The sequence below is a fragment of the Bacillus sp. AFS012607 genome (assembly GCF_002558005.1).
Lineage (GTDB): Bacteria > Bacillota > Bacilli > Bacillales > Bacillaceae_G > Bacillus_A > Bacillus_A thuringiensis_S.
The window spans coordinates 1-115,343 of record NZ_NTVM01000005.1 but is presented as its reverse complement, the minus strand read 5'-3'; the positions used below and the strand labels follow the sequence as shown (position 1 = coordinate 115,343).

Here is a 115,343-nt window from a genome sequence, read left to right as displayed (position 1 = left end):
CTGATTTAAAAGGAAAACATCCTGAAGGAACAGATCCGACCGGAGAAAACTCCATGTCAGCTCGCGATATGGGTATTCTTGCAAAAACGATTATTACAAAGTATCCAGAAATGCTAGAGGATACAAAACAAAGATTTAGAAACTTCCCAGACAATCATCCAAAACCAATTCGTATGGAAAACTGGAACTGGATGTTACCAGGCGCTGCCTTCTCTTATGATGGAACGGACGGTTTAAAAACTGGTAGTTCTGATACCGCTGGATATGGGTTCACTATTACAGCGAAACGTGGTGATGTTCGTCTTATCTCGGTTATTATTAAAACAAAATCAATGGATGAACGCTTCACAGAATCTCGTGAATTAATCGAACATGGATTTAATAACTTTGAAAAACAAAAATTAAAAGTTAATAAAAACAATACAATCTCTGTAGTAAAAGGGAAAGAAGACCAAGTAACTGTTGCACCCGAAAAAGAAATAACAGTAATTGCGAAAAAAGGTAGCAAAGAGCCTTATAAAATTGGGACTGAATTAGATAAATCCCTTGCTGAAGATGGACATTTAGTTGCTCCTGTTAAGAAAGATACCAAAGTAGGCTCAATTACTTTAGAATCAACTGATAAATATGGTTTCTTAGACGGTAGTAAAAGTATGAAAGCTACTGCAAAAACGACAGAAGAAGTTGAAAAAGCAAATTGGTTTGTATTATCAATGCGCTCTATTGGAGATTTCTTCTCAAACTTATGGTCTAAAGTATTTTAATAATGATGAAAAGCTAGCTCACGCTAGCTTTTTTTATTTTCTTCTCTCCATGTAAAACTTCGTTTGGTTGTCATATCTGAGTCCTTTTCCTCATACGTATGAACTAGTAATTGTTACACACTTCATCTAGAGATAAAGTGAAACTTTAATCAGTGGGGGTTTTGTTCATTCCCACTGATTATTAGTTGAACTAATCGGGCTTTTACGGGCAGTTTGATCTCCCACCCACCTTCTTTGCTCCAGCCCAATTTTAAGGTGGGAGTCTTACTGCCCGTTAATGCGGGATAAACCTCTTTCCACAAGGTATTCCAAAAAGAGAGGTGACACATAATGGGCGTTATTGCTTATAACGAAGAAGATGTAAAGTTATTAGCTAGACTGATGCGTGCTGAAGCCGAAGGAGAAGGACAACAGGGGATGTTGATGGTCGGGAACGTTGGGGTAAATCGTGTCCGTGGAAATTGTTTAGATTTTAAAAAAATACGTAATTTACGTCAAATGGTGTATCAAAATCCTGGTGGTTTTGAGGCAACACAAAAAGGGTATTTTTATCAACGTGCAAGGGAACAAGATATTGCTTTAGCAAGGCGAACGATTCAGGGACAACGCTTTTGGCCTGCAAATTTTTCCTTATGGTTTTTTAGACCTGAAGGCCCTTGTCCGTCAACTTGGTATAATCAACAAAACTCTGGTCGCTTCAAAAAGCACTGCTTCTTCCAGCCATCTGGCGAAGATTGTCCTAGCGTATATTAAGGATTGATAATAAGGAGGGATTTTTGAATGGCACAGCAACAAAACCCGTATTACGGAACTGGATTTTATCAACCATCTGGAACTTATGTACAACCGCAGCAAATGACTCCACAACAACAGCAACAACAGCAAGCAATGCAACAACAAGCGGCGCAAGCTCAATATGCCGTTTCTCAAGGCATGTTACCATTAGAACAATCCTATATTGAAAATATCCTTCGTTTAAACAAGGGTAAGCAAGCTACGGTTGTAATGACTTATGAACGTGGTAGCTCACTCGGTACCCAATCGTATACAGGGATTATCGAAGCAGCTGGTCGCGATCATATTGTAATTAGTGAGCCACAATCAGGGAAACGTTTTTTACTATTAATGATTTACTTAGATTATGTGGAATTCCCCGAAGAAATTACGTACTTACCTAGTCAACAAGCAACTTATGCTCCAAGACCATAAAAAAAGCTGGCATATGCCAGCTTTTGTTTTTTTATAAACCTTTTACAACTGCAGTTCCGACTAAAATCCATGCTACAATAAACGCTACGCCACCAAGAGGCGTAATTGGGCCAAAGAACTTAATACCTGTCGTACTTAATGCATACAAACTGCCTGAAAACATAATAATCCCAGCTACCATAAGCCAACCAGCAGTAGTTAAAAGTGATGATTGAACCTTATCCATCAATAAAGCAACTACGAATAGTCCACCTGCATGAAACATTTGATATGTAACACCTGTTTTCCAAACTTCTAACATTTTCGCAGAAATTTTATTTTCTAAACCGTGTGCTCCAAAGGCTCCTAACGCAACAGATAGCCCCGCTGCAATACAACCTAGTAAAAAGAAAATTTTCATCTTAATTCCCCTTTTTTACTTTTATCATAAGCAATTTTTTCATATAAGCCAAACGATTTAATCCTTAAAAATCAAATAAAGAATTACCATTTGCACCTTCTTCTTTAATATACACAGGTTCTCCAGAAACTGGCATAACTGGTTGAACTGTCTTTATAGGCTGCGATCCAATTACTTGCGATTGAATTTGCGGCTCCCTATACGTAGAAGATTCAACCTGTTCATCTAATAGTAAATCGCATAAAGCACGCACAACTAATAAATGATCTTTTGATTTTTGTCCTTCACTACTTTTTGCCTTTGCAATTTCATTCGCCATTTTATTTAAAATCTTATCGCTCGATATTTGCATTCCTTATCACCTCGTACTTTGTAGTTCTTTCTCAAATTGCTTCAGCTTCTCTACTAAACCAAATACTATTATCATATCATGTTCTTGCAGTTTTTCCTGCCCCGTTGGATTATGTATAATATCCCCATTTCTCAAAATCGCTAATATCGTTACATCAAACTGATTCCTCACATCACTCTCTAGTAACGATTTACCAACTAATATTGAATCTTTTCCAACTAAAATTTCTTCAATGACAAATGACTGTTCTATCCCATACAGCACTGTATCAATATAATGAACTGTTAATGGATTCGCAATACCTTTTGCAATATGAATTCCTGCCATACTGGATGGATTAATAACTTTATTTGCACCCGCACGCCTTAATTTCTCTTCAGTTTCTGGCTTTTCAGATCTCGCCACAATTTTAATTGCATCGTTTAATCCTCTTGCTGTTAATGTAATAAATACATTTTCAGCATCATTTGCTACGATAGCAACTAAACCAGCCGCTTTTGAAATTCCAGCATGATGTAAAACTTGATCCTCCGTCGCATCTCCATGTATATACAAAAGCTTTCCCTTCTCTAATACACTTTCATCTTTATCGACAACAACAAATGGAATTTTCTTTTCTTGCAATTCATGTACAACTTGAAGCCCCACTCTACCGCAACCACATACTATAATATGATTTTTCAACTGCGCTATTTGTTTATCCATCTTCTTCCTCCGCACTGCATGAAATAAATTCCCTTCAATAATCATAGCTGCCACTACCCCAATTGCATACGTAACAATACCTACGCCAACAGGAATAATAAGGAGCGCAAATACTTTCCCCGCTTGCGTTACAGGAACAGCATCTCCGTATCCAACAGTCAATACAGTAATCATCGTCATCCAAAATGCTTGAAACAAACTAATCTCTTCAATTGTCATAAATCCTATCGTTCCTAGAATTACAACAAAAGTCATACATATAACTGCGATCCATAATTGCTTACGTGCATTCATACCGTATTTCAACTCTTTTCTCTATCTACAATCTTTGCCAGTGGAAATAAAATACGTATATACTAGATACGGAATCTATGAAAGAGGTTGATATAATGAAGACATTTCTTTCCGCCTTACAATGGGCACTATTTATTTTAGCTGGAAGCCTTATTGTACCAATTAGTGTCGCAACTAGTTATGGTCTTGATGGCGCTGAAGCTATCGCATTCGTACAAAGAACATTATTTGTTCTAGGCTTTGCTGGTCTCTTGCAAGCTATATTTGGGCATAAACTTCCTATTCAAGAAGGTCCTGCTGGACTTTGGTGGGGAATTTTCTCCCTTTACGCAAGTTTAGGCGTCGTATTATTTGGATCAAACAATGAGACACTTAAAGTTCTTCAATATGCTTTCCTATTAAGCGGTATTATTTGTATTATTCTTAGCGCTTTTGGACTTATTGATAAACTCGTTCGCTATTTTACACCGACAGTCATTGGAACATATTTATTTCTTCTTGTTGCGCAGCTTAGTGGCTCCTTCTTAAAGGGAATGTTTGGCCTTGATGGAAAACATACAGAAGTACAACCTAACGTATTTATTCTTTCACTCATTGTTATTTTACTATCCTTTTTCATCATGAAGCTACCTATTATTGGACAATATTCTGTTCTTTTCAGTATCGTATGCGGCTGGATATTATTCGCATGCTTCGGGTTATCAAATCCAGTAACGCCTGTGACAGATATAATCCGTTTTCCGTCTCTATTTGTTTTCGGAATGCCTCGTATTGAATGGAACATGGCAATTACGGTCGTTTTCGTTACACTATTACTTCTAACAAATATGTTAGCAAGTATTCGTGTTGTGCAAAGGATTGTCTCTAAGTATGAAAAGAATGCAGCACCAGATCGTTTTAAACAAGCTGGCATTATAACAGGAATCAACCAATTGCTAGGCGGCCTATTTTCAGCTATTGGGCCTGTCGCTATTTCTGGATCAGCAGGTTTTATTGCAACGACTAATATTTATAAACGTCTCCCGTTTATATTAGGGTCAAGCTTTATTATTGTCGTTAGTATATTTCCAAAGATCACTTCATTCTTTGCAGCAATCCCTGTTGCAGTTGGTTATGCCGCTATTTATCCTGTATTCGCAAGCATGATTGGCCTTGCCTTTCGAGAATACGAAACTGTCCAGGATAAAGAACGATTATTTAAAGTAGCCGGTCTTTCAATCTTCACAGGAGTCGGAGTTATGTTTGTTCCAGCAGGAGCATATTCCACACTTCCACCATTTCTAGCATCGTTTTTAAGTAACGGTCTCGTTCTTGGATCTGTAATGGCCATTTTGCTAGAAATACTATTTTCTCGTTCCACAGCAAAACAAATATCGTAAATTGGAAAACTTCCATTATTGCACTCTACCTTTAGAGTTGTTACGATAAAATCAAACTTGAATCATTGGGGTTTTATCCATCCCCAATGATTATTAACCGATATTATGAGCAACACACTCATAATGATTTATCTACTTCTTTTCAAAGAGGTTTGATGTCTTACTATTATTCCTCAACATCTTCATGAACATGTATTTTGATTTCAATTAAAGAAAGGAATTTTCTATATGACTTATAAAATGATTGTTTTAGATTTAGATGATACTTTATTACGTGATGACCATACTATTTCACCTCGTACGAAAGAAGCGTTAATGACTGCACAAGAGCAAGGGGTAAAGGTTGTACTTGCTTCTGGACGTCCAACGTTTGGTATGCGCAATGTAGCCAAAGAACTTCGCTTAGAAGAATACGGCAGTTTCATTCTATCTTTTAATGGCGCAAAAATTATTAACTGTAAAACAAACGAAGAAATCTTTAGTAGTACACTATCTCCTGAAATCGTTCACAACCTATTTGAAATTAGTAAAACTGAAGATGTATGGATTCATACTTATATGGGCGATGATATCGTAACGGAAGAAAATAATCCTTATACTGAAATTGAGGGCGATATTACTGGTATGCCAATTGTTGTAGTAGATGACTTTAAAGCCGCAGTTAAAGAGCCTGTAGTAAAAGTATTAATGAATAAAGAAGCTGAACGCCTTGTTGAAGTTGAAAAGAAACTACAAAAACAACTAGAAGGCCAATTAAGCGTGATGCGTTCGAAACCATTCTTCTTAGAATTTACTGAAGCCGGTGTTACAAAAGGAACGAGCTTAAACAAACTGATTCAAAAGCTTGGCATTAAGCGTGAAGAAGTTATCGCAATGGGCGATAGCTATAACGACCAAGCAATGATTGAATTTGCTGGTCTTGGCGTTGCAATGGGCAATGCACCTGATGATATTAAAGAAATTGCAAATTACGTAACAGATACAAATATGAACGATGGTGTTGCAAAAGTTGTAGAGAAATTTGTTTTAAAAACGGATGTACTTGTTTAATATTTTCATTCACAAAACCTATTTGAAGTCAAATACTTCAAATAGGTTTTTATTTAAATTCTCATGCTTTTGTGACTATATTTTGAACTTTGCACTATTCTCGTAGTGTAAACTTTCTTTTTGTATATAATGAAACAAAATAGACTATTTTATTTTGAAAAAGAATACAAATTTACTATATACAAGCATACGTTAAAGGAGGCTACTTTATGTTATCTACACCAATCGGACGATTAAGAGCAATTGGACTAGTTGAGGGTATTTCTTTCCTATTACTATTATTTGTAGCAATGCCATTGAAATATTTCGCAGGATTTGCAACAGCTGTTAAAATTACAGGCATGGCTCATGGTGTTCTATTTATTCTATTCATCTTTGCAGTAATTCAAGTAACAATCGTACACCGTAAATCAATTTTATGGGCACTTGGAGCATTCGTTTCATCAGTTATCCCATTTGGTACTTTTGTACTAGATGCAAAATTAAAGAACGAGCAATAATAATAAAAAGGTAGTTAACGACTGTTAACTACCTTTTCTATTTATAAATTTGGAATTTCCCAATCAATTTCTCTTTCGCCCATATTAGCTAAAATCGTATTTACTTTAGAGTATGGCTTACTACCAAAGAAACCACGTCTTGCTGATAATGGACTTGGATGTACAGACTCGATAATATGATGATTCGGATTCGTAATTAACTTCTTCTTCGCCTGCGCATGGCGCCCCCACAATATGAAAATAACTGGCTTTTCACGTTCATTCAACAGTTGAATCACACGATCTGTGAAGTGCTCCCATCCTTTTCCCTTATGAGAATTTGCTTCACTTTGACGAACTGTTAATACGGTATTTAGTAGTAATACTCCTTGCTCCGCCCATTTTACTAAATAACCGTTATTCGGAATTTCATAACCATATTCATCTCGAAGCTCTTTATACATGTTTAACAATGATGGTGGTGTTTTAACACCAGGTTGTACAGAAAAGCTTAAACCATGCGCTTGATTCGGTCCATGATACGGATCTTGTCCTAAAATAACAACCTTTGTATTTTCATAACTTGTATACTGAAGAGCGTTAAAAATATCTTCCACCTTCGGATAAACAACATGCGTGCTGTATTCTTCTGTCAAAAAACTGGATAGAGTAAGATAATACTCTTTCTCAAATTCTGGTGCCAGTAATGGTCCCCAATCATTTCTTAAAACATTTTCCATGCTTTCACTTCCTGTCCAATTAATTCAACATATCCTGTTTTGTAAATACTAAGAACGAAATAATAAGAGAAACAACTGCCCAAACAGTTAAATTCATCAAAGAAAATCCCATTGATAAGCCTTGTAATGCAGGTAATTTTCCTGATAAATAATCCGTTAATGATAAATTCACGCTAAAAATATATTTCGCGCCTTCCCAAGATGTTGCGAATGAGCTTAAGATACCGCCTGCAATTAATGCAGCTAGCATAACGCCCATACCAGCTGGTGTATTACGAATTAAAACAGAGACCATAAATGATATAGTTCCGACAACGATAGCAACAAACCAGGCTAGTCCATACGCCATTAAGATGTATTGCCACTGCGGAATAAGGTGCACAAAGTTCGTATTTAACGTTTCCTTATCAATGACGAATCCTGTTAAAACAGGTAAATTCCATCCCGAGTATCCAAATACAAGCCCTGATAATATGTAAGCAAACAAACCTACAAGGAGCAGTATGAGCGAAATGAAAAATAACATCGTCACGTATTTACTAAGGAGTATTTTCCAGCGCCGAATCGGCCGCGTAAGTAACATCTTCATCGTCCCATCACTTCGTTCTCCAGAAACGATATCAATGGCGACAATCATTACGAGAAGCGGAATAAACAATGTAATTCCTTGTTCAATAAATGCTCTGACAAAAGTCGGTGCACCTGGCGCCATCGGATTAATATCATGATCTAAATAATATTGTTGTTGTTCAACTCTTACCTTTAACCAATCACGCCATTCTTCTGGCAATCTAGAATTATTCAACCGGTTCTGAGAATCAACAATTTGCTGTTGCAATGAAACCTTCCAATCAGTTGTACCGAGTCTTTTTTGTGTCGTTTCTATTTCGCGATACTGCGCATACACAAAAAGCGGGATTAAGATTGCTAAAATAAGCATAACAACAAAAATACGTTTCTTACGGTAAATCTTTTCTGATTCATTTAAAACTAGATTCGCAAATTCACGCATGCTGCTCACCCCTTGTGAGTTCAATAAATAAATCTTCTAGCGTAAATACAAGCTCCTTAACACTATGTACATCTATTTCATTTTCTACCAAGTGTTTATTCCAACTACTTATAGATGCAATATCCATGCGGCATAATAATCGCTCGCCTTCTACACTCACTTCTCTTACTTCTTCGGCTGCTTCTAACATATCTTTCGCCTTAGAAATTGGTGTAACAATCCATTCTACACGATCACTTGCTGTTTTAATTAATTCTTCAACCTTGGCAACTGTTATCATCTTTCCTTTATGAATAATAGCAACGCGATCGCATATCATTTGCACTTCACTTAGCAAGTGACTTGAAATAAACACGCTCATATTTTCTTCTTTTACAAGCTTATGTATAAATTCCCTAAGTTCTCTAATCCCTGCTGGATCTAAACCATTCGTTGGCTCATCTAATATGAGCAATTTTGGATTCCCAAGGAGCGCCTGCGCAATTCCAAGGCGTTGTTTCATACCAAGTGAGTACGTTTTTACCTTGTCATGAATTCTTTCATCTAAATGAACCATTTCAGCAATTTCAATAATACGTTCATCTGATATATCACCTAACATACGAGCAAATTGCTTTAAATTTTCCCATCCTGTTAAATATGTATACAACTCTGGGTTTTCAACGATACTCCCAATTTGACGCATCGCCTCTCTGAAATTGTCCTTAATCGAATAACCACCGATAGAAATCGTACCTTCTGTCGCCGTAATCAATCCGACTAACATTCGAATGGTAGTCGTCTTTCCAGCACCATTTGGTCCTAAGAACCCGAACACTTCTCCTTGCTTTACATCAAAGGAAATGTCCTCTACAAGAGTCTTCTTTCCAATTACCTTCTTCAAGTCTCGTACGGAAAGTATCGTCGTCATTTTACCCCTCCTTGTTCTAGTTTTAATTTACTTACAACATTTTGAACTAAACGTTCTGCCATATACGTATAACCTACTTCGTTCGGATGAAAATGATCAGAGTATAATAAATCTTTTCCGCGGTTTTGGAATAAATCAAATGTCGGTGTAATATACACATTTTTATCGTTTAGCGCTAACTTCTCTAAAGATGCATTCCAGTCCACAACAATGTTTGAAGACCCTTTTAAATCTTCTACATCTTCAAAAGGATTGTATAAACCAAGCCAAAAAATTGGACTATCTGTATTTAATTTACGAATTTCTTCTATAATTTTCTTTGCTTCATTTTGAAACGTTTCTGTGTCAGGACGATACGTATCTAAATCTATCTTCCCAAGCGATTCCCAGCCTGGGAACAAATCATTCCCACCAATCGTTAACACGATTACATCTGCTTGCTTAATTGAATATTGAGCGCCATTACTTTCAATTTGTTTTAATAAATCGGGCATTTTTGCACCACTAACTGCTAAATTTGTTAATGCAATTTTTTGCTTATAATCTTTTTGTAAATCCTCTTTCATTCGCCCAACATAGCCAATTCCTTCTTTATCACCAACGCCACGCGTTAATGAATCACCTAAACTAACGATTTGTAACGTTCCCGTTTTCTTTTTCTCTTTTGCCACTACATCGGTCTTTTTAATTAAATTTGAAGCTTTCGGATTTAATACATCATTTACACCTGAAACAAAGCCATATGCAAATAAACAGAAAGATGCAATTGTAATGAGTAGAATTACTTTTACTACTTTTGATCTCATATCAAAACCCCTTTTAGCCCTCATAGATTGTCCATAATTATACCAAACGAAATTTTGAAAAGCGATTTTCACACCTTCTCAATTATGTCGTTTCTCTATCTACTAACTCTGGTAATAACTCTATATGCTTCACATCTAATTTCTCTTCATTAATCTTTTCATATAATAATTCAAACGCTTTCAATCCAACGTTTTTACTAGAATGCGAAATCGTCGTTATACCCAATATATCTGCCACCTCTTGATCATCACACCCAATAATCGTAATATCCTCTGGAATACGAATTCCTTGTTTTTTTGCTTCTGTAGCCATCCCCGCTGCAATATGGTTACAAGATACAAGGAACGCCGTCGGTTTTACTGACATATGAGCCCATTCTCTAATTACATTGCGTCCATCTTCCACTGTAAAACACCCCTCAAATTTCCAGGTCTCTAACGGTGTTACGATACTCTTTTGAAGCGAATCTTCATACGCCCTCTTTCGTCTTTGGCTATTAACGCTATTACTTCTTCCAATACAATATCCAATACTTGTATGACCGGCATCTATTAAGCTTTTCATCCCACGTGAAAATACTTTGTAGTAATCAATATGGACACTTGAAATGCATTTTGAATCTATTTCTTCACACATAACAATCGGGCCGAATTTCGTATATTCTTCAAGCTTCTCCTTACTATTTGCCCGAGAACAAATAATAACCCCATCAAGCTTTTTCATTTTTAACATATTTAAAATTTCTAGTTCTCTTTCTTCGCTATAATTTGTCTGGCAAAGCATCATATTATAATTATTCTTTGCCGTTTCTTTTGATATCCCCTCAATAATAGCGCTATAATATTGATCATTTACGTGTGGCAATAAAACGCCAATTACATTCGTTTTTCCTTTCACTAAATGAATTGCATTCACGTTTTGCGTGTAATTTAATTCTTCTATAATCGCTAAAATTTCTTTTCGTTTCTGTTCATTTACGTACGGATGATTATTTAGTACACGTGAAACAGTTGAAACAGATACTCCAGCAAGTTCAGCAATCTTTCTTATATTTGTCATCTCACTTTCCCCTTCTCACAAAAATTCTCTCTTGACCTGGTAAGCTTTCCACAATATATCCTTTCCTAGCAAATACATTTAGAAAGGATATACAACTATGCTTCGATTCAAATTAGAATATATATTTTTCATTGGCGGTTTACTCATTCTTGCCATCGGTATTAATATGATGACGACAATTACTTCCTTTGGACTTAGCCCTTATGATTCCTTCTTTATTGCACTATATCAAAATTTTGGGATAAGTATTGGTTTTTGGATTTTCATGATTAACTTTGCCTTTACACTTATCGTACTCTTTTGGAATAAAAAACAAATTACAATCGGTACAATTGTAACGATGGTTCTTATTTCTCTTTTTGTTGATTGGATTGGTTCCATTATAACTATTATGGACGCTATCCGCTCTCTTCCAAAATATATAACACTTATTTGCGGAAATCTATTCGTTGGAGCTGGAATTGGTCTTTACGTCTCTACAAACCTTTGCGCAGCGCCTCAAGAAGCTTTCGTTTTAACCGTTGCTGAGAAGAAAAAATGGACGTTTAGAAGAACAGAGATTTCATTAGCCTTTTTATTTTTAACTTTAAGCTTTTTATTAGATGGACCTATCTATTTTGGAACCATCATCTTATCCTTTACAACAGGCTGGATTATCCAAGCATTTATTCAAGTTGGTACACAGATTTTAAATAGAAAAGAACCTATTAAGCAAGCTGCTTAATAGGCTCTTTCTGTTTTATGGTAAGAGATACTACTTAGCATCCCCTTCAATTCGATAGTTCGCTTTCAAACAATCTATTTCTTCATACCCTTGCAACGTATGTAGAATATAATCATAATCAGCAAGAGACGCACGATGCGTTACAATTACAATTTCAGCCTTTCCTTTCTCTTCAAGCGGCATTTGAATAATTTTCTCAAAGCTAACTCCGCGCTCAGAGAACAATGAAGTAATTTTTGCAAATACACCAATTTCGTCTTTTACATGCAGTCTTAAAAACTTTTTCACGACTATTTCGTCTGGCTCTTTTAATACTTTTTGATACTGTGGGACTACAGCACTATTTCCTGTTACCCCTAATCTAATATTTTGCATTACAGCAACTAAATCCGAAACAACAGCTGTCGCTGTCGGTAAACTTCCTGCCCCTGGTCCATAAAACATCGTTTCCCCAACTGCTTCACCGTACACATACACAGCGTTATATTCATTTTGTACTGCCGCAAGAGGGTGTGTATTTGGAAGTAAAGTTGGTTCAACCGTAACCTCCAATTTTTCACCATCTCGTTTTGCAAGACCGATTAATTTAATTGTATAACCTAAGCTCTTACTGTATTCAATATCTTCCTCTGTAATAGAGGTAATTCCTTTTACGTTCACATCTCCAAGCTCTACATTTGTAGAGAAACCGAGAGTAGCTAAAATCGTCATTTTTCTTGCTGCATCTAAACCTTCTACATCTGATGTTGGATCTGCTTCTGCAAATCCAAGTTGTTGGGCTTCTTTTAACACGTCGTTATATGCTCTCCCTTCGTCTGACATTTTCGTCAAAATAAAATTTGTCGTTCCATTTACAATTCCCATGACTTTCGTAATAAGATCTGAAGAGAGTCCTTCTACAATACTGCGTAGAATTGGAATTCCCCCTGCCACACTCGCTTCATAGAAGAGATCAGTTTTATTATCTTTTGCTGTCGCTAATAATTCAGCTCCATGTAATGCCATTAAGTCTTTATTTGCAGTTACAACATGCTTTCCGCTTTTTAAAGCTTGTAAAATATATAATTTTGCATCATCAATGCCACCCATTACTTCGATGACAACATCAATATTTGGATTATCTAAAATTTCATTTGCATCTTGTGTTAATAGAGTAGAAGGTACCTCTACTTCTCTCTCTTTCTCAATGTTTTGCACTAATACTTTCGTTACCTTCACTGGACAACCTACTTGGTGTATGAGTCTTTCTTGATGATCCGTAATAATACGAACTACACCACTCCCAACTGTCCCAAGACCTAATAAACCAACTTGAATTTCTTTCATAGTACTGTCCACCCCTCAAAAATTGTGTTTAAATGAAATTATATGAATAAAAAATCTGAAAAACAATGTATTTCGAACATTCGGAAAAATAAAGGTTAATCTTTACAAGGAAAACGTTGCCACGTTTTACACAATCTTTCTTTACAATATATAAGGGGTTTCTTGATACACGTAATAATTCAACCAATTAGAAAACAATAAATTCCCATGACTCCTCCACCTAACAAGGGGCTTTTCATCTGGATTATTATGTTTAAAATAGTTTTTTGGCACATCAATATTTAATCCCTTGTCACGATCTCGTTCGTATTCTTGCTTTAACGTATCACAACTATATTCACTATGCCCAAGGGCAAACACTTGCCTTCCTTCTTGCCCAATGACCAGGTGAACACCCACTTCCTCAGAATTTGCTAATAATGTTAAGTCTGTCACCTCTCTAATATCACTCTCTCGTACTTCTGTATGACGAGAATGGGGAGCAAAAAACAATTCATCAAACCCTTGTAACAATTTCACATGTTGCTCGCAAACTTCATGTTCAAATACACCGAACATTTTTTCCTTAAGAGGATACTTTGGAACACCATAATGATAATACAAGCCAGCCTGTGCCCCCCAGCAAATATGGAGCGTAGATGTTACATTCGTTTTTGAATACTCCATAATACGTTTAAGCTCTTCCCAATAATCTACCTCTTCAAAAGAAAGAGTTTCAACTGGTGCTCCTGTTATAATGAGCCCGTCAAATTTTTCATTTTCAATATCACGAAATGTTTTATAAAAGCTCATTAAATGGTCCTGCGCTACATTGCGAGAGAAATGTGATTCCATATGAAGCAAATGAACATCTAATTGCAACGGTGTGTTGCCAATTAAACGAAGTAATTGCGCTTCTGTTTCTTGCTTTGTAGGCATTAAATTTAAGATAGCAATTTTCAATGCCCGAATATCTTGTGTTTCTGCTCGCTCCTTCGTCATTACAAATATATTTTCCTTCTGCAACACTTTGCGAGCTGGTAAATCTTTATCAATTATGATCGGCATGTTCTTTGCCTCCGACTAGCGCCGCTTCTAAATCTGCAATAATATCAGAAACATCTTCTATGCCAACAGATAAACGAATTAAATCTGATGTAACGCCAGCTAGACGCTGATCTTCAGCACTTAATTGTCTATGCGTTGTGCTAGCAGGATGTATAACGCAAGTTCGTGCATCCGCTACATGCGTTACAAGAGTTGCTAGTTTTACATTTGCGATAAATTCTTTCGCCGCTTCTAATCCGCCCTTAATGCCGAATGTTAAAACACCACTAGCACCTTTTTTCAAATACGTTTGTGCTAACGAGTAATTTTCATTGCTATCTAATCCAGGATAATTCACCCATTCAATACGTTCATGGTTAGCAAGCCACTTAGCAACTACGAGAGCATTTTCACTATGACGCTCCATTCTTAAATGCAGCGTTTCTAAGCCGATATTGCTAATATACGCATTGAATGGGCTCATACAGTTTCCGTAGTCCCTTAATAATTGAACACGCGCCTTCACAATATAAGCTGCTGCACCAAAATTTTGAACGTAACTTACGCCGTGATAACTTGGATCCGGTTCAACAAGTTCAGGATATTTCCCATTTGTCCAATCGAAGTTCCCTCCGTCAATGACAATGCCGCCTAAAGAGCTTGCATGACCATCAATATATTTCGTCGTAGAATGAACGATAATATTTGCTCCGTGCTCAAATGCTTGGCATAAATAAGGAGTTGCTAATGTATTATCCACGATAAAAGGCACTTCTAACTCTTTCGCTGCATCTGAAAATTCTTTAAAATTCAAAACGTTCATCGCTGGATTTCCTAATGATTCTGCATAAATGAGCTTCGTCTTATCGTTAGCAAGTGCCGCAATTTCATCTGCCGTTAAATTGGGATTAAAGAACGTAACATCAATGCCAAGCTTACGTAAACTCACCCCAAATAAATTAAACGTTCCCCCGTAAACAGTTGAAGAGCAAAGTAAATGGTCTCCACTACTACAAATATTTAAAACTGCGAGCATAATAGCCGCTTGCCCAGAAGCCGTTGCAACAGCTCCTACCCCGCCTTCTAAATCTGATAACTTCTGCTCAAATGCAGCTAGAGTAGGGTTTCCAATACGCGTATAAATATATCCTTCTGCCTCTAAGTTAAATAGGGCTGCTAAATCATCCGAAGTATCGTATTTATACGTTGTACTTTGATAAAGTGGTAAAACACGTGGTTCACCATTCTTTGGCGTATAGCCACCTTGCACACAAATCGTTCCTTTTCCCCATGATTCTCCCATCTCTCATTCTCCTTTCTTTTATACAAAATAAAAAACTGCCCCTTTCCTGAAAACAAGAAAGGAGCAGTTTGAAAACACGCTCTAAAGGCTCTTTCTTATCTCTCAGGATTACTACCTGCAGGATTTGGCACAATTCCGTTATACGGCTGTTGCCAAGGTTTCATCGGGCCTGTCCCTCCACCTTTTCTTGATAAGACTATGCAATTACCGTTGATTTTATAGCAATAATTTCCTAATGTCAAACAGTTTTTTCTGAATGTTCTAAAATAAACATTAACAATTTCATATAAAGCAACAAAAGAAATATATTCCATACTAACTCGAAAAAGACCTTTAGAAAAAATGATTCATGTAAAATAAACCCCAATCATCTATTTTCATTAAACAAACTGTTTTAATAGAGCGTATAATTCTTCAAAATTATGCACTTCATATGTCGGTATAATCCCACTATCATTTAATTTCCTTTCTGGATTAAACCAACAAGTATCAATTCCCGCTACATATCCACCTTTAATATCGGCACTTAATGAATCCCCAATAATCAGCCCTTCTTCAGGTGCAAAGTTAGGAATCCGTTCAAAAACATAATCAAAATACTCTTTCATCGGCTTTTGAAAACCTGTATCTTCCGAAACAAAAACACCTTTAAATAATGAATGTAACCCTGCATTACGCAAACGTTTATCTTGCGTCTTAGAAACACCATTTGTCACTATATACAACTCATACTCCCCTTGAATTTGATTTATAAATTCAAACGCACCTTGCATGAGTTGATTTCCTTCTTCTAAGTAGCTACGATAATTATTTTCGAATAATATACCGTCTACTTCTTCTCCATACTCTTTAAACAACATAGAGAATCGTTTATTTACAACTTCATTACGTGATAGTTCACCTTTTTCAAAAGCATTCCAAAGACCTTTATTTATTTTTTTATAACGAGCCTCTATCTCCTCTGTTAAAGGGATTCCCTTCTCTTCAAAAAGCACCTGTAAAGCTACTTTTTCAGCCTTTTGGAAATCTAATAATGTATCATCTACATCAAATAGCAATGTTTTATATTTTTTCATAAATTCATCACACTCTCTTTTCTACAAAAACAAATTTACATAAATCGTATCATTCCTTCTTGTAAAGATAATAGGAGATATCTCATACTATAAATAGGGGTGAAAATATGAAAATCAGCAAAAATGAAGAAGAAATTTATCAATACATGCGAATCCATCAATTCCATACCCTATTTTCATTTCATGTCTTGCCATATGTAGAGCTTCATTCTTTTCAAACGAAAGAGATGATATGTAGCGAAGGAAACGCCCTCCCTTATCTCTATTACTTAATTTCTGGGAAAGCAAAAATATATATGAATCATAAAAACGGGAAAGTTTCATTAATTAATTTTATTCAAGCACCATCTTTTATCGGGGAATTAGGATTAATAGGAGTAGAAAATATCACCAAGTCCGTTGAAGTACTAGAAGATTGTGTTTGTTTAGCACTTCCTCTTAAAGATTGTCAGCAACTTTTATTACAAGATGCAACGTTTTTACAGCACTTATGCAAATTTATTGGAGAAAAGACAATTACTCGCACTGAAAATTACGCAAAAAACTATAGTTATCCTTTCGAAAATCGATTAGCTGCTTTTATTTTATTAACAGAACAAAATAATTGTTATATAGAAAAGCATACTGAGGCTGCAGAATACTTAAATGTCAGCTATCGTCATCTTTTATATGTATTAAACCAATTTTGCCAACAAAATTATTTAAAAAAAGAAGGCCGAACATATTATATACAAGATCGAAATACATTAGAAAAGCTTGCTGACGAGCTGAAAATATAAAGAAACAGCATTAACATAAACGTTAATGCTGTTTCTTTGAGTGACGATTATAATTTAAATTAAAATTTACTTGCTACTTTAGCTGCTTCTTCAAGACCTGCAGCAATGATTTCTTCTGCTTTATCTGGGAATTGGTTATGTCCTTCAATAACTACTGTTTCCATGTTTGTTGCACCGAAGAAGCCCATCATGCTTGCTACATATTTAACAGCCATTTCTACCTCAGCTGCTGGACCTTCTGAATATACGCCGCCGCGCGCGTTTAATAATGCAATCTTCTTATCTCCAATTAAACCAACTGGACCTTCTGGTGTATATTTGAACGTTTTACCAGCACGGTTTAAATAATCAATATATGTGTGTAACACTGCTGGAATCGTTAAGTTCCATAATGGGAAGCCGAAAACAATTTTATCAGCTTCTAGAAATTGATTTAAATACTTATCAGCAACTGCTACTGCTTTTGCCTCTTCTTCTGTTAAATCAAATCCTTTACCTGCCTTAAATGTACCATTGATCATGTCTACACCTACATATGGTAATTCTTCTTTATATAAATCAAGTTCTACTACTGTATCATTTGGGTGTGCTTCTTTATAGTTCGCTAAAAATGCCTCATATAATTTTACACTAACTGCTTGTTCCGCTGGACGGTTGTTTGCTTTAACAAATAAAACTGTTGCCATTATTTCTTCCTCCTAGTACTCACTCTTATGTTGTTATATGCTTTCAAAAAAGGTATCCCTTGTAATTGTTGTTTTGTTGCTTACAAACATATTTTATCTTTATATCAATACATTTTCGTCCTCACATAGACGTATTTTTCCATAAAAAAAGTCCACCTTCTAAAGGCGAACTAGGTCTTACGACTTTTGTCTTATACAATTCCATTTTTCACTGCATATAACGCCGCTTGCGTGCGATCAGATAAATTCAACTTACTCAAAATACTACTTACATGAGCTTTTACCGTTTTTTCTGTAATAACTAAAACAGAAGCGATCTCTTTATTACTCATCCCTTTCGCTAATAGCTGCAGCACTTCATTTTCTCTCGCCGTTAGCACATCCACTTGAATAGAAGGTTCTTCTTCCTTTTCTTCCACAGGTAGTGTTTGAGAGAGAAGAGTATTTGCTATATCCGGATGTAATTGAATATTACCTTTATATGCGCTTCGAATAGCTTCAACAAGCTGATCCGGTTCTACATCTTTTAAAATATACCCACTTGCCCCCGCCCTTAACGCTGGTAAAACATGCGCCTGATCAGAAAAGCTAGTTAATACAATTACTTTCACATTCGGATATTCTTTTTTGATGCACGCCGTCGCCTCGACACCATCCATTTCGGGCATATATAAATCCATTAATACAACATCTGGATTCGTCTCCCCTACTTTCACTAACGCTTCTTTCCCATTATTTGCTTCTCCAACTAACGTTAAATCTTCCTGTGTACTTAAGAAAAATGCTAATCCTTTTAAAACGACTGTATGATCATCGACTAACAATACTTTTATTTTCACAAACTTCCCTCATTTTCACATCATAATGGTACATTTACTTTTACGCTCGTTCGCTTCTTACTACTTACAATTTTAATTGTTCCACCAACTAATTCTACTCTTTCATGCATCGTAGTCATGCCGAGTGATTTCTTCTCTTTTATATCCTTTTCTACAAAGCCGTTTCCTTGATCGACTATTTCTAATGATACATTCTTCTCTGTCACTTTGAAATAAATCGTTGATTCTCTGACATTCGCATGTTTACTTACGTTATTCAAAGCTTCTTGTCCAATTCTCCATAACGCTTCCTCTACTACACGCGGTAAATCACGAACACCTGTAACTTGTTCCCGAATTTTCAGTCCCAAGTTTTCACCGTACTGCTTTAAAGCTGGTAATAAACCTTTTTCTAATCCTGCCGGACGAAGCTGCCAAATTAATGTTCTCATTTCCTTTAAAGCTCCTTGCGCTAGTTCCCGCATCTCATGCAAAGATTGGTCAACCTTTTCATTTTGACCTTTTAAAACGGCCTCAGCCCCTTTTGTCATAAAGGTTAATGAAAATAATTTTTGCGAAACAGAATCATGTAAATCCCTTGCTAATCGGTTTCTTTCTTCCAGTCGTACGAGTTCACGGCGCTGTTCGTTTAATCTTAGATTCTCTATTATTAATGAAACGTGATTCGATAACGCTTGAATTATATCTATTGTATTAACATCAAATTCTCCATTATTTAAACTAACACATAAAACACCAAATATATGATTTTGAATATGTATTGGCGTAGCAATAACAACTCCATTTACACGTTTTAATAGAGCTAGCTCACCTTGTTCTAACGCCTTCTTTGCCGCTTCTTTTACATCCTCTTGTAACTCTTCCTGCCCATAAGAAGCTCGCAAAGATAACTCTATTTCTTCCCTAATAAAAAACGCCACTTGATTCCACTGAAATACTTCACCTACGTGATTTACCACCTTTTCAGATAATACTTTAAACTTATGAATCGTTTTTAAAGCTTGAATAAACCGCTCCAATTTCACATAGTAATGTGCTCTTCGCTTTTCATTTTCATATAATTTTGTTCGCTTTAAAGCCGTCCCGATTTGGAAAGCAACTGATTGGAGCAATACTAATTCTTCTTCCGAAAAATGTGTTTTACCTGGGCTAGCTACATTTAAAACACCAAATTTCTCTCCTCCAGCCTTTAAAGGAACCGTAGCATGATGAAGAATTCCTTCTGTATCTCCCCAATTATATTCAATTGCATTATTAATTCTTTTACATTCAATAATATTAACGGCTCTCTCTAATTTCCCATCTACGAAGCCGCGTAAACACCAACACTCACCTTCACACATCGGGCGTTTATTTTCATATGTAAGTGCCTCTGGTAACTGGTAATCGATCACCTTCGTATACTTCCCATTTTCATCCGCAAGAAAAATCCAGCCTGTCGTTAAACCTGTTACACTGAGCAATTTTTCTAGTACTGCTTGCAATACATGATATGTATCATTTGATGTATTTAATGTTTCTGCAATTTCCTTTAATATAACTAATTCATTTGTACGATTATCTCGAAACATAATCAGTCTCCTGCATACAAGATTTTAAATAGCTCTTAAAATAAATCATCTACTTTTCACTTTGTACTTATTCGTAACATTGATATAATGGTGAAAACATAGTTTTCATTATATCACTTGAGGGGGCTTTCATAATGACATTAAATAAAGCACTTACTATCGCTGGTTCTGACACAAGTGGCGGTGCTGGTATACAAGCAGATTTAAAAACATTCCAAGAACTTGGCGTATACGGAATGACATCTCTTACAACAATCGTAACGATGGATCCACATAACGGTTGGGCACATAACGTATTTCCAATCCCAGCTTCTACATTAAAACCACAATTAGAAACAACAATTGAAGGTGTTGGCGTAGACGCTTTAAAAACAGGTATGCTTGGATCAGTAGAAATTATTGAAATGGTTGCAGAAACAATCGAAAAGCACAATTTCAAAAATGTAGTAGTTGATCCTGTTATGGTATGTAAAGGTGCAGATGAAGCATTACATCCTGAAACGAACGATTGCTTACGTGACGTTCTTGTGCCAAAGGCATTAGTTGTAACACCAAACTTATTTGAAGCTTACCAATTAAGCGGTGTGAAAATTAATTCTCTTGAGGACATGAAAGAAGCAGCGAAGAAAATCCACGCTTTAGGTGCCAAATACGTACTAATTAAAGGTGGAAGCAAGCTTGGTACAGAAACTGCAATCGACGTCCTATATGATGGAGAAACATTCGATCTTCTAGAATCAGAAAAAATCGATACAACCAATACACACGGTGCAGGTTGTACATATTCTGCTGCAATTACAGCAGAACTTGCAAAAGGAAAACCTGTGAAAGAAGCAGTAAAAACTGCTAAAGAATTCATCACAGCTGCTATTCGTTACTCATTCAAAATTAACGAATACGTAGGTCCAACTCACCATGGTGCATATCGTAAATTCGTTGTATCAAAAGAACTTGTCTAATATATAAATAAAAACACTCACAAGGTTCATACATTGCCTCTGTGAGTGTTTTTTATAAGCTTTATGTCTTCTGGTCATCTTATCTTTAAGATGCAGAGCTGACCTTATTTCTACCATTTCGTTTCGAGTAGTATAACGCATCATCCGCCGCTTGAATAAATTGCTCTGATGACCCTTCATACTCTGAAACCCCTACCGAAACCGTAATTTTTATTTTTGTTCCATCTAACAATTGAAATGGGTGACTTTCAACAGCTATACGAATTTGCTCGCCCATACGAATTCCGTAAGCTAATCCCTTATTCGGTATCAAAAGCGCAAACTCCTCTCCACCCTTTCGAAAAGCCAAATCTGGAAATTGTGAAGTTTCTCGTAAAATACATCCTACTTGTTTTAACACTTCGTCCCCTGCAGGATGCCCGTACGTATCATTTACATACTTAAAGTGGTCAATATCTATAAGTAGTAAACAAAGCGAATCATTTTTCATGTTCTTATTACTAATATGACGATTCATCTCTAAATCAAACTGTCTTACGTTTCCTAGACCTGTCAATGCGTCTACCGTTGCGTATTGCTTCATCGTTTGGAATAACTCATTGGATTGTAAAACGTAATTTGCACTTATGAATGTTATGTAGCCTGTAATAATACTAGAAATTAAATATAATCCTACTATGTTAATATCTTTAATTAACCATATATATAGTGAGGGGATTAGAATAGATAAAATATATGTATGTAACCATGCCCACTTTTCTCCTAGAGAGATATTTAGACGCGAAATAAAGATACTACCTACTCCTATCGCAATAATTGTATAAAAAGCTACTTGAGAAGCTAATGAATAATCCATAAATAATAACCTAGTTACTAAAATCATACTAACAGCTATAGTACTCGCTATCGGGCCTCCAATTATAACAGCTAAAATAACAGCTAAGTAGCGCAAATCCAATAGGATGGTACCAACATGAACACCGAAATACATTAGTAATATACCTAATATTCCAGTAAGAATACCTACTACACATTTCTGCCAAAGAGAAAACTCTTCTTTTAACGGCCTATCTCTTAAAAGCTGACCTCCAACAAAAATAAAGGAAAGAATAATTGTTGTATTTACAAATAAGTCCCTTAACATAAAATAATCTCCCTACTTTTCCATCTATCCCCTTCCCTACTTTATTGTATACGAAATCCCTATAATTCCCAAAGTTTTTTGTTTATTTTTTGCTGTTCCACGTGAAACAGCAAAAAAATAAAAAGGGCGAAAACTCGCCCTTCTTCATTAACAACAGCGTGATATTTTTCCACCCTTTGCATTAAATCTTGCTTCTTGTGCCTCAGCAAAAAATTGCTTTTGACATACAACCTCTTCTTCAGGATGATGCTTTTTCATATGCTCCACATATACTTCATAACTTGGTACCCCAACGAGCAAACTAATAAAGCGTTTTCTTTCCCCCCATACTTTCCGTAGTCGTTTAAGCATAATAGTTCCTCGACTCACTTTCATCTCTAGAAATATATGCTGCCTCTTTTAGCAGCATCGGCTTATTTCTTAATACTTGAATCCAAATTCGAATTGCAGAAATTAATACAGCGATTACAACTATCATAAAAATCCCGCAAAGCGCTGCATCAATATAATCATTGAAAATAATTTGCTTCATTTGAGCAACATTTTTAGCTGGTGCTAACACTTTCCCCTCATCTAATGCTCCCTGGAACACCTTTGCATGAGATAGAAATCCTATTTTAGGGTTTTCATGAAATAGCTTTTGATAACCCGCCGTCATCGTTACAATAAGCAATCCAACAGTTGGAATAAGTGTCACCCAAACATATGCCTTTTTCCCCATTTTGAACAAAATTGTCGTTCCAAGTAATAATGCAATACCTGCTAACATTTGATTTGCAATACCGAAAAGTGGCCATAATGTATTAATTCCACCAAGCGGATCTACTACCCCTTGGTACAAAAAATAACCCCATCCTAATACACATAACGTTGTAGCTATTACATTTGCTAATGTAGAATCTGTTTTCGCAAACGGCTTATATACATGCCCTAAAATATCTTGAATCATAAATCGTCCTACACGCGTTCCTGCGTCAATCGTTGTTAAAATAAATAGGGCTTCAAAGAGAATAGCAAAATGATACCAGAATGCCATCATCGCCGTTCCACCTATTACTTGTGAGAAAATATATGCCATACCTATCGCTAACGTTGGTGCGCCACCTGTACGTGATAAAATTGTTTGCTCTCCAACATTTACAGCAAGTTCTTTTAGTTCATTTGGTGTAATAGCAAATCCCCATGAAGAAATAACTTGAGCTGCCTGCGATACATCCGTACCAATAAGTGCTGCCGGACTATTAATCGCAAAATAAGTTCCTGGTGTTAATACACAAGCTGCAATCATTGCCATCGCAGCTACAAACGACTCCATTAACATTGCTCCGTAACCAATTGGCTGTGCATGTCCCTCTTGTTCAATCATTTTTGGCGTCGTACCTGATGAAACAAGAGCATGGAATCCAGAGACTGCACCACAGGCAATCGTAATAAATAAGAACGGGAATAAATTACCGGAGAAAACAGGACCTGTTCCATCAATAAATTGCGAAACTGCTGGCATTTGTAAATCAGGTGCTACAATTAAAATACCAATCGCCAATCCAACAATTGTTCCAACTTTTAAAAATGTACTTAAATAATCACGTGGTGCTAATAACATCCAAACTGGTAATGCAGATGCAATAAATCCATATACAATAAGCATAATAGCAATTGTTTCGCCACTAAATGTGAACATACTTGCAAGTGTTGGATTTTCTGCTACATACTGTCCTCCAATAAGAGATAAAATAAGTAGGATAATACCAATTACTGACCCTTCTCCAACACGACCAGGCCTAATATAGCGCATGTAAACTCCCATTAAAATAGCGATGGGAATCGTTGCTGCTATCGTAAACATTCCCCAAGGACTTCCAATCAGTGCCTTTACTACGACTAACGCTAATACTGCTAATAAAATAATCATAATTCCTAAAATACCTATCATTGCAATTAGTCCTGTAACAGGCCCAATCTCATCCTTAATCATTTCTCCTAACGATTTACCATTACGTCTCATCGAAGCAAATAAAATGACAAAATCTTGGACAGCCCCCGCAACAACTACCCCAACAATAATCCAAATGGTCCCTGGTAAATATCCCATTTGTGCTGCTAAAATCGGTCCTACTAAAGGTCCCGCCCCAGCAATCGCTGCAAAGTGATGTCCAAACAATACCCACTTATTTGTTGGAACATAGTCTTTCCCATCGTTTAATGTATGGGCTGGTGTTTGACGATTATCATCTAAATTAAAAACCTTTCTCGCTATAAATCTACTATAAAAGCGATAAGCAACTGCATATACACATACAGCAGCTACTAAGAGCCATACAGCATTAATGGTTTCACCTTGTGATAAAGCTATTACCCCAAAAGCCCCTGCTCCTACTGCTGTAATAACGCCCCAAAGTAAAATCGATTTCAATGTCTTCACATACAATTCCCCCAATACTATTTCTTAGTGGAGATTGTACTAAATTTTCTGAATATTTAACTTGAATCCTCCCTATCATGAAGGATTTTCAGTTTATCATGTTAAAATACTCTCATTACCTACTATAATTCAATGTTATTTCGAAGGCGTTTTACATAATTACGACTGACTGGAATCGGTTGCTCATCATACCTATCTAAATACAAATTATACGTGCCATTATAATAAGGTTTCAGTTCTTTTACATATGACATATTAATTAAATAGCTTTTATGCACACGTAAAAAATCATATGCATTTAGCTTATTTTCTAATTCCTGAAGTGTATATGTTGAAATATACTGATTATTCGTTGTGTAAATTGAAACAGTTTTATTTTCTTTATTTTTACTTACATATACGATATCTTCTGGAAGAATATATCGTATACCCTCTTGACTTTCTATCGGTAGTTTCCGCAAATAACTCTTTGCTTTCTCACCTTGTTCTTTACCTATTTTATATAAAAGAAATTGTAAATCTTCTTCACGAAATGGTCGTAATAAATAATAAAATGCTTGGAAACGAAAAGCTGTAATAGATTCCTCTATGTTTTCACCTACAAAAATAAATTTTGTATAGCAATTTATTTCTCGTAATAAACTTGCATATTCAAAACCAGTACCATCTAGTAATTTGGAACTTAAAAAAACAAAGTCTGGTATATGTTTTTTCATCATAAATAAAGATTCTGTTCCTGTCTTTGCTTCAAAACATTCTACATTTCTCATATTTTCAGTGAAATTTTCAGCTAACTCTCTTCTCTCTTCTGCCTCTTCCATGATCAGTAAAATTTTCATTTCTTCAACCACCTAATTCTTTGTCCATATGTCCTGCTGTATACATTCGCTTTTATAAGAAATAATCCCTTTTTCTTACTATACCATTATTTATCTAAAAAAACAGAAAAAAGGAAACCACTTCGGTTTCCTCTCCCCCTTTATCCTACATTAACTGCCTAGAAAGAGCGGAGTAGTGTAGGGTAATAAACGGTCAGGGCTACGTTTAAAATTTCACTTTATACTAATTCTCGTTGCTTCGTTTCCTGTCCAAGTATTACTACAGCGAATACACCAATTAAAATTGATCCGCAGAAAATCGTAAATATTAGTGATAGTGAAGCTTCTGAGGCAACTAAATACCCCACTAATAGTGGCCCAAGAATACCACCAATACGCCCAAATGCTGCTGCCATTCCTGCACCAGTACCACGAATAACCGTCGGATACTGTTCAGGTGTATAGGCGTATAATGCTCCCCAAGCACCTAAGTTAAAGAAGGATAGTAACATACCTGCCACGATTAATACTGTTAATGAATCCGCAACCCCAAACAAATAGGCACTGCAAGCTGTCCCGATTAAATACGTAACCAACACAAATTTACGACCGAGACGTTCAATAAACCAAGCAGCGGTGAAATATCCTGGAAGTTGAGCTAATGTCATAATAAGTACGTATTGGAAACTTTTTATTAAACTAAATCCTTTTAGCACCATTACACTCGGTAACCAAAGGAACATTCCATAATAAGAAAAGACAACACAAAACCATAGAATCCATAGCATAATTGTTGCTTTACGATATTCCCCAGACCAAACTGATTTTATATTTTCAATAACAGATGGTCTTTTTTCAACTTTTTGGAACCTTGGGGAATCCGGTAAATTCCATCTTAAATATAAAGCATATAGTGCTGGAACTGCACTCAATACCATCGCAATTTCCCAACCATATTTAGGAATAACAAAATACGAGATAAGGGCTGCAATTAGCCATCCACCTGCCCAAAAACTTTCTAATAACACAACAATTTTCCCACGCTCATGCGCTTCAACACTCTCTGATACTAGTGTAGAGGCAACCGGAAGCTCTCCGCCAAGCCCCATACCAATTAAAAAGCGTAAAACGAGAAACATCGCGAGTGTCGTTGTTAATGCAGTTAAACCACTACCGATAGAAAATAATAATAATGTAATAATAAAGACTGATTTTCGGCCTATTCTATCTGATAGTATCCCAAAAATAAGCGCTCCTACTGCCATACCGATTGAGTTAATACTGCCTATCCAGCCCATTTCCTGGCTCGTTAATCCCCAATCCTTTTGCAAGGCTACCATTACAAATGAAAGCATTCCAACATCCATTGCATCAAATAGCCATCCAAGTCCAGCTATACCAAGTAGTTTGCGCTTCGAAATTTCTTTTACCTTGCCCACTAGAAGTCCTCCTCACACAGGTGTCTTTACACATCATTTTACATGTGTGAATTGTATAAGTAAAATACTTTTGTGTAAAAAATTCTCCTTCATCATTCCCAAAAAGTAAAACGTCTATCCCGATTGGTGAGGGCTAATAATCAGTAGGGATGACTCACTGATTAAAGTTTCACTTCATTAAAAATGAATAAATAAAAAAAAGTAGCGATATTTCGCTACTTTTTCGAACGCATTACTTCTTTTAAAAATTCCGCTAATACTAACTGACGACGCCAGCGTGTTGGATTACTGCATAATCTATAAAACCACTCTAAATGAATCGCTTGAATCCATTTTGGTGCACGTTTTACCTCTCCAGCCCATACGTCTAAACTTCCACCCACTCCAACAGCCATTTTCGTTTCTAAACGATGCTTATTGTTTTGGATAAAGTTCTCTTGTCTCGGGAAACCGAGTGCAACAAGTAATAAATCTGGTTTTGCTTCTTGAATGCGAGAAATAATATTCTCTTCGTCTTCTTGTTTGAAATAACCATCTTGTGTACCGGCGATGGATACAGCTGAATATGTCTTTGTTAAATGATCTGCTGCAGCTTGTACAACATGCGGCTTTGCACCTAATAAGAAAACAGATACTGGTTTACTATCTTCTGATAACTTCGCAAGTAAATTACACATTAAATCAAAACCTGCTACACGTTCTTTTAAAGGTGTACCAAGCATGCCGCTTGCCTTTACAACCCCAATACCATCAGGTGTAATTAAATCTGTATTCAATAATGTTTGATAGAACTTTTCATCCTTTTTTGCGCACATAACAATTTCAGGGTTTGCTGTTACTACCTGAAACGTATGAGTTCGCTCCGCTTCTAGTTGTTCTTTTAAATATTTGACCGTTTCATCCATTGTCATTGTAGAAAAAGGAACGCCTAGAATATCAACTGTTTGTACTGCCATAGTTAACTATCCTCTCTATCATTACAAGTTTTTCGCTATTAATTGCTTATATGTTTCCTTTGTATCTTCATATAGTTTTTGAAGTGAGAAATTCATAGTAGCATGCTCATAAATATGTTTACCCATTGCTGCTAATTCTCCAGTTTTCCACTTATCATACGCTTCTTCTAAAGCTAATGCTAATGCCTTTCCATCATCTGTTGGCACAATCCATCCGTAAGTTTCATCTACGATTAATGGCTCAATTTCTCCAGCCCTAGTCACAATTGATGGTACACGTTGGTTTGCCGCTTCTAATAAAACTAGTGGGAACCCTTCACTATGGGAAGTTAATAAATTTACATGTGACGACGCAAATAATTGTTTTACATCTTGACGATGTCCTAAAAACTCTACTTTATCGTTAATCCCTTTTTCAGTAGCTAATGACTTTAGATTTTCTTCTAATGGGCCATCGCCAACTAATAATACTTTAATTTTCTCTAATTTTGTTTGTTGTAACGCATCGAATAAAACTTCATGTCCTTTGACGGGATGTAATCGTGCTACTTGGATTGCCGTAAATACATCTTCATCAATATTGAACATTTCTTTTTTATTATAGCCTTCTGCTTTTTCCTGATCGTATTCAATTCCATTATAAATAACATGCATCTTGTCATTTGAAATGCCTAATGCTGCCAAGCTTTTTTTCAATCTATTTGTTACAACGAAAAATAAGTCTATATTTTTTAAGGCTTTCAAATTTAATTTCGTAAAAATCCAACCTTTTAAGCCCTGTTTAGTAAAGTCTTGAAATGGATCACTATGAATAGTCGTTACCCATTTTGCCTTTATTCTCTTTTTCATTAAAGAAACATAGAAATTAGCCCTAGGACCATGTGTATGAACTACATCAAATTTTTCTTTATTAATAAATTCACTTATATTCTTTAAAATGGATAAATCATAGCGCGATTTTTGTGAAAACACATGGACTTTTATCCCTAACTCCCTTGCTTCCTTCGCAACAATTCCATCTTCAAATACTGCTAATTCTACTTCACCAGTTGGAAACTGATCGAGAAGTGAAATAATATGTGTTTTCCCTCCCCCATCTTCTGCTCCTGCATTCATATGCAATATTCTCATATTTTTTCCTCCTTTAAATCCTCGCTACGTTTCCATCTATTTTTATTTTACTGTACTAAAAAATAAAAGCTAACAAAAGTTAGCTTTTATTTTTATCATTCAATTTCTAGGTCTACTATTAGATAAGCTAACACCACTACAAAGTAAATTCCAACTCCTGGTGCTGTTAAAATATGTCCTGCAATATAAGCAATACCTAACGCTAACAATAAGCTTGCTGAAATCATTCCATATTTTATATTAAATATGTCCTTAAATCTCGTAGCAAATGCTAGTAGAATTCTTAGCCCGTAATAAATAAATGGAATCATTAGTAATACAAAGCCAATAATCCCGAAATCGTAAAACCAATCATGGAAGTCCATTTCAATTAGTTTTGGATCTGGCTGCTTTTGTTCATTGTATTTAAAGTTACCTGCATAACCCATTCCTAATAACTTTTGTGACATTGGCGCTTCTTTAAAGAACTGCTTATGTCTTTCTTCATATACTTGACGTCCACTGAAAATAAGGTTTTCTTGATTTTCTTTCTTTTGCTCTTTCTCAAGTTCTTTCTTAACTTCCTCTTCTATCTTCGCCTTTTCTTCTGGCTTTTCAACTTTATGATGATTTTCTTCTTTTGCTTTAAGTTCTTGTTCTTTTTTCAACTTATCTTTAATTTCTTGTTCTTTTTGGCCTTGCTGAGCCACATTTTGCTCTGATAAATAATTATTATGAATGCCCATATTTTGTGCTAATGGTGTTTGTTTAAACGTCCCAACTACACCAGCTAATAGGACAATAGCAATTACTGCATTAAGTGCAAGAGATTTTTTGTTCGGATTTTTTCTATTAAATAATAATTGTAGTACAATGATCCCGATTGCTGCTGCCAACGTAGCACCAATTGAGCCCATTCCTACTTTTGTACCAACTTGAATTAATGAGTAAATCATTAAAAGTGATGGAATCCAATATAAAATATGTTTCCAGCTCTTTGTTTTTTGAATAGAATATAGTACCACAATAGGGAAAATAATAGCTAAGATTGAACCTAGTTCATTCCCTGCATAGAACCAACCTCGAGAACCAACCTTCATCCATTCATAACTACCAAAGTCAGTAGATGTTGAAATAGAAATAACCATAATTGCGTTAATGATTAATGTAGAATATACAATACTATTTCGAACCTTATCACTAATATTAACTTTCGTTTTCAATGATTTTAAAGCTAAAATGTATGATCCCAGCATAATATATATATATAATGCTTTCGCAACGAATTTAACTTCTTCACCAAGTACAATAGGATCCTTAACTAGTTTGTTATTAATAAATCCTATCCCTAAAACGCCGGCTAATAATATAAGATAAATTAAAAACTTTCTATTTTCCTTCTCTTTTGCCTGAATTAAAATGTAAATACCACCAACAGCCATAATAAGGAATCTTACTAAAATTCCAACGGTAGCATTTGACTTTAATAAAGTGATGCTAAGAGACGTTAATAAATCTAAAACAGGCTGTAAAATAATAAAAAAGAGCAAAAAATGCTCAAATCTAACCCTAGCTTGATTTGCTAACATTCCAAGACCTCCATACAAAATCTTAACATTATCTTTTAATCATAATTTATTATCGTTAAAACACACCTAGCAATTATAACATAACTCATATTTAAATTGAGAACTTATTTTTATGCTGAAACTAACCAAATCCAGCTTAAGTAGTGCTAGAAAACATTATCCTTTAGCTATTCTTCCCTATCTCTATAAAAACTATCTAACACTCTTCCACTTATTATCAGCATTATAGTAACATTTGTTAATTTATTTATAAGTATATAAAATTTAATAATTACATACAAACACCCACTCGGCTATCCTACAACTAAAGATTAACCTTGCTTCGTTTTCTCCTAAGCATTTTCAAACGCTTTCTTTATGTATTTTATCCGTTTTTATACATGTAACGAAAAGTAATTGTTATTTCCAATACTTTAGTGTATATTTTTTCTCTGGAACATCTTTAAGAGAAAGGGATTAAGGCCATGTTATTAATCGATATATTTACGTTTCTTGGCATTATCGCCGCTGCCATTTCTGGTACATTAGTTGGTTTAAAAAAAGATTTAGATTTATTTGGTGTCCTTTGTTTAGCTGTAGCTACTGCGCTCGGCGGCGGTATTATTCGTGATATCATGATTGGTAACCTGCCCCCTGTCGCATTTGTAAAACCCATTTACTTTTTCGTAAGTGTATTATCAGCATTATTTACTTGTATGTTTTTTGAGCGTATCAATAAACTTCAAGTCGTTATTATGCTTTCTGATGCTGTTGGATTAGGCGTTTTTACAGCTATTGGTGCAAATGCGGCAATGTCACATCATGTTGACGCCTCATTTCTAGTTGTTTCAATGGGAGTCATTACAGGTATTGGAGGCGGTATTTTGCGTGACATTTGTGCTCAAGATATCCCTTACGTATTCCGAAAAGAGATTTACGCAATCGCTTCTATCTTAGGAGCAATTAGCTTCCTAATCACACACGCTATGGGCGCGCACGTATTAGCTTTCTATGTTTGTTTATTAGTAACATTCGTTATTCGTGTCGTCACTGTAATATATAATGTGCATTTCCCTGTTTTCTTTAAAACACATGCTAAAATTAATAAAGGCCATTAAGAGAATTCTATCTAGAATTCTCTTAATTTATATACTATTCTACGAACTAATATAGAGTAATTATNNATAATTACTCTATATTAGTTTTAAAATTGAAAACGTTTTATACACAGGGGGAAGAATGATGCTTGGGGTTTTCAAAAAAAATATTAATAAAACAAACACCAGTATAATCGAATTAAGTAAGGACCAACAAATAACTTTTAATGTACCTACTAATTCTGAACTGAAAATTCAAATGGATATGCTACACATTTCAAAAGAAGATTTACAAGTTGTAAAAGTACTACAGCCTTTTATTTATGCAGAAATTGATTGGATTACTGAAAAATTCTATGCCAACATTACAAAACAACCTAATTTAATTACTATTATTGAACGTTACAGCTCTATTCCAAAACTAAAGCAAACTTTAAAAACACATATTAAAGAATTATTCAGCGGCAATATGCATGAAGATTTTATTGAACAGCGTGTTAGGATTGCCAAACGACATGTACAAATTGGCTTACATCGAAAATGGTATACTGCTGCTTATCAAGAATTATTCCGCTCTATTATGAAGATTTTGCAAACAAAAATAACAACAATCGATGATTTTTCCTATTCTATAAATGTCATAAATAAATTATTCACTCTTGAACAAGAACTTGTTCTTGCAGCTTATGAATCTGAATATGAAAGAATGCAAAAAGAGCATGAGAAAGAAAAAGAACTAACTGCTATGACAATTACGCATATCGCAACAGAACTAGCTGCTGTATCTGAAAAGACAAGCTCTTCTATTCAAAAACTAACCGCTAAGTCTGAAACTATTGTAGAGATTGCTAAAACAGGTACATCATTAGCTACAACATCTGAAGAAAAAGCGAATAAAGGGAAAGAACAATTAAACCAGCAAAACAAACGAATGGGATCTATTCAAATGAATATGGAAACGATTATTACAGATACTCATGAACTTCTCGATATTTCTAACAAAATTAACGAAATCATAGATATCGTTAAATCGATCGCGGAGCAAACAAATTTACTCGCACTAAATGCTGCTATCGAGTCTGCACGTGCTGGAGAATTTGGGAAGGGGTTTTCTGTTGTTGCTGGTGAAATCCGAAAATTATCAGAGCAAACGAAAGAATCGATATTTAACGTTACAAAGCTCGTCGAAAAAACAAATGAACAAATTACCCGTGTCTCGTCTTCCGTGAAACAAATTAGCTCTCTCGTATCGGAAGGAACGGATAGTATGTCGGCAACAGATCGATACTTCCAAGAAATTGTAAAAGATATGTCTAACTCAAAAGAACAGAATAAGAAAATTGAACATGAGCTACAAGCTATTTCACAAGTCATGAAAGGAATTCAAGATGATTCCTCACAAATGGCTCTAACAGCCGATAATTTGCAACTAGAACTAAATCGATAAGACAAAATTCAGGTCAGGCATACTTTTCATCTGCACTGACTACTAAATTTCATCTTCCATCAAAAAAAGAATCCAGAATGGATTCTTTTTACTTTCTGAAAAATATTTTTTGACAATACACATAACTCATATAAACACCAAAGCTCTGCAAAATAAACAATGCCGGCATAATTACATTGTAATATGCCATATCTACTTGGAAGAGCTTTAACAATACGTAGCCACTAATTAAAAATAAGAACAACATATATCCCTCATTTTGTTGTTTCTTAATTAGGAAGTGTAATAGAGCTATAGTCATAAACAATGTTACGGCTATATATATCAGTTTTTCACATTTGAAAAGAATAGAATTTATCCCCTCCTCTGAAAACTGATTTATCATCGGTTCTAAAAGTTTAAATCTTTCTCCCTCAATCTCTTTTAACTTTTGATCAATATGCTCTGTTACACTTTGATTTTTCGATATTTTTTCCTCATGTTGCGTTTTTCCAATTAAGACAGATTGAACATACGTCTCATTCGCAATCGTATATTGTGACAGTCCCATTGTCTTAATTCCATAATTCACACTAAAATGAGCACTATAAAATAGAATAAGTATCCCTACCATCTTTAGTAACACTTTTTGTTTCGTTGCTGATTGAGACACTTCAATTAATAATACATATACAGTGATAAAAATAGGAAGAAATAATCCTATCGGGAAAATCATATTACTAAATGCAAATAAAACCGCTGAAAACACCCACATATAAGGATGATCTAACCCTTTATATAAAAGTATGTAACAAGCAAAATAAAATAAAAATATTGCAAGTGACTCAGGAGTTAATACGGAACTCAGCAATATATTTGGAATATACAGAGCATAAAATATAGAAGCAATACGACCGCATTCTTCTCCAAAAACCATTGCCGCAATACGATAAATAAAAAATGCGGTTCCTGCGCAAAATAACACATTAAATAGTTGTAAAGCGAATAATGTATCACCGAATATACGAATGATTACTGACTCATATATAATAAAAGGCAAATGAATTACAGTCCCTATATTATTACCAATTGCAATCTGCTTTGCAGACTCATACATCACTTTCATATCACCAATTATTGGAGCATCTACAAATAACAGCATACTAAGCCTCACAACTATAGATATACTTATAAGAAAAATAAGAAATTGTTTATCTGTAAAACGATATTGTAGAATTGATGCCACTAACAAAATAAGTATGACGAAAATTGCCAATATGATTGTTACACTTGTTGTACTTCCTCCAAAGAATTGCTTACTTGTCTCAAATGCTACCCAACAACTATAAACGAAAAATGCGAGCATCGCACCGATCGTAATTTTATTGAAGAAAGATGAAAAATTTGTTTGTATATGATTCATATGTCCATTGCACCTCTATTTCCATTCATAACAAAATGATTCTATCATGAATGGGTACACGGCTGATAGGGAATTTCTATGACGAATACATAGTCATTACTTTTTACTTGCAATGTAAGCGAATCCTCTTTTACACTACATTTTAGATAAAATAAATTTTCTTTCAGTTACATGAATACAAATACAGAAGTTTAAATAATCCTCTTTTGGAATACACTTTACTTCATTAAATATCTAATATGAGTACTCCACTTACACATATTATTCTGATTGAAAACAGACTATAGGGGCTGAATATATGGAAAAGAAATTCATGCGAGAATCTAAAGCAATTAAGACAACACGTGTTTTTCCTAACGATTTAAATAATCACCAAACACTTTTTGGAGGGAAATTATTAGCAGAAATTGATAGTATTGCTTCAATTGCGGCTGCAAGACATAGTCGTAAACATTGCGTAACAGCATCTATTGATTCAGTTGATTTTTTAACTCCAATTCACCAAGCTGATTCTGTTTGTTATGAAGCATTTGTGTGTTATACAGGGAAATCTTCAATGGAAGTTTTCGTAAAAGTAATCGCAGAAAATTTATTAGCAGGCGAGCGTAGAATTGCTGCTACTTGCTTCATTACATTTGTGGCTATAAAAGATGGAAAACCTTCGTCCGTACCACAAGTACTACCTGAAACTCAGGAAGAACATTGGTTACACACAACCGGTTTAGAACGCGCGGAAAACCGAAAAAAGGGACGTTTAAAAAGTAAAGAGATGGCTGAAGTTTTAACTTTAAGTAAGCCTTGGAATATTTAACATAATCTTCTCATCATACATGCACAGGTCCTTCCTTGCATGTATTTTTTATTATAAAAAATACTATCGCTTGCTTCATCATAATGCGGAATGGATAGCGCTTCATTAAAAGATATATAAATAATAGTATTGGATATAAAGCAACTTGTAGGCGTAAGTACAATGCTAAAAAGTAGAAAATGTTTCGTTTTATGAGTATCAGCTAATTTTAAGCTCCAATATAATAATCCCAATGAAAAGAATAGAAACTTTCCTTCTGTTAAAGTTAAATTTTCCACAACAATCTCTGGAGGATACACCGCTAATAAGAAAGCACCTATTAATCCTGCAGCGGGATTCAATAAATAAGTACCAATCTTATAAGTTAGTAAAATAATAAGTACTCCTAATAGGATAATAATTAATTTAGCTACAAAAAGGCCTTTATTACCATTTCCAAAAAAGTAAAATACAGTAACTAAAAACACTGGAAAACCTGGCATAATATGAATAGGTGGTTTATCAAGCTCATGATATATTAACATTCCTGTTTCCAATAAAATAGTTTCCATTTTTTGATAACCTATATCATCGCTAGCTAGAGTCAAATCTGCACCATGTGTTTGTAAAGTTGCAAAACGAAGCGCAAATCGCCTTAACATTTCATATTTCCCCTTAAAATACATAATTTTCAAATTTTATTTATATATTTTCACAAGAAAATATATTCTATTATTGTACTTTGTATACAAAGTACAATAATAGAAAGTTGATTTACAAAGTTTATATGCGTTAAACTGATACAGATGTTCTTGTAATCTTCTTCCTTTCAAAAGGCTTGTATATATGGTGCAAGACATAAAAAATTTGAGGAGATAAAAATTCTATGATGGAACAAAAACAACTTGTTTCTGTTGTCATACCTCTGTATAACACAGAAAAATATATTGAAGACACAATGCAGTCAATACTGGATCAAACATATAAAAGCATTGAAATTGTAATTGTAGATGATGGAAGTAAAGATCAATCACCTTCTATCGTAAAAAATCTTGCAGAAAAATATCCGGGGCAAGTAAAATACGTTCACCAAAAAAACCAAGGCGTTTCAGTAGCTCGTAATACAGGGATTGAAAATGCTAGCGGAGAATATGTCGCTTTCCTTGATAGTGATGACTTATGGCATCCAACTAAAATTGAGAAACAAATCGAGAGTATGCATAAAAACAACATGGACGCGTGCTATTGTGGTTATATGAATTTCTACGAAGAAACAGGTGAAAAGGTTGAGCATACAACAAACTTTATTAAAGGTGATATGGCAAAAGCATTCTTAACACACCAAGTTGTTGCTCAAACAAGTACTTGGATTTTCAAACGCTCTATCGCAATGAATCATAATATCCGTTTTACACCAGGATGTAGCTGGGGAGAAGACTTGGAGTTTTTATTTAAACTAATGAGTGTGACAAATGTATGCTATGTCGATGAATACTTAACATATTATAGAATCTTATCGGAAGGAAATCTTTCTTCTAAATATAAAGATTACGAATTAAAAACCACTAAAGAACTGGAAGTATTCAATCGTATGAAAGACTGGGTACATAATAAATCTCAAGACTTCATTACGAAAGACCCTCAGTCACTTATTGAGATTCTTGAGACTTATTTATTCCCTTATACGGTTATCAATAATGCTTGTATATACATTAAAGAAAACTCTCAATTGGATAATGCTCAAGTTCAATTAATCAAAAAAGATATAAAGAAATATTGCCGTAAAATCTATTCAAAAAACGGAAAGCGTAGTAAAAAACTATATGCAATGCTTTGGTTTGTGCGAATTAAATTTCTGTTTTCTTAAACCGAAAATATAGTACTCACCTCTCTTTCCGTAAACAAATCAAATTTACAAATAGGACAAACTAAAAAAGTCCTAAAGAATAGAAAGGTTTTTTCTCATGAAAACAAATAAGATTCTTAAAAATGCCTCCTACCTATTTGTAGGAAATATTACTGTTCGATTTGTACTTGCTATCGCGACGATTCTCTTTGCAAGATACGTTTCTCCTGGTGAGTATGGAATGTTTACAACTGCATTAGCAGTTTCCGCTGTTATTTGTTATTTCACAGATGCAGGTTTGACACATACGTTTATGCGTGAAGGAACAAGAAAAGATGCAAATATTAGCGTACTAATCAGTAGTTATTTACGCATTCGTTTCGTATTAGCTGTCGTAATTTCTGTACTCTTCGCTATTTTTGCTCAGTTCTTCTATACGGATGTCTACTTACGTGCCATGGTATATTGGGTTGTACTACCGACAATGTTTGGAGCAACTTTACAAGGCGTTGGAATGGCTTATTTCCAAGTAACAGAACGTATGCAATTTACAGCGATTATTTCTGTACTACAAGGTGTAACAGCCGCAGCTGCGCTTCTACTAGGAATGTCGTTGAAATGGTCACTTATGACAGTCGCTGCCATGTACGGGATATCTAGTCTTGTAACAGGAGTCATCGCCTTCATAATGGTACTCCGCCATACGACAGTTCATAAGGGCTGGGACAAAGGAATTTTAGATCAACTGCTGATTTTCACAATCAATGGCATTATCATTATGCTTTTACCACAGTTAGGCCCTATTATATTAGAAAAAGTTTCGACGTATGAGCAAGTTGGATTCTTTGGAGCTGCATCGAAAATACCTGCAGTCCTTTATCAAATACCTGGTGTAATTGCAGCAGCCTTCTATCCAAAATTATTTGCGTTTGGAAATGAAAAGAATATTGATGAACATAGAAAACTATCTCAGTTTGAATTAAAACTGATGTCTTTCTTAGGAATGGGGATCTCCATTCCATTTATCGCTGATCCAAGCTTTTGGATTGTTACTTTGTTAGGTGAAGAATATGCTCCAGCTGGTGATGCTCTTGCCATTTTAGCCTTTATGGTCATTCTACAATCTATTAACTATCCACTTGCTGATAATTTAACGACAATTGGTCAACAATGGAAACGCGCAACAACAATGGGAATCGGACTAGCTGTTGCCGTTATAAGTTACATCGTCTTAGGTGGTCAGTTTGGAATGATGGGAGCCGCTATTGCCGCTATCCTTACCGAGATTACGTTATTAATCGGATTCACTCTATTTGTTCGTAAAGGCTTCTCTTTACTATTTAAAGGGATTATATTCAATACCTTAGCCTTTATAATCAGCTATATTCTATACCGTACAATATTAATTACCTTACCGCCACTAGTTGCTTTAACAATTACTGGTATATTATACGGTATTATCGGTCTTGCAATCGATCCACAAATACGCGGATTGATTTTAGGATTTATAAATAAAAAACTGGCTCGAAAATAAATAAAAATAAAAACTTCAAATCAAATTTGAAGTTTTTATTTTTATCTTCTTCACTTAAAAAATGAGCCCTTTTCCAATCTATATCTTAAATTGACTTGCCTTTCTGGAATGATTATACTTGGAAACGAACAGCACTAGATGTACAACAGCTATTATTAAGGTAATTCATAGTTAATTCTTCATGTAAATATTAACTATTCACGCCCTAAATTTAACACAAATTGCACAAATGAACACTTTATTAATACTATTAAAAATCGCCGATTCATACATAGTTTTTCTTCATCCTAAAACGATATCCAGAGATGAAGAATGTGGCAATTGCATTTAAGGAGGCTTATTTATTTAATGACTTCAGAAGTAAATAAAAGAACATTTTTCACTAAAAGCACACTTATTATTATTCCATTATTAATAATATGTGCATTTGCTTTTCATTACTTTTTCCTAAAATCAGACAGTGTATTTTCTAGTACGGGAGATGCATTATCACAATTCAGTTTCTTTACATTCCTTTTACAACACGCATTTAAAGATGGGAATTTATTTTGGTCTTGGGATTATGGATTAGGTGGAGATTTATTCGGAGAATTTAGTTATTACTATAGTACAGCACCATTTTTCTGGCTTACACTTCTACTTCCTAAACTAAATTTTGACCAAATCTTTGAGATGAAGCTATATATGAGTATTTTAAAAAGTACATTAGCGATGTTATTCATGTATGGTTCTTTACGTTATCACAATAAAACTATTTTTTCTTCTTTCATTTCTGCCATTATATATGGAGGATGTGTAACTTTCATTCGCCATTCTTTATTATGGGATTTCATGGCAGATGCTATAGTGTTTTTACCTTTAGTAATATGGGGATTAGATAAATATATTTTAGAGCGAAAAAAGGGATTATTCCTGTTTGCAACAGCACTTATGCTTGCATCAAATTTCTATTTCGCTTTCATTACTAGTATTTTTATCTATATTTATGCCTTTTTCCAATATTTCGCTACACAGCAGAACAAAACAATTAAAACATTTATAATTTATTATATTAGAATTGCTTTTCTATATACTTTATCACTAGGTTTATCTGCTGTTTGCTTTATACCATCTGTAAATGGTGTATTTAGTTCCGATCGACTCGCTACAAAATTTACTATACCGTTATTTTTTGAAGATACGTTTTATAAAAACTTAATGGAAAGTATCTTTTTCATTAATAATACAGAGGATTATCAGCTTGCATTCCCTGTTTTCATCCTCTTCCTTATTACTAGCGCGCTTCTAATACGCAATAAACTTGTCACAAATAAATTGCTCTTTACTGGGTTTATGTTAGTGCTATATATGCTTCCATATACGTATTCCGTATTTAATGGCTTTTCTGCTATGCAATACAGATGGTTTTACTTATTTGCATTTGTGGTTGCGCAAACTGTTGCCTACATTCTAGATTGGATGCTGCTCCACAAAAAGAATGTCAATTCTTTAATAGGTCCTTTGCTAGCAACAGCATTATTTATTTACGCATTCTATAGAAAAGTAAATATAAACGCACAGCCGCTACAAACGATTGATAAAATTTTAATTTGCACTACTGTATTATCTATTATTACAATATTACTATGGCGCTATTTATCAAAAGTAGCCTTACAATGTTTCATTGTATTAAATGTACTCGTCAATGTAATATTTATTAATTACTTCTATTCAGATTTTTCTCTTAGTAAACACTTTAATCAAGCAGGCGTGACAAAAGAATCATTACATGGGCCAGGTCTTGATAATAAGGATGAAATTGACGCAATTCGTTATATACAAAATCAAGATAAAGATTTTTATCGAATTATCAATCCAAACAATAATTATAAAAATACGCCGATGTTGCAAGGTTATCATGGTACAAGTACTTATCAAAGCTTAGTCAATTATCATGTTCATGACTTTATGAAGAATAAGTACAATGTTTTCCAAGGATATGATAGCCCATCTATGTTCTTCCAGTTAGATAAACGATTATTCCTTGAGAACATGCTAGGGGTAAAATATTATGTACTAAGTGAAGGTGCTAATAAAACCGAAATTCCTTATGGCTATAAGCATTTACAAAAAGTAGATCCTTACAACATTTATAAAAATGAATTTGCACTACCATTAGGCTATGTATACGAAGCTGGAATAAGTGATGAAGAATTTTCAAAACTTAATTTTGCCGAGAAAGATCAACTTTTATTAGATGCTGTAGTTGTAAATGATGTTGGAAGTCTTCCATTAAAACAATTTAATACAAAACAGCTAGATTCAAAACAAATTAAGATTAATCCAAATAAAATGAAGTGGGAAAATATAGAGAAAGAGAAAGATATACTCACTGTTCATGAAAATGGGCGTATAATAGTACCTATTGATAATAACGATATGTTAGGTGATCTTCTTGTTGAAATTAAAATTAGAAATATAAACAAGGAATCATTTGGAGTTACCGTGAATGACAAATCTATGATAAAAGGTAATGAGGATGGAGCTTATGCTTATCCGTTAGAAAGATTTGTTTACAACTTAGGAAAAGATGCGAAGCCAACCGAGCTAATCATTTCTATTCCTACTCCTGGTCAATATGAGTTGAAAGACTTACAAATCAACAGTACTAACTATCAGACTGTCCCTAAAAAAGTAAATACTTTAAAAGAAAATAGTCTACAAAACATTTACTATGAAGGTAACTCCTTAAAAGGTGAGATTAATTCCACTAAGGATGGATTACTATATTTATCGGTACCGTATAGTAAAGGATGGTCAATAAAAGTTGACGGTAAAGAAACGGAATTTACGAAGGCTAATTCCGCCTTTATTGGCGTTCCTATTTCTAAAGGGCAACATGTAGTTGAAATGAAATACGTCACACCTTATTTCAAAATGGGTCTCGTTATTTCTATCATTTCATTTATCATTTGCATCTCGCTTCTAGTTCTTGGAGATACGAAAAGATATTCAAAATTAAAAAATCGTTTTAAAAAAAGTTATTAAAATGAAGTGAAGTAAAAGTTGAAGATGATTGCTTCACTTTTACTTCATGCCCAGTTTAAAATTACACCTAAGGAGGTCCTAACATGACCCTTTCAATAGTAGTACCATGCTACAATGAGGAAAAGGTGCTTCGTGCCTTTTATTCAGAGACTTCTCTTGAAATTCATAAATTAACTACCGATTATGAATTTGTTTTTGTTAATGATGGTAGTAAAGATGATACCTTAAATATTTTACGTGATTTAGCTAGTGCAGATTCATCGGTACACTATATATCGTTTAGTCGAAACTTCGGAAAAGAAGCTGCAATGTTAGCAGGTTTAAAATATGCTACAGGCGATGCAATCGTTATTATGGATGCTGACTTACAACACCCTCCTACATTAATAAAAGAACTGTTAGAAGGATATAACGACGGCTACGACCAAGTCATTGCAAAAAGGACAAGAACTGGTGATTCACCCGTTCGCTCTTTCGTCTCTCGTCTTTACTATAAAGTAATGAATAAATTTGTAGATATTGAATTAGTAGATGGTATTGGTGACTTTAGACTTTTAAGCCGAAGAGCAGTGGATTCTTTAGTATCTTTAAGTGAATACAACCGATTTTCGAAGGGCTTATTCTCTTGGATTGGTTATAACGAATTAATCATTGAATATGAAAATGTATTACGTTCTGATGGAGAAAGTAAATGGACCTTCTCGAAATTATTAAATTACGGAATTGATGGTGTAATCTCATTCAATAATAAACCGTTACGTCTATCTATATATCTCGGATTACTAACAACCATTTTTGGACTTTTATATGTAATCACTACGTTCGTTCAAATCATCCTTGGTGGTGTGGAAGTTCCTGGTTACTTTACTCTCATTTCCGCTATACTATTTATTGGCGGTATTCAACTCATATTCCTAGGGGTTATTGGTGAATATATCGGTCGTATTTATTATGAAACAAAACGTAGACCACATTTTATTGTAGCTGAAAAGAAAGTTAGTGAAGTTAAACAAAAGGCATAACAAAAAAGTTACTTCTATAGGTAGAAGTAACTTTTTTATATCCTAACATTTACACACCTTTTTTTGCATAGATATAATCATTTCTTTTAGCCCATTATAATACGAAGTTTTTGGTATCTCCCCGATACACCTCTCATATTTCTCCCCGCTTAATACAACTGGTTTTTCCGTCAAATATAGCATTTCCACAAATTCTTTCATCTGCTTATCAAACAGACCAATGAACTGGATCATTCCTCTTTTCACAGCTATTATTCGTTTCGTATATCCCGTTAATTCCCGTATGTGTTGAATCATTTCCTCACCTGTAATGACACCATAACCTGGTATGTTCCAATTTTGTCCATAGGCCTCATCATGTGAAGCTAATTCAACCATCGCTTTTGCACCATCTGGTGTAAAAATATATTCACGGGCAATCTTTTTATCTCCAACAAAGCTAGACATTTTATTTGCAAGTATTCCCTTTAATGTATGATGGACAAGTGTATTTTCTGCATTTGGACCATAAAAGTCTGGGAAATGAGCAATAAACATTCGTACATTAGCTTGTTTTGCCATCTCTTCAAGTTGTAAACGAATCTTCCCTTTCTTTGTGTGTGGTCTTTTTTTAGCCTCTTCTTTTACAAGCCCTTCCCCTTGTCTTCCATACGCATAAATATTATCAACTATTCCTAGTTTGATACCGTAATGTTTCGATACCTCTAATATGTTTATTAATAATTTCTCTTGTTGTTTCTCCCAATCTGAATACGGAATATTTACAGCATGAAATATAATATCAACATCTTTAGCGGCATTCATTATATCCTCTTGTATAAATACATCGCCTGCTACAACTTCTACATGTTTGTTCCCAGAAAATAATGCACCTAATCTCTCCTTATTTCTTGCAAAAGCAACTACATGAATCCCTCGGTCACATAATTCGTTTACAATTGCATAACCCATTGAACCAGAAGCACCTAATACTAAAGCCTTCTTCATTATAAATCCCCTCCTAAATTAATTAACCACCGTTCAATTAATGTTAAAAAGAAAATCACTTACATAAGAAGCGATTTTGAAATAAACTCTACATGTACCTTAGCCAAACCTTGTAGTTCTTCAAACGTTTGGCCACTTCTGCAATAATGTGCTACAAATCCATGTAATGATAAAAAAACAGACCATATTATCATCGCATTTAATTCCCCATCACATAAAAAAGAAATAACCTTCGCAAATTTTTCATAACTAACATTAGGACTATTTGCCAAACACTCTTTTAATTCGGCATCTTTAATTAAAAACATAATTTCATAATGACTCTGATTTCTTAGACCAAATTCAATAAAACCGAATAAAACTGCTCTTAGTTGCTCTTCTCTCGATAACTTTTGATTACAAATTTCATCTAACTTTTTGTTTAATAATTGAAAATCCTGTTCCACCATTGCGTAAAATAGCTCTGCTTTGTTTTTAAAATGATAATAAATCGAACCATGGCTATATCCAAGTTCTGTTGCAATTTTGCGCATTGAAGTATGTTGATATCCTTGTGCTATAAATAGCTCCCTAGCTACATTCATAATCATTTCTCTTGTTAGTTCTTGTTTAACTGCTTTCCTTGGCGACATATTTCATACCTCACACATATAATTAACCACTGTTCAATTATATTATATATTTTCAGAAAATTAATGCAACCCTTTTTTTGAAAAAATATACATTTTGAAATGATGGCATTATATGAAAGAATTTAGTATCATGATTCAAGGTACTATTTCAAGTTGGACGGAGGATACTATGAGCTTATTAACAGTTGAAAAATTAGGACATACATTTGGCGATCGTACATTATTTAAAGATGTATCTATGCGATTATTAGCAGGTGAGCACGTTGGATTAGTTGGTGCAAACGGTGTTGGTAAATCAACATTTATGAATATCATTACTGGTCAGCTTATTCATGACGAAGGTCGTGTAGAATGGACACCAGGCACACATTACGGTTACTTAGATCAGCATACGGTTTTAACGCCTGGACGTACAATTCGTGACGTACTAGCGGATGCATTTTTACCGTTATTCGAAAAGGAAACAGCTTTAAATGAAGTTACAGAAAAAATGGGAACTGCTACACCAGAAGAACTAGAAGAACTTCTTGAGCAAATGGCAGAAATACAAGATGCACTTGAAGCAGGTGGTTTCTATTTACTAGATATGAAAATTGAAGAGGCTGCACGTGGTCTTGGAATTGATGCTATTGGTTTAGATCGTGATGTTTCAGCACTAAGTGGTGGACAACGTACAAAAGTATTGCTTGCAAAGCTATTACTTGAACAACCAGAAGTGTTATTGCTTGATGAACCTACTAACTATTTAGACGTTGAACATATTCATTGGTTAACAACTTATTTAAAAGAATACCCACATGCATTCTTATTGATTTCTCATGATACGGAATTTATGAACAAATGTGTTGATGTTATTTTCCATCTAGAATTCACAAAAATGACACGCTATACAGCGACATATGAAAAATTCCTAGAACTAGCAGAAATCAATAAAAATCAACATATAAACGCTTATGAAAAGCAGCGCGAGTTTATCAAAAAGCAAGAAGACTTCATTGCAAAGAACAAGGCTCGTTATTCAACGACAGGTCGTGCAAAGAGTCGTCAAAAACAACTTGATCGCATGGAACTTATTGATCGTCCGGAAACAGCAATCAAACCTGAATTCTCATTTAAAGAAAGTCGTGCAAGTAGTCGCTTCGTCTTTGAAGGTGAAAATGTAGAAATCGGATATACACATCCGCTACTACCAAAGTTATCAATGACAATTGAGCGTGGTGAAAAAATTGCTATTGTTGGATGTAATGGTGTTGGTAAATCAACGCTACTAAAAACAATCTTAGGTAAAATTAAACCTTTAAACGGTAAAACAAGTCTTGGTGACTTCTTAGAGCCTGCATACTTTGAGCAAGAAGTTAAAGCTGATAATATAACACCAATTGATGATGTATGGAATACATTCCCTGGCCTAGACCAGCATCAAATTCGTGCGATGTTAGCGAAATGCGGATTAAAAAATGAACATATTTCTCGTCCATTAAGTCAATTAAGTGGTGGAGAACAAGCAAAAGTTCGTTTATGTAAGCTAATGGGTGAAGAAAGTAACTGGCTACTATTTGATGAGCCGACAAACCATCTTGATGTTACAGCAAAAGAAGAACTTAAGAAGGCTATGAAAGCATATAAAGGAACAATTCTCCTTGTATGTCACGAACCGGAATTCTATGAAGATTGGATCACAAAGGTTTGGGATGTAGAAAAATGGTCTCAAAATAGTAAGTAATCTTTAATAAAAAACTCCTTGTGTAGACAAGGAGTTTTTTATTAAGAATTTTTTATATTGTAGTATCCTATAAGGCGTAAGCGAAATTCTTTTAATTCCGGATAAACCTCTAAATTTGCTAACATGCCTCTAATTACCGGAATTCTTGGATTAAGCAATCGCATTTCCGCCTCTAAAACATCTAATGTTACTAGCAGCTCATCGTCCTCTAATTGATCAGCTAGAGTACGCTTAAATCCAATAATTTCTTTTAAAAAATGCTCTTTAACCTGTTCCTTAATGAGCTCTGATTTACAAAGAAATTCTCCAAGCTTTTCTTCGTGTAAAATAGGTTCTTCCGAAGATTCTACCAAGCCATCTACTAAATTATCTACTCTTTTTAAAATAAAAGCAGAGACGTAAGATAAATCAATTTCTGTTGCTTGTAAAATAATTAATTCTAAATACCCACGGCATATGCCTTCCACCATAATTACTAAATCCAATAAATATGGCATAATCTTTTCACCATAAATGGACAATAAACTATTTCGATAAAATGCATGAGACTCTAACTTCATCCGCATCATAAATTCTTCCACTTCTTTATTAAACGGAATCGCATTTTCTCTCGCATGCATAATAATAAACTCTTTATGCTTTTGTATATCATTAAACTGACAATGTAATTGTTTTGCAAATTTTTCATGTGGTAACAAAGACTCTTGCTCAATATCCAGCATTTTCTTTTGAATTTTGTCATAATAATATCGAAGTGTCGCTAATAAAAGCTCATCTTTTGATTTAAAATATAAGTAAAAAGCTCCCTTAGATATACCACTAGCTGTCACGATTTCCTGCACTGATGTCGCATTTACACCCTTAGTAGCAAATAACTTCATAGCCGATTCTATAATTAAACGCTCTTTTTCTTTCATATCTTCTCTCCTAAATTTAATCTCGCATCTTATTATGGATTTATTATACCATCTCTTTTTATTGACGATTGACCAACTGGTCAGTTATATTATGTATTAGACTGACCAGTTGGTCAATATAATACAAAGGGAGCGCAAACATGAACAAAATCATCAATTTCTCGTTAAAAAATAAGTTCGCAGTTTGGCTACTAACCATTATTGTTACTATTGCGGGAATTTACTCTGGCCTCAATATGAAGCTGGAAACAATTCCTGATATTACAACACCGATTGTGACAGTAACTACGGTCTATCCTGGTGCTACACCAGAAGAAGTAGCCGATAAAGTTTCAAAGCCGATGGAAGAACAACTACAAAATTTAAGTGGTGTTAACGTTGTTAGCTCATCATCTTTTCAAAACGCATCTTCTATTCAAGTAGAATACGATTTTGATAAAAATATGGAAAAAGCAGAAACAGAAATTAAAGAAGCTCTCACAAATGTAAAGCTCCCTGACGGTGTTAAAGACCCTAAGGTTTCACGAGTAAACTTCAATGCTTTTCCTGTTATTTCGTTAAGCGTAGCAAGCAAGAATGAATCTTTAGCTACCTTAACTGAAAATGTAGAGAAAAATATTGTACCGGGCTTAAAAGGACTTGATGGTGTTGCATCTGTTCAAATTGCAGGTCAACAAGTAGATGAAGTACAGCTCGTCTTCAAGAAAGATAAAATGAAAGAACTAGGACTAAGTGAAGATACTGTAAAAAATGTAATTAAAGGATCGGATGTATCTTTACCACTTGGCCTATACACGTTTAAAGACACGGAAAAATCAGTTGTTGTAGATGGCAATATTACAACGATTAAAGCATTAAAAGAACTCAAAATCCCAGCTATACCTTCATCACCTAACGGTCAAGGTAGTCAAAATGCTGGCGCTGGTGCACAAACGCCGCAAATGAATCCAGCTGCTATGAACGGAATTCCAACAGTTACATTAGACGAAATTGCTGAAATTAAAGAAGTTGGGAAAGCAGAATCCATTTCTCGAACAAATGGAAAAGAAGCAATTGGAATTCAAATTGTGAAGGCCTCTGATGCAAATACAGTTGATGTTGTAAATGCAGTAAAAGATAAAGTAAAAGATCTTGAGAAAAAATATAAAGATTTAGAGATCATTTCAACATTCGACCAAGGTGCACCTATTGAAAAGTCAGTTGAAACAATGCTAAGCAAAGCAATTTTCGGTGCTATCTTTGCGATTGTTATTATTATGCTGTTCCTACGAAATATTCGAACAACGTTAATCTCTGTCGTTTCAATACCACTTTCGTTATTAATTGCTGTTTTAGTCATAAAGCAAATGGATATTACGCTTAACATTATGACGCTTGGAGCAATGACAGTTGCTATAGGCCGTGTTGTTGATGACTCAATTGTTGTTATTGAAAATATTTACCGACGTATGTCGTTATCAGAAGAGAAATTGCGCGGAAGAGATTTAATTCGTGAAGCTACGAAAGAAATGTTTATTCCGATTATGTCTTCTACCATTGTGACAATCGCTGTATTCTTACCGCTAGGACTTGTAAAAGGTATGATTGGTGAAATGTTCTTACCATTCGCCTTAACTATTGTCTTCGCTTTATTAGCATCGTTACTAGTGGCTGTTACAATCGTACCAATGCTTGCCCATTCCTTATTTAAGAAAGAAAGCACGAGGGAAAAAGAGGTACATCATGAAGAAAAACCAAGTAAATTAGCAAATGGGTATAAACGCATACTTGCATGGGCTTTAAATCACAAAATTATTACATCAAGTATCGCTGTCCTTCTATTAGTTGGTAGTCTCGCACTTGTGCCAGTTATCGGTGTAAGTTTCTTACCTTCTGAAGAAGAAAAAATGATTATCGCAACATACAAACCTGAACCAGGTCAAACATTGGAAGACGTTGAAAAAATTGCAACGAAAGCTGAAAAGCACTTCCAAGATAATAAAGACGTGAAAACAATTCAGTTCTCATTAGGTGGAGAGAATCCAATGAGCCCTGGTCAAACAAATCAAGCTATGTTCTTCGTTCAATATGATAACGACACGAAAAACTTCGAAAAAGAAAAAGAACAAGTCGTGAAAGATTTACAAAAAATGTCTGGAAAAGGTGAATGGAAAAACCAAGACTTCGGAGCAAGTGGCGGTAGTAACGAAATTAAACTATACGTTTACGGAGATAGCTCAGAAGACATTAAGCCTGTCGTAAAAGATATTCAAAATATCATGAAGAAAAATAAAGACTTAAAAGATATAGATTCTAGTATTGCAAAAACATATGCAGAGTACACTTTAGTCGCAGATCAAGAAAAGCTGAGTAAAATGGGCTTAACGGCTGCTCAAATTGGAATGGGACTTTCTAATCAACATGATCGCCCTGTTCTGACAACAATTAAAAAAGACGGTAAAGATATCAATGTATATGTAGAAGCTGAAAAACAAAATTATGAAACAATCGATGACTTAACAAATCGCAAAATTACAACACCACTTGGTAATGAAGTAGCTGTAAAAGATGTTATGACTGTAAAAGAAGGTGAAACATCGAATACAGTAACACACCGAGATGGCCGTGTTTATGCAGAGGTTAGTGCAAAATTAACATCTGATGACGTTTCAAAAGCATCTGCTGCAGTCCAAAAAGAAGTAGATAAAATGGATCTTCCTTCTGGTGTAGATGTTTCTATGGGCGGTGTTACTAAAGATATTCAAGAATCATTCAAGCAACTTGGCCTAGCGATGTTAGCTGCGATTGCCATTGTATACTTCGTTCTTGTCGTTACATTTGGCGGTGCCCTTGCACCATTCGCAATTTTATTCTCGCTACCATTCACAATTATTGGGGCCCTTGTTGCCTTATTAATCTCTGGTGAAACATTAAGTGTATCTGCAATGATTGGGGCGCTTATGTTAATCGGTATCGTTGTAACAAACGCAATCGTGCTTATCGACCGCGTTATTCATAAAGAAAATGAAGGTTTATCAACACGTGAAGCTTTATTAGAAGCTGGTGCAACACGCTTGCGTCCAATTTTAATGACTGCAATTGCAACAATCGGAGCTCTTATCCCGCTTGCATTAGGATTTGAAGGTAGCGGCTTAATTTCTAAAGGACTTGGTGTAACAGTAATTGGTGGATTAACAAGTTCAACGTTATTAACACTTCTTATTGTTCCAATTGTTTATGAAGTATTAAGCAAATTTAAAAAGAAAAAAACAAAATAGCAAAAAAATAACCTCGCTAACTGCGAGGTTATTTTTTATTTCCAAACAAGATTAAGAAATCGCCATAACCTTCTTTCTCTAATTCCTCTTTTGGAATAAATCTAAGAGCTGCGGAATTAATGCAGTAACGAAGCCCATTCGGTCCTGGACCGTCTGGAAATACATGCCCAAGATGCGAATCTCCCTCTTTACTTCTCACTTCTGTACGTGTCATATTATGACTCACATCCATCTTTTCTTTCACACTTGCTGACATAACTGGTTTTGTAAAACTAGGCCATCCACATCCACTATCAAATTTATCTAGAGAAGTAAACAACGGCTCACCTGAAACGATATCTACATAAAGACCTTCCTCTTTATGGTTCCAATACTCATTTCGAAATGGTGGTTCTGTACCATTTTCCTGTGTTACATAAAACTGCATCTCATTGAGTTTTTCTTTTAAATGAGCATTATCCTTTGGCCAATGTTCCTTAATAAAAGCATCTCGTCCTGAGCCTTTACGATATAACTCATAGCGGAATGTGTTTTTCTTATGATATCCTTGGTGATATTCTTCAGCTGGATAAAATGTAGCTGCTGGTAGTATTTTTGTCGCAATTGGTTTCGAAAAGCGCCCACTCTGCTCAAGCTCTTCTTTTGAAGCTTCTGCTTTTTTATGTTGTTCTTCATTATGATAAAAAATCACCGTTTCATAAGACTGTCCGCGGTCATGGAATTGTCCCCCAATATCGGTCGGATCAATTTGTCTCCAATATATATTTAACAATTCCTCATACGTCATTTTATTTGCATCAAATGTAATTTGTACCGCTTCATAATGTCCTGTTGTTTCCGAGCACACTTCTTTATACGTTGGGTCCTCTTTATGACCGCCTGTATAACCTGAAATAACCTGTATAATTCCCTCCATCTCTTCAAATGGAGAAACCATACACCAAAAACACCCTCCAGCAAATGTAGCCAATTCTACCTTTTCATTTACAGCCATTACTTCACCCCTATTCTATATTCTCCTTACAGTATGGCATAAGAAACATAATGTTATAAAAGAAAAAGCATCGAACATCGATGCTTTTTCTCTACTTCACTTTATTTTGTTCCAACATCCTTCTCCATTTCATCACTTGTCACATCTAAGACATCTAATAAGAAAATGAAAATTGGAATACCGATAATCAGTCCCCATACACCTAAGAAGTGCTCTGAGAAAATTAATACCATAAAAGTATAGAAAATCGGTAAATTTGTTTTTTGCGACATAAACTTCGGATTTAATACGTAACTTTCAAGCGCATGAATAACTGTTACGATAACTAAAATATAAACAACGTACATAATACCGCCAATATTGTAAGCAATCATACAAAGTGGGAATAACGAAATGATAACCCCCGCTACTGGAATTAAGCCAAGCAAGAAAATCATTAACGCTAAACCTAATAATTGTGGGAATCCTAATATCCATAATGCGATAACTGAAAGAACACAGTTAACAACAGCAATTAAAAATTGCGCTTCGATTACCTTTCCAAATGAACGTGCAAATTTCTTTCCGAAGTACTCAATTTCAGTATAGAAAATTGCAAGCCTGCTTTCTTTAAACTTTACAGTAAAACCAACAATACGAGATTTTTCTAGTAAGAAAAACAAACTCAAAATTAAAGAAAGTAAAACTTGAAGGCCAAATTTACCAACATTCGTAATCGATTTATACAAAATGTCTACGCCTTGTCCTACATATTTAGAAAGCTCCATATGATTGACAGCATTAACTGCATACTTAATTAGTTCACTATCTGGTGGGTTTCTTAAAAATACATTGAATTGGTAAATCAATTGTGAAATTTGTATCGTTAATACTGGTAAATATTTAAATAGCGTAATAGCAATTCCACCAATTAACATTACATATAGAAATGCTATAATAATTTTTCGATTAATAGGCATGAAATGATCTAATTTGCGGGAAATAAACTTTTGGAATCGATCCATTAAATACGTGAGAATAAACGTAATTAATATTAAATTCAACATACTTTGCAGCCCGTATAACACGAGAGCAAGTATTACTAATACGAGTAACCTCTGAAATCCTTTGCTTTGAAACAGGTTTTTTATTTGCATAATCGACGAATACTCTCTCCTGTCCTATAAACTAAAACGTTAATAAGTAGATTTCTCTCTTTTCTACTTTTAAATTATTCATTCATATTAAGATTTTTATAAACTCATTATATGCCTATCTTAACAGGTATATAGTAGATTACTTCTTATTTTACAATACAATGACCTAATTCAAAACGTATTCTACATAGTATTAATGAAGATTTAAGGAAACTTACATTTTTTTAAATAGGTCTTACCACTACTGTAACATAAAAAGCAAGCTATCAGTAGAAATCTGTCCTACAAATAGCTTGCTTTTCTTATTTTTTAAGTAAGTTTTACTATCCAATGAATGGCATAAACATTGGGATGACAACTACTGTTACAACCCCAACTACCGTTACAGCAATACTTGCCATCGCTGCCTCTACCTCACCCATTTCAATTCCTACTGCAACTCCTAATGCATGGCCCGCTGTTCCAAGTGCTAAACCTTTTGCAATCGGATGCTTAACTCTAAATGTTTTTAAGAATAATGCCCCTAATGCGTATACGATAACTGCGTTGAAAATAACTGCAAACGATGTAATTGCTGGAATACCACCAATACTTTCTGAGATTGGTAACGCAATTGCTGTTGTTGCTGCTTGTGGTAGCATTGAATTCATTACTGCTGTATCTAAACCGATTGCTTTTGCAACAATGAACACGACAATTACTGAGCAAATAGATCCCACCACGATAGCCGATAAAATTTGCCACCAATATTTTTTCAACTTATCCACTTGCTTGTATAGTGGGATAGCGAATGCAATTGTTGCTGGTTCTAAGAAGAAACTAATCATTTTTCCGCCAGTATTATATTCTTCAAAAGTAAAGTTACCTACCTTTAGAAAGACAATCCCTAATACCATCGCTACAAATAATGGTGTAAATAAGAAGAATCCTTTTGAATGCTTGAATAATAACGTTCCGATCCCGTATGCGATTAATGAAACGACGATTCCGAAATATGGAGTCATTGTGCTTGCCATATTCATTACCTCCTAACAATATATAAATGCAATGGTTACGCAACCTTTCCGTGCTTGCGTCCTTTATTTACTACTTTCAATTCTTTTGTATCTTCTGTTTCTTTTTCATCTTTTCCTAAAATAAATTGTGCAAATAATCCTGTTACAGCTAGTAAAATAACTGTTGCTACAACAATTACAGTTAAAATTTGTACAAAATATTGTCCCATTACACCAAGAGAATTAATAACTGAAATACCTGATGGGACGAAAAGGAATCCGATAATACCTGTTAAAGCTGTTCCAAGTGATTCAACTTGCTCCAATTTAATAACTTTTAAACATAATAGACTAAATAAAATAACTAACCCGATTACCGATGAAGGCATCGGAATTGGTAAATGTGTTGCAATAATATTAGAAATTAACATAATAGCTGAGAATATGAATGCTTGTGATAAGAAACTGTATACTTTTTTCGTGCTCATTTTGGCCACCTCTTTCGATTTGGTACCTTTATTGTATAAGATGTAAGTAACGAGGTAAGCGTTTACATAACAGAACGTCAAATATACAGAATCAGTTACAAATATAAAAGGATGAAATACAAAAGCTGCTTCTTAAATACGAAGCAGCTTCTTGAGTTCTTTGGCATATGTACGGCTAACAGGTACTTTCGATCCTTCTTTCATGATTAAATTATAAGTAGAATTGAACCATGGCTGAATTTCAGTAATATGATTAATATTTGCAATAAAGCTACGATGGACGCGCATGAAGTTTGCTTGTGGTAACTTCTTCTCTAAAATTACAAGTGTATCATGTGTTACATATGTTTCCCTCATTGTTTTTACTGTTACTTTCCCATCTACAAGCCCTACATATATAATATCTTCAATATTCACAAGTACGATTGATTCTTCAATTGGTAATGCTAATTTATGCATCTCTGCTGTTACATCTGTCCCCTTTATTTCGTGCTTCGTTTCTATTTGCGCTTGTTTTTGTTTTTTATACTTCTTTAATGTTTGCACAATACGCTCTTCATCAAATGGTTTTAAAATGTAGTCTAACGCATCTACTTCAAATGCTTGCAACGCATATTGATCATAGGCAGTAGCAAATACAATTGCAGGTGGATTTTTCATCTTCTTTAATATATTCGCGATTTCAAATCCGTTATCATCAGATAATTGAATATCTAAAAATACAATATCTGGTCTACATTGCATTAGTTCTTCTAATGCGTCTTCCACACAATCAGCCTCACCAACTATCTCAACTTCTTTCGTTCTCTCTAATAAATACTTTAGTTCATCACGTGCTAACATTTCATCGTCAACTACTAATACTTTTAACACCTGGCTCTTCCTCCCCTACTTTTTTTGGAATAATAAAGGTAATCTCCGTCCCTTTATTTAATTCACTTTCGATATGAAGCATCGTTTCTTTCCCAAATAACCCAATAAGACGTTCATTAATATTATATAAAGCTGTTCCAGTCCCTTTCTTTGACGAAACTACCATCTTTCCTAATTGTTCTAAACGTTCTTCCTCAATTCCCTGTCCATTATCTTTTACTTCAAAGTGAACCATACCCTCTTTTTCAAAAACATGCACTTCCACTTCACACACTGGTTGCTTCTTCGGAAAAGCATGTCGCAATGCATTTTCAACCAATAGTTGAAGAACAAATGGTGGTACTAAAGTTGTCTTTAGCTCATCCTCAATATACATCTTTACCTCATACTTATTTGGGAACCTTGCTTGTTCTAGTGATAAGTATGCCTGTACATGGTTTAATTCTTGTTCCAGTGGAATCAATAACTGACGTGCTCCTTGCAAATTACAACGGAAATACACGCTAAGCTGTAATAATAACTTCCTTGCTTTTTCTACATCTGTTCGGCATAAAGCTGATACTGTATTAATCGCATTAAATAAAAAGTGCGGGTTAATTTGCGCTTGTAATGCTTTTATCTCCGCATCTTGAAGTAATTTACTTTGCAACTCAGCTTCTCCTAACTCTAACTGCGTGGAGAATATTTTTGCTAACCCTTCTGCTAATTCTTCTTCAACGCGACTTAACTGGTTAGAATTTTTGAAATACAGTTTTAATGTCCCTATCGTATTTCCATGTGAAGTTAGTGGAATAACAATAGCGGCTTGTAAGGGACAGCCTTCATGTTGGCAATTAATAACCTCACGTGATTTCGCCTTCATTATTTGCCCTGTATGTAAAACTTCTTTTGATAAACCAGTTATTAAACTATGTGAAGGAATATGGTGATCTGATGCTAATCCAACGTGCGCTAATATTTTCTCTGTATCTGTTAAAGATACCGCATCTGTTCCTGTAAAGCGGTGAATAATTTGTGCCACATGCTTACACGATTCTTCTGTTAAGCCTTGACGAAAATACGGTAACGTTTTATCAGCAATACGCAATACTTTATGAGTCTGAAGTGCTTTTGCATTCTCCTCCTGACGCAAAATAGCTTGTATCATAGAAAGTAAAATAAAACTTCCAAAACTATTTACAAGAATCATCGGTATCGCTATTGTTTTCACAACGCTAATTCCATCCTCTATAATTAATAAAATCATAAGCATTTCTAAAGATACGATAAAAACACTTAAAACTGCTGAAAACTTAGGAGTAATTGTACGATTATATTTTTTGAAAATATATCCGATATAACCAGTTATAATCCCCGCTAAAATAGAAGAGATTGCGCAGCTTAGCGCTGTCGTACCACCAAGCATATAACGATGAATACCAGCAATAAACCCTACTCCAACCCCTACGATAGGGCCACCAAGTAAGCCACTAATACCAACACCCATAATACGCGTATTCGCAATTGTACTTGACGAAGAAACACCTTGTAACCAATTTTCATTCATAATCGTATTTCCTGCTATTTCAATCCCAGTGTAATTGCTTACAATTGTAAATACTGAAAAAATACAAATAAGCTTAAGCTTATCTACATAACCATCCTGTTTATGAAGGAGGCGCCTGAAAGTTTTGATATGAGAGAGTAAAAATCCTAAAATAACTATAAGTCCGACTCGTTCAATCATCATGAGTACTAAATTTAGCATCTTTGATTCATTCCTTTTTATTTAGTTAGTTTTATTATGGGAAAATAATGAAGCCGACGTCAAGAAGAACGAAATGTTTTTTGAAATATTTCACACATAATAACTTCCTCTTTATTTGACAATCCAATAGAAGAGTGCTAAAAATAAAGTAATATAATACAGTCCTTTAACCCAACCCTGTGAGGTTGAGAAGGAAGCCGGAATACAATATACGTATGTTCTTTTTTGGGGATACGTATGCTTTTTTGGCCTTCTCATCATATCAGGTGAGAAGGCCTTTTGTTATTCTTCCATAGCGACTGTAGAAAATAAGGAGGAGTAATAATGAACGTCACTACTGATGTACAACAAACAACAGAGGAGACGAAAGCGAAAAGGTATAAAACATTATTTGGTTCTGCGCTAGGATATGCAGCAGAAGGTTTAGATATGTTGCTATTATCTTTCGTACTTGTCTATATTTTAAAAGAGTTTCACTTAAGTCCTGTTGAAGGTGGAAACTTAACATTAGCTACCACAATAGGGATGTTAATTGGTTCTTATTTATTTGGATTTATTGCTGATTTATTTGGCCGTATTCGTACAATGGCCTTCACAATCTTACTGTTTTCACTAGCAACCGCACTCATTTATTTCGCAACAGACTACTGGCAATTATTAATTCTTCGCTTTTTAGTTGGAATGGGAGTTGGTGGTGAATTCGGAATCGGAATGGCCATTGTAACAGAAACATGGTCTAAAGAAATGCGCGCTAAAGCGACATCTGTTGTTGCACTTGGATGGCAATTTGGTGTACTGATTGCTTCACTCCTTCCAGCATTTATTGTCCCACACTTTGGATGGAGAGCCGTTTTCTTATTTGGATTAATTCCAGCTTTACTAGCTGTCTATGTCCGTAAAAGTTTAAGTGAACCGAAAATATGGGAGCAAAAACAACGCTACAAAAAGGAACTATTGCAAAAAGAAGCTACAGGTAAATTAACAACTACTGAAGCAGAACAACTAAAACATATAAAAAAATTCCCACTTCGAAAATTATTTGCCAATAAAAAAGTAACAATCACAACAATCGGTCTTATTATTATGTCGTTTATCCAGAACTTCGGATATTACGGCATCTTCACATGGATGCCAACTATTTTAGCAAATAAATATAACTATACATTAGCAAAAGCGAGTGGCTGGATGTTCATTTCTACCATCGGTATGCTAATTGGAATTGCAATCTTTGGTATTCTGGCTGATAAAATTGGTCGTCGTAAAACTTTTGCAATTTATTATATTGGTGGTACAGTATACTGTCTCATTTACTTCTTCTTATTCACAGATTCAACATTATTATTATGGGGAAGTGCATTGCTTGGATTCTTTGCAAATGGAATGATGGGAGGGTTTGGGGCAATTTTAGCTGAAAACTACCCTGCTGAAGCTCGCTCTACCGCAGAAAACTTTATTTTCGGTACAGGACGTGGGTTAGCTGGATTTGGGCCTGTTATTATCGGCTTACTCGCTACAGGCGGCAACCTGCTTGGAGCATTGTCCTTGATTTTTATCATCTACCCAATCGGGTTAATTACAATGCTAATATGTGTACCAGAAACAAAGGGAAAAGTATTAGATTAAACGTAAAAGAGGAAGCATNNATGCTTCCTCTTTTACGTTTTTATTTATTTTGATTTACTAGCCTTCTGAAATAAGAATGCAGTTTTATCTTCTTCTTTTACAATACCTTGTTTTAATGCTAATTCTCCCGCAACTTTAGGCGCTAACCATAGCATTGGGAATAATAAAATTGATACCGGAACTGCCGTCACTACGATAAACGATTGTAGCGCATTAATACTTCCTTCACCCATATATAAAAGAATTGCTGCAACTGCTCCCATAATAAGCGACCAAAAAATTCGCAAACTAATTCTAGGATCTCCGTCTCCAGTCACTGCCATTGAAATGGAATACGCCATTGAATCTCCTGTTGTCACTACAAATAAAATTGTTAATAAAAGAAATGCTGGTCCAATAATATTAGAAAGTGGCAATTGCCCTGTAATTGCAATCATAGCTGCCGGCATACCAGATTCACTTAATGCGTCCGAGATAGAACCAGGATTCATTAACTCATAAAACACACCTGATCCACCTAATATAGTAAACCAAAACGTTGTAATAATAGGTGCGATAATTCCAATTGCAACGATGATTTCTCGAATCGTTCTCCCTCTTGAAATTCGACTCACTAAAATTGCCATCATTGGTCCGTATCCAATAAACCATCCCCAGAAAAAGATTGTCCAAGATCCTAACCAACTTGTATCACCACGGTATGTGCTCATCGGTATAAACTCACTTACATAAAATCCAAACGAAGAAACAAACGAATCAATAATAAATCCACCTGGCCCAAATAGTAATATGAATGCCATTAACAAAATTGCTAATCTAACATTTAAATTACTTATAATTTGAATCCCTTTATCAATACCTGTTACTGCCGATATGGTAGACACGGCCACTACACAAACAATAATTGCCAATTGACTAGTAAACACATCAGAAATTCCAAATAATTCTTGTAACCCATAACTTGCTTGTAAACCTAAAAATCCAATGGGGCCAATTGTACCTGCAGCTACTGCAATAATTGCAGCTGCATCAATTATCGTTCCAAGCAGGCTCTTTCTTAATTTTTCCCCAAAAATAGGATATAAAAGCGTTCGAGGTTTTAGCGGCATACCTTTATGATAATGTCCATACATCATAACTACCGCACTAATTGTACCTAAAATCGTCCATGCTAAAAATCCCCAATGCATATAACTTTGTGCTAAAGCAGGCATGACTGCTTCTTTCGTTCCAGCAGATATACCATCATGTATTGGTGGCACCGTCATCAAATGGTACATTGGCTCTGCTGCTGCCCAAAAAACGCCACCTCCGGCAAGTAATGTAGACATAATAATAGCAAGCCATTTTGCCGTACTAATCTCAGGTTTTTCTAATCCCCCAAGTTTAACTCTCCCATATTTGGAGAACGCCATACACATCGCAACAATAAATGTACCTAATAATAAAACTTGCCAGAAGGCACCAAAATATTTAATTGAAAAAGCGAAACTGTTATTAATCGCACTCTCTACATAATCCTTGTTCAAAAAAACTGCAATTACAAATAATAAAAGTGAACCACCGCTAATAATAAATACAGGCCAATCAGTTTTTCGACTCTTCATCCTCATTTACACTTCCTCCTTCCTCAGCAATCTAAAAAAACAACTTTATTATGTTTTATTGTTTAAACCCAAAACAAAATAATTATATATGCATAACATTTTATCGACTTCCCACATACTTATGTTGTCCCTAAAAATATGCCAAATCCCTTATTAAAAAGAAAAAATCTCTTTCTCTTACATAAAAAAGCAAAACAAAAGACCTTATATTTCTATAAGGTCTTCGAAACAGAAATTTGATTATAACATAAGGAACTCCTTGGTTCAAAAATCCTCTTCCAAAAATAACCGAGAGTAAAGGCTTCCATTTGCTACATAACAGTAATTAAAAAAATTATATTTTGCAGAAAAAAACTGCACTAAATATTATTTATGAAAGAAATTTGGCTTCAAAATTTCATTCGGATACGGTTTGTGATAAATATGAGTGGTAGCTGGAGATAATGGTGGAATAAGCCACACCCAATTACCTGTTACAACACGACCACAAGCAGCTTCTTGCTTCTCAAATTGCTGAAATTGTTGTGCAGCAGTATGATGATCAACAATACTAACTCCTTGTTTTTTAAAAGAGTGTAGTACGGCAATATTCAACTCAATTAGCGCCTTATCCTTCCATAACGTACCGTTTCTCGATGTATCTAAATCCATCATCTCCGCAACAGCCGGAAGTAAATTATAACGATCATGATCCGCTAAGTTGCGCGCCCCAATTTCTGTTCCCATATACCATCCATTGAACGGAGCAGCTGTATAAGAAATACCGCCAATTTCTAAGCACATATCCGAGATCATTGGAACCCCATACCATTTTGCTCCAAGTGATGAAATAGGGTATTCTGGGTGTTCAATTGGCACTTCTTTTACTTCTTTCCTCGGAATTTCTTTATATGTAGGCGCCTTCCCGTTTATAGAAAACACAAGTGGCAATACATCGAAATTCGTACCTTCTCCTTGCCAGCCAAGCTCCTGACAAAAGTCCGTAAATGTAGCGGAATGAGAGTCACCGATCACTCCCATTTCTGTTTTATATCCTGCATATCGAATCAATTGGTGATTATAAATTCGTATATTATTTTCCTCACCTTGATATTGCTTAAAAATCGTAATGGTTGGTTTAACTTTCCCGTCGTTCGTTGCATATTTAATATGATGAATTAATGCATTATATACACCCTCTTCATCATTTACTTCGCGCGCATCTAATATGTGCATCTTACTCCAAAATAGTCTTCCAATACATCTATTACTGTTACGCCATGCCATTCGTGAACCATGAACAAGTTCTTCAAATGTATGCTCATATGTCCCTGTCTTCTCTACCTCAATTTGAATTTCTTTTATACGTTCTTCTATCAATTGTTCTTTATGAAGCTCTTTATAACAAATCGTAATAAAATTACTTGCTTCCTCTATTAATTGTTTCGTTTCACTCATAAACAATCTCCTTCTATTTCAACAAAACCCTGATACTTTACAGTATAAGCAAAAAGGATAGGAGTCACAAATGAAAGCGAGAGTGTTACTTTTATTGTAATATTTTTCAGAAAATTAACAAACTTACTATTGACTTCCATAGAAAATGAGTGTATTTTTGACTCAGGTAAAGTATTTTTACCTAGACCAACTTTTGAATAGAAAGGAGGGAATGTTATGTCTTCATTTCAATTGCCAAAGCTTTCATATGACTATGATGAACTAGAGCCACATATCGATAGCAATACACTTTCCATTCATCATGGAAAGCACCATGCGACATACGTAAACAATTTAAATGCTACTTTAGAAAATTATACTGAATTACATAATAAATCTTTAGAAGAATTGCTATGTAATTTAGATGCTTTACCGAAGGAAATTGTTACAGCTGTACGAAATAACGGTGGTGGTCACTATTGTCATAGTCTTTTTTGGGAAGTGATGAGCCCACGAGGTGGCGGTGAGCCTAATGGAGACGTTGCAAAAGTAATTGATTATTATTTCAATACCTTTGACAACTTAAAAGATCAACTTTCCAAAGCAGCTATTAGTCGTTTTGGAAGTGGCTATGGATGGCTTGTTCTTGACGGTGAGGAACTCTCTGTTATGAGTACACCAAATCAAGATACGCCTTTGCAAGAAGGAAAAATCCCCTTACTCGTAATTGATGTATGGGAACATGCTTATTATTTAAAGTATCAAAATCGGCGCCCCGAGTTTGTTACCAACTGGTGGCATACAGTAAACTGGGACCAAGTAAACGAGAAGTATTTACAAGCAATTCAATCGCAAAAACATTAGTCGTACGTATAAGGTAAATTTGGTAATGTAAAATCAGTATTGTCGAAATCCTCCAGAATCCCCCGGATTGCCACCGGGGGATTTATGATTACTTCATTGTATTTATATAATGTTTTAAAACATTTTTTATTTCTATTTTCAGCTCTCGGAACAAAAATCCAAATTCACGAGCCTTTCCATTATGTAACGTACAGTTAGTTACCTCATTATAAGGAGCTATATTTTCCCCAGCTTCCTGGATAAGTGCTTTTATTCCCGTCTTCTCTTCTATGAAATGAATAATTTCTTCCGTAGAAACTACCCCGTTACTACAGGCGTTAATTGGTCCTTTCACATTTTCCATTCCGCACCAAGCTAGAAACTCTCCTGCCTCTTTTTCATGTATAAATGACAAATTTCCATCTACATGATCCACAACGATAGGGTTTTGGTTCACAACACATTCAACGTAAAATTGTAACCTTTTCGTATAATCATTTTCTCCAATAACAACTGGAAAACGCACTGCAACGACTGGGAATGTTGCATATTGAAATAAAACCGCTTCGGCTAATCGCTTTCCTTCACTATAATTAAAATCATTCCTATCTCCATATGTAATTGCATATTCGTATGGATTAAAGTCCTCTTCTAACAAGCTTAATGCAGGTTCATAGACAGCCATTGAAGATGTCATAATATACTTCTTCGTTTTTCCTTTCAAAACTTCACATACCATTTTCGCTGCATTTGAACTATAGCATAAATTATCGTATACAATATCATAACTTTTTCCTTCTAGACGCTCTTCTAGTAGTTTTCCATCTTCTCTATCGACAATTATTCTTTTTACTGCGTTACCAAAAGAATCTTCAGTAACTCCCCTCGTGGCAATTGTTACATCGTGTCCAGCTTGCAAAAGGTACTCTACTAAATGTTTACCAAAAAATCTTGTTCCTCCTAGCACCAACACTTTCTTCAATTTCATCATCCCCATTTTTGCAATTTATAAAATACTACTTCTTTTATTATAAAAGGCTACTATAAAAAAAGCATGAAATCAGTTTAACGATTCCATGCTTTTATGCAGATAATATATTAACGGACTCTATATTTAAAAATACAATAACAAAAGTACAAAATAGAAATTACTGATACATAAACCCATAGTTCATATACAAATCCCTCTCCCCACACTCCCATAAAATAAAATAGTGAAGGTAAAGTCAATGTTACCCATGATTGTACGAAGGCGATTCGTCCGAGATATTGATTAATATTCTTTTTTTGTGTATTTAGCACAAAGAATAAGTACCAAAGTAATGCCCACATAAACCATGTTAACGCATTAACAACATCATGAAATTGAACAAATGAAACAACCATATAGAATAAGGCTATAATTGCTACCCAAATACAAAACCATCCTAGACCACTACTATCCATTCCCTTTATAAAAGTAACACCTACATATAAATAGGTTAATCCAAATAAGAAAGTAGCCGCATATGAATACACTGTCCAATTGCTTTGGTCAGAAATCATGATCAAATAAAACGGAATAATAATTTGTAGTGCACCCACAAATAAATTAAAAACACCCGCACTTTTCATCTCTGCTTTCCCTAATATAACAAGACTATTTAAAAATAAAGCTGCCCCTGAAAGTAATAATCCTACATAACCCATATATACTCGTGTGAAAATCTTTACCTTTCACACTTTTAACCTCCCCACACTATAAAGTGATACTTATATTATTTTTCTTCCCATTTAAAACTACATACATAATTTTTCATCTGTATAAGTCAGACCTCCTACCTTAAAAAGGAGCGAACTTAAAACGCTTTCAATAATAAATAATCCTATCAAAACATGAACTAGGATTCCTTGATTATAAACGGACTCTAGCGATGATACAAGTGTTGGAATACATTTCAATAATACGCTTTCAATTTCCATAAAAAATGAATAAAATAATACATTCCTCTATCTCATTCTACTACCTTCTAGCATAAGATATTGTAAAATCCTATCATTTTAAGAAAGGTTTGATATTTATGCCTCTTCATTATCCAAATCATTCTGTTTTTCACTCTACAGGTGTATTAACAAGAGAACCTGCAACTATTTCAGCGGTCATAAACATTGTAAATTTAGATGCATATTACGCTCACTATGTAAATATAGAAGTGTGGGATTGGTCTAATTATTCTAATCCTGTAAAGTTACCTGTATTAATTGGTGAAAATGCAGAAGTAGAATTCCCATATGTTTTACAAGGCAATCATCTCGCAGTCTTTTATGCTAATTTAGATGAAACTATTGATTTGTATGAAATACGTATTTCTTATCCCGCTCACTCCAATATTATTGCAAATTGTTTCGGACGAAGTCTCCCACCATATACAAGTCAAGAGGGAAACACAGTATATCACAAACAACTTGTTCGAATTCATTAATTCCTCCTATTATGTAATAGGTGGTGGTCCGTAATACATTCTTTCTTATGAGAAAATTGTATTACGGACCTAAAACGCGATAGTAACCCTTAACAGTTTTTGATTGTTTCAAATCCTCAATTTTGTATAAGGAATAGGCTTGAATCAAAACCTTTAATTTCTTTTAATAAATTTACATATGCTCGCTGAAATTGCTCTTGTGTTGCTGGCTGATCATAAAATAAAACTTTAATCAGTTGGGGTTTTACAGGCAGTTGATCCCTCATCTATATCCTTTCCGATAATTTTCCTTATTTATAACAATACCTTTGTAGCACTTTTCAATCTTTATTCACTTACCACTAGGCTATATTAAATACACTTTCGTTCTAAGACGAGAAATAGAGCGCATACTTAATAATCAATACCTTTACTAATATTGAAAGTATCGATTCCTACACGTGTTGCCAGTCAAATATTCCTATAAAACAGGGAACGTTCTTTTCTAGGTTAGGTAATAAACTTAATAAAAAATGAATATAAAAAATGACCTCTTGCTTTTAAGCAAAGGTCATTTTTTTATTCATCATTAAACTTCTAAATAGCCATTTTTATTATTTGATTGCCATTTCCAAGAATCTGCACACATCTCTTCTAATCCGCGTGTTGCCTCCCAGCCTAATTCACGCTTTGCTTTCGATGCATCAGCAAAACATACTGCCACATCACCTGGGCGACGCTCTGTGATTTTATAAGGAACTTTCTTGCCCGAAACTTTTTCAAATGCTTCAACCATCTCTAGTACACTATAGCCCATGCCTGTGCCCAGGTTATAAGCATCTACTCCTGTTGTACTCATTACTTTCTCAAGCGCCTTTACGTGACCATTTGCTAAGTCCACAACATGGATGTAATCACGGACTCCTGTTCCATCTTTCGTTGGATAGTCATTTCCGAATACACTTAATTCTTTTAACTTACCTACTGCTACTTGCGTTACATATGGCATTAAGTTATTTGGGATTCCATTTGGATCTTCTCCGATACGCCCACTTTCGTGTGCACCAAATGGATTGAAATAGCGAAGTAATGCGATACCCCATTCTGCATCTGCAAATGCTACATCACGCATAATTTGCTCAATCATTAATTTCGTTTGACCATATGGATTTGTTGCACTTAATGGAAACTCCTCCGTAATCGGTGACGTTTCCGGGATACCATATACAGTTGCAGATGAACTAAAGATCATCTTCTTTACATTATGTTTCTGCATTACTTCACATAGCACTAACGTGCTTGTAATGTTGTTATGATAATATGTTAATGGAATCGCTACTGACTCCCCTACAGCTTTAAATCCTGCAAAGTGAATAACTGCTTCAATTACATTTTCTTCAAAAATTGCGTCAAGCGCTTCGCGATTTAAAACATCTTCTTTATAAAACTTAAATTGTTTTCCTGTTATTTCTTTCACTCGATTTATGGATTCTACCGAGCTATTCGAAAGATTATCCACTACTATAACTTCGTAACCGCTATTTAGTAATTCTACACATGTATGACTACCAATATATCCTGCTCCACCTGTTACAAGTATTGCCATAATTATAGTCCTCCATATTTCATTCATTATAAACTTCTCAAAGTATATCACATATTTCTTATCCTATGTTTAACATGCGAACACAGAAACTTACATTTTATCCCATAATAATTTTATAACATATACGATTCTAATCAGGTAATAAAAAAACGCCACATANNTATGTGGCGTTTTTTTATTAAATTACGTAACAATATACACTTAGAAAATGCGCAAGACTACCTAATAATACAAAAACATGAAAAATTTCATGATGTCCCATATATTTAAACTCTAGCCATTTTGGCTTTGTGCCATAAATAAATCCACCAATTGTATAAAAAATGCCCCCAAGTACTAAGAAAACAATACCTCCTGTACTTAAATTCTCAGCTAACGGTGCAAAGAACAAAACAATTAACCAACCCATCGTAATATAAATTGCTGTCGATAACCATCTTGGACAATTAAACCAAAACATTTTAAACACAATACCACAAATCGCAGTTGCATAGACTAAACAAAATAATAGCAAACCACTTGCTGAATTTAATGTAATTAAGCAAAAGGGTGCATATGTACCTGCAATTAATATAAAAATCATAGAATGATCTAGCTTCCTAAAGAAGTAAATAACACGTTCATTGGCCACAACACTATGATACACAGCTGACGCCGCATAAAGGACCATCATTCCAATACCAAACAAAATAACAGCTGTAATTGCAGCAAATGATGGCATCTTAATAGAAACTTTCACAAGCATAGCTACTAAGGCAATAAATGATAAGATCGCTCCACCTAAGTGAGTAAATGCGTTAACTGGTTCCCTTACATAAGTATTCATAATAACACCCCTCATATAATTACATGTAGTTTTGATAACTACATGTAATTATATACACATTTCTTTTTAAGGTCAACATTTACAATTCATTTGTTTCGTAATACCATATTTAAAGATATATTAAACATTAAGTTCCACTAAGTTATAAAAGTGAGGGATTCTACGTGGAAAATATAAATGAATTACTTGAGACATTACATTTAGAAAAAAATATTAAACTTGAGGATATTCCAAATGTTGACTTATATGTAGACCAAGTTGTCCAACTATTTGAGAATACTTATGCAGATACAACGAGAACTGATGATGAAAAAGTATTAACAAAAACGATGATTAATAATTACGCAAAAGGGAAACTATTCATCCCTATCAAAAATAAAAAGTATTCAAAAGAGCATATGATTTTAATTAGCCTGATTTACCAATTAAAGGGAGCTCTCTCCATTAACGACATAAAAAGTTCATTAGAAAATATAAATGACTCCTTATTAAACGATGATTCATTTGAATTAAATGCGTTATATAAAAATTATCTTGCTCTTACTGCAAGCAATGTCGAAAACTTTAAACAAGACGTAAATAAACGTGTTACAGAAGTAAATAAGATTTCTTCCTTAGAAGGTACAAAGCTAGAAAAATTTCTACTATTAACATCCTTCGTGACTATGAGTAATATGTATAGACGTTTAGCAGAGCAACTAGTTGATGATTTGAAAAAATCATAAATAAAAAACTATCCACCTATTAAAGTGGATAGTTTTTTATTTACTTAATTGCCTCATGAACTTTTAATTGTTTCCCTTTAATCGTTGTAGTCTTCATGACTTTCAAGACAAGTGGTCCTTTTCCATTTAATATTTCAACGTAAGAAACGTTATCTTGTATCGTAATAATGCCTATATCTTCTGCTGTAACACCTTTAATTTTAGCAATTGTACCGACGAAATCTACCGCTCTAATTTTCTTTTTCTTCCCGCCATTAAAGTACAGCTTCATAATGCCTTTGTTTATGTCCGCATTTTTATCTTTCTTAATAATTGGTTTAGCATGTATCTTTTCTTCAAATGCAGCTTTCTCTTTCATAACTTCTTCTTTTGAAGGTCCAATTGCCTTTGGAATTTCAAAACCAATATAATCCTCAATCTCTTCTAAAAATCTATTTTCATATGGTGTTATAAATGTAATAGCTTTTCCACTATTTCCAGCTCGTCCCGTTCTTCCAGTACGATGTACATAGCTTTCTTTTTCAAGTGGAATATCATAATTAATAACATGTGTAATATTATCAATATCAATTCCTCTCGCAGCTACGTCTGTTGCTACTAAATAACGGAATTTTCCTTTTCTAAAGTCATCCATGACTTCAAAACGATCTTCTTGTACCATACCACCATGTATTTTGTCACAAGGATAATTAGCTCGTTTTAGCTGTCTATATACATGATCTACATTTTCTTGTGTACGGCAGAAAATAATACAACTATCAGGATTCTCAATCATTGTTACATCTTTAAGTAGTGAAAACTTCTCGTCTTCTATCGCCTCAAAAAGAGTATGTTCAATTTTATCCGTTGTAATCCCAGCTGCTTTAATTTCAATATGAGTTGGTGAATTCATATATGTACGAGACAATTTTTCAACATCTTCTGGAAGTGTTGCTGAAAATAACATTGTCATTCTTTTTGTAGGTAATTCATCAATAATTGCCTCTACTTGATCGATAAAGCCCATATTTAGCATCTCATCTGCTTCATCAATAACTAAATACTTCAAACACTCTAAAGAAAGGGTACCCTTCTCAATATGATCCAATACACGACCAGGAGTCCCAACTACAATGTGTGTCTTTTGCTTTAATTCTAATTTTTGACGTGCAAATGGAGATTTCCCATAAACTGCCGCAGCCTTAATCCTTTTGAATCGACCTATATTTGTAATATCTTCTTTTACCTGCACCGCAAGCTCTCTCGTTGGTGTTAAAACTAATGCTTGTGGTTTATTCTCTTCCCACTCCACCATTTCACAAAGTGGAATACCAAATGAAGCTGTTTTTCCACTTCCAGTCTGAGACTTCACAACAAGATCCTTCTTTTGTAATGCGACTGGAATAACCTCACCTTGTACTTCTGTTGGATGATCATATCCTAACCCAGTAAGTGCCCTTACAATTTCCTTACTTAATTTATAATCAGAAAAACTTTTTTTACTCATATATTAACCTCATTTTATTATGTATTATTTTCTTTTTTATCTTTTGTATACGTTACTATTACCCTACTTATTATACTTGAAACCTTACATAAAAAGGTGGTTCATACCAGATTCCTCTTTTTATATAGAAATAAACCTTATCATTTCATATATTGTTCAACTAATTGATAACATCTTTTTCTCGTATTGTTAGCATTGACTCTTTCATGGTACCCTCCATCCCACTCCAAAAAAATAAAAAGAATACATACAACCTTATATAATTATCTCAATTTTTCAATCTTTACCATAAACGAACAATATAAATAAAAATACATTTTAAATTCGTTTTTAACGTTATTTTTCAGATGTAACATCTAGTTTTTCAAAAAATGTTAAGAAATCCTTTGACTTCTTAATAAAAATAATGTAAATTATCCTATGGACGAACATTTTTGATTAATAAAAATAAAATATTCGTATTTTAGGGGTGTAAATGATGGAAAACGTATTCGACTATGAAGATATTCAATTAATTCCTGCAAAATGTATTGTAAATAGCCGCTCTGAATGTGATACAACTGTCACTTTAGGAAAACATAAATTTAAATTACCTGTCGTGCCTGCAAATATGCAAACGATTATTGATGAAAGAATCGCAACTTATTTAGCTGAAAACCATTACTTCTATATCATGCATCGTTTCCAACCAGAGAAACGAATCTCATTCATTAGAGATATGCAATCACGTGGATTAATCGCTTCTATCAGCGTTGGTGTAAAAGAGGACGAATATGAATTCGTACAACAATTAGCTGCTGAGCAAATTACACCTGAATATATCACGATTGATATCGCACACGGTCATTCTAATGCTGTGATCAACATGATTCAACATATAAAAAAGCATTTACCAGAGAGCTTCGTTATCGCTGGAAACGTTGGAACTCCAGAAGCGGTAAGAGAATTAGAAAATGCTGGTGCTGATGCAACAAAAGTTGGTATTGGACCTGGTAAAGTTTGTATTACTAAAATTAAAACAGGCTTCGGAACTGGTGGTTGGCAGCTAGCTGCACTTCGCTGGTGTGCAAAAGCTGCAAGTAAGCCAATTATCGCTGATGGTGGTATTCGTACACACGGCGACGTAGCTAAATCTATTCGATTTGGGGCAACTATGGTCATGATCGGTTCTCTATTCGCTGGTCACGAAGAGTCTCCAGGGGAAACAATCGAAAGAGATGGCAAACTTTATAAAGAATACTTCGGTTCTGCTTCTGAATTCCAAAAGGGTGAGAAGAAAAACGTTGAAGGTAAGAAAATGTTCGTTGAGCATAAAGGTTCTTTAGAAGATACGTTAATCGAAATGGAACAAGATCTTCAATCTTCTATCTCTTACGCTGGCGGAACAAAATTAGATGCTATTCGTACTGTAGATTATGTTGTCGTGAAAAACTCGATTTTCAACGGCGATAAAGTATATTAATTCTTAAATTTAAAAAGAAGGACAAGCATAAAAGTGCTTGTCCTTCTTTTTAATATATAAAAACATAAAATATTTTTATTTTACTGAATTTTCTAGTATCATGTTTTTAAATAGTCTTAATGAGGAGGAGATAGACTTGAAAAATGTAATGGAAAATCGCCTTAATCGCGCAGAGGTGCCTGCTGAACTAACATGGGATTTATCCGATTTGTATAATTCTGATGCCGAATGGCATACCGCATTAAACGTATTAGAAAATGATATACAGAAACTTGATACATTTAAAGGACGTTTACATACCAACTCCACAACTTTATTAAATTGCCTACTTTTAGAAGAAGAGCTTTTAATGAAGTTAACAAAACTGTATTCATATGCAAATTTAAAAGAATCTACTGATCGTACAAATCCAGTTATTCAAGCGAACTCTTCCAAAATTTCTGCTTTATGGACGAAAGTACATACTGCACTATCCTTTATCCATAATGAAATTCTCTCACTTGAAGAAGGAACAATTGAAAAATATTTAACTGACGAAACAAAACTTGAACCTTTCCGTAAGTCGTTACTAGAGATACTCAAAAAAAGGCAGCACACTCTCTCTCCTGAAACAGAAGAAGCACTTGCTGCACTTGGCGAAGTTCATAGTTCTCCATACAAAATTTACGGCATGACTAAATTGGCCGATATGGATTTCACTTCTATACAAGACGAACAAGGAAACGAACTCCCTGTTTCATTCTCATTATTTGAAAGCAAATATGAATTTTCTCCAAGCACATATATACGTCGAAAAGCATATTCATCATTTGTTTCCACACTAAAACAATATAAAAATACAATTGCCACAACATATGCTACTGAAGTTAAAAAACAAGTAACACTTTCTCGTTTACGTAAATATGAATCCGTTACCCATATGCTATTAGAACCACAAAGAGTTCCACTTGAAATGTATAACAACCAACTTGATATTATTTATAAAGAATTAGCACCTCATATGCGCCGTTTTGCAGATTTAAAAAAGAAAGTATTAGGACTCGATCAAATGCTTTTCTGCGACTTACATGCACCTTTAGATCCCGAATTTAATCCAGCTATTACTTATGAAGAAGCAGGCACGCTTATTCAAGATTCTTTAAAAGTATTAGGCGATGAATATAGTTCAATAATCCAAAAAGGATTCAAAGAAAGATGGGTAGATCTTGCAGATAACGTAGGCAAATCAACCGGGGCATTTTGCTCAAGTCCATACGGCTCTCATCCCTATATTTTAATTACATGGCAAAATACGATGCGTGGATGCTTCACATTAGCACATGAATTTGGACATGCTGGTCATTTCTATTTAGCAAATAAAAACCAACGTATCATGAACGTACGCCCATCTATGTACTTTGTTGAAGCACCATCAACTATGAATGAATTACTATTAGCTCAGCATTTACTAGCGACTACTGACGATAAGAGAATGCGCAGATGGGTCATTCTACAACTACTCGGCACATATTATCACAACTTTGTTACTCATTTACTTGAGGGTGAATATCAACGTAGGGTATATGCTCTAGCAGAAGAAGGACAGGCCCTTACAGCTACAACTTTAACTGAAATTAAAACAAATGTCCTTTCGACATTCTGGGGAGATTCTGTAGAAATCGATGAAGGTGCGGGCTTAACTTGGATGCGTCAGCCTCATTATTATATGGGTCTATATTCTTACACATATTCCGCAGGCCTCACTACAGCTACTGCAATAGCTCAAATGATTAAAGAGGAAGGACAACCTGCTATTGATCGCTGGTTAGATGTGCTTCGCGCTGGTGGTACAATGAAACCACTTGAACTAATGAAACATGCCGGAGTAGATATGTCAAAATCAGATGCAATCCGTAAAGCTGTTTCTTACGTTGGTTCATTAATTGATGAATTAGAGCATTCTTATCAAGAATAAAAAATAAGCCCTCGCTTTATGAGGGCTTATTTCATATTTACTTCCCAAACCTTTTACGATATCCACATTTCCTACAAAGCTCTTCAACCGCAACTCTTTTTGAAAATCCATCGACAATGTTTGTTGCTCTTTCACCTTCTATAATGTTAGAAAATGAATCATTATTAATATTTCCAAGGTTAATAATCCCTTCACCATCTAAACAACAAGGAATAACCGTCCCATTCGCTAAAATCCCTGCCTGATTACGAAGTCCATGACAGAATCCTTTCCCATCATCCTCTTCTTCATGTAATGCTGGCCACTGGAATTCATAGTCTTGATTAATAAAGACACGTTCTGCAATTTTTATACCTTTTCCTGGTGTAAGCTTCTCTTCAATCTGATAAGATAGATCAAATTCATTTTCAATTATGGATAATAACTCTCTATTTTTCTGGATTTCAGCATTTGTTTTATTATCCTGAGTTAAATTCCATAACCTTAACGATACAATTAAATCTGATTGACTTGTCGCTTCCCTAATGAAGGAAAGTATACTCCTTACATAGCCCTCTTTATCTTGCGAACCTGGGTGTCCATCAAAACTATGCAGTGAAAAATTCATTTGTCTTAACGCGGGCTTATTTAACAGCCTATGCCTTCTCTTATTAATTAACGTTCCGTTCGTTGTAATATTAACTTTAAACCCTTTTTCATGACTTAAGTCTAATAGCTGATCTATTTTCGGATGGAGCAACGGCTCACCCTTCACGTGCAAATAAATGTAGTCTGTGTGAGGTTTAATTTGGTCTAATCTTTTAGCAAAATCCTCTACAGAAATGAATTGCTTCTGCCTTTCCGTCGGCGGACAAAAGCTACACGCAAGATTACACACACTCGTAATCTCCAAGTAAAACTTCTTAAACTTCTTCACCTTTAATTCCTCACTTCTCTAACTACTTATACTTTTTCCTCTTCATATTACAGCATATTTTTATAGAAATAGAAACATACTTATTTTAGGAAATGTACATACCATCTAATAATGTTTAAAAGACCATCGGTAATTTTTGTCCAATGGTCTTTCCCACTATTAATTATCTTTAACCTCTTTTACATACTCCCATGTTTCACCTTGATCTTTTGATTGATAAAGTATACTACTATTACCATTGTAGTCTCCATCTGCTCCTTGCCCTACTAGCATGTTAAAAACTCCATCCTTCTCATAAGGCATATTAGGAAAATCAAACGGATTTATTGCCTGTCCACTTTCTAGTTTCACTTCATAATTTGTATAGCTCAACTTTTTAAAAGTTATACCCCCATCATCTGTACGGTATAACCTCCCTTCATTTCCAGAGGGTCTGGCTGCCCTTAAAAATCCGAGCTTTTCATTAAAAAAGATGATTCCTGATGCACTACCTACCGCTTCATTGAACGGGTCTTCATTTATAACTCCCCATGTTTCCCCTCCATCAATTGTCTTGCTTAGTGAATAAAAGGTGCTCCCTAATGCTTTATCTGTGACATCTAGTTTATAACCAACTTCTTTTGAAAAGTAAAATTGCTCATTATTATTAGTTAAATTCTTCTTTTTCTTTTTAGAACTACTTTCCTTACTCCAATTTGGGTCACCTAGTAAATTATATCTAGCAGGTACTACCTCTTTCTCTTTTCCAGGGATAAATATAGATACCGTATATCCAATTATTTCGGACTTTGCTTCTTCAAGCTTCTCTAATTTCCCATCTTTATTAATATTAATAATTCCTTCTCTGTTGTAACCCCAGTTCCTTTTCCCATAATAGACCAGCCCATACTTATCTTCATTCCACTTACTTACAGTTTGTTTAACTGGAATGGCTTGAACTGTTTTAATTAAAGGTTTTACTAATTTATCTTCATTATAATCAGCGTTAACATACCCATTTAATCCTACAAAAATATCTTTTGATTTATTTTTATTATAAGATATTAAGTAGCTTTCCTCTTTTCCAGCAGCATTTTTCCCATAAAGAAAAGTATCAAATGATGTAATTGTTCCATCTGATTTAAATTCCAAAGTAAAATCATCCGACATATATAACTTCTTTGGCAAAGTATATTTCTTATTTATATCTTCAAAAATGCCCTCTACACCATACTTATATATATTATCACGCTCAAGTTTAACTGATCTTTCGTTTTTTACGCTTTCTATAAACCATGCTAGTTTACCGCCATAATTCGTTGCACTTTTATAAATTTTTATCCCATAAAAAGACGTTATAAGGATAAGTATTAGAACAGAAATGTATTTCCATCCCTTTACATTTAATAATTTGGATGATTCGCGTTCCCTATTTTTCACAATTTTAATTGTAGTAAATATAATGATAAGTATTAGAAATGCTATAGATAATAACCAAATATAAATATTATTATTCATTCTCCCATACATACATAATAAAGCTAACTCATAACAAAAAATCCAGTATACGATTATTACTAATGGATTTTTTAGTAATGATGCCAATATTTTTTTCATATCTTCCTTAAATATGTTAATCCCCCCTAAGTACATCTAATACTTCTTTTTTCCTATATTGAGTATACTTGATTTCACCAGGCACTTGCATACCCCCATATTTACTGTACATCTTCATTACATATCGGTTAAATCTAAAATAATAAAATGCGTATAAAAAAGCACTCTATCTTGTAAAGATAAGTGCTTTTTTCTTGATTATATTTTTTATTCAATATACAGCCAATAATACTTCATGTTGGTACACAAGGCATGATTAATTTCGGATCAATATTTATGATACAGTTCACCGTAACTAATCTAAATAAGTTTACTTTTTATTATCTTTATAATTGAATTTAACAAAAAAGGTAGTGCCTTCCGATCCTGTTTGAATTTCTATTTTTGCATTATGGCGGGCAGCAATGGCATAACATACACCTAACCCCAATCCAGTTCCGTTATCTTTGGTCGTGTAAAATGGCGTACCCAGTTTCTCTAAGACTTCAGGCCTGATACCTTTTCCTTGATCGTGCACTGCAAGCACCACACAATTTTGACCTTCCTTGTAGGTGCTAATGGTTAGAACTTTCCCTGTATTCATCGCTTCTAAGCCATTACGATATAGATTCATTAATAATTGCCGTATCTCATTACGATTTAAAAGTAATTCCGGAATGTCATTTGTATCGACTTGAATATATTTATTTTGATTATACGTATCAATCTTTATTAAAGGGATAATATCGCGGATAATTGAATTTAAATCTAACATCTGCAAATCTAATTTCCTTGTATTACCCATTGAGAGAAATTCAGTAATAATAGAATTGGCACGGTTAAGTTCTTCAATCATTAAATGAAAGTACTTATTATGTTTCTCATAGGTATTCTCTTCTTTTAATAACTGCAAAAATCCTAGTACCGTTGTCATTGGATTTCTAATTTCATGGCTGATACCTGCTGCCATTTGCCCTATTAAATCAATGTTAGATAATCTTTTCAATTCCTGTTCATATTTCTTTTTTTCCGTTATGTTTTTAAAAATACAGCAAATACCATCATCATACGGGTATGCAATAACTTCGTGCCAATATTCATCTGCAGTAGAAAGAAATTCGAAATGAACTGTAGTTCGCTCTGACATCGCACGATGAAATTCCTTATACATAACTGTGTCGATGTCACTCGGGAAAACATCCCATATATTCTTTCCTAATACATCTTTTGCTGTTTTTCTTTGTGGAAAATATTGGTGCTTATTTACGTACGTAAATTCCCATTTATTATTTAAAGTAAAGAATCCATCCGTAATACATTCAATCACACTTGTAACTTTTTCATTAGCAGCAGCTAGCTCTCCCGTTCGCTCTTTCACTATGCTTTCTAGTTGATCCATATATAACAAATTTGAAAACGTAGGGGCTGTGGCATCAACGATAGATTTTGCTAGTTGAATTTGAGAATTATCGTAATTGTGAGCTTTTCCTTCTTTGCCAACGACGATTACCCCTAATACTTCTCCCACTGAAACCAATGGAATCATCAATAGATCCTTACTATCTATATTTTTTGTTTGAATAACCTCTTGGATCTTGGCTTCATAGCTTTTCTCTGTCCGATCCGCTTCTGTCCAATCACAGCCCTTACTTAATTTCATTGTTTTAATCGTTGTTTTATCTAGCGGATCTAGAAGATGGGCAGTCATATTTTTACTCTCTAAAATCTGTTCTAAGTAAAAAAAGCATTTATCAAAACTCTCCTGTATCGAAGAACACATTGATAAATCACGGGTAACATTTAGTAACAGCTGCTTCTCAGCAATAAGGTTTTCCTTTTGTGTTAAATTATTTGCGTTTTGAATTGCGACCGCGGCCATATTTACATAAGCTTCAACACTTTGAATTTCTGAATCTGTTAAGTTCATCGGAATCCCATAATCAAATAAAAAAACCAGACCAAATAACTCTTGCCTAAATGAGATAGGCAGAGCTAATAAGGACTTAATTTTAAACGCATCAACTGGTCTCGGATCTGGTCGATGATCCTTTGAGGTATCAGGAATATAGATGGTTTTTTTCGTTTCAATAACTTCTTTTGCCAGTAAGTCTATTTCAGGATCAATTACCTGAGTATCGAGCGTTACGCCATTTATGGTCTCTGGTTTTCCTGCAAACCCTCTAAATGTTCCATCTTCCTGTGGTAAATAAATTCCAACAGCATCGCACCTAACAATCTCCTCTGATATCGCCATTGTCACACGCTGCAATACTTCACGTAGTTCTAATTTCGTATTTATTATTTTTGTTATATTCGCGAGCCTAGAATATCTCGTCTGATCACTTACCATTCACATAGCCTCCAGTTATAGGCATAATAAAATAAATATGATAATATCAGTGTCTTACCTTTATTTTACATAGAATATCTTACTTATGATACGGTTCCCCACGATTAATCCGAAACGCTCTATACACTTGTTCAAGCAATACTAATCGCATTAATTGGTGTGGTAATGTCATCTTTGAAAAAGAAAGTGATTCGTTTGAACGCTTCATCACTTCTGAACTTAGTCCGAGTGATCCACCAATTACAAATGCGACTTTACTCTTTCCGTATGTAGCAAGGCGATCTAGACTTACCGCAAATTCTTCTGATGACTTTTGCTTTCCTTCTATAGCTAATGCAATCACATGCGTGTCATCAGAAATTTTATCCAGTATACGTATACCTTCTTTTTCCTTTACAATTAACATTTCTGCTTCACTTAAATTTTCTGGCGCCTTTTCATCGGGCAATTCAATTACTTCTACTTTTGCGTATGCTGATAATCGTTTTAAGTATTCTGCTATACCTTGTTTCAAATATTTTTCTTTTAATTTCCCAATTGAAATAATCGAGATATTCACACGTATCATCCACCTTACAAACATGTTATCCACAAAACTTATCCACATATCCACAAACACTACCCACATATTGTGTGAGAATCTGTGTTCGATACAACATATGTCGCCTCATTTTGACAAAATTCACATGTTTTTTTCTCTTTTTCTGAGTTATCCACATTGTTGATAACCGGCGCAACTTCACACTCATCCACAATAATATCTAACGCTAATTCAACATGTTCTAAACAACAAGGTAAATTCATTTTCTTCACCTCACTTTTCTACAATAGAAAACAGGAGGTAGGCCCTCCTGTTTTTAATACTTTTGAATGCCTAATTTCACTGTTGTTGTTACTCTTTTTGTACCACGATAAAACGTAAGAGTCATTTTATCATTAATTTCCTTATCATATAAGGCCGTGCGGAATCCAATAATATCGCGAATCGGTTTTCCATCTACTGCCACAATAACATCATGTTCTCTTAAACCAGCATCTGCGCCTGGCGAAGGACTTTTCACATCCAAAATACAAACTCCTTCTGTTACAGTATCTGGTAAATGTAATGTTTTTGACCAATAATAGTTTGGAATTTCATTTAATGACCTAAGTTCAATCCCAACATACGGCCTTCTTACTTTTCCATACTTCTCAAGTTCATTCATAATCGGAACAGCCCTAGTCACCGGAATAGCAAGTCCGATTCCTTCTACTTCTTTTGCAGCAATTTTCATTGAATTAATACCAATTAATTGTCCTGCTGCATTTACAAGCGCACCGCCACTATTCCCCGGATTAATCGCCGCATCCGTTTGTAACACTTCTACTTGCCAATCATAGTGTCCATCTTGATCTAAATCTACAGGGACAATACGTTCATTAGCTGAAATAATACCTTGTGTAACAGTTCCAGAGAATTGCAGTCCGAGTGGATTTCCAATCGCAATGACTGGCTCTCCTCTGCGAACAGTATTAGAATCGCCGATTTCAATTATTTTTTTCACATGCTTTGCATCTATTTCTAATACAGCTAAATCTGTGACTACATCGGTTCCTAATACTTTTCCAGGAACCTTCTTACCGTCACTTAAACTTACTTCAATACGATTCGCTCCAGCTACAACATGATTATTCGTTACAATATAAGCTTGACCATTTGTCTTTTTATAAATTACTCCTGATCCTGTACCAGCCTCTGAATCTGCCTCTGAAAAGTTATCTCGTTGAATGTTAATAACGCCCACAACAGCTTCAGATGCACGGTCAACAGCATCTACAAAGCTAATCTGTTTAATTCCTTGAGCTTCGGCCATATTACTTCCGCTTGCTTCAGCTTGCGGAAGCGTATCAGCAGAATTTGAAAATAAAGGAGCTCCAAACGCAAATAAAGAAGCTCCTACAATTGTTCCCGCTATACTAGAAAGAACTATACCTTTATGCTTCTTTTTCCCTGCACGTTTCATACGATAATTTTCTTCATCAATAAAGGACATATTTGTTCACCCATCTTCCTGAAAACAACTATATTCACCTTTATTGTTTACTAAAATGAAGAATTATACGTATTGAATTTTTGTAGGCATTTTTGGATCTGTATCGTGAATTTCAAAGGATTCACCCACTCCAAATCCTTTTTCCTCTAGTACTTGTGATACTGACATACGAGCTAGTTCTTTCATGTTATTATCTAAGCTTAAATGGGCTAAATAAATATGCTTTGTCTCATCTGTAATTACATCTGCCATTGCTAATGCAGCATCTTCATTACAAACATGCCCAACGTCGCTTAAAATACGTCGTTTAATGCTCCATGGGTAACGTCCCATACGAAGCATTTCCACATCATGATTACTTTCAAATACGAAAGCATTAGCTCCCTTAATAACGCCCTTCATACGGTCGCTTACGTATCCCGTATCTGTAATAAGTGCTAATTTCCTATTATTGTTATGGAAAGCATAAAACATCGGTTCTGCCGCATCATGAGAAACTCCAAATGATTCGACTTCAATATCACCAAATGTTTTCACATCCCCAACTGAGAAAATGAATTTTTGCTCAGTTGGGATATTTCCTATTAAATGTTCCATTGCATTCCATGTTTTCTCATTCGCATAAACGGGTAAATCATATTTACGCGCCAATACACCTAACCCTTTAATATGATCACTATGCTCATGTGTTACAAGAATACCTGATACATCATTTATATTCAGTTCTGCTTGTTTAAATAAAGCCTCTGTCGCTTTACCACTTAAACCTGCATCGACTAGTAATTTTTTTTCATCGGTTCCTACGTATAGCATATTTCCTGTACTTCCACTTGCAAGTACGCTAAAATGCAACCCCATTCTTTCTCACTCCAGTATGTTCATCAACCACTTGATTTTCCTTTTCCCCTAATTCCATAACTTGTCCTTCAATTGCATTCACAAAGAAGTCCTGTTTCTGCTCCGTTTTTAAATTCCACGTTGGAGCAAGTACTTGGTTATTAGAAGTAGATGCGGTAAGAGTGGCATAGCCAATTTGTGCTTCTTTAACATGCGTATTTCCATGAATTTTATTTTTTAAATACAAATTTTCTAAAGCTGTTTGAGCCGTAATAATTTCTTGCTCTTTCGTTTTTTCACCTTCGCCCATTTCTTTTAAATCAGTTAGCATTGTCTGCGTATATGAAACAAGTTCATTTTTTTCATTTAATTCCACAACAATCATCGCCTGATTATTATAGAAAATAGGCTTATCTTTATATTTTTGGAAGAAATAAATTTTAGAGTCTTTCACCGCTCCAAATTCATACTTTTGTCCATCCAATACATAGTTCTTCAAAAATTCATTATACTTATCTTTTGATAATGATTTCGTATTTAAAAAAGGCTCTTTTAGCTTACTTTCTATCTTGTACATATTTTGTATATGCGCCGTTTGATTTTTCAAAGACTGTATATCATCTTCTTTAAAGGCTTTATTTTCCGCTCTAATAAACGACTCTTTTTTCGGTTCCTTAGGGATATTCCCTATAGTAATTTTGTTTGCCTTTAATTCTTGATCTATCTTTGTTTCTGCAATAAGCTCCAATTGATTACTATCTTGCTTTTGAATGAATTGAAAAATGAGAAAGAGGTCCAAAACAAAAAAGGTCACAATAAATATGGTTTTAATCCGATCCCAATCCATTTAGTCCTCCCTCACTCCACTCATAGATTTTCTGTTTACCTGTTTCACCTTCAACAAGCTTTACATACCAAATTGGTTGTAGTCGAACTACTTGTCCATCTAGTGATAACTTGTATCCAATACCAATATCCTTAATTACTTGTTTCTTTATCTCTGGATTATTTTCTAGAGATGCTATTACAACATGCCCTGACGGAAGAGTAACCTTCTGTTCTATGCCTTTAGTATTTAAAGACAGCAACGGTCTTTCATATTCCATTACTTCTTCTGATCCCCATTTTTGTCTCAATTCAGCTAATCCATCTGTATTGAATACGGAATATCCATCTTCATGTAAGCGAAACACTGTCTCTCCTTTATTCATATAGTCCAAACGATATGAATCCAAACTTCCACTGTGACCACTTACGAATTCAAAGCTTTTTTGTAACAGCATTAAATTATCTATCGCTTTCTCAGTTAAGACAGAAGAGTTTTTATACTTTAGCATGTGACGATCGTCTTCAATTTCCATAGATCTAATACCATCTGTAAATGTTTCTTTCGATATCTCAGTAATTGGACTTAAATAACGAGGATCACTAAACAGAGCATTCTTAAACGTATCCACTGCTAAATTAGATGAGATATATGTTATATTGTTTAACTCTGTCGTTCCATCTGGTAAAAATAACTTTTTCATATCATTGATTTGATAATCAAAATAAGGCTTTGCTGATACTATAAATTGATTTTGGGCATTTACAATATCTTTTAAATACACGCCACTTAATTTTGCCTCATATATTTTAAAGTTATCACCATCAGAAACAAAGTTAATTTTAATTTCTTGATCCTTACTTCTAGAAGGATCAAGAAGAATACGATTAAAATGTTTAGGCTTATCTGTACCTTTCTCTTTCATGTTAAACATGGATTTAACTGCATCAAATGGGATATCGGTAGGGAAAACAAGTTCAATTTTCCCTTCACCATGCACATAGGACAGGAAATCACCCTTAGTGATTGATATCTCTCTAAACTCATGTAGTTCCCCTACTTCCAGAGGCTTATAGATTGATTCTATATCTGCCTCTCTTCTGCTCCCATAATGATTTTTATCTTTATGCACGATGATAGAAGTAGGACGGACAACATCGGCAATTTTAGTTTGATTCGTTCCTTCATTGCCCTGTACAAATTTCGCGTTTTGCATGGATGTAGAATCTGGCACATACGTCCATAGGTTAAAAGTAAGAAATAGGCTAATTACGACTAGGTTAATTAAAACTATTGTTTTAAAGTTTTCCATACTCATTCCCAATCGTCCTCTTCATCTGCTGCCATTGGTAACGTGAAATAAATAGTTGTCCCTTTTCCTTCTTCACTCTTCGCCCAAATAGAGCCACCATGTGCCTCAATCATTTCTTTTGCAATTGCTAATCCAAGTCCCGTACCACCCATTTGTCTTGAACGAGCTTTATCTACGCGATAAAAACGTTCAAAGATTTTATCAACGTTTTCTTTTGGAATACCCATTCCTTGGTCACTTACGCTAATTTCTAATAAATCACCGCGATCACGTAAGCGATATGTTACTGTTCCACCTTCTGGTGAATACTTTAATGCGTTAGAAATAATGTTATACAGCACTTGAGTAATTTTGTCAGTATCCATATCAATAAACCTAGATTTTTTAGAGAAAGATCGTTTGAAACTTACATTTTGCTCTTTAGACATTTCAAAGCGATCAATAACATTATTAAAGAAATCAGTAAAGTCGACCCATTCTTTCATTAAACGGTGCTCTGTACTATCAAGTTTAGATAGCTGTAACAACGCATTTACAAGTCTAATCATTCTTTCTGTTTCTTCTTGTGTAACCGTTAAAAATTGTGGTGCAATATTCGGATCCTGCCACGCTCCATCTGTAAGTGCCTCTAAATAACTGCGCATCGTCGTTAATGGCGTCCTTAATTCATGAGAGACATTCGCCACAAACTCACGGCGTTCCCCTTCTATACGCTCCTGCTCTGTTACATCATATAGTACAGCAATTAAGCCATTGGCCTTCCCTGTTTCTTTTTGAATAACAGAGAAACTAGCACGTAAAATATATGGTTCGTTTCTCGTACTAAAATCTAATAACACAGAATCTGGCTCTTCATATAAATGATCGAGCGTAAATTCTTCCTGTATCCCTAATACCTCTAAAACAGATTGATCGAGCGCTGTTTCACGAGAAACATTTAACATCTTTTCCGCAGGGTCATTTAGTAAAATAATATCCCCTTTTCGGTCAGTAGCAATTACTCCATCTGTCATATGTGATAAAACGGATGATAATTTACGCCTTTCACTTTCTGTAGAAGAACGAGCTTGTTGTAATTTTTTTGATAAATTATTGAAGGATAATGCCAGTTGTCCAATTTCATCATGGCTATGCACTTTTACTTTTCTCGAATAATTTCCTTTTGCCATTTCAATTGCTTGTCTCCGCATATCTGAAATTGGTCTTGTAATTGTTTGAGCCAATAAAATCCCAAGTACGGCCGTTACTAATAAGGCAATTACTGTTCCCGTAGCAAAAATTTGATTTATATCCTTCATTTGTTTATATACATCTTCCATAGATGCAACGATGTATATAACACCAAGCGCATCCTTGCCATTATCATCTAGAATCGGAGTAAGCATAACTTGAACACGATGGCCTGTACTACCATCCTTCTCAATTTTCACTTCTGGCTTTTTTTGTACTAACACTCGCTGAACAGCTATATCAGTTGATGTTCTATTCACCTTATTCTGCTTTGATTCATCTGAAATAGCCAATAACTTTCTATGCGAATCAAATACACTTACCTCTTGTATAACTTTCTTTTGATCAGAGGCAAATTTTCGAATAGAAGTTTTAATGGTTTCATCTGTTGACTCTGTTTCTGCTTTTGTATAACTTTTTTTAAACTCTTGTTTCAAGTTATATGATAATAAGTTTGTTTGCTGCGTTAAAGAATCCCTAAAACCTTGTACTAGGCTCTTCTCTAATTCCCTTACGAAATAAACCCCAATAACTTGCATCGCTATTAATATTAATAGCATATATATAAGCACAAATTTTAAATGAATAGATTGAAAAAAACCAACTTTCTTCATATACTATTCCTGCTCTGGGTCACGCAAGTAATACCCTACTCCACGTCTAGTTACAATTAAAGTAGGATGGCTTGGATTATCTTCAATTTTTTCACGCAAACGACGTACTGTTACGTCTACTGTGCGCACATCTCCAAAATAGTCATAACCCCAAACTGTTTGTAATAAATGTTCGCGTGTCATAACTTGTCCTAAATGTTTCGCTAAATAATGTAGCAACTCAAATTCACGATGTGTAAGCTCGATATTTTCCTCGCGCTTCGTTACACTATATGCATTTGGATTAATAACAATTGGTCCAATAACCATTTCTGTATTTTCTTCTTTTTCTGCAGAACCACCTTGTTGATGACGGCGTAAATTCGCCTTCACACGAGCAAGTAATTCCCTCGTACTAAATGGCTTCGTTACATAATCATCTGCCCCAAGCTCAAGCCCTAATACTTTATCAATCTCAGAGTCCTTTGCTGTAAGCATAATAATCGGCATTTCTGAACTTTTACGTATTTCACGGCAAACCTCTAATCCATCTTTACCCGGTAGCATAATATCTAATAAAACCATATCTGGTTGTTCTTCATTAGCTTTTTCAATTGCTTCATCACCATCATGCGCCATTACTATTTCAAAACCTTCTTTTTCTAGATTAAACTTCAAAATATCTGCAATCGGCTTTTCATCATCAACTACTAAAATTTTCTTTCCCATCATCGTCTATTTCCTCCTTATAAAAATATGGTCAATAATCCCTAAACATATCGATGTTTACATAGTATGTCCTATATGACCGCATCCTTTGTTTAAGTATTTTCTCCTCTATTCTCATAGACTCATGTATGATCCACTTTTACACGGCATCCTATACGATCTATAGAAAAACCTCTAGCTTCAACTGCTAGAGGCTCCTCGTTCTATTTTAAAATAACTACTCAGTTTTGTAAAATTACATAAATAAAAAGGATATTAAGTGGGCCCACTTAATATCCTGAGAGTGGCTCGGGACGGAATCGAACCGCCGACACGAGGATTTTCAGTCCTCTGCTCTACCGACTGAGCTACCGAGCCAAAACTATATATAAAACCACTAATGGTGGTATAAACAAAAGTGGCGGTCCCGACCGGGGTCGAACCGGCGATCTCCTGCGTGACAGGCAGGCATGTTAACCACTACACCACGGGACCAAAAATAAGCATAAAAAAACATGACCCGTACGGGATTCGAACCCGTGTTACCGCCGTGAAAGGGCGGTGTCTTAACCACTTGACCAACGGGCCACGAAAAATAAAATGGTGAGCCATGAAGGATTCGAACCTTCGACCCTCTGATTAAAAGTCAGATGCTCTACCAACTGAGCTAATGGCTCATACTCACCAACGTCATATTTTCGTGACGACAAGATGTATCATAACATGTATTCTGTATTCTTCGCAATACTTTTTTTCATTTTTTTATAAAAGATAAGAAAAAACTCATGCGGACATGAGTTTTTTCTAAAAATATCAATTAAGCTTCGTATACATTACGAACAATATTCGTTTGGTTACGATCTGGTCCAACTGAGAACATAGATAATTGAATTCCTGTTAACTCAGAAACACGTTCTACGTATTTTCTTGCATTTTCAGGAAGCTCGTCTAATGATTTTACACCAGTAATATCTTCTGTCCAACCTGGAAGCTCTTCATATACAGGCTCACATTTCGCTAAAATGTTTAAGTTTGCTGGAACTTCATCGATAACTTCGCCATTGTATTTGTAAGCAACACAAATTTTAAGAGTTGGAATATCTGTTAGAACGTCGATAGAATTTAATGATAGATCCGTTAAACCACTAACACGACGCGCATGTCTTACAACAACGCTATCGAACCAACCTACGCGGCGCGGACGACCAGTTGTTGTTCCGTACTCACGACCAACTTCACGAATTTGATGACCAATTTCATCATTAAGTTCAGTAGGGAATGGACCGTCACCAACACGGCTTGTATATGCTTTACATACACCTACAACGCGAGTAACTTTCGCAGGGCCAACTCCAGTTCCAACTGTTACACCACCCGCAATCGGGTTAGAAGATGTAACGAACGGGTACGTACCGTGGTCAATATCAAGCATAACACCTTGTGCACCTTCAAATAATACACGGTGATTGTTATCTAGTGCATCATTTAATACAACAGATGTGTCGCATACATATTGTGCGATTTGTTGTCCATATTCGAAGTACTCTTCAAAGATTTCCTCTACGCTGAAACCTTCTGTATCGTACATTTTTTCAAACAAACGATTTTTCTCTACTAAATTGCGCTCAAGCTTCTCTTTAAATGCTTCACGGTCTAAAAGATCAGCCATACGGATACCAATACGAGCAGCTTTATCCATATATGCAGGACCGATACCTTTTTTCGTTGTACCGATTTTGTTATCACCTTTACTAGCCTCTTCTAACTCATCTTGTTTTAAGTGATAAGGTAAAATAACGTGTGCACGGTTACTTACACGTAAATTATCAGTACTTACACCACGGTCGTGTAAGTATTTTAACTCTTCAAGTAATGCTTTCGGATCTACTACTAAGCCATTTCCGATTACACAAATTTTCTCTTTATAGAAAATACCAGATGGAATTAAGTGTAACTTATATTTAACTCCGCCGAAAACAATTGTATGTCCCGCGTTATTTCCACCTTGATATCTTGCAACTACTTCCGCATGCTCAGAAAGAAAATCAGTGATTTTACCTTTTCCTTCGTCGCCCCATTGTGTTCCTACAACTACTACTGAAGACATTATTAAAGCACCTCCGCAATTTTCAAACGATCTATTCAAACAATATAATTGTACCAAAACCGAAAAAGAAGTCAACCAAAAAGCGAACATTTTTTTATTAAAAATCATTTTCGTTCGTAAGAATTATATTTTCACCTTATGAAAGCCTTATCTTTATCCCATAAAAAAAGAAACACATCTTATTATAAGAAATGTGTTTCTTTTTTATACTGCCTTTATGCCCCATCCTCAAAGCGTCGTTCTAAATTAACGAATTTATTAAATTCTTTAACAAACGCAAGCTCTACTGAACCTACCGGACCATTACGTTGTTTTGCAATGATAATTTCAATCGTATTTTTATTTTCCGTTTCACGGTCATAGTAATCTTCACGATATAGGAAAGCTACAATATCAGCATCCTGCTCAATACTACCAGATTCACGAATATCAGACATCATCGGGCGTTTATCCTGACGAGATTCTACACCACGAGATAACTGTGATAAGGCAATAACAGGCACTTGCAATTCACGCGCAATCCCTTTTAAAGTACGAGAAATCTCAGATACCTCCTGCTGACGGTTCTCACCTGATTTCCCACTTCCTTGAATAAGCTGTAAGTAGTCAATTAAAACCATACCAAGACCTTGTTCTTGCTTTAGTCTACGACATTTCGCTCGAATCTCATTTACCTTAATTCCTGGTGTATCATCAATATATATACCGGCATTTGAAAGACTACCCATCGCCATTGTTAATTTCGCCCAATCATCAGAAGTTAATGACCCGGTACGAAGTCTTTGCGCATCGATATTTCCTTCTGCACAAAGCATACGCATAACAAGCTGATCGGAGCCCATCTCCAAACTAAAAATCGCTACATTTTCATCCGTTTTCGTCGCTACGTTTTGTGCGATATTTAATGAAAATGCAGTTTTCCCTACTGACGGACGTGCTGCTACGATGATTAAATCATTTCGCTGGAAACCTGCCGTCATCTTATCTAATTCAGTAAATCCAGTTGGTATCCCAGTAACTTCACCTTTTTGATTATGCAAAAGTTCAATTTTATCATAAGCATCTACAAGAACATCTTTAATATTTTGAAATGCTTTTGCATTCGTTTGATGGGATACTTCTAATATTTTTTTCTCGGCCTCATTTAAAAGGCCGTCTACGTCATCTTCTCTCTCGTATCCATCCGACACAATATGAGTCGCTGTTCGAATTAAACGACGTAAAAGTGCCTTTTCAGCGATGATACGTGCATAATATTCAACGTTAGCAGCTGTTGGAACAACTTCTGCTAACTCTGCTAGATAAGACACTCCACCAACTTCTTCTAGTAATCCTTGATCAGCCATCGCTGATGTCATTATTACTAAATCGATCGGTTCTCCTTTGTCAGATAACCCAAGCATTACCTCAAAAATCTTTTGATGTTTCGTTCGATAGAATGAGTCAGGTACCAATAACTCTGATGCTGATGTTAACGCATCTTGATCAATTAATATGGCCCCTAAAACCGCCTGCTCGGCTTCTATATTATGCGGAGGGGTACGATCAGCAAGTACATCACTCATACGCAATCCTCCTTGCTTAATTTATTTTTATTGTTCACTAACATGAACTTTTACTGTCGCTGTTACTTGCGGATGCAATTTCACTGTTACATTTGTGTAGCCTAATGCACGGATTGCATCATCCATTTCAAATTTACGTTTATCAAGTTTAATTTTATGTGATTTTTGCATCGCATCTACGATTTGTTTGCTCGTAATAGAACCGAATAAACGGCCACCTTCTCCAGATTTCGCTTTTACTTCTACAGTTAATTTCTCTAATGTTTCTTTCAGCTCTTTTGCATTCTCAACTTCTGCTGCTGCATCTTTTTCTTCTTTACGCTTTTGAGCTTCTAAAGTTTTCATACTGCTATTTGTTGCTTCAGCAGCCAATCCCTGTTTTAGTAAGAAGTTATTTGCATAGCCATCTGGTACGTTTTTTACTTCTCCTTTTTTACCTTTACCTTTTACGTCTTTTAGAAAAATTACTTTCATGATTGTGTGCCTCCCTGTAAATAGTCATCAATAACAAATCGAAGCTTCTCCTCGGCTTCATCTACTGTAACATTTTTCATTTGTGTGGCTGCATTCGTCAAATGCCCGCCACCACCTAAGTTTTCCATAATTAGCTGCACATTCACTTCACCTAAAGACCTGCTGCTAATTCCAATGAGATTCTCGCCACGTTTCGCAACAACAAATGATGCAATAATTCCTGTCATTGTTAATAACGTGTCAGCTGATTGCGCAATAAGCACTTGATCGTAGTAATCATCACTATCAACTTTAGCAATTGCAATTCCATTTTTATAAATGTACGCATTTTTTATAGCTTTTGCAACCCGTAAATACTGATCCATATCTTCCTTTAAAAGTTCTTGTACAAGTACAGTATCTGCACCATGTGAGCGTAAATAGGAAGCAGCATCAAACGTACGAGCCCCCGTCCGGAATGTGAAACTTTTCGTGTCGACAATAATCCCCGCTAACAATGCCGTTGCTTCTAACATTGTCATCTTTAAATTTTTCGGTTGATACTCAAGCAATTCTGTAACCAGTTCTGCCGTTGAAGAAGCATATGGTTCCATATAAACTAGCAATGGATCTTCAATAAAATCTTCTCCACGGCGATGATGATCGATAACTACTACATTTTCAATTTTATGTAACAATTTTTGTTCCATCACCATAGAAGGTTTATGTGTATCAACAACAACAAGTAATGACTCATCATTCGCAAATTCCATCGCTTGCTCTGGAGTAATAAAGTGAGACCATAATTCCTCATTTTGTTTCACTTTGTCCATCAAGCGTTTAATTCCCTTATCAGAATCATTTTCATCTAATACAATATATCCTTTACGCTCGTTTAATTGAGCCACTTTTAAAATACCAATCGCAGCACCAATTGCGTCCATATCAGGAGCCCTATGCCCCATGATAATGACATTACTACTTTCTAATACTAAATCCTTTAACGCATGCGAAATGACCCTAGCACGTACACGGGTACGCTTTTCAACCGGATTTGTCTTGCCTCCATAGAACTTAACTTTACCTGTCGCTTGTTTAATAGCTACTTGATCTCCCCCGCGTCCAAGCGCAAGGTCTAAACCAGATTGAGCCATTGCCCCAAGCTCTGACAAAGGTAAATCACCTGATCCGACACCTACACTTAATGTAAGTGGTATATTCCTTTTAGATGTTTCTTCACGCACCTGATCTAAAATACTAAATTTCCCTTTCTCCATTTGCGTCAGAATACTTTCATTTAGCACAACGAAGAATCTTTCTGAAGATGCACGTTTTAAATACGCACCATACTTAAGTGCCCATTCATTTAGTCGCGATGTTACAAGACTTGTTATATTCGTACGTAATTGATCATCTAATCCTTGTGTAACTTCATCATAATTATCCAAATAAATTACAGCTAAAACAGTACGTTGATCCTCATACATCTTTTCGATTTCTGTTTGTTCCGTTACATCAAAGAAATAAATTAACTTTTCTTCTTTCCTTACAAAAACGCGAAACTTTCTATTATTTAAAGAGACTATATCATCAGAAGTTTCTCCTTTAATGAAAAGAAGTAATGTTTCTGATACATCGTAAAGGTGCCATCCAGCTAATGCATGCTGTCCCAGACATGAAGATAAATAAGGATTTGCCCAATCAATCCCATAATCCTTATTGTATAACAAAATACCAATCGGCATTTGGTTAAATGCTTCATTACTTACTTTCTTTACTCTTGTAATCATATCTGTCGTATGCTTTTCGAAATTCCTTTGAAAATTAAGTTCAAATCGTATAACGATAAAAAATACGATACAAAAAATGACAAAAGCAGCTATTCCCATAATTAAATGAAAATAACAGAGAATTGAAATGAGCACAAACACAAAAAATGCCAATACATAAACAGGATATAAAAACCACTGTTTCTTATCAAATTCAGGCATGTATACAACTCCTATAAAGTAAAACTAACTCACCTTCCAGTTAGTTAAACAGATTAAAATAGTATAAGGAATATTGTTTTATCCCCCTATTTTAGAACGCAATGAAATCCCTAAGTCAATTATACCTAAGATTGTCACAAGAGGAAACAGCATCGGAATAAACATGCATGCAATAAAACTAATAATAGGAATCCCTTTAGTAAAACCTTTTCTATACGCTAAAAAGGCGATAAATGTCAGACCTTGCAGTACAAGCAATAGTGTAAATATGACATTTAGGTTAGAAAATACCATATGTAAATATGATGTTGGTTCTACTTTTATAAAAGTTGCTAACAAAATAAATATAACGTAATACCAAACAATACTCTTTGGTAATTGTATATCTTTAAATTTAGGCCAAGGTATAATGTCATGTTTTAACTTTTTCAAAACACTACCTGATATTATCACTGTAATCCAAGAAAAACATACTGAAACTAGAACAAGTATACTTGGAAATAACGATTGTAATATATCATTCATTTGTGTAAGTAACTCTTTTTGTTCCTTACTAATCGGCATACCTGTAGCACTTACTATCTTTTCACTTTGCACCATACTTTCACTAAACATACTTTGCATTTGCTTCATTATATCTATGTTGAAAAACTTTATACTCGCAACATAAATAAGTACAAAACCAATTAAGTATGCAAGCGTCCCCGCTATTAAGATTTCTACTGACTTTTTTCTTGTTTTATACATATATCCTAAAACAATCCCTATCAATCCAAACATAATTGTCTTCACTAAATTCATAGGTTGACTCACAATAATAGTAACAAAAAGTGATGCTACAAAAATCATGAGCACATTAGATAGTTTATGTCTTATCGTTAATAGTATAAATGGTAACGGCAAAGCAAAAGTTACAACAGTACCCAAAATCGGAACATACATAGATATAAGCAATAAAATTGCATATATAGCTAATAACGCTGCACCTTCTGTAATAAACTTTGTTTGTTTCACATTTTAACCTCTCTTTCAAAAAGAAAAGCATAGCAAAATGCACAGTAGAGTCCGACTCTACTGTGCATTTCATACGCTATTATTCACCAACATATGGTAAAAGTGCCATTTGACGAGCACGTTTAATTGCAACTGTAAGTTTGCGTTGGTATTTTGCGCTTGTCCCTGTTACACGACGAGGTAAAATTTTACCACGCTCAGAAACGAAACGTTTTAATAAATCAACATCTTTATAGTCAATGCGAGTGATGCCGTTAGCTGTGAAGAAACACACCTTACGACGTTTCGCACGTCCACCTTTGCGTCCTGCCATGTCTATTTCCCTCCATTCTTTGTTAAAACTAACAAATTTACTGTATTAGAACGGTAAATCGTCGTCGGAAATGTCGATCGGTTGACCTACATTTGAAAATGGATCGTCATTCTTCGTAAATCCAGAGTTCCCTTGATTACCTTGGTTACCTGAATTACTAGATTGACCAAATGGGTTAGAGCTTTGGTTACCGAAACCAGCTCCTGATGGTTGCTGATTGAATGAACCACGTTGCTCCCCACCGCCATTACGCGGCTCTAAAAATTGTACGCTTTCCGCAAGAACTTCTGTTACATACACACGTTTACCGTCTTGTCCATCGTAATTACGAGTTTGAAGACGTCCATCTACGCCTGCTAAGCTTCCTTTTTTCAAATAATTTGCTACGTTTTCTGCTTGTTTACGCCATATTACACAATTAATAAAGTCAGCTTCACGCTCACCTTGTTGATTCGCAAATGCGCGATTCACAGCTAACGTAAAAGTAGCTACTGCAACACCATTGGGCGTGTAACGTAAGTCAGGGTCCTTAGTTAAACGACCAACGAGGATAACACGATTCATCAATCGAACCACTCTCCCTTATATATCAATTATTTTTCTTCTTCTTTAACAACGATATGACGAAGGATATCTTCGTTGATCTTAGCTAAACGGTCGAATTCGTTAATCGCTTCTGCGTTAGAGTTCACGTTTAAGATCATGTAGAAACCTTCACGTAAGTCGTTGATTTCGTAAGCTAAACGACGCTTACCCCACTCTTTCGTGTTAATGATTTCTGCACCATTGTTTGTTAAAACACCTGCAAAACGTTCAACTAAAGCTTTTTGAGCTTCTTCTTCAACGCCAGGACGAATGATGTACATAATTTCGTACTTTCTCATTACACTTTCACCTCCTTTTGGTCTAAACGGCCCATAATGGGCAAGGAGCAATTAATTTATAGTAATTACTCACGAGTTTAGATTATATCATAGTAAGTTATATGAATCAACTCACCAATACATAAAAAACTTGGCAAACATATAATATATTCGCCAAGCTCATATCTTTATTTTTCCTAGGAAATATTAAATTAAACGTTAAAACGGAAGTGCATAACATCTCCATCTTTTACGATATACTCTTTTCCTTCTAAACGTACTTTTCCAGCTTCTTTTGCAGCTGTCATAGAACCGTTTGTCATTAAGTCATCGTAAGAAACTGTTTCTGCACGAATAAATCCACGCTCAAAGTCTGTATGAATAACACCAGCACATTGTGGTGCCTTCATACCTTGTTTAAATGTCCAAGCACGTACTTCTTGAACGCCAGCTGTAAAGTAAGTAGCAAGTCCTAATAGGTCATATGCTGCACGAATTAATTGATCTAAACCAGACTCTTCAATACCTAGTTCTTCAAGGAATACTTTTTTCTCTTCCTCGTCTAATTCAGCGATTTCTGATTCGATTTTTGCACATACAACGATTACTTGAGAATTTTCATTTTCTGCAAATTCTTTTACCATTTGTACGTATTTATTTTCCGAAGGATCGATAATATCGTCTTCACTTACGTTCGCTACGTATAACATTTCTTTTGTTGTAAGTAAATGAAGGCCTTTAACAATCTTCATCTGCTCTTCTGTAAATTCAACAGTACGAGCCGGTTTCCCCTCTTCAAAAGCCTCTTTTAAACGAACTAAAATTTCATGCTCATATACAGCTTCTTTATCTTTTTGTCTTGCTAATTTCGCAACACGCTCGATACGCTTATCAACAGACTCTAAGTCCGCTAAAATTAGCTCTAAGTTGATTGTTTCGATATCATCAATTGGATCTACTTTCCCTGAAACGTGCGTAATATTTTCGTCTTCAAAACAACGAACAACTTGGCAAATTGCATCTACTTGACGAATGTGAGATAAGAATTTATTTCCTAAACCTTCACCTTTACTAGCACCTTTTACGATACCTGCAATATCAGTAAACTCAAATACAGTCGGAACAGTCTTTTTCGGTTCTACTAATTCCGTTAATTTATTTAAACGCTCATCTGGTACTTCTACAATCCCTACGTTTGGATCAATTGTACAGAATGGATAGTTCGCAGATTCTGCTCCTGCTTGTGTAATTGCATTAAATAAAGTGGACTTCCCTACGTTAGGTAATCCAACAATCCCAGCCGTTAATCCCATATTTTTCACTCCTATGTCTCAATCTTTCATCATTATAGATAGTAACGAAAAAAATGACAAGTTTCCGCCAAACGAAAAAAAGTAACAGTTACCTACTGTAACTGTTACTCTCTCTCTATTCTTCGTGCTTCACAAGTATTTTTTTCACCTTACGATCAAACTCTCTTCGAGTAATCATTACTGAATGGTCACATCCCTCGCACTTAATGCGGATATCCATTCCCATACGAATAATTTTCCAACGATTCTCGCCACATGGATGTGCTTTCTTCATTTCCACAACATCGTACAAGTTATATTCCTTTTGCTCCACTCTTCAAACTCCTCCTCTCCATACTAAATTGCTTTTCCACTAACCAATTCTTCACGATTATATAAAACCATACGTGGATATGGAATTTCAATTCCATGTAAATCAAGACGATTTTTAATCTCTTTACGAAGTGCCCTTGCAATAACTGCATGTTGCATCGGCTCTACTTCAGCAATAACGCGTAATATAACTTCTGATGCAGCTAACGTTTGCACACCTAATAATTGAGGTGTTGTTACCATTTTTTCGTACTTTGAAGGTAACTCTACTAATAAATCTTCAATAACCTGCTCTGCTTTCGCAATATCAGCCTCATATGAAATAGATACATCAACAAATGCTACACTATTACTAACTGAGTAGTTAGTAACTTGAATAATACTTCCGTTTGGTAAAGTATGAATTTCACCTGTCCAACTCTTTACTTTCGTTGTACGAAGTCCAATTTCTAAAACGACTCCTTCAAATTGACCGATTTTAACATAATCGCCAACTGAAAACTGATCTTCTAGCAAAATAAATAAACCTGTAATAACGTCCTTCACTAAACTTTGAGCACCAAATCCGACTGCTAAACCAATTACCCCGGCACCCGCTAATAAACCTGATGCATTAATATCAAACACACCTAAAATCGCAATCAGCATAATAAACATAACAACGTACGCTACAATATTTTCAAGTAATTTCGCTACTGTAACTGTACGACGTTCTGAAATTTGAATTGGAGAACGACTCCCCATACGAAACGCATTTCGTACAACCGCTCTTGCAATTCGCACAACAACTGCACCGATTATTAAAATAATACATATTTTTAATGTCGCAACTCCAATATGAGCCCAACGATCAGCATCTAATAAATACTGTTTCGTAGAATTAAACCACTTCGTTAATAAATCCATGTACCTCTACCTCTCTAGCTAAAATTTCTTTTTAGTTATCCTTATTATTGTATCAGAAGTCCTCTAATTGCTGAAAAAATTTTATGATTTTAATCCTATTTTACCCCCGCCATTCAGGTATAAAATGGAACGAATATATATATACTAGTACTATTATTTCCGTTTTCATTCACATTTTGCAAAAATTACGCACTTATAGATTTCCATTTTTCTCACCATATAACATATATTGAAAATTTATTAAAAGGATGGGTGCTTCATGAATATTGGAAGTTTTCGCTTACCATTTTTTGAGAAAGAAACTCAAAACGTTATGCACCAGGATCTAGAAGCCTCTGAGATAATCAGTAATTTCTTACTTACCCACATTCCTATTAAAACTAATATACCACTCATTCTCGTTTGTATCGGAACAGATCGTTCTACAGGTGACGCACTCGGCCCGTTAGTTGGTACAAAACTTGAACAAATAGACATCAAAAACCTCCAAGTATTCGGTACACTAGATGAGCCAGTACATGCGCTAAATTTAGAAGAAAAAATTCAAAATATACAGAAAGAATATCCTGCTGCATTTATAATTGCTGTTGATGCATGTTTAGGAAAGTCTCAAAATATCGGGTCAATCACTACTGAAAAGGGCCCTAGTAAGCCTGGAGCTGCTATGAATAAGAAATTACCTGCAGTTGGTGATCTGCATATACACGGTATCGTCAATCTAAATGGGTTTATGGAGTTTTTCGTTCTTCAAAATACAAGATTAAGTTTAGTTATGAAAATGGCCGATGTAATCGCACAAAGTATAAAAGAGACGGATCAAAAATTATCCGCACTAAAAAAAGCAAACCATCTATAAATAATAAGATGGTTTGCTCTTTATTTTTTTTGTGATAATAGTTCTAAAATACGATTCAAATCTTCTTTATTAAAAAATTCAATTTCGATTTTACCTTTTTCTTTTTTCGTCTCTTTAATTTTCACATCTGTGCCAAACTTTTCTCTTAAGAACGTTTCACGTTCTACGAAAAATATATTTCGCTCTTTTTTCACTTTTTTTGTTTCACGTGAAACGTGTTGATTAATCTCTTGGACGATTTTCTCTAATTGACGAACATTTAATCCTTCTTTTTCAATGCGTTTCAATAAGGACTTCAATTGCTCTTCATCTTTTATCGTAAGTAAAGTTCTCCCATGAGCCATTGAAAGTTGACCATTTGCAATCATATCTTGGACGAACGAAGGGAGGCTTAATAACCGAGTATAATTTGCAATGTAAGGTCTGCTTTTGCCAAGACGTTTCGCTAATTGTTCTTGCGTTACATTTAGCTCATTCATTAACATCTGGTATGCCATTGCCTCTTCCATAGGATTTAAATCTTCTCGTTGTAAGTTTTCTAACAAAGCAAATTCCATCATTTGCTGTTCAGTTAATTGTCTTACAACCGCAGGTACCTTTTCTAAACCAGCCTCTTTTGCAGCACGAAATCGTCTTTCACCTGCAACGATTTCATATCCTTTAATACTCTTCCTAGCAATTAATGGTTGTAGAATACCGTGTTCCTTAATCGAAATTGCTAATTCCTGAATAGCCTCTTTATTAAAGTGTTTACGCGGTTGATATGGATTTGGCCTTAATTCAGTTACAAGAATCTCCTGAATTGTTTCCTCTTCTTTCACATCTAAATCAGGAAAAAACACATTAATTCCTCTTCCTAATCCCTTAGCCACCTGCAATCACTTCCTCTGCTAAATCTATATATACTTCTGCTCCTCTTGATTTAGCGTCATACTGCATAATAGGTTTCCCATGACTTGGAGCCTCACTCAAGCGTACATTACGCGGAATAATCGAGCGATATACTTTATCCCTAAAATACTTTTTCACTTCATCTATAACTTGGATCCCTAAATTTGTACGGGCATCCAACATCGTTAACAATACACCTTGAATTGCTAAATTTTTATTTAAATGTTTTTGTACAAGTCGAACTGTATTTAATAGCTGACTTAACCCTTCTAGTGCGTAATATTCACACTGTACAGGAATAATAACAGAATCTGCTGCTGTTAATGCATTAATTGTTAATAACCCTAAAGATGGGGGACAGTCGATAATAATATAATCATATTCATCACGAACTGGCTGTAATGCTCTTTGTAAACGTACTTCCCGGGAAATAGTCGGTACCAATTCAATTTCAGCACCAGCCAATTGAATTGTAGCGGGTAGAACATCTAAGTTTTCCGTTGCGGTTTTCTGTATAACCCCTTGAACATCTGCATCTTCCACAAGAACGTTGTAAATACATTGATCTAATTCAGATTTTTCAATTCCCACACCAGTCGTTGCATTTCCTTGAGCATCAATATCTACAAGAAGGACTTTTTTACCTACTTGCGCCAATCCAGCCCCTAAATTAACAGATGTTGTGGTTTTTCCAACACCGCCTTTTTGATTAGCAATAGCAATGATTTTTCCCATGATGTCACCTACTTTCAACCTTTCTATCTTATTCTAATAACAATTACGTTTATTGTAACATGAAATAAAACTTTTTCTTTTACGTCCTTTATTAAACTTCAAAATTTATTTCTAAACTCCTTCTTCATTTAACAAGAAAATATAGTAAAAGAGACCTCTCCAATAGGATAAGGTCTCTAACACGTCGTTATTATTTTTTCTTTGGAATTTTAATTGTAATTTGATAGTACTCATCAAATTCTTCTTCCTCAGAATTAACATTCAAACCACTTTCAGTAACCATTTGTAAAGATTGTCTAATTGTATTCATAGCAATCCTCGTATCTCGACTTACTGCTTTTTGCTTTGCCTTACGCTTCGGTTTTGCTTCCTCTAGTAACTTCGCAATTCGTTCTTCTGTTTGCTTTACATTCAGTTGTTTCTCCACAATTTCCTGTAAAACCTTCAGTTGTAATTCCTCATTTTTTAAAGGAATGAGAGCGCGGGCGTGACGTTCTGTAATGCTTTTTTCTAATAATGCACTTTTTATTTCTTCAGGCAACTTTAACAATCGCAACTTATTTGCGATTGTAGATTGTCCTTTTCCAAGTCGTTGTGCCAATGCTTCTTGTGTTAAATTATGTAACTCAATCAGCTTTTGATATGCCACAGCTTCCTCGATTGCCGTTAGTTCCTCACGTTGCAAGTTTTCAATTAAAGCTACAGAAGCTGTCTCTGTATCATTTAAGTTCTTTATAATTGCAGGAACCTTTTCCCAACCTAACTTTGTTGCCGCACGAAAGCGTCTTTCTCCAGCGATAATCTCGTACTTATCATCCTCATATTGCCTTACAACAATCGGTTGAATAAGTCCATGTGTACGAATCGTTAATGCTAGCTCATCAATACGTGCATCATCAAAAACTGTTCTTGGTTGATAACGGTTAGGGGTAATATTTACTATCGGAATTTCTTGTATTTCTTCATATACCTTTTTATCTATTTCTTCATGGCTTTCGTCTTGTAATTCGAATTCGCTCTCTTTATCTCCAAAGCCAAATAAACGAGAAAACGTATTTTTCATACATATTCCACCACCTTTTAGGCCTATTGACTATTCTCCATAAAATGTTTCCTATGAAACATTTACGTTTTCATTTATATAATTTAATCTTACGTCTAATAAGATTTATTTTTCAATAGGTAATTTATTGGGCGTTCCCGGTTTGCGTGGATATTTCTTTGGTGTCTTGCGCTTTTTCTCGATTAATAAAATATTACGTTCACTCTCTTCAAACGGTAATTGGAACGTAGACATCTCTTTTAACTCTCCGCCTAGCACCTCTAAAGCATACTTACCATTTTCGATTTCTTCATTTGCTGCTGCACCTTTCATTGCAATGAATGTTCCTCCAACTTTTACAAGTGGTAAACATAGCTCACTTAATACAGAAAGACGTGCAACTGCACGTGCCATTACAATATCGTATGATTCACGTACACCTTCTTTTTTCCCAAATGTTTCAGCACGATCATGACAAAATGCAACATCACTTAATTCTAACTTTTGTGCTAAGTGATTTAAGAAATTAATACGTTTTTGCAATGAATCTACAATTGTTACTTTTAAGTGCGGGAAACAGATTTTTAAAGGAATACTTGGGAATCCAGCCCCTGCACCAACATCACAAATTGAGAACGGTTTTGAAAAATCATAATAAAAAGCAGCTGTAATAGAATCAAAAAAGTGTTTTAAGTATACTTCTTCTTTTTCTGTAATAGCCGTTAAGTTCATTTTCTCATTCCACTCTACTAATGTTTCAAAGTAGATTTTGAACTGCTCTAACTGTCTAGAAGAGAGGGTGATCCCCTTCTCTTCTAGCATAGATTGAAATTGTTCTATGTTCATCTAGCAATATCTCCTTACTATTTATTGGTTCGATACGCGCGCAATTTTTCCTTGTTCTATATAAACAAGTAAAATGGAAATATCCGCTGGATTTACGCCAGAAATACGTGAAGCCTGCCCCATTGAAAGTGGACGAACATCTTTCAATTTCTGTCTAGCTTCTGAGGCAAGGCTAGAAATCGCATCATAATCAATATCTACAGGTATTTTTTTACTCTCCATTTTCTTCATACGCTCTACTTGCTGTAAAGATTTTTCAATGTATCCTTCGTACTTAATCTGAATTTCAACTTGTTCTGTAACTTCATCACTTAATTCTACTTCACTTGGTACTAAAAGATGAATATGCTCATATGTCATCTCTGGACGACGTAATAAGTCACTTGCACGTATTCCATCTTTCAATTCACTTCCGCCAATATTGCGAATTAATTCTTGAACCTCAGGACGTGGTTTAATAATAATGCTGCTTAAACGTTCCTTTTCCTGTTCAATTTGTAGTTTTTTATTTGTAAATCGCTCATAGCGCTCTTCTTTAATTAATCCAATTTCACGACCAACTTCAGTTAAACGAAGATCAGCATTATCATGGCGTAATAATAGACGGTATTCTGCACGAGATGTTAATAAACGATATGGTTCATTTGTACCTTTCGTAACAAGATCATCAATTAAGACACCAATATAAGCATCCTCACGACCTAAAACAACTTCTTTTTTACCTAAAGAACGGCATGCTGCATTAATCCCAGCCATAAGCCCTTGTCCTGCCGCCTCTTCGTAACCAGAAGTTCCATTAATTTGTCCTGCTGTATATAAATTTTTAATCTTTTTCGTTTCAAGTGTTGGCCATAGTTGTGTTGGCACAATTGCATCATATTCAATTGCATAACCTGTGCGCATCATTTCAACATTTTCTAGGCCTGGAATTGTTCTAAGCATGTCACGTTGTACATCTTCTGGTAGGCTTGTGGATAAACCTTGCACATATACTTCTTGTGTATTACGCCCTTCTGGCTCTAAGAAAATTTGATGACGTGGTTTATCATTAAATCTTACTACTTTGTCTTCAATAGAAGGACAGTATCTAGGGCCTGTTCCTTTAATCATACCAGAATACATAGCTGAACGATGTAAATTTTCATCTATTAAACGGTGTGTTTCTGTACTTGTATATGTCAACCAACATGGAATTTGATCCATAATAAATTTCGTTGTTTCAAAAGAGAACGAACGTGGCTTATCATCACCCGGTTGAATTTCTGTTTTACTGTAGTCAATTGTATTACTGTTTACACGCGGAGGTGTCCCTGTTTTAAATCTAACAAGATCAAACCCAAGTTCCTCTAAATGCTCAGATAATGTAATAGACGGTTGCTGATTATTTGGACCGCTTGAATATTTTAAGTCGCCCATGATAATCTCGCCACGTAAAAATGTTCCAGTCGTAATTACAACGGTTTTTGCTGTATATTCTGCACCAGCTTGTGTAACTACCCCTTTACACATACCATCTTCAACGATTAAACGCTCTACCATTCCTTGGAATAACGTTAAGTTTGGTGTTTCTTCAATTGTTTTCTTCAATTCATGTTGGTAAGAGAATTTATCAGCTTGCGCTCGAAGTGCACGTACAGCTGGCCCCTTACCTGTATTTAGCATACGCATTTGAATATGAGTTTTATCAATATTACGTCCCATTTCTCCGCCTAATGCATCAATTTCACGAACAACAATCCCTTTTGCTGGTCCACCAACAGAAGGGTTACATGGCATGAAAGCTACCATATCTAAGTTAATTGTTAACATTAATGTTTTTGAGCCCATTCGTGCTGCCGCAAGACCAGCTTCACATCCTGCATGACCTGCACCGATTACTATGACATCATATGAACCGGCATTGTATCCCATTGTTTATTCCTCCTAATAATCTCTATCTTTCTAAAACATCACTATATTATTTTCCTAAACAAAATTGAGAGAACAACTGGTCAATTAGGCTTTCATGGACTGTGTCACCAGTAATTTCACCAAGTATTTCCCACGTTCTTGTTAAATCAATTTGCACCATATCAATTGGTACACCATTTTCTATTGCCTCAATTGCATCACCGATTGTTTGTCCTGCTTGTGTTAATAATCCAATATGTCTCGCATTAGAAACATATGTCATATCTGCAGAATCGATTGTTCCTTCAAAGAATAAATCAGCTATTGCCTTTTCGAGTTCATCTATTCCTTGTTCCTCAATTAAGGATGTTGTAATAACACGATTTCCCGCAGCTAACTCTGTAACACGTTCCATATCAATCGCTTGCGGTAAATCAGTCTTATTCACAATAACAATAAAGTCTTTTCCTTGTACCGCATGGAATAGATCTTCATCCTCATTTGTTAAAGCCTCGCTATAGTTGACAACAACTAATACTAAATCTGCTTGGCTCATCATTTCTTTTGATCGCTCCACACCAATTCGTTCAACAACATCTTCTGTCTCACGAATACCGGCTGTATCTATAAGTTTAAGAGGTACACCACGCACATTAACGTACTCTTCAATAACATCACGAGTTGTTCCTGCAATATCAGTTACAATTGCTTTTTTCTCCTGAACAAGACTATTTAATAACGATGATTTCCCAACATTAGGTCTACCGATAATTGCTGTAGCAATACCTTCACGTAAAATTTTCCCTTGTTTTGATGTTTCTAATATTTTTTCGATTTCCGAACGAACATGCGTCGCTTTCTCAATTAAAATATTATGTGTCATCTCTTCTACATCATCGTATTCTGGATAATCTATATTTACCTCAACATGAGCTAATGTTTCTAATATTTCTTGACGTAGGCGACCAATTAATTTAGATAATCGCCCTTCCATTTGATTAATTGCTACATTCATCGCACGATCTGTTTTTGCTCGAATCAAATCCATAACAGCTTCTGCTTGTGATAAATCGATACGTCCATTTAAAAAAGCACGTTTTGTAAATTCGCCCGGTTCTGCCAATCGTACTCCTTGCGCTAGAATAAGTTGCAATACTTTATTTACTGAAACAAGTCCGCCATGACAGTTAATTTCCACTATATTTTCACGTGTAAAAGTCCTTGGTGCGCGCATAATAGACACCATAACTTCTTCAATAACTTGATTTGTATCTAAATCAACGATATGACCATAATGAATAGTGTGAGAAGGAACCTCTGTTAAATCCTTCCCTTTAAAAATACGGTCAACTTTCTCAACCGCATCATCCCCACTTACTCGAACAATGGCAATTGCACCCTCTCCAAGCGCTGTGGAAATCGCAGCAATTGTATCAAATTCCATGTCCTTTCACCTCACTTGCTTATTTATCTCTATTTCAACATGATTATTTCTTTCACTAAATTATTAGGATACCATAACGAACCTATCTACAAAAGAAGAATAACTCATTTTATTATATCCCCATGTAAAAAACACTAAACTTATTCACAGTGGATAAGTTTAGTGTTTTTTAGTTATCCACATCTATTTTTCGCTCAAAAAAACCGGCACTCATTTGAGCAACCGGTCATTTAGGAGATATTACAACATGCCGATGTGGTTCATTTCCTTCAGAAGTTGTTTTGATACCTTGATGATTTGATAATGCCTGATGAATAATTTTTCGTTCAAAAGATGGCATCGGTTCTAAAATAACTCTTTTTTTCGTATTAGATACTTGTTTCGCTAATCGATAAGAAAGTGATTCTAGCGTACTTTTTCTTTTACTACGATAATTTTCAGCATCTAGTGTAATACCTATATACTGCTTCGTGTTACGATTCGCAACAAGTTTTGTTAAATACTGTAAAGAGTTTAGTGTATTACCTCTTTTTCCAATTAAAACTCCTACATCATCACCAGAAATTGTAAATTCGATCTCGCGTCCTTTTACAACTTTACTAATTTCAACTTCCACACCCATATTGTGAATAACATTTCTTAAATATTCTTCACATTCCTGAATTGGATCTTTCTTCAATACAACTTCTACTACTGCAGGACGATTCCCAAATAAACCTAAGAATCCTCTTTTACCCTCATCGACAATATTTATATCTACTCGATCTTTTGATGTATTTAATTGCCTTAAAGCATCCTCTACTGCCAGCTCGACTGTTTGTCCTTTAGCAGTAATTATACTCACTTGCTTGAGCCTCCAGCTTTGCTAGCCTTAATCTCTGGCCCTTTGATAAAGTACATTTGAGCAATACCAAAGATATTACCAACAACCCAGTAAAGTGATAATGCAGCTGGGAAGTTAATTGCAAAGATTAAAATCATAATCGGCATAAGCCAAAGCATCATTGCCATTTGCGGATTTTGACCAGCTGTTCCTGCCATTGCAAGCTTTTGCTGAATAAATGTCGTAATTGCTGCAACAACCGGTAAGATATAGAACGGATCTGCCTGTCCTAAATCAAACCATAAAAATGTATGTTCACTAATTGCTGTTGTTCTCATAATCGCATGATAAAACGCGAATAAAATAGGCATCTGAACAAATATCGGTAAACATCCTGCCAATGGATTTACACCATTCTTTTGATATAACTGCATCATTTCTTGTTGTAGTTTTTGCTGTGTTGCTTGATCTTTAGAACTATATTTCTCTTTTAACTTCACCATTTCTGGTTGTAACGCTTGCATTGCTTTTGTACTCTTTGTTTGTTTAATCATTAATGGTAATAATGCAAAACGAATGATAAGAGTTGTAATAACAATTGCTAAACCGTAATTACTGTTAAATAAGTCGGCAAAATACGTGATTAACTGAGAAAGCGGATATACGAAATATTCATTCCAAATCCCAGTACTTTTCGATGTAATCGGCTGACCCGTTTCACTACAACCGGTGGCAATCGCCATTAATGCAACGACCATGGCTAGTAAACCTAATTTCTTTTTCAAAGCCTACTCCTCCTTGTATCGGTATGTATATAGTGTAATTCATTTCCTTACGCTACTTTTTTATTCTTTTCATACCAGAGCGTTTAAAGACATGAATTAAGCTTTTCTTTACTTCTTCATATGTCATCTCTGCACAAGGCTTCCTTGCTATTATAACAAAATCTTTTCCAGAATCTATCTCATCTTTTAACTCTGTAATAGCTTGACGGACCATGCGCTTAATTCGATTACGAACTACTGCATTTCCTATTTTCTTGCTAACAGAAAGGCCGATGCGAAAGTTTGGCTGTTCTTCTTTATCTAATTGGTATACAACAAACTGACGATTCGCATTTGATTTTCCTTTTTGAAAAACCGCCTGGAATTCATCATTCTTCTTTATACGATGTTTTTTCTTCATATCAATTGACACTCCTGTATTTCATCAGCGGAAATTCACTATTATTAGAAAAAAAGACCACTGAACGATCAGTGGTCTACGCAGATAATACTTTTCTTCCTTTACGACGACGAGCTGCTAGCACTTTACGTCCGTTCGCTGTGCTCATACGGCTGCGGAAACCATGTACTTTGCTGCGCTTACGTTTATTTGGTTGGTAAGTTCTTTTCATTATATGACACCTCCCTGAGGAATATCTGTTAAAGACAGTCCTATAAATTATAGTTAATCAACTAGGAAAATGTCAATGGTTCTAGAAATTTTCATCAAATATTCATTTTGAACCTATTCACATACTTTTTCACAGCATCTATATTTCCTTGTGGATAAATGTTTTTTCACGTTTTTTATATCCACAAACTTTTTTCCCACTTTTACACAGTATATCGTGTTGTGGACAAGTTTATTCCACAAGGTATTGATTTTGTGGATAACTTTCTTAAATTCATTGCTATAGCCACTTTTTTTTGATATTATAGTTGTGTTTTCACTTTGAACAAGTTTTCCACATCTTTATCTTATCCACAATTTGTGTATAACATGTGGACAGTTTTAATCACATGTGGGTAAACAGTTGTCCACATTTGGTTTTTTTGTCGAAAACCCTATCTCATATACAAACGACGTTTTTAGGTTTTAAAATACGTTTCGTATAAATATACATTTTATATTTATTAGGTTGTACATTTGTTGCGCAGCCTTATTCTTTTACCATCTTAGTAAAGGAGGGACACCTTTGGAAAATATCTCTGATTTATGGAATAGTGCCTTAAAAGAATTAGAAAAAAAGGTAAGCAAGCCTAGTTATGAGACATGGTTAAAATCAACAACGGCTCATAACTTGAAGAAAGACGTATTAACGATTACAGCTCCAAATGAATTTGCTCGTGACTGGCTAGAATCTCATTACTCAGAACTAATTTCAGAAACACTATACGATTTAACAGGGGCAAAATTAGCAATTCGCTTTATTATTCCCCAAAGTCAAGCGGAAGAGGACATTGATCTTCCTCCAGTTAAGCGGAATCCAGCACAAGATGATTCAGCTCATTTACCACAGAGCATGTTAAATCCAAAATATACATTTGATACATTTGTTATCGGCTCTGGTAACCGTTTTGCCCATGCAGCTTCATTAGCTGTAGCCGAGGCGCCAGCTAAAGCGTATAATCCACTCTTTATTTACGGGGGAGTTGGGCTTGGAAAGACGCATTTAATGCACGCGATTGGCCATTATGTAATTGAACATAATCCAAATGCAAAAGTTGTATATTTATCATCAGAAAAATTCACGAATGAATTTATTAACTCTATTCGTGATAATAAAGCTGTTGATTTTCGTAATAAATATCGCAATGTAGATGTTTTATTGATAGATGATATTCAATTTCTTGCTGGAAAAGAACAAACTCAAGAAGAGTTTTTCCATACATTTAATGCATTACACGAAGAAAGTAAACAAATTGTAATTTCTAGTGATCGACCACCAAAAGAAATTCCAACTTTAGAAGATCGTCTTCGTTCTCGCTTTGAATGGGGACTTATTACAGATATTACGCCGCCAGATTTAGAGACACGAATTGCAATTTTACGCAAAAAAGCAAAAGCTGAAGGGCTTGATATACCAAATGAAGTTATGCTTTATATCGCAAATCAAATTGATTCAAATATTCGCGAATTAGAAGGTGCACTTATCCGAGTTGTAGCTTATTCATCTTTAATTAATAAAGATATTAATGCTGATTTAGCAGCTGAAGCACTTAAAGATATTATTCCAAATTCTAAGCCGAAAATTATCTCTATTTATGATATTCAAAAAGCTGTCGGAGACGTTTATCAAGTAAAATTAGAAGATTTTAAAGCGAAAAAACGTACAAAATCAGTTGCGTTTCCTCGCCAAATTGCAATGTATTTATCACGCGAACTTACGGATTCCTCTTTACCAAAAATAGGTGAAGAATTTGGTGGACGTGATCATACAACAGTTATCCATGCCCATGAAAAAATTTCTAAACTACTAAAAACCGATACGCAATTACAAAAGCAAGTTGAAGAAATTAATGGTATTTTAAAGTAGTAGCTGAATAGTGTGAATAACTTACCTTGTTTTACGCACAGTCTATCCACATGTAGATAGACTGTTTTTACATCCTTCAAAGGGGTTATCCACATATCCACAAGCCCTATTACTATTACTACTATTTTTTATCTTTATTAATTAAATAAAATCTTATACTTACCGGAGGTTTTTCTTTATGCGTTTTACAATACAAAAAGACTATCTTGTAAGAGGTGTACAAGATGTAATGAAGGCAGTTTCTTCTCGTACAACAATCCCCATCCTTACGGGAATTAAAGTTGTAGCTACTGAAGAAGGGGTTACATTAACAGGAAGCGATGCTGATATTTCTATTGAATCGTTTATTCCAGTCGAAGAAGATGGAAAAGAAATCGTAGAAATAGCTCAATCAGGAAGCATTGTTTTACAAGCAAAATATTTTAGTGAGATTGTAAAAAAACTACCTAAGGATACTGTCGAAATTTCTGTGGAAAATCATTTTATGACAAAAATAAAATCTGGAAAATCAGAGTTTAACTTAAATGGTTTAGATTCTGCAGAATATCCGTTATTACCACAGATTGAAGAACATCATGTATTTAAGATACCAACAGATTTACTTAAACATATGATCAGACAAACTGTATTTGCAGTTTCTACTTCTGAAACAAGACCAATCTTGACAGGTGTAAACTGGAAGGTATATAACAGCGAGTTAACTTGTATTGCAACAGATAGTCATAGACTGGCACTTCGAAAAGCGAAAATCGAAGGACATAATATTGCAGATGAATTTCAAGCTAATGTTGTTATTCCAGGTAAGAGCTTAAACGAATTAAGTAAAATTCTGGATGAGTCTGAAGAGATGGTAGATATTGTAATAACTGAGTATCAAGTATTATTCCGTACAAAGCATTTATTATTCTTCTCAAGATTGTTAGAAGGAAATTATCCAGATACGACACGTTTAATTCCAGCAGAGAGTAAAACGGATATTTTTGTAAATACAAAAGAATTCCTACAAGCAATTGATCGTGCTTCACTATTAGCGAGAGATGGCCGCAATAACGTTGTCAAATTATCAACTTTAGAGCAAGAAATGCTAGAGATTTCCTCGAATTCACCAGAAATTGGAAAAGTTGTCGAAGAAGTACAATGTGAAAAAGTAGATGGAGAAGAGTTAAAAATATCTTTTAGTGCAAAATATATGATGGATGCATTGAAAGCTCTAGATAGTACAGAGATTAAAGTTAGCTTTACTGGGGCGATGAGACCGTTCTTAATTCGTACAGTAAATGATGATTCAATTATTCAATTAATTTTACCGGTTCGTACTTACTAGGTAAGGAATAAGGGTTGCTAGTTTAAAGATGCTAGTGGCCCTTATTTGATTTTTGGGTATTACTTTCCTAATGTTAGTTTATTTAGTACAATGAAAGAATGAACACTTTCAGAAAGTGAGCGATTTTATGAAACATATTAAAATTTCAACAGAGTATATTACACTAGGACAATTTTTAAAGTTAGCTGATGTAATTGATACAGGTGGCGCTGTAAAATGGTTTTTACAAGAATATGAAGTGTACGTGAACAACGAACTTGAAAATAGAAGAGGTCGCAAACTATATGCGAATGATGTTATTGAAATTCCAGGAAGCGGAACTTTCCAAGTTCAGGCATAAAGGGGGAGCCCTTTGTTTATTTCAGAAATACAATTAAAAAACTATCGCAATTATGAAAAATTAGAGCTTTCCTTTGAAGATAAGGTAAATGTAATTATCGGCGAAAATGCACAAGGGAAAACAAACTTGATGGAAGCTATTTATGTTTTAGCGATGGCGAAATCTCATAGAACCTCTAATGATCGCGAACTTATCCGCTGGGATGAAGAGTTTGGTCAAATAAAAGGGAAATTACAAAAAAGAAACAGTTCTTTGTCTTTGGAATTAAATATTTCGAAAAAAGGTAAAAAGGCAAAATTAAATCAACTTGAACAACAAAAGTTAAGTCAATATATTGGCGTGATGAACGTTGTCATGTTTGCCCCAGAAGATTTAAATCTTGTAAAAGGAAGCCCTCAAGTAAGAAGACGCTTTTTAGATATGGAATTAGGACAAATAGCTCCTATATATTTGTATGAATTAAGTCAATATCAAAAGGTGCTCACGCAACGAAATCACTTGTTGAAAAAAATGCAAGGGAATAGTAAGAATGAGGAAACGATGTTGGATGTATTTACACTTCAACTAATTGAGCATGGTGCGAAAATACTGCAAAAACGTTTTGAATTTTTGCATTTGCTACAGGAATGGGCAGCTCCAATTCATCGCGGTATAAGCCGTGGATTAGAAGAGTTAGAAATTGTCTATAAACCAAGTGTAGATGTATCAGAATCAATGGATTTGTCGAAAATAAAAGAAGTATACTATGAAAGTTTTCAATCTGTGAAACAACGTGAAATTTTCCGTGGTACGACTTTAATTGGTCCTCATCGTGATGATTTACAATTCTTCGTTAATAGTAAAAATGTTCAAGTCTTTGGTTCGCAAGGGCAACAACGAACGACCGCACTATCCCTAAAATTAGCTGAAATTGAATTAATTTATTCAGAGGTTAAAGAATATCCAATCCTTTTGCTGGATGATGTTTTATCAGAATTAGACGATTATCGTCAATCACATCTGTTAAATACAATTCAAGGAAAGGTGCAAACATTTGTTACAACGACGAGTGTCGACGGAATTGAACACGAAACATTAAAAGATGCGAAAACAATTCATGTAACGAACGGCACGGTAGATTGTGAAATAGATAGGGCATAAACCCCTGTTTAAATGGAAAAGTAGGTGATCTTTGTGTCAATGGAACAAAAACAAATGCAAGAAAATGCATATGATGAAAGTCAGATACAGGTACTTGAAGGACTAGAGGCAGTTCGGAAACGTCCGGGTATGTATATTGGATCTACGAGTGGAAAGGGACTTCACCACCTTGTATGGGAGATTGTCGATAATAGTATCGATGAAGCGTTAGCAGGATATTGTGATGAAATTAACGTTAGTATCGAAGAAGATAATAGTATTCTTGTAACGGATAATGGACGTGGTATTCCAGTTGGTATACAAGAAAAAATGGGGCGTCCTGCAGTAGAGGTTATTATGACTGTCCTCCACGCTGGTGGTAAATTTGGCGGTGGCGGTTACAAAGTTTCTGGTGGTTTGCACGGTGTTGGTGCATCTGTTGTAAATGCCTTATCAACAGAATTAGAAGTATTTGTACATCGTGATGGTAAAATCCATTACCAAAAATACGAAAGAGGTATTCCGGTTGCAGATTTAAAAGTCATCGGTGATACAGATAAGACTGGAACAATAACTCGCTTTAAACCGGATCCAGAAATTTTTAAAGAGACGACAGAATATGAATTCGATACGCTAGCGACTCGTATGCGTGAGTTGGCGTTTTTAAATCGTAATATTAAATTAACAATTGAAGATAAACGTGAACATAAGCAAAAGAAAGAGTTCCACTATGAAGGTGGAATTAAATCATATGTTGAACATTTAAATCGTTCAAAACAACCAATTCATGAAGAGCCTGTATATGTAGAAGGTTCAAAAGATGGTATTCAAGTTGAAGTTGCGCTTCAATATAACGAAGGATATACAAATCATATTTACTCATTTACAAATAATATTCATACGTATGAAGGTGGTACACATGAGGTAGGATTTAAAACTGCCTTAACACGTGTGATTAACGATTATGGTCGTAAAAATAACATTTTAAAAGATGCGGATAGTAATTTGACTGGTGAAGATGTTCGTGAAGGTTTAACAGCAATTGTGTCGATTAAACATCCAAATCCACAATTTGAAGGGCAAACGAAGACGAAACTTGGAAATAGTGAAGCGAGGACGATTACGGAGTCAGTATTCTCTGAGGCTTTTGAAAAATTCTTACTGGAAAATCCCAATGTTGCACGTAAGATTGTAGATAAAGGAACGATGGCAGCACGTGCGCGTGTAGCAGCTAAAAAAGCTCGTGAGCTAACTCGCCGAAAGAGTGCTTTAGAAGTTTCAAGTTTACCAGGGAAATTGGCAGATTGTTCTTCTAAAGATCCAGCAATTAGTGAAATTTATATCGTAGAGGGTGACTCTGCGGGTGGATCTGCAAAACAAGGACGCGATCGTCATTTTCAAGCAATTTTACCGCTGAAGGGTAAAATTATTAATGTTGAAAAGGCACGCTTAGATAAGATTTTATCAAATGATGAAGTTCGTACAATTATTACGGCGATTGGTACAAATATTGGTGGGGACTTCGATATCGAAAAAGCACGCTATCATAAAGTTATTATTATGACCGATGCCGATGTTGATGGTGCGCATATTCGTACCCTATTATTAACGTTCTTCTATCGTTATATGCGTCAAATAATTGAGTGTGGATATATATATATCGCACAGCCACCGTTGTTTAAGGTGCAACAAGGTAAAAAAATTCAATATGCTTATAATGATAAAGAACTTGAAAAAATATTAGCTGAGTTACCAGCCCAGCCGAAACCAGGAATTCAACGTTATAAAGGTCTTGGAGAGATGAATCCAACTCAGCTATGGGAGACGACAATGGATCCAGAAGTACGTTCGTTACTTCAAGTTTCTCTTCAAGACGCAATAGAAGCAGATGAAACATTTGAAATTTTAATGGGTGATAAAGTGGAACCACGTCGTAACTTTATCCAAGAGAATGCAAAATACGTGAAAAACCTTGATATTTAAATGAGTAATGACAGGAATCTAAGTATTCCTGTCTTCTACATATAAATCAATGTATGTATAACGGAAACGTAAGAGGAGGTGCTCGTTGATGTCAGACAATCAACAACAAGCACGAATTCGAGAAATTAATATTAGTCATGAAATGCGTACCTCATTTTTAGATTACGCAATGAGTGTTATCGTATCTCGTGCATTACCAGATGTTCGTGATGGATTAAAACCTGTGCATCGTAGGGTTTTATATGCGATGAATGATTTAGGAATTACAGCTGATAAAGCGTATAAGAAATCAGCACGTATTGTCGGTGAAGTAATCGGGAAGTATCACCCTCATGGTGATTCAGCCGTTTATGAAACAATGGTACGTATGGCGCAAGATTTCAGTCAACGTTATATGCTTGTAGATGGGCATGGTAACTTCGGTTCTGTAGATGGAGATTCAGCAGCGGCAATGCGTTATACAGAGGCAAGAATGTCTAAGATTTCTATGGAATTAATACGTGATATTTCAAAAAATACAATTGATTATCAAGATAACTACGATGGTTCGGAAAGAGAGCCGATTGTATTACCAGCGCGTTTTCCTAATTTATTAGTAAACGGTACGACAGGTATTGCAGTTGGTATGGCAACAAATATTCCGCCGCATCAACTTGGCGAAGTAATTGATGGTGTGTTGGCATTAAGTCATAACCCGGATATTACTATAGCGGAGTTAATGGAATATATTCCTGGACCAGACTTCCCGACATCAGGTTTAATCTTAGGTCGAAGTGGCATCCGTAGAGCTTATGAAACAGGGCGCGGTTCTATTATGCTTCGTGCCAAAGTTGAAATTGAAGAGAAATCAAATGGTAAACAATCTATTATCGTAACGGAACTACCTTATCAAGTTAATAAGGCACGATTAATTGAAAAAATCGCAGAATTAGTTCGCGATAAGAAAATTGAAGGTATTACAGATTTACGTGATGAATCAGACCGAAATGGTATGCGTATTGTCATGGAAGTACGTCGTGACGCCAATGCAAACGTACTATTAAACAATCTATATAAACATACAGCACTTCAAACAAGTTTCGGTATTAATATGTTGTCTCTTGTAAATGGAGAGCCTCAAGTACTAAATTTAAAACAAAACTTATATCATTATTTGGAGCACCAGAAGGTAGTAATCCGTAGACGTACTGCGTATGAATTAGAAAAAGCAGAGGCACGTGCTCATATTTTAGAAGGATTACGAATTGCTTTAGATCATCTTGATGAAGTTATTACGTTAATTCGTAGTTCAAAAACGGCTGATATTGCAAAGCAAGGCTTAATGGAACGTTTCGGTTTAAGTGAGAAACAAGCGCAAGCGATTTTAGATATGCGTCTGCAACGTTTAACTGGATTAGAACGTGAAAAAATCGAGCAAGAATATCAAGATTTAATGAATTTAATTGCTGAATTAAAAGCGATTTTAGCAGATGAAGAGAAAGTTCTTGAGATTATTCGTGAAGAATTAACAGAAGTAAAAGAGCGTTTCAATGATAAGAGACGAACAGAAATTACAATTGGCGGTATGGAATTTATTGAAGATGAAGATTTAATTCCTGAGCAAAATATTGCAATTACGTTAACTCATAACGGTTATATTAAGAGGTTACCAGCTTCTACGTACAAAACACAGAACCGTGGGGGACGTGGTGTACAAGGAATGGGTACGAATGATGATGACTTTGTTGAACACTTATTAACAACGTCTACTCATGATCATATTTTATTCTTTACAAACAAGGGTAAAGTATACCGTACGAAAGGATATGAAATCCCAGAGTATAGTCGTACTGCAAAAGGGCTACCAATTATTAACCTATTAGGGGTAGATAAGGGTGAGTGGATCAATGCCATTATTCCAATTCGTGAATTTGGTGACGACCAGTTCTTATTCTTTACAACGAAACAAGGTATTTCTAAGAGAACGCCACTTTCATCATTTGCAAATATACGTACGAACGGTTTAATTGCAATTTCGCTTCGTGAAGAAGATGAAGTGATTTCTGTACGTTTAACATCTGGCGATAAAGATATTATCGTAGGGACAAGCAACGGTATGTTAATTCGCTTCAATGAAAAAGATGTACGTTCTATGGGCCGTAATGCAGCTGGTGTAAAAGCTATTACATTAGGCGAAGAGGACCAAGTAGTAGGTATGGAAATTGTTGAAGAAGATACGAATGTCTTAATTGTAACGAAAAACGGGTATGGTAAGCGTACTCCAGTTGAAGAGTATCGACTACAAAGCCGTGGTGGTAAAGGTCTTAAAACTTGTAACATTACAGATAAAAACGGTAAGTTAGTAGCGGTTAAGTCTGTAACAGGTGAAGAAGACATCATGCTAATTACAGCCGCAGGCGTTATTATTCGTATGCCGGTTGATCAAATCTCTCAAATGGGACGTAATACACAAGGTGTTCGTCTAATTCGTTTAGAGGATGAGCAAGAGGTAGCGACAGTAGCAAAAGCACAGAAAGATGAAGAAGAAGAATCTAATGAAGAGGTTTCTTCTGAAGAATAAGAGGGTGGATTTTCCCCCCCTCTTATTTTTTTATAATAATACTTGCATAGTGATAGCAAAGTCTATATAATAGGCAGAGTCAGCAAATGAGAGATACAAATTATCTTGAAAAACTTGTTGACGAAAATAATATACTATGATATATTATAAAAGTCGCTGAAAC

Annotated in this window: 103 protein-coding genes, 4 tRNA genes, 2 pseudogenes and 1 riboswitch (1 of these 110 running past the window's edge); of the genes and pseudogenes, 32 read left to right on the top strand and 77 right to left on the bottom strand. The window is 35.0% G+C overall.

The features are described 5' to 3' along the window. The 3 genes from CN409_RS03355 to gerQ all read left to right on the top strand — a co-directional run. Nucleotides 1-764 carry the 3' portion of a serine hydrolase gene (locus CN409_RS03355; protein ID WP_000722876.1) on the top strand. 508 nt of this gene lie to the left of the window's left edge, so the window shows 764 of its 1,272 coding nt (coding positions 509-1,272); its start codon lies off the left edge, out of view; its stop codon occupies nucleotides 762-764. 330 nt (nucleotides 765-1,094) lie between these two features. Then, a complete protein-coding gene (gene cwlJ / locus CN409_RS03350; RefSeq protein WP_000538164.1) occupies nucleotides 1,095-1,517 on the top strand; it encodes a cell wall hydrolase CwlJ in 423 nt (140 codons plus the stop codon). 27 nt (nucleotides 1,518-1,544) lie between these two features. After that, nucleotides 1,545-1,973, top strand: a complete 429-nt coding sequence (gene gerQ / locus CN409_RS03345) for a spore coat protein GerQ (RefSeq protein ID WP_000068647.1) — start codon at nucleotides 1,545-1,547, stop codon at nucleotides 1,971-1,973. 31 nt (nucleotides 1,974-2,004) lie between these two features. On the opposite strand, the gene CN409_RS03340 is transcribed toward gerQ, so the two are convergent. From CN409_RS03340 to CN409_RS03330, 3 genes are all read right to left on the bottom strand, one after another. Further along, nucleotides 2,005-2,373 (bottom strand): DUF423 domain-containing protein, encoded by a 369-nt coding sequence (locus CN409_RS03340; RefSeq protein ID WP_000688315.1) that lies wholly within the window; start codon nucleotides 2,371-2,373, stop codon nucleotides 2,005-2,007. A gap of 64 nt (nucleotides 2,374-2,437) precedes the next feature. Next, the gene (locus tag CN409_RS03335) at nucleotides 2,438-2,725 is read right to left on the bottom strand and encodes a YwdI family protein (protein WP_001167339.1); all 288 of its coding nucleotides are present in this window, start codon (nucleotides 2,723-2,725) and stop codon (nucleotides 2,438-2,440) included. Nucleotides 2,726-2,731: 6 nt separating this feature from the next. Then, nucleotides 2,732-3,724: a potassium channel family protein gene (locus CN409_RS03330; protein WP_000993978.1), complete on the bottom strand. Its 993-nt coding sequence runs from the start codon at nucleotides 3,722-3,724 to the stop codon at nucleotides 2,732-2,734. A 95-nt stretch (nucleotides 3,725-3,819) separates the two neighbouring features. On the opposite strand from CN409_RS03330, the gene CN409_RS03325 reads away from it, so the two are divergent. From CN409_RS03325 to CN409_RS03315, 3 genes are all read left to right on the top strand, one after another. Then, nucleotides 3,820-5,103, top strand: a complete 1,284-nt coding sequence (locus tag CN409_RS03325; RefSeq protein ID WP_000847020.1) for a purine/pyrimidine permease — start codon at nucleotides 3,820-3,822, stop codon at nucleotides 5,101-5,103. Between the two features lie 228 nt (nucleotides 5,104-5,331). Next, on the top strand, nucleotides 5,332-6,153 hold the full coding sequence (locus CN409_RS03320; RefSeq protein ID WP_000221382.1) for a Cof-type HAD-IIB family hydrolase: 822 nt from the start codon (nucleotides 5,332-5,334) through the stop codon (nucleotides 6,151-6,153). 209 nt (nucleotides 6,154-6,362) lie between these two features. Then, the gene (locus CN409_RS03315; protein ID WP_000953395.1) at nucleotides 6,363-6,653 is read left to right on the top strand and encodes a DUF3817 domain-containing protein; all 291 of its coding nucleotides are present in this window, start codon (nucleotides 6,363-6,365) and stop codon (nucleotides 6,651-6,653) included. Between the two features lie 41 nt (nucleotides 6,654-6,694). Here the strand turns inward: CN409_RS03315 and CN409_RS03310 are convergent, their stop codons facing one another. From CN409_RS03310 to CN409_RS03290, 5 genes are read right to left on the bottom strand one after another with little or no spacing between them, the layout of a single operon-like run. Next, nucleotides 6,695-7,372 carry a uracil-DNA glycosylase gene (locus CN409_RS03310; protein ID WP_000432545.1) on the bottom strand — a complete coding sequence of 226 codons (678 nt, stop codon included), beginning with the start codon at nucleotides 7,370-7,372 and terminating at the stop codon, nucleotides 6,695-6,697. A gap of 19 nt (nucleotides 7,373-7,391) precedes the next feature. Beyond that, nucleotides 7,392-8,384, bottom strand: coding sequence for an ABC transporter permease subunit (locus CN409_RS03305; RefSeq protein WP_001206482.1), 993 nt, complete (start codon nucleotides 8,382-8,384; stop codon nucleotides 7,392-7,394). Beyond that, nucleotides 8,377-9,294, bottom strand: a complete 918-nt coding sequence (locus CN409_RS03300; protein ID WP_000207706.1) for an ABC transporter ATP-binding protein — start codon at nucleotides 9,292-9,294, stop codon at nucleotides 8,377-8,379. Before CN409_RS03300 ends, CN409_RS03305 begins: the two co-directional genes overlap by 8 nt. Continuing rightward, nucleotides 9,291-10,172 carry an SGNH/GDSL hydrolase family protein gene (locus tag CN409_RS03295; protein WP_002083539.1) on the bottom strand — a complete coding sequence of 294 codons (882 nt, stop codon included), beginning with the start codon at nucleotides 10,170-10,172 and terminating at the stop codon, nucleotides 9,291-9,293. The genes CN409_RS03300 and CN409_RS03295 overlap by 4 nt, the downstream gene beginning before the upstream one ends. Before the next feature lie 10 nt (nucleotides 10,173-10,182). Beyond that, nucleotides 10,183-11,160, bottom strand: a complete 978-nt coding sequence (locus CN409_RS03290) for a LacI family DNA-binding transcriptional regulator (RefSeq protein ID WP_016099338.1) — start codon at nucleotides 11,158-11,160, stop codon at nucleotides 10,183-10,185. Between the two features lie 97 nt (nucleotides 11,161-11,257). On the opposite strand from CN409_RS03290, the gene CN409_RS03285 reads away from it, so the two are divergent. Next, nucleotides 11,258-11,884 carry a YczE/YyaS/YitT family protein gene (locus tag CN409_RS03285; protein WP_000943409.1) on the top strand — a complete coding sequence of 209 codons (627 nt, stop codon included), beginning with the start codon at nucleotides 11,258-11,260 and terminating at the stop codon, nucleotides 11,882-11,884. A gap of 30 nt (nucleotides 11,885-11,914) precedes the next feature. On the opposite strand, the gene CN409_RS03280 is transcribed toward CN409_RS03285, so the two are convergent. The 4 genes from CN409_RS03280 to CN409_RS03265 form a co-directional block, all read right to left on the bottom strand. Further along, a complete protein-coding gene (locus CN409_RS03280; RefSeq protein ID WP_000659105.1) occupies nucleotides 11,915-13,210 on the bottom strand; it encodes a homoserine dehydrogenase in 1,296 nt (431 codons plus the stop codon). Between the two features lie 141 nt (nucleotides 13,211-13,351). After that, nucleotides 13,352-14,257, bottom strand: coding sequence for a homoserine O-acetyltransferase MetA (gene metA, locus CN409_RS03275; RefSeq protein WP_097980926.1), 906 nt, complete (start codon nucleotides 14,255-14,257; stop codon nucleotides 13,352-13,354). Next, complete coding sequence (locus CN409_RS03270; protein ID WP_000504772.1) at nucleotides 14,241-15,539, bottom strand: bifunctional O-acetylhomoserine aminocarboxypropyltransferase/cysteine synthase; 1,299 nt, start codon at nucleotides 15,537-15,539, stop codon at nucleotides 14,241-14,243. The genes metA and CN409_RS03270 overlap by 17 nt, the downstream gene beginning before the upstream one ends. Before the next feature lie 92 nt (nucleotides 15,540-15,631). Further along, a riboswitch (SAM riboswitch) is annotated at nucleotides 15,632-15,736 on the bottom strand. 183 nt (nucleotides 15,737-15,919) lie between these two features. Beyond that, nucleotides 15,920-16,615, bottom strand: coding sequence for a YjjG family noncanonical pyrimidine nucleotidase (locus tag CN409_RS03265; RefSeq protein ID WP_000760177.1), 696 nt, complete (start codon nucleotides 16,613-16,615; stop codon nucleotides 15,920-15,922). Nucleotides 16,616-16,722: 107 nt separating this feature from the next. Here CN409_RS03265 and CN409_RS03260 point away from each other — a divergent pair, with 107 nt between their 5' ends. Further along, nucleotides 16,723-17,394 carry a transcriptional regulator YeiL gene (locus CN409_RS03260; protein ID WP_000703316.1) on the top strand — a complete coding sequence of 224 codons (672 nt, stop codon included), beginning with the start codon at nucleotides 16,723-16,725 and terminating at the stop codon, nucleotides 17,392-17,394. Nucleotides 17,395-17,453: 59 nt separating this feature from the next. Here the strand turns inward: CN409_RS03260 and CN409_RS03255 are convergent, their stop codons facing one another. From CN409_RS03255 to CN409_RS03245, 3 genes are all read right to left on the bottom strand, one after another. Further along, nucleotides 17,454-18,080 carry an FMN-dependent NADH-azoreductase gene (locus CN409_RS03255; protein WP_000246718.1) on the bottom strand — a complete coding sequence of 209 codons (627 nt, stop codon included), beginning with the start codon at nucleotides 18,078-18,080 and terminating at the stop codon, nucleotides 17,454-17,456. 191 nt (nucleotides 18,081-18,271) lie between these two features. Continuing rightward, nucleotides 18,272-18,919 (bottom strand): response regulator, encoded by a 648-nt coding sequence (locus CN409_RS03250; RefSeq protein WP_000695816.1) that lies wholly within the window; start codon nucleotides 18,917-18,919, stop codon nucleotides 18,272-18,274. A gap of 20 nt (nucleotides 18,920-18,939) precedes the next feature. Continuing rightward, entirely contained in the window at nucleotides 18,940-20,490 is a 1,551-nt protein-coding gene (locus CN409_RS03245; protein ID WP_098217778.1) for a GAF domain-containing sensor histidine kinase, read from the bottom strand. Nucleotides 20,491-20,624: 134 nt separating this feature from the next. Between CN409_RS03245 and pdxK the strand changes: the two genes are divergently transcribed. Beyond that, nucleotides 20,625-21,449, top strand: coding sequence for a pyridoxine/pyridoxal/pyridoxamine kinase (pdxK, locus tag CN409_RS03240; protein ID WP_000174252.1), 825 nt, complete (start codon nucleotides 20,625-20,627; stop codon nucleotides 21,447-21,449). An 85-nt stretch (nucleotides 21,450-21,534) separates the two neighbouring features. Here pdxK and CN409_RS03235 read toward each other — a convergent pair whose 3' ends face one another. The 8 genes from CN409_RS03235 to CN409_RS03195 form a co-directional block, all read right to left on the bottom strand. After that, a complete protein-coding gene (locus CN409_RS03235) occupies nucleotides 21,535-22,593 on the bottom strand; it encodes a GGDEF domain-containing protein (protein WP_000942921.1) in 1,059 nt (352 codons plus the stop codon). A gap of 147 nt (nucleotides 22,594-22,740) precedes the next feature. Then, entirely contained in the window at nucleotides 22,741-22,944 is a 204-nt protein-coding gene (locus tag CN409_RS03230; RefSeq protein WP_000919819.1) for a YbdD/YjiX family protein, read from the bottom strand. Further along, nucleotides 22,937-25,015, bottom strand: a complete 2,079-nt coding sequence (gene cstA / locus CN409_RS03225; RefSeq protein ID WP_000854306.1) for a carbon starvation protein CstA — start codon at nucleotides 25,013-25,015, stop codon at nucleotides 22,937-22,939. Before cstA ends, CN409_RS03230 begins: the two co-directional genes overlap by 8 nt. Before the next feature lie 122 nt (nucleotides 25,016-25,137). Beyond that, complete coding sequence (locus tag CN409_RS03220; RefSeq protein ID WP_000698256.1) at nucleotides 25,138-25,854, bottom strand: LytR/AlgR family response regulator transcription factor; 717 nt, start codon at nucleotides 25,852-25,854, stop codon at nucleotides 25,138-25,140. 218 nt (nucleotides 25,855-26,072) lie between these two features. Then, nucleotides 26,073-27,272, bottom strand: coding sequence for an MFS transporter (locus CN409_RS03215; RefSeq protein WP_000521109.1), 1,200 nt, complete (start codon nucleotides 27,270-27,272; stop codon nucleotides 26,073-26,075). 215 nt (nucleotides 27,273-27,487) lie between these two features. Then, complete coding sequence (locus tag CN409_RS03205) at nucleotides 27,488-28,228, bottom strand: WecB/TagA/CpsF family glycosyltransferase (protein WP_000290744.1); 741 nt, start codon at nucleotides 28,226-28,228, stop codon at nucleotides 27,488-27,490. A 21-nt stretch (nucleotides 28,229-28,249) separates the two neighbouring features. Beyond that, nucleotides 28,250-29,359 (bottom strand): glycosyltransferase family 4 protein, encoded by a 1,110-nt coding sequence (locus CN409_RS03200; RefSeq protein ID WP_086391083.1) that lies wholly within the window; start codon nucleotides 29,357-29,359, stop codon nucleotides 28,250-28,252. Between the two features lie 95 nt (nucleotides 29,360-29,454). Further along, nucleotides 29,455-30,927 carry an O-antigen ligase family protein gene (locus tag CN409_RS03195; protein ID WP_053563281.1) on the bottom strand — a complete coding sequence of 491 codons (1,473 nt, stop codon included), beginning with the start codon at nucleotides 30,925-30,927 and terminating at the stop codon, nucleotides 29,455-29,457. Between the two features lie 464 nt (nucleotides 30,928-31,391). Here CN409_RS03195 and CN409_RS03190 point away from each other — a divergent pair, with 464 nt between their 5' ends. From CN409_RS03190 to CN409_RS32735, 3 genes and pseudogenes are all read left to right on the top strand, one after another. Further along, complete coding sequence (locus CN409_RS03190) at nucleotides 31,392-32,024, top strand: trimeric intracellular cation channel family protein (RefSeq protein ID WP_000924371.1); 633 nt, start codon at nucleotides 31,392-31,394, stop codon at nucleotides 32,022-32,024. Nucleotides 32,025-32,145: 121 nt separating this feature from the next. Continuing rightward, nucleotides 32,146-32,694, top strand: a pseudogene (locus CN409_RS32740) (protoglobin family protein); the annotation flags it as partial. Nucleotides 32,695-32,709: 15 nt separating this feature from the next. Continuing rightward, nucleotides 32,710-33,450 carry a methyl-accepting chemotaxis protein gene (locus tag CN409_RS32735; RefSeq protein ID WP_372464371.1) on the top strand — a complete coding sequence of 247 codons (741 nt, stop codon included), beginning with the start codon at nucleotides 32,710-32,712 and terminating at the stop codon, nucleotides 33,448-33,450. 88 nt (nucleotides 33,451-33,538) lie between these two features. Here the strand turns inward: CN409_RS32735 and CN409_RS03180 are convergent, their stop codons facing one another. Further along, a complete protein-coding gene (locus tag CN409_RS03180; protein ID WP_097980925.1) occupies nucleotides 33,539-34,852 on the bottom strand; it encodes an ArnT family glycosyltransferase in 1,314 nt (437 codons plus the stop codon). Nucleotides 34,853-35,150: 298 nt separating this feature from the next. Here CN409_RS03180 and CN409_RS03175 point away from each other — a divergent pair, with 298 nt between their 5' ends. Continuing rightward, nucleotides 35,151-35,663 carry an acyl-CoA thioesterase gene (locus tag CN409_RS03175; protein WP_000412126.1) on the top strand — a complete coding sequence of 171 codons (513 nt, stop codon included), beginning with the start codon at nucleotides 35,151-35,153 and terminating at the stop codon, nucleotides 35,661-35,663. Between the two features lie 61 nt (nucleotides 35,664-35,724). On the opposite strand, the pseudogene CN409_RS03170 reads toward CN409_RS03175, so the two are convergent. Continuing rightward, a pseudogene (locus tag CN409_RS03170) lies at nucleotides 35,725-36,328 on the bottom strand (4-amino-4-deoxy-L-arabinose transferase); the annotation flags it as partial. Nucleotides 36,329-36,528: 200 nt separating this feature from the next. On the opposite strand from CN409_RS03170, the gene CN409_RS03165 reads away from it, so the two are divergent. The 4 genes from CN409_RS03165 to CN409_RS03150 all read left to right on the top strand — a co-directional run bounded on the left by CN409_RS03165 (nucleotide 36,529) and on the right by CN409_RS03150 (nucleotide 43,071). After that, nucleotides 36,529-37,509: a glycosyltransferase family 2 protein gene (locus CN409_RS03165; protein ID WP_086391085.1), complete on the top strand. Its 981-nt coding sequence runs from the start codon at nucleotides 36,529-36,531 to the stop codon at nucleotides 37,507-37,509. Nucleotides 37,510-37,606: 97 nt separating this feature from the next. Then, a complete protein-coding gene (locus CN409_RS03160) occupies nucleotides 37,607-39,022 on the top strand; it encodes an oligosaccharide flippase family protein (protein ID WP_029443701.1) in 1,416 nt (471 codons plus the stop codon). A gap of 348 nt (nucleotides 39,023-39,370) precedes the next feature. Then, on the top strand, nucleotides 39,371-42,049 hold the full coding sequence (locus CN409_RS03155; RefSeq protein WP_086391086.1) for a YfhO family protein: 2,679 nt from the start codon (nucleotides 39,371-39,373) through the stop codon (nucleotides 42,047-42,049). An 83-nt stretch (nucleotides 42,050-42,132) separates the two neighbouring features. Next, nucleotides 42,133-43,071 carry a glycosyltransferase family 2 protein gene (locus CN409_RS03150; RefSeq protein ID WP_043935117.1) on the top strand — a complete coding sequence of 313 codons (939 nt, stop codon included), beginning with the start codon at nucleotides 42,133-42,135 and terminating at the stop codon, nucleotides 43,069-43,071. Nucleotides 43,072-43,113: 42 nt separating this feature from the next. On the opposite strand, the gene CN409_RS03145 is transcribed toward CN409_RS03150, so the two are convergent. Continuing rightward, nucleotides 43,114-44,058: an SDR family NAD(P)-dependent oxidoreductase gene (locus CN409_RS03145; RefSeq protein WP_044783707.1), complete on the bottom strand. Its 945-nt coding sequence runs from the start codon at nucleotides 44,056-44,058 to the stop codon at nucleotides 43,114-43,116. A 59-nt stretch (nucleotides 44,059-44,117) separates the two neighbouring features. Further along, entirely contained in the window at nucleotides 44,118-44,690 is a 573-nt protein-coding gene (locus CN409_RS03140; protein ID WP_000074952.1) for a TetR/AcrR family transcriptional regulator, read from the bottom strand. A 169-nt stretch (nucleotides 44,691-44,859) separates the two neighbouring features. Between CN409_RS03140 and CN409_RS03135 the strand changes: the two genes are divergently transcribed. Continuing rightward, nucleotides 44,860-46,413 carry an ABC-F family ATP-binding cassette domain-containing protein gene (locus CN409_RS03135; RefSeq protein WP_002083531.1) on the top strand — a complete coding sequence of 518 codons (1,554 nt, stop codon included), beginning with the start codon at nucleotides 44,860-44,862 and terminating at the stop codon, nucleotides 46,411-46,413. A gap of 41 nt (nucleotides 46,414-46,454) precedes the next feature. Here the strand turns inward: CN409_RS03135 and CN409_RS03130 are convergent, their stop codons facing one another. Then, nucleotides 46,455-47,330 carry a TetR/AcrR family transcriptional regulator gene (locus tag CN409_RS03130; RefSeq protein WP_044783706.1) on the bottom strand — a complete coding sequence of 292 codons (876 nt, stop codon included), beginning with the start codon at nucleotides 47,328-47,330 and terminating at the stop codon, nucleotides 46,455-46,457. Between the two features lie 140 nt (nucleotides 47,331-47,470). Between CN409_RS03130 and CN409_RS03125 the strand changes: the two genes are divergently transcribed. Then, nucleotides 47,471-50,587: an efflux RND transporter permease subunit gene (locus tag CN409_RS03125; protein ID WP_044783705.1), complete on the top strand. Its 3,117-nt coding sequence runs from the start codon at nucleotides 47,471-47,473 to the stop codon at nucleotides 50,585-50,587. Nucleotides 50,588-50,615: 28 nt separating this feature from the next. Here CN409_RS03125 and msrB read toward each other — a convergent pair whose 3' ends face one another. The 6 genes from msrB to lytS form a co-directional block, all read right to left on the bottom strand. After that, the gene (msrB, locus tag CN409_RS03120) at nucleotides 50,616-51,581 is read right to left on the bottom strand and encodes a peptide-methionine (R)-S-oxide reductase MsrB (RefSeq protein ID WP_097980924.1); all 966 of its coding nucleotides are present in this window, start codon (nucleotides 51,579-51,581) and stop codon (nucleotides 50,616-50,618) included. 101 nt (nucleotides 51,582-51,682) lie between these two features. Then, on the bottom strand, nucleotides 51,683-52,717 hold the full coding sequence (locus tag CN409_RS03115) for an AI-2E family transporter (protein WP_001166012.1): 1,035 nt from the start codon (nucleotides 52,715-52,717) through the stop codon (nucleotides 51,683-51,685). A 323-nt stretch (nucleotides 52,718-53,040) separates the two neighbouring features. Next, nucleotides 53,041-53,733, bottom strand: a complete 693-nt coding sequence (gene lrgB / locus CN409_RS03110; protein WP_000168869.1) for an antiholin-like protein LrgB — start codon at nucleotides 53,731-53,733, stop codon at nucleotides 53,041-53,043. Between the two features lie 35 nt (nucleotides 53,734-53,768). Further along, a complete protein-coding gene (gene lrgA / locus CN409_RS03105; RefSeq protein ID WP_000104901.1) occupies nucleotides 53,769-54,200 on the bottom strand; it encodes an antiholin-like murein hydrolase modulator LrgA in 432 nt (143 codons plus the stop codon). A 132-nt stretch (nucleotides 54,201-54,332) separates the two neighbouring features. Beyond that, the gene (locus tag CN409_RS03100; RefSeq protein ID WP_000921846.1) at nucleotides 54,333-55,073 is read right to left on the bottom strand and encodes a LytR/AlgR family response regulator transcription factor; all 741 of its coding nucleotides are present in this window, start codon (nucleotides 55,071-55,073) and stop codon (nucleotides 54,333-54,335) included. Then, nucleotides 55,051-56,820 (bottom strand): two-component system sensor histidine kinase LytS, encoded by a 1,770-nt coding sequence (gene lytS, locus CN409_RS03095; RefSeq protein ID WP_000933588.1) that lies wholly within the window; start codon nucleotides 56,818-56,820, stop codon nucleotides 55,051-55,053. The genes CN409_RS03100 and lytS overlap by 23 nt, the downstream gene beginning before the upstream one ends. A 324-nt stretch (nucleotides 56,821-57,144) precedes the next feature. On the opposite strand from lytS, the gene CN409_RS03090 reads away from it, so the two are divergent. Continuing rightward, the gene (locus tag CN409_RS03090) at nucleotides 57,145-58,443 is read left to right on the top strand and encodes an MFS transporter (RefSeq protein ID WP_001103414.1); all 1,299 of its coding nucleotides are present in this window, start codon (nucleotides 57,145-57,147) and stop codon (nucleotides 58,441-58,443) included. A 44-nt stretch (nucleotides 58,444-58,487) separates the two neighbouring features. Here CN409_RS03090 and CN409_RS03085 read toward each other — a convergent pair whose 3' ends face one another. Beyond that, the gene (locus CN409_RS03085; RefSeq protein ID WP_097980923.1) at nucleotides 58,488-60,056 is read right to left on the bottom strand and encodes a BCCT family transporter; all 1,569 of its coding nucleotides are present in this window, start codon (nucleotides 60,054-60,056) and stop codon (nucleotides 58,488-58,490) included. A 360-nt stretch (nucleotides 60,057-60,416) separates the two neighbouring features. Further along, complete coding sequence (locus tag CN409_RS03080) at nucleotides 60,417-61,487, bottom strand: nitric oxide synthase oxygenase (RefSeq protein WP_000005086.1); 1,071 nt, start codon at nucleotides 61,485-61,487, stop codon at nucleotides 60,417-60,419. Between the two features lie 216 nt (nucleotides 61,488-61,703). On the opposite strand from CN409_RS03080, the gene sodA reads away from it, so the two are divergent. Next, complete coding sequence (gene sodA / locus CN409_RS03070; RefSeq protein WP_000094037.1) at nucleotides 61,704-62,330, top strand: superoxide dismutase [Mn]; 627 nt, start codon at nucleotides 61,704-61,706, stop codon at nucleotides 62,328-62,330. Nucleotides 62,331-62,418: 88 nt separating this feature from the next. Here the strand turns inward: sodA and CN409_RS03065 are convergent, their stop codons facing one another. Together CN409_RS03065 and CN409_RS03060 are read right to left on the bottom strand one after the other, a co-directional pair. Next, nucleotides 62,419-63,306 (bottom strand): NAD-dependent epimerase/dehydratase family protein, encoded by an 888-nt coding sequence (locus tag CN409_RS03065; RefSeq protein ID WP_003310130.1) that lies wholly within the window; start codon nucleotides 63,304-63,306, stop codon nucleotides 62,419-62,421. 101 nt (nucleotides 63,307-63,407) lie between these two features. Then, nucleotides 63,408-63,998, bottom strand: a complete 591-nt coding sequence (locus tag CN409_RS03060) for an AmiS/UreI family transporter (RefSeq protein ID WP_000542567.1) — start codon at nucleotides 63,996-63,998, stop codon at nucleotides 63,408-63,410. Between the two features lie 371 nt (nucleotides 63,999-64,369). Here CN409_RS03060 and CN409_RS03050 point away from each other — a divergent pair, with 371 nt between their 5' ends. Beyond that, nucleotides 64,370-64,771 (top strand): hypothetical protein, encoded by a 402-nt coding sequence (locus tag CN409_RS03050; RefSeq protein ID WP_001128270.1) that lies wholly within the window; start codon nucleotides 64,370-64,372, stop codon nucleotides 64,769-64,771. A gap of 568 nt (nucleotides 64,772-65,339) precedes the next feature. Here CN409_RS03050 and galE read toward each other — a convergent pair. Both galE and trhA read right to left on the bottom strand, forming a co-directional pair. After that, the gene (galE, locus tag CN409_RS03045) at nucleotides 65,340-66,356 is read right to left on the bottom strand and encodes a UDP-glucose 4-epimerase GalE (protein ID WP_000996551.1); all 1,017 of its coding nucleotides are present in this window, start codon (nucleotides 66,354-66,356) and stop codon (nucleotides 65,340-65,342) included. A gap of 178 nt (nucleotides 66,357-66,534) precedes the next feature. Beyond that, entirely contained in the window at nucleotides 66,535-67,182 is a 648-nt protein-coding gene (trhA, locus tag CN409_RS03040) for a PAQR family membrane homeostasis protein TrhA (protein ID WP_097980922.1), read from the bottom strand. A gap of 164 nt (nucleotides 67,183-67,346) precedes the next feature. Here trhA and CN409_RS03035 point away from each other — a divergent pair, with 164 nt between their 5' ends. Next, the gene (locus tag CN409_RS03035; protein ID WP_000427875.1) at nucleotides 67,347-67,907 is read left to right on the top strand and encodes a DUF1836 domain-containing protein; all 561 of its coding nucleotides are present in this window, start codon (nucleotides 67,347-67,349) and stop codon (nucleotides 67,905-67,907) included. A 40-nt stretch (nucleotides 67,908-67,947) separates the two neighbouring features. Here CN409_RS03035 and CN409_RS03030 read toward each other — a convergent pair whose 3' ends face one another. After that, nucleotides 67,948-69,393 (bottom strand): DEAD/DEAH box helicase, encoded by a 1,446-nt coding sequence (locus tag CN409_RS03030; RefSeq protein ID WP_000039346.1) that lies wholly within the window; start codon nucleotides 69,391-69,393, stop codon nucleotides 67,948-67,950. A gap of 478 nt (nucleotides 69,394-69,871) precedes the next feature. Here CN409_RS03030 and guaC point away from each other — a divergent pair, with 478 nt between their 5' ends. Beyond that, nucleotides 69,872-70,855: a GMP reductase gene (gene guaC, locus CN409_RS03025; RefSeq protein ID WP_097980921.1), complete on the top strand. Its 984-nt coding sequence runs from the start codon at nucleotides 69,872-69,874 to the stop codon at nucleotides 70,853-70,855. A gap of 136 nt (nucleotides 70,856-70,991) precedes the next feature. After that, on the top strand, nucleotides 70,992-72,809 hold the full coding sequence (pepF, locus tag CN409_RS03020) for an oligoendopeptidase F (RefSeq protein ID WP_000800233.1): 1,818 nt from the start codon (nucleotides 70,992-70,994) through the stop codon (nucleotides 72,807-72,809). Between the two features lie 37 nt (nucleotides 72,810-72,846). Here the strand turns inward: pepF and CN409_RS03015 are convergent, their stop codons facing one another. The 26 genes from CN409_RS03015 to CN409_RS02890 form a co-directional block, all read right to left on the bottom strand. After that, entirely contained in the window at nucleotides 72,847-73,725 is an 879-nt protein-coding gene (locus CN409_RS03015) for a radical SAM/SPASM domain-containing protein (protein ID WP_000713633.1), read from the bottom strand. 159 nt (nucleotides 73,726-73,884) lie between these two features. Further along, nucleotides 73,885-75,357 carry a WD40/YVTN/BNR-like repeat-containing protein gene (locus CN409_RS03010; RefSeq protein WP_000280571.1) on the bottom strand — a complete coding sequence of 491 codons (1,473 nt, stop codon included), beginning with the start codon at nucleotides 75,355-75,357 and terminating at the stop codon, nucleotides 73,885-73,887. A gap of 274 nt (nucleotides 75,358-75,631) precedes the next feature. Next, on the bottom strand, nucleotides 75,632-77,650 hold the full coding sequence (locus tag CN409_RS03005; protein WP_000253121.1) for a GAF domain-containing sensor histidine kinase: 2,019 nt from the start codon (nucleotides 77,648-77,650) through the stop codon (nucleotides 75,632-75,634). A gap of 79 nt (nucleotides 77,651-77,729) precedes the next feature. Then, nucleotides 77,730-78,209 (bottom strand): 23S rRNA (pseudouridine(1915)-N(3))-methyltransferase RlmH, encoded by a 480-nt coding sequence (gene rlmH / locus CN409_RS03000; protein ID WP_001027003.1) that lies wholly within the window; start codon nucleotides 78,207-78,209, stop codon nucleotides 77,730-77,732. 59 nt (nucleotides 78,210-78,268) lie between these two features. Next, complete coding sequence (locus tag CN409_RS02995) at nucleotides 78,269-78,454, bottom strand: CxxH/CxxC protein (RefSeq protein ID WP_001052827.1); 186 nt, start codon at nucleotides 78,452-78,454, stop codon at nucleotides 78,269-78,271. A gap of 53 nt (nucleotides 78,455-78,507) precedes the next feature. Then, nucleotides 78,508-79,683, bottom strand: coding sequence for a S1C family serine protease (locus tag CN409_RS02990; RefSeq protein WP_097980920.1), 1,176 nt, complete (start codon nucleotides 79,681-79,683; stop codon nucleotides 78,508-78,510). A 63-nt stretch (nucleotides 79,684-79,746) separates the two neighbouring features. Next, nucleotides 79,747-80,541, bottom strand: a complete 795-nt coding sequence (locus tag CN409_RS02985) for an MBL fold metallo-hydrolase (protein ID WP_000522837.1) — start codon at nucleotides 80,539-80,541, stop codon at nucleotides 79,747-79,749. After that, a complete protein-coding gene (locus tag CN409_RS02980; RefSeq protein ID WP_000383719.1) occupies nucleotides 80,525-81,367 on the bottom strand; it encodes a two-component system regulatory protein YycI in 843 nt (280 codons plus the stop codon). Before CN409_RS02980 ends, CN409_RS02985 begins: the two co-directional genes overlap by 17 nt. After that, entirely contained in the window at nucleotides 81,348-82,664 is a 1,317-nt protein-coding gene (locus tag CN409_RS02975) for a YycH family regulatory protein (protein WP_097980919.1), read from the bottom strand. Before CN409_RS02975 ends, CN409_RS02980 begins: the two co-directional genes overlap by 20 nt. Then, nucleotides 82,661-84,502 (bottom strand): cell wall metabolism sensor histidine kinase WalK, encoded by a 1,842-nt coding sequence (gene walK, locus CN409_RS02970; protein WP_000755366.1) that lies wholly within the window; start codon nucleotides 84,500-84,502, stop codon nucleotides 82,661-82,663. The genes CN409_RS02975 and walK overlap by 4 nt, the downstream gene beginning before the upstream one ends. Before the next feature lie 3 nt (nucleotides 84,503-84,505). Continuing rightward, on the bottom strand, nucleotides 84,506-85,213 hold the full coding sequence (gene walR, locus CN409_RS02965) for a cell wall metabolism DNA-binding response regulator WalR (RefSeq protein WP_000971869.1): 708 nt from the start codon (nucleotides 85,211-85,213) through the stop codon (nucleotides 84,506-84,508). A 281-nt stretch (nucleotides 85,214-85,494) separates the two neighbouring features. Next, a tRNA-Phe gene (locus tag CN409_RS02960) sits at nucleotides 85,495-85,567 on the bottom strand. A gap of 41 nt (nucleotides 85,568-85,608) precedes the next feature. After that, nucleotides 85,609-85,684, bottom strand: a tRNA-Asp gene (locus CN409_RS02955). 21 nt (nucleotides 85,685-85,705) lie between these two features. After that, nucleotides 85,706-85,777: transfer RNA gene (locus CN409_RS02950), tRNA-Glu, on the bottom strand. Nucleotides 85,778-85,790: 13 nt separating this feature from the next. Continuing rightward, nucleotides 85,791-85,866, bottom strand: a tRNA-Lys gene (locus tag CN409_RS02945). A 140-nt stretch (nucleotides 85,867-86,006) separates the two neighbouring features. Next, the gene (locus CN409_RS02940; RefSeq protein WP_000100230.1) at nucleotides 86,007-87,296 is read right to left on the bottom strand and encodes an adenylosuccinate synthase; all 1,290 of its coding nucleotides are present in this window, start codon (nucleotides 87,294-87,296) and stop codon (nucleotides 86,007-86,009) included. A gap of 215 nt (nucleotides 87,297-87,511) precedes the next feature. Further along, nucleotides 87,512-88,861: a replicative DNA helicase gene (gene dnaB / locus CN409_RS02935; RefSeq protein WP_001286147.1), complete on the bottom strand. Its 1,350-nt coding sequence runs from the start codon at nucleotides 88,859-88,861 to the stop codon at nucleotides 87,512-87,514. Nucleotides 88,862-88,888: 27 nt separating this feature from the next. Continuing rightward, entirely contained in the window at nucleotides 88,889-89,335 is a 447-nt protein-coding gene (gene rplI, locus CN409_RS02930; protein WP_000864237.1) for a 50S ribosomal protein L9, read from the bottom strand. Beyond that, a complete protein-coding gene (locus CN409_RS02925; RefSeq protein WP_001113785.1) occupies nucleotides 89,332-91,305 on the bottom strand; it encodes a DHH family phosphoesterase in 1,974 nt (657 codons plus the stop codon). The genes rplI and CN409_RS02925 overlap by 4 nt, the downstream gene beginning before the upstream one ends. Nucleotides 91,306-91,383: 78 nt before the next feature. Then, a complete protein-coding gene (locus tag CN409_RS02920) occupies nucleotides 91,384-92,319 on the bottom strand; it encodes a YybS family protein (RefSeq protein ID WP_000814842.1) in 936 nt (311 codons plus the stop codon). Between the two features lie 79 nt (nucleotides 92,320-92,398). Then, nucleotides 92,399-92,632, bottom strand: a complete 234-nt coding sequence (rpsR, locus tag CN409_RS02915) for a 30S ribosomal protein S18 (protein ID WP_000918873.1) — start codon at nucleotides 92,630-92,632, stop codon at nucleotides 92,399-92,401. Between the two features lie 45 nt (nucleotides 92,633-92,677). Continuing rightward, a complete protein-coding gene (ssb, locus tag CN409_RS02910; RefSeq protein ID WP_000981963.1) occupies nucleotides 92,678-93,199 on the bottom strand; it encodes a single-stranded DNA-binding protein in 522 nt (173 codons plus the stop codon). Between the two features lie 26 nt (nucleotides 93,200-93,225). Next, nucleotides 93,226-93,516 carry a 30S ribosomal protein S6 gene (gene rpsF, locus CN409_RS02905; RefSeq protein WP_001233781.1) on the bottom strand — a complete coding sequence of 97 codons (291 nt, stop codon included), beginning with the start codon at nucleotides 93,514-93,516 and terminating at the stop codon, nucleotides 93,226-93,228. A 191-nt stretch (nucleotides 93,517-93,707) separates the two neighbouring features. Further along, the gene (gene ychF, locus CN409_RS02900) at nucleotides 93,708-94,808 is read right to left on the bottom strand and encodes a redox-regulated ATPase YchF (RefSeq protein ID WP_000524658.1); all 1,101 of its coding nucleotides are present in this window, start codon (nucleotides 94,806-94,808) and stop codon (nucleotides 93,708-93,710) included. A 115-nt stretch (nucleotides 94,809-94,923) separates the two neighbouring features. Then, a complete protein-coding gene (locus CN409_RS02895; RefSeq protein ID WP_000435486.1) occupies nucleotides 94,924-95,121 on the bottom strand; it encodes a DUF951 domain-containing protein in 198 nt (65 codons plus the stop codon). A 23-nt stretch (nucleotides 95,122-95,144) separates the two neighbouring features. Beyond that, nucleotides 95,145-96,026 (bottom strand): mechanosensitive ion channel family protein, encoded by an 882-nt coding sequence (locus CN409_RS02890; RefSeq protein ID WP_000365111.1) that lies wholly within the window; start codon nucleotides 96,024-96,026, stop codon nucleotides 95,145-95,147. A 259-nt stretch (nucleotides 96,027-96,285) separates the two neighbouring features. On the opposite strand from CN409_RS02890, the gene yyaC reads away from it, so the two are divergent. Continuing rightward, the gene (yyaC, locus tag CN409_RS02885) at nucleotides 96,286-96,882 is read left to right on the top strand and encodes a spore protease YyaC (protein WP_097980918.1); all 597 of its coding nucleotides are present in this window, start codon (nucleotides 96,286-96,288) and stop codon (nucleotides 96,880-96,882) included. A 20-nt stretch (nucleotides 96,883-96,902) separates the two neighbouring features. Here yyaC and spo0J read toward each other — a convergent pair whose 3' ends face one another. The 10 genes from spo0J to rpmH form a co-directional block, all read right to left on the bottom strand. Continuing rightward, nucleotides 96,903-97,754, bottom strand: a complete 852-nt coding sequence (spo0J, locus tag CN409_RS02880; RefSeq protein WP_001051833.1) for a stage 0 sporulation protein Spo0J — start codon at nucleotides 97,752-97,754, stop codon at nucleotides 96,903-96,905. Next, nucleotides 97,747-98,508, bottom strand: a complete 762-nt coding sequence (gene soj / locus CN409_RS02875) for a sporulation initiation inhibitor protein Soj (RefSeq protein ID WP_000516114.1) — start codon at nucleotides 98,506-98,508, stop codon at nucleotides 97,747-97,749. Before soj ends, spo0J begins: the two co-directional genes overlap by 8 nt. Before the next feature lie 190 nt (nucleotides 98,509-98,698). Beyond that, complete coding sequence (gene noc, locus CN409_RS02870; protein WP_000799016.1) at nucleotides 98,699-99,571, bottom strand: nucleoid occlusion protein; 873 nt, start codon at nucleotides 99,569-99,571, stop codon at nucleotides 98,699-98,701. A 105-nt stretch (nucleotides 99,572-99,676) separates the two neighbouring features. Further along, entirely contained in the window at nucleotides 99,677-100,396 is a 720-nt protein-coding gene (gene rsmG / locus CN409_RS02865; RefSeq protein ID WP_001019628.1) for a 16S rRNA (guanine(527)-N(7))-methyltransferase RsmG, read from the bottom strand. A 21-nt stretch (nucleotides 100,397-100,417) separates the two neighbouring features. Next, nucleotides 100,418-102,307, bottom strand: coding sequence for a tRNA uridine-5-carboxymethylaminomethyl(34) synthesis enzyme MnmG (gene mnmG / locus CN409_RS02860; RefSeq protein ID WP_000541045.1), 1,890 nt, complete (start codon nucleotides 102,305-102,307; stop codon nucleotides 100,418-100,420). A gap of 46 nt (nucleotides 102,308-102,353) precedes the next feature. Further along, entirely contained in the window at nucleotides 102,354-103,730 is a 1,377-nt protein-coding gene (gene mnmE, locus CN409_RS02855) for a tRNA uridine-5-carboxymethylaminomethyl(34) synthesis GTPase MnmE (protein ID WP_000393760.1), read from the bottom strand. A gap of 226 nt (nucleotides 103,731-103,956) precedes the next feature. Further along, on the bottom strand, nucleotides 103,957-104,574 hold the full coding sequence (gene jag / locus CN409_RS02850; protein ID WP_000022797.1) for an RNA-binding cell elongation regulator Jag/EloR: 618 nt from the start codon (nucleotides 104,572-104,574) through the stop codon (nucleotides 103,957-103,959). Beyond that, nucleotides 104,571-105,338, bottom strand: a complete 768-nt coding sequence (gene spoIIIJ / locus CN409_RS02845) for a YidC family membrane integrase SpoIIIJ (RefSeq protein WP_000727741.1) — start codon at nucleotides 105,336-105,338, stop codon at nucleotides 104,571-104,573. Before spoIIIJ ends, jag begins: the two co-directional genes overlap by 4 nt. Before the next feature lie 52 nt (nucleotides 105,339-105,390). Continuing rightward, a complete protein-coding gene (gene rnpA / locus CN409_RS02840; protein ID WP_000726621.1) occupies nucleotides 105,391-105,738 on the bottom strand; it encodes a ribonuclease P protein component in 348 nt (115 codons plus the stop codon). Nucleotides 105,739-105,814: 76 nt separating this feature from the next. Next, the gene (gene rpmH, locus CN409_RS02835) at nucleotides 105,815-105,949 is read right to left on the bottom strand and encodes a 50S ribosomal protein L34 (RefSeq protein ID WP_000831901.1); all 135 of its coding nucleotides are present in this window, start codon (nucleotides 105,947-105,949) and stop codon (nucleotides 105,815-105,817) included. 564 nt (nucleotides 105,950-106,513) lie between these two features. On the opposite strand from rpmH, the gene dnaA reads away from it, so the two are divergent. The 6 genes from dnaA to gyrA all read left to right on the top strand — a co-directional run bounded on the left by dnaA (nucleotide 106,514) and on the right by gyrA (nucleotide 115,180). Further along, nucleotides 106,514-107,854 carry a chromosomal replication initiator protein DnaA gene (dnaA, locus tag CN409_RS02830; protein WP_000428018.1) on the top strand — a complete coding sequence of 447 codons (1,341 nt, stop codon included), beginning with the start codon at nucleotides 106,514-106,516 and terminating at the stop codon, nucleotides 107,852-107,854. Nucleotides 107,855-108,032: 178 nt separating this feature from the next. Then, complete coding sequence (gene dnaN / locus CN409_RS02825) at nucleotides 108,033-109,178, top strand: DNA polymerase III subunit beta (RefSeq protein ID WP_001212884.1); 1,146 nt, start codon at nucleotides 108,033-108,035, stop codon at nucleotides 109,176-109,178. A gap of 127 nt (nucleotides 109,179-109,305) precedes the next feature. After that, nucleotides 109,306-109,518: a S4 domain-containing protein YaaA gene (gene yaaA, locus CN409_RS02820; RefSeq protein WP_000680510.1), complete on the top strand. Its 213-nt coding sequence runs from the start codon at nucleotides 109,306-109,308 to the stop codon at nucleotides 109,516-109,518. A 12-nt stretch (nucleotides 109,519-109,530) separates the two neighbouring features. Further along, the gene (recF, locus tag CN409_RS02815) at nucleotides 109,531-110,658 is read left to right on the top strand and encodes a DNA replication/repair protein RecF (protein WP_000470754.1); all 1,128 of its coding nucleotides are present in this window, start codon (nucleotides 109,531-109,533) and stop codon (nucleotides 110,656-110,658) included. 39 nt (nucleotides 110,659-110,697) lie between these two features. Continuing rightward, the gene (gene gyrB / locus CN409_RS02810; protein ID WP_000435979.1) at nucleotides 110,698-112,620 is read left to right on the top strand and encodes a DNA topoisomerase (ATP-hydrolyzing) subunit B; all 1,923 of its coding nucleotides are present in this window, start codon (nucleotides 110,698-110,700) and stop codon (nucleotides 112,618-112,620) included. A gap of 88 nt (nucleotides 112,621-112,708) precedes the next feature. Further along, the gene (gyrA, locus tag CN409_RS02805) at nucleotides 112,709-115,180 is read left to right on the top strand and encodes a DNA gyrase subunit A (RefSeq protein ID WP_097980917.1); all 2,472 of its coding nucleotides are present in this window, start codon (nucleotides 112,709-112,711) and stop codon (nucleotides 115,178-115,180) included. Nucleotides 115,181-115,343: the final 163 nt, after the last annotated feature.

Coding starts and splice junctions, on each gene's coding strand:
- cwlJ (WP_000538164.1), top strand. CDS start 1,095: ATGGGCGTTATTGCTTATAACGAAGAAGATGTAAAGTTATTAGCTAGA.
- gerQ (WP_000068647.1), top strand. CDS start 1,545: ATGGCACAGCAACAAAACCCGTATTACGGAACTGGATTTTATCAACCA.
- CN409_RS03340 (WP_000688315.1), bottom strand. CDS start 2,373: ATGAAAATTTTCTTTTTACTAGGTTGTATTGCAGCGGGGCTATCTGTT.
- CN409_RS03335 (WP_001167339.1), bottom strand. CDS start 2,725: ATGCAAATATCGAGCGATAAGATTTTAAATAAAATGGCGAATGAAATT.
- CN409_RS03330 (WP_000993978.1), bottom strand. CDS start 3,724: ATGAATGCACGTAAGCAATTATGGATCGCAGTTATATGTATGACTTTT.
- CN409_RS03325 (WP_000847020.1), top strand. CDS start 3,820: ATGAAGACATTTCTTTCCGCCTTACAATGGGCACTATTTATTTTAGCT.
- CN409_RS03320 (WP_000221382.1), top strand. CDS start 5,332: ATGACTTATAAAATGATTGTTTTAGATTTAGATGATACTTTATTACGT.
- CN409_RS03315 (WP_000953395.1), top strand. CDS start 6,363: ATGTTATCTACACCAATCGGACGATTAAGAGCAATTGGACTAGTTGAG.
- CN409_RS03310 (WP_000432545.1), bottom strand. CDS start 7,372: ATGGAAAATGTTTTAAGAAATGATTGGGGACCATTACTGGCACCAGAA.
- CN409_RS03305 (WP_001206482.1), bottom strand. CDS start 8,384: ATGCGTGAATTTGCGAATCTAGTTTTAAATGAATCAGAAAAGATTTAC.
- CN409_RS03300 (WP_000207706.1), bottom strand. CDS start 9,294: ATGACGACGATACTTTCCGTACGAGACTTGAAGAAGGTAATTGGAAAG.
- CN409_RS03290 (WP_016099338.1), bottom strand. CDS start 11,160: ATGACAAATATAAGAAAGATTGCTGAACTTGCTGGAGTATCTGTTTCA.
- CN409_RS03285 (WP_000943409.1), top strand. CDS start 11,258: ATGCTTCGATTCAAATTAGAATATATATTTTTCATTGGCGGTTTACTC.
- CN409_RS03280 (WP_000659105.1), bottom strand. CDS start 13,210: ATGAAAGAAATTCAAGTTGGTTTATTAGGTCTTGGGACAGTTGGGAGT.
- metA (WP_097980926.1), bottom strand. CDS start 14,257: ATGCCGATCATAATTGATAAAGATTTACCAGCTCGCAAAGTGTTGCAG.
- CN409_RS03270 (WP_000504772.1), bottom strand. CDS start 15,539: ATGGGAGAATCATGGGGAAAAGGAACGATTTGTGTGCAAGGTGGCTAT.
- CN409_RS03265 (WP_000760177.1), bottom strand. CDS start 16,615: ATGAAAAAATATAAAACATTGCTATTTGATGTAGATGATACATTATTA.
- CN409_RS03260 (WP_000703316.1), top strand. CDS start 16,723: ATGAAAATCAGCAAAAATGAAGAAGAAATTTATCAATACATGCGAATC.
- CN409_RS03255 (WP_000246718.1), bottom strand. CDS start 18,080: ATGGCAACAGTTTTATTTGTTAAAGCAAACAACCGTCCAGCGGAACAA.
- CN409_RS03245 (WP_098217778.1), bottom strand. CDS start 20,490: ATGTTTCGAGATAATCGTACAAATGAATTAGTTATATTAAAGGAAATT.
- pdxK (WP_000174252.1), top strand. CDS start 20,625: ATGACATTAAATAAAGCACTTACTATCGCTGGTTCTGACACAAGTGGC.
- CN409_RS03235 (WP_000942921.1), bottom strand. CDS start 22,593: ATGTTAAGGGACTTATTTGTAAATACAACAATTATTCTTTCCTTTATT.
- CN409_RS03230 (WP_000919819.1), bottom strand. CDS start 22,944: ATGCTTAAACGACTACGGAAAGTATGGGGGGAAAGAAAACGCTTTATT.
- CN409_RS03220 (WP_000698256.1), bottom strand. CDS start 25,854: ATGAAAATTTTACTGATCATGGAAGAGGCAGAAGAGAGAAGAGAGTTA.
- CN409_RS03205 (WP_000290744.1), bottom strand. CDS start 28,228: ATGGCAGTACAAACAGTTGATATTCTAGGCGTTCCTTTTTCTACAATG.
- CN409_RS03200 (WP_086391083.1), bottom strand. CDS start 29,359: ATGAGAATATTGCATATGAATGCAGGAGCAGAAGATGGGGGAGGGAAA.
- CN409_RS03195 (WP_053563281.1), bottom strand. CDS start 30,927: ATGTTAGCAAATCAAGCTAGGGTTAGATTTGAGCATTTTTTGCTCTTT.
- CN409_RS03190 (WP_000924371.1), top strand. CDS start 31,392: ATGTTATTAATCGATATATTTACGTTTCTTGGCATTATCGCCGCTGCC.
- CN409_RS32735 (WP_372464371.1), top strand. CDS start 32,710: ATGCAAAAAGAGCATGAGAAAGAAAAAGAACTAACTGCTATGACAATT.
- CN409_RS03180 (WP_097980925.1), bottom strand. CDS start 34,852: ATGAATCATATACAAACAAATTTTTCATCTTTCTTCAATAAAATTACG.
- CN409_RS03175 (WP_000412126.1), top strand. CDS start 35,151: ATGGAAAAGAAATTCATGCGAGAATCTAAAGCAATTAAGACAACACGT.
- CN409_RS03165 (WP_086391085.1), top strand. CDS start 36,529: ATGATGGAACAAAAACAACTTGTTTCTGTTGTCATACCTCTGTATAAC.
- CN409_RS03160 (WP_029443701.1), top strand. CDS start 37,607: ATGAAAACAAATAAGATTCTTAAAAATGCCTCCTACCTATTTGTAGGA.
- CN409_RS03155 (WP_086391086.1), top strand. CDS start 39,371: ATGACTTCAGAAGTAAATAAAAGAACATTTTTCACTAAAAGCACACTT.
- CN409_RS03150 (WP_043935117.1), top strand. CDS start 42,133: ATGACCCTTTCAATAGTAGTACCATGCTACAATGAGGAAAAGGTGCTT.
- CN409_RS03145 (WP_044783707.1), bottom strand. CDS start 44,058: ATGAAGAAGGCTTTAGTATTAGGTGCTTCTGGTTCAATGGGTTATGCA.
- CN409_RS03140 (WP_000074952.1), bottom strand. CDS start 44,690: ATGTCGCCAAGGAAAGCAGTTAAACAAGAACTAACAAGAGAAATGATT.
- CN409_RS03135 (WP_002083531.1), top strand. CDS start 44,860: ATGAGCTTATTAACAGTTGAAAAATTAGGACATACATTTGGCGATCGT.
- CN409_RS03130 (WP_044783706.1), bottom strand. CDS start 47,330: ATGAAAGAAAAAGAGCGTTTAATTATAGAATCGGCTATGAAGTTATTT.
- CN409_RS03125 (WP_044783705.1), top strand. CDS start 47,471: ATGAACAAAATCATCAATTTCTCGTTAAAAAATAAGTTCGCAGTTTGG.
- msrB (WP_097980924.1), bottom strand. CDS start 51,581: ATGGCTGTAAATGAAAAGGTAGAATTGGCTACATTTGCTGGAGGGTGT.
- CN409_RS03115 (WP_001166012.1), bottom strand. CDS start 52,717: ATGCAAATAAAAAACCTGTTTCAAAGCAAAGGATTTCAGAGGTTACTC.
- lrgB (WP_000168869.1), bottom strand. CDS start 53,733: ATGGCAAGCACAATGACTCCATATTTCGGAATCGTCGTTTCATTAATC.
- lrgA (WP_000104901.1), bottom strand. CDS start 54,200: ATGAGCACGAAAAAAGTATACAGTTTCTTATCACAAGCATTCATATTC.
- lytS (WP_000933588.1), bottom strand. CDS start 56,820: ATGCTAAATTTAGTACTCATGATGATTGAACGAGTCGGACTTATAGTT.
- CN409_RS03090 (WP_001103414.1), top strand. CDS start 57,145: ATGAACGTCACTACTGATGTACAACAAACAACAGAGGAGACGAAAGCG.
- CN409_RS03085 (WP_097980923.1), bottom strand. CDS start 60,056: ATGAGGATGAAGAGTCGAAAAACTGATTGGCCTGTATTTATTATTAGC.
- CN409_RS03080 (WP_000005086.1), bottom strand. CDS start 61,487: ATGAGTGAAACGAAACAATTAATAGAGGAAGCAAGTAATTTTATTACG.
- sodA (WP_000094037.1), top strand. CDS start 61,704: ATGTCTTCATTTCAATTGCCAAAGCTTTCATATGACTATGATGAACTA.
- CN409_RS03065 (WP_003310130.1), bottom strand. CDS start 63,306: ATGGGGATGATGAAATTGAAGAAAGTGTTGGTGCTAGGAGGAACAAGA.
- CN409_RS03060 (WP_000542567.1), bottom strand. CDS start 63,998: ATGGGTTATGTAGGATTATTACTTTCAGGGGCAGCTTTATTTTTAAAT.
- CN409_RS03050 (WP_001128270.1), top strand. CDS start 64,370: ATGCCTCTTCATTATCCAAATCATTCTGTTTTTCACTCTACAGGTGTA.
- galE (WP_000996551.1), bottom strand. CDS start 66,356: ATGGCAATACTTGTAACAGGTGGAGCAGGATATATTGGTAGTCATACA.
- trhA (WP_097980922.1), bottom strand. CDS start 67,182: ATGAATACTTATGTAAGGGAACCAGTTAACGCATTTACTCACTTAGGT.
- CN409_RS03030 (WP_000039346.1), bottom strand. CDS start 69,393: ATGAGTAAAAAAAGTTTTTCTGATTATAAATTAAGTAAGGAAATTGTA.
- guaC (WP_097980921.1), top strand. CDS start 69,872: ATGGAAAACGTATTCGACTATGAAGATATTCAATTAATTCCTGCAAAA.
- CN409_RS03010 (WP_000280571.1), bottom strand. CDS start 75,357: ATGTACTTAGGGGGGATTAACATATTTAAGGAAGATATGAAAAAAATA.
- CN409_RS03005 (WP_000253121.1), bottom strand. CDS start 77,650: ATGGTAAGTGATCAGACGAGATATTCTAGGCTCGCGAATATAACAAAA.
- CN409_RS02995 (WP_001052827.1), bottom strand. CDS start 78,454: ATGAATTTACCTTGTTGTTTAGAACATGTTGAATTAGCGTTAGATATT.
- CN409_RS02990 (WP_097980920.1), bottom strand. CDS start 79,683: ATGTCCTTTATTGATGAAGAAAATTATCGTATGAAACGTGCAGGGAAA.
- CN409_RS02985 (WP_000522837.1), bottom strand. CDS start 80,541: ATGGGGTTGCATTTTAGCGTACTTGCAAGTGGAAGTACAGGAAATATG.
- CN409_RS02980 (WP_000383719.1), bottom strand. CDS start 81,367: ATGGATTGGGATCGGATTAAAACCATATTTATTGTGACCTTTTTTGTT.
- CN409_RS02975 (WP_097980919.1), bottom strand. CDS start 82,664: ATGAGTATGGAAAACTTTAAAACAATAGTTTTAATTAACCTAGTCGTA.
- walK (WP_000755366.1), bottom strand. CDS start 84,502: ATGAAGAAAGTTGGTTTTTTTCAATCTATTCATTTAAAATTTGTGCTT.
- walR (WP_000971869.1), bottom strand. CDS start 85,213: ATGATGGGAAAGAAAATTTTAGTAGTTGATGATGAAAAGCCGATTGCA.
- CN409_RS02940 (WP_000100230.1), bottom strand. CDS start 87,296: ATGTCTTCAGTAGTAGTTGTAGGAACACAATGGGGCGACGAAGGAAAA.
- dnaB (WP_001286147.1), bottom strand. CDS start 88,861: ATGAGTGATGTACTTGCTGATCGTACCCCTCCGCATAATATAGAAGCC.
- rplI (WP_000864237.1), bottom strand. CDS start 89,335: ATGAAAGTAATTTTTCTAAAAGACGTAAAAGGTAAAGGTAAAAAAGGA.
- CN409_RS02925 (WP_001113785.1), bottom strand. CDS start 91,305: ATGCCTGAATTTGATAAGAAACAGTGGTTTTTATATCCTGTTTATGTA.
- rpsR (WP_000918873.1), bottom strand. CDS start 92,632: ATGGCAGGACGCAAAGGTGGACGTGCGAAACGTCGTAAGGTGTGTTTC.
- rpsF (WP_001233781.1), bottom strand. CDS start 93,516: ATGAGAAAGTACGAAATTATGTACATCATTCGTCCTGGCGTTGAAGAA.
- ychF (WP_000524658.1), bottom strand. CDS start 94,808: ATGGGATTAACGGCTGGGATTGTTGGATTACCTAACGTAGGGAAGTCC.
- CN409_RS02890 (WP_000365111.1), bottom strand. CDS start 96,026: ATGGATTTATTAACGAAGTGGTTTAATTCTACGAAACAGTATTTATTA.
- yyaC (WP_097980918.1), top strand. CDS start 96,286: ATGAATATTGGAAGTTTTCGCTTACCATTTTTTGAGAAAGAAACTCAA.
- soj (WP_000516114.1), bottom strand. CDS start 98,508: ATGGGAAAAATCATTGCTATTGCTAATCAAAAAGGCGGTGTTGGAAAA.
- noc (WP_000799016.1), bottom strand. CDS start 99,571: ATGAAAAATACGTTTTCTCGTTTATTTGGCTTTGGAGATAAAGAGAGC.
- rsmG (WP_001019628.1), bottom strand. CDS start 100,396: ATGAACATAGAACAATTTCAATCTATGCTAGAAGAGAAGGGGATCACC.
- mnmG (WP_000541045.1), bottom strand. CDS start 102,307: ATGGGATACAATGCCGGTTCATATGATGTCATAGTAATCGGTGCAGGT.
- mnmE (WP_000393760.1), bottom strand. CDS start 103,730: ATGGAATTTGATACAATTGCTGCGATTTCCACAGCGCTTGGAGAGGGT.
- rnpA (WP_000726621.1), bottom strand. CDS start 105,738: ATGAAGAAAAAACATCGTATAAAGAAGAATGATGAATTCCAGGCGGTT.
- rpmH (WP_000831901.1), bottom strand. CDS start 105,949: ATGAAAAGAACTTACCAACCAAATAAACGTAAGCGCAGCAAAGTACAT.
- dnaN (WP_001212884.1), top strand. CDS start 108,033: ATGCGTTTTACAATACAAAAAGACTATCTTGTAAGAGGTGTACAAGAT.
- yaaA (WP_000680510.1), top strand. CDS start 109,306: ATGAAACATATTAAAATTTCAACAGAGTATATTACACTAGGACAATTT.
- gyrB (WP_000435979.1), top strand. CDS start 110,698: ATGGAACAAAAACAAATGCAAGAAAATGCATATGATGAAAGTCAGATA.
- gyrA (WP_097980917.1), top strand. CDS start 112,709: ATGTCAGACAATCAACAACAAGCACGAATTCGAGAAATTAATATTAGT.